The sequence below is a fragment of the Nonomuraea sp. LP-02 genome, assembly GCF_036289125.1.
GTDB lineage: Bacteria > Actinomycetota > Actinomycetes > Streptosporangiales > Streptosporangiaceae > Nonomuraea > Nonomuraea bangladeshensis.
Genome location: NZ_JAXCLK010000001.1, coordinates 4,172,316 through 4,286,333, shown reverse-complemented (window position 1 = coordinate 4,286,333; position 114,018 = coordinate 4,172,316). Strand labels below are relative to the sequence as shown.

The 114,018-nt window shown below is 72.0% G+C and carries 103 protein-coding genes (2 of these 103 running past the window's edge); 37 read left to right on the top strand and 66 right to left on the bottom strand.

The genetic code is table 11. The features are described 5' to 3' along the window. The 5 genes from SMD20_RS19850 to SMD20_RS19830 all read right to left on the bottom strand — a co-directional run. Positions 1–243, bottom strand: partial view of a 5-dehydro-4-deoxyglucarate dehydratase gene (locus tag SMD20_RS19850; protein ID WP_329583162.1) — the beginning only. 663 nt of this gene lie to the left of the window's left edge; the window shows 243 of its 906 coding nt (coding positions 1–243); it begins with the start codon at positions 241–243; its stop codon lies beyond the left edge, outside the window. Between the two features lie 13 nt (positions 244–256). Beyond that, complete coding sequence (locus SMD20_RS19845; RefSeq protein WP_329583159.1) at positions 257–1,018, bottom strand: IclR family transcriptional regulator; 762 nt, start codon at positions 1,016–1,018, stop codon at positions 257–259. Between the two features lie 68 nt (positions 1,019–1,086). Further along, positions 1,087–1,947: a carbohydrate ABC transporter permease gene (locus tag SMD20_RS19840; RefSeq protein ID WP_329583156.1), complete on the bottom strand. Its 861-nt coding sequence runs from the start codon at positions 1,945–1,947 to the stop codon at positions 1,087–1,089. Continuing rightward, positions 1,944–2,873, bottom strand: a complete 930-nt coding sequence (locus SMD20_RS19835; RefSeq protein ID WP_329583154.1) for a carbohydrate ABC transporter permease — start codon at positions 2,871–2,873, stop codon at positions 1,944–1,946. Before SMD20_RS19835 ends, SMD20_RS19840 begins: the two co-directional genes overlap by 4 nt. Next, positions 2,870–4,180, bottom strand: a complete 1,311-nt coding sequence (locus SMD20_RS19830) for an ABC transporter substrate-binding protein (protein ID WP_329583151.1) — start codon at positions 4,178–4,180, stop codon at positions 2,870–2,872. The genes SMD20_RS19835 and SMD20_RS19830 overlap by 4 nt, the downstream gene beginning before the upstream one ends. Positions 4,181–4,315: 135 nt before the next feature. On the opposite strand from SMD20_RS19830, the gene SMD20_RS19825 reads away from it, so the two are divergent. The 9 genes from SMD20_RS19825 to SMD20_RS19785 all read left to right on the top strand — a co-directional run bounded on the left by SMD20_RS19825 (position 4,316) and on the right by SMD20_RS19785 (position 13,763). Continuing rightward, on the top strand, positions 4,316–5,110 hold the full coding sequence (locus SMD20_RS19825; RefSeq protein ID WP_329583148.1) for an NAD-dependent epimerase/dehydratase family protein: 795 nt from the start codon (positions 4,316–4,318) through the stop codon (positions 5,108–5,110). Positions 5,111–5,204: 94 nt separating this feature from the next. Further along, a complete protein-coding gene (locus SMD20_RS19820) occupies positions 5,205–6,167 on the top strand; it encodes a LacI family DNA-binding transcriptional regulator (RefSeq protein WP_329583146.1) in 963 nt (320 codons plus the stop codon). Further along, on the top strand, positions 6,164–7,105 hold the full coding sequence (locus tag SMD20_RS19815) for an aldose epimerase family protein (protein WP_329583144.1): 942 nt from the start codon (positions 6,164–6,166) through the stop codon (positions 7,103–7,105). Before SMD20_RS19820 ends, SMD20_RS19815 begins: the two co-directional genes overlap by 4 nt. Positions 7,106–7,178: 73 nt before the next feature. Next, positions 7,179–9,710, top strand: a complete 2,532-nt coding sequence (locus SMD20_RS19810) for a DNA translocase FtsK (RefSeq protein ID WP_329583141.1) — start codon at positions 7,179–7,181, stop codon at positions 9,708–9,710. Positions 9,711–9,770: 60 nt separating this feature from the next. Next, a complete protein-coding gene (locus tag SMD20_RS19805) occupies positions 9,771–10,586 on the top strand; it encodes a helix-turn-helix domain-containing protein (protein WP_329583139.1) in 816 nt (271 codons plus the stop codon). A gap of 60 nt (positions 10,587–10,646) precedes the next feature. Further along, positions 10,647–12,056, top strand: coding sequence for a 30S ribosomal protein S12 methylthiotransferase RimO (rimO, locus tag SMD20_RS19800; protein ID WP_329583136.1), 1,410 nt, complete (start codon positions 10,647–10,649; stop codon positions 12,054–12,056). Then, on the top strand, positions 12,053–12,625 hold the full coding sequence (gene pgsA / locus SMD20_RS19795) for a CDP-diacylglycerol--glycerol-3-phosphate 3-phosphatidyltransferase (RefSeq protein ID WP_329583133.1): 573 nt from the start codon (positions 12,053–12,055) through the stop codon (positions 12,623–12,625). Before rimO ends, pgsA begins: the two co-directional genes overlap by 4 nt. A gap of 6 nt (positions 12,626–12,631) precedes the next feature. Continuing rightward, positions 12,632–13,120, top strand: a complete 489-nt coding sequence (locus SMD20_RS19790; RefSeq protein WP_329583129.1) for a CinA family protein — start codon at positions 12,632–12,634, stop codon at positions 13,118–13,120. Between the two features lie 286 nt (positions 13,121–13,406). Then, positions 13,407–13,763 (top strand): helix-turn-helix domain-containing protein, encoded by a 357-nt coding sequence (locus SMD20_RS19785; protein ID WP_091084154.1) that lies wholly within the window; start codon positions 13,407–13,409, stop codon positions 13,761–13,763. On the opposite strand, the gene SMD20_RS19780 is transcribed toward SMD20_RS19785, so the two are convergent. Further along, the gene (locus SMD20_RS19780) at positions 13,760–14,539 is read right to left on the bottom strand and encodes a DNA-formamidopyrimidine glycosylase family protein (RefSeq protein WP_329583126.1); all 780 of its coding nucleotides are present in this window, start codon (positions 14,537–14,539) and stop codon (positions 13,760–13,762) included. The two genes, SMD20_RS19785 and SMD20_RS19780, sit on opposite strands and share 4 nt — an antisense overlap. A 147-nt stretch (positions 14,540–14,686) precedes the next feature. On the opposite strand from SMD20_RS19780, the gene SMD20_RS19775 reads away from it, so the two are divergent. Next, positions 14,687–14,971 (top strand): hypothetical protein, encoded by a 285-nt coding sequence (locus SMD20_RS19775; RefSeq protein ID WP_329583124.1) that lies wholly within the window; start codon positions 14,687–14,689, stop codon positions 14,969–14,971. Between the two features lie 9 nt (positions 14,972–14,980). Here the strand turns inward: SMD20_RS19775 and SMD20_RS19770 are convergent, their stop codons facing one another. Continuing rightward, positions 14,981–15,430, bottom strand: a complete 450-nt coding sequence (locus SMD20_RS19770) for an RrF2 family transcriptional regulator (RefSeq protein ID WP_091083967.1) — start codon at positions 15,428–15,430, stop codon at positions 14,981–14,983. 231 nt (positions 15,431–15,661) lie between these two features. On the opposite strand from SMD20_RS19770, the gene SMD20_RS19765 reads away from it, so the two are divergent. Next, complete coding sequence (locus tag SMD20_RS19765; protein WP_329592611.1) at positions 15,662–16,843, top strand: ROK family transcriptional regulator; 1,182 nt, start codon at positions 15,662–15,664, stop codon at positions 16,841–16,843. Between the two features lie 31 nt (positions 16,844–16,874). Here SMD20_RS19765 and SMD20_RS19760 read toward each other — a convergent pair whose 3' ends face one another. From SMD20_RS19760 to SMD20_RS19745, 4 genes are all read right to left on the bottom strand, one after another. Continuing rightward, positions 16,875–18,317, bottom strand: coding sequence for a glycoside hydrolase family 3 protein (locus tag SMD20_RS19760; RefSeq protein ID WP_329583118.1), 1,443 nt, complete (start codon positions 18,315–18,317; stop codon positions 16,875–16,877). Positions 18,318–18,401: 84 nt separating this feature from the next. Further along, complete coding sequence (locus tag SMD20_RS19755) at positions 18,402–19,253, bottom strand: carbohydrate ABC transporter permease (protein ID WP_329583115.1); 852 nt, start codon at positions 19,251–19,253, stop codon at positions 18,402–18,404. Next, positions 19,250–20,263, bottom strand: coding sequence for a carbohydrate ABC transporter permease (locus tag SMD20_RS19750; protein WP_329583113.1), 1,014 nt, complete (start codon positions 20,261–20,263; stop codon positions 19,250–19,252). Before SMD20_RS19750 ends, SMD20_RS19755 begins: the two co-directional genes overlap by 4 nt. Positions 20,264–20,265: 2 nt before the next feature. Beyond that, positions 20,266–21,582, bottom strand: a complete 1,317-nt coding sequence (locus tag SMD20_RS19745) for a sugar ABC transporter substrate-binding protein (RefSeq protein ID WP_329583110.1) — start codon at positions 21,580–21,582, stop codon at positions 20,266–20,268. Positions 21,583–21,719: 137 nt separating this feature from the next. Here SMD20_RS19745 and SMD20_RS19740 point away from each other — a divergent pair, with 137 nt between their 5' ends. The 3 genes from SMD20_RS19740 to SMD20_RS19730 all read left to right on the top strand — a co-directional run bounded on the left by SMD20_RS19740 (position 21,720) and on the right by SMD20_RS19730 (position 24,726). Next, entirely contained in the window at positions 21,720–22,868 is a 1,149-nt protein-coding gene (locus tag SMD20_RS19740) for an ROK family transcriptional regulator (RefSeq protein WP_329583107.1), read from the top strand. Between the two features lie 12 nt (positions 22,869–22,880). Continuing rightward, positions 22,881–23,555, top strand: coding sequence for a M15 family metallopeptidase (locus SMD20_RS19735; protein ID WP_329583104.1), 675 nt, complete (start codon positions 22,881–22,883; stop codon positions 23,553–23,555). A gap of 85 nt (positions 23,556–23,640) precedes the next feature. Then, entirely contained in the window at positions 23,641–24,726 is a 1,086-nt protein-coding gene (locus SMD20_RS19730) for a carboxylate-amine ligase (protein ID WP_329583101.1), read from the top strand. Positions 24,727–24,732: 6 nt separating this feature from the next. Here the strand turns inward: SMD20_RS19730 and SMD20_RS19725 are convergent, their stop codons facing one another. From SMD20_RS19725 to SMD20_RS19705, 5 genes are all read right to left on the bottom strand, one after another. Further along, positions 24,733–25,479 carry a sulfite exporter TauE/SafE family protein gene (locus SMD20_RS19725; RefSeq protein ID WP_329583098.1) on the bottom strand — a complete coding sequence of 249 codons (747 nt, stop codon included), beginning with the start codon at positions 25,477–25,479 and terminating at the stop codon, positions 24,733–24,735. Further along, positions 25,476–27,224, bottom strand: coding sequence for a gamma-glutamyltransferase family protein (locus SMD20_RS19720; RefSeq protein WP_329592609.1), 1,749 nt, complete (start codon positions 27,222–27,224; stop codon positions 25,476–25,478). The genes SMD20_RS19725 and SMD20_RS19720 overlap by 4 nt, the downstream gene beginning before the upstream one ends. A gap of 103 nt (positions 27,225–27,327) precedes the next feature. Continuing rightward, positions 27,328–28,005 carry a GntR family transcriptional regulator gene (locus SMD20_RS19715; RefSeq protein WP_329583095.1) on the bottom strand — a complete coding sequence of 226 codons (678 nt, stop codon included), beginning with the start codon at positions 28,003–28,005 and terminating at the stop codon, positions 27,328–27,330. Positions 28,006–28,012: 7 nt separating this feature from the next. Next, entirely contained in the window at positions 28,013–28,363 is a 351-nt protein-coding gene (locus SMD20_RS19710; protein WP_329583092.1) for a hypothetical protein, read from the bottom strand. Between the two features lie 152 nt (positions 28,364–28,515). Then, positions 28,516–33,102 (bottom strand): ATP-dependent helicase, encoded by a 4,587-nt coding sequence (locus tag SMD20_RS19705; protein WP_442942602.1) that lies wholly within the window; start codon positions 33,100–33,102, stop codon positions 28,516–28,518. 86 nt (positions 33,103–33,188) lie between these two features. Here SMD20_RS19705 and SMD20_RS19700 point away from each other — a divergent pair, with 86 nt between their 5' ends. After that, positions 33,189–33,677: a VOC family protein gene (locus SMD20_RS19700; protein WP_329583086.1), complete on the top strand. Its 489-nt coding sequence runs from the start codon at positions 33,189–33,191 to the stop codon at positions 33,675–33,677. Between the two features lie 176 nt (positions 33,678–33,853). Here the strand turns inward: SMD20_RS19700 and SMD20_RS19695 are convergent, their stop codons facing one another. Beyond that, a complete protein-coding gene (locus SMD20_RS19695; RefSeq protein ID WP_329583084.1) occupies positions 33,854–34,048 on the bottom strand; it encodes a hypothetical protein in 195 nt (64 codons plus the stop codon). Between the two features lie 44 nt (positions 34,049–34,092). On the opposite strand from SMD20_RS19695, the gene SMD20_RS19690 reads away from it, so the two are divergent. Next, on the top strand, positions 34,093–34,287 hold the full coding sequence (locus SMD20_RS19690; protein ID WP_026214037.1) for a DUF3046 domain-containing protein: 195 nt from the start codon (positions 34,093–34,095) through the stop codon (positions 34,285–34,287). Between the two features lie 5 nt (positions 34,288–34,292). Here SMD20_RS19690 and SMD20_RS19685 read toward each other — a convergent pair whose 3' ends face one another. The 3 genes from SMD20_RS19685 to SMD20_RS48370 all read right to left on the bottom strand — a co-directional run bounded on the left by SMD20_RS19685 (position 34,293) and on the right by SMD20_RS48370 (position 36,143). Beyond that, positions 34,293–34,574 carry a hypothetical protein gene (locus tag SMD20_RS19685; protein WP_329583080.1) on the bottom strand — a complete coding sequence of 94 codons (282 nt, stop codon included), beginning with the start codon at positions 34,572–34,574 and terminating at the stop codon, positions 34,293–34,295. A gap of 267 nt (positions 34,575–34,841) precedes the next feature. Further along, a complete protein-coding gene (locus SMD20_RS19680; RefSeq protein WP_329583078.1) occupies positions 34,842–35,432 on the bottom strand; it encodes a DinB family protein in 591 nt (196 codons plus the stop codon). A gap of 318 nt (positions 35,433–35,750) precedes the next feature. Continuing rightward, a complete protein-coding gene (locus tag SMD20_RS48370; protein WP_442942601.1) occupies positions 35,751–36,143 on the bottom strand; it encodes a TnsA-like heteromeric transposase endonuclease subunit in 393 nt (130 codons plus the stop codon). Between the two features lie 312 nt (positions 36,144–36,455). Between SMD20_RS48370 and recA the strand changes: the two genes are divergently transcribed. Further along, positions 36,456–37,547, top strand: a complete 1,092-nt coding sequence (gene recA / locus SMD20_RS19670; RefSeq protein WP_091083932.1) for a recombinase RecA — start codon at positions 36,456–36,458, stop codon at positions 37,545–37,547. Between the two features lie 1,525 nt (positions 37,548–39,072). Here recA and SMD20_RS19665 read toward each other — a convergent pair. Next, positions 39,073–39,549, bottom strand: a complete 477-nt coding sequence (locus SMD20_RS19665) for a hypothetical protein (protein ID WP_329592854.1) — start codon at positions 39,547–39,549, stop codon at positions 39,073–39,075. Here SMD20_RS19665 and recX point away from each other — a divergent pair. After that, on the top strand, positions 39,523–40,416 hold the full coding sequence (gene recX, locus SMD20_RS19660; protein ID WP_329592607.1) for a recombination regulator RecX: 894 nt from the start codon (positions 39,523–39,525) through the stop codon (positions 40,414–40,416). The two genes, SMD20_RS19665 and recX, sit on opposite strands and share 27 nt — an antisense overlap. Positions 40,417–40,852: 436 nt before the next feature. Beyond that, a complete protein-coding gene (gene rny / locus SMD20_RS19655) occupies positions 40,853–42,472 on the top strand; it encodes a ribonuclease Y (RefSeq protein ID WP_329583071.1) in 1,620 nt (539 codons plus the stop codon). Positions 42,473–42,491: 19 nt separating this feature from the next. On the opposite strand, the gene SMD20_RS19650 is transcribed toward rny, so the two are convergent. From SMD20_RS19650 to SMD20_RS19625, 6 genes are all read right to left on the bottom strand, one after another. Further along, positions 42,492–44,288, bottom strand: a complete 1,797-nt coding sequence (locus SMD20_RS19650) for a S9 family peptidase (protein WP_329583068.1) — start codon at positions 44,286–44,288, stop codon at positions 42,492–42,494. Positions 44,289–44,542: 254 nt separating this feature from the next. Continuing rightward, entirely contained in the window at positions 44,543–45,385 is an 843-nt protein-coding gene (locus tag SMD20_RS19645; RefSeq protein WP_329583065.1) for a glutamate ABC transporter substrate-binding protein, read from the bottom strand. A 129-nt stretch (positions 45,386–45,514) separates the two neighbouring features. Then, positions 45,515–46,396, bottom strand: a complete 882-nt coding sequence (locus SMD20_RS19640; RefSeq protein ID WP_329583062.1) for an amino acid ABC transporter permease — start codon at positions 46,394–46,396, stop codon at positions 45,515–45,517. Beyond that, entirely contained in the window at positions 46,393–47,082 is a 690-nt protein-coding gene (locus SMD20_RS19635) for an amino acid ABC transporter permease (RefSeq protein ID WP_329583059.1), read from the bottom strand. The genes SMD20_RS19640 and SMD20_RS19635 overlap by 4 nt, the downstream gene beginning before the upstream one ends. A 75-nt stretch (positions 47,083–47,157) precedes the next feature. Beyond that, the gene (locus tag SMD20_RS19630; RefSeq protein ID WP_329583056.1) at positions 47,158–48,012 is read right to left on the bottom strand and encodes a glutamate ABC transporter substrate-binding protein; all 855 of its coding nucleotides are present in this window, start codon (positions 48,010–48,012) and stop codon (positions 47,158–47,160) included. A gap of 17 nt (positions 48,013–48,029) precedes the next feature. Beyond that, positions 48,030–48,785, bottom strand: a complete 756-nt coding sequence (locus SMD20_RS19625; protein WP_329583053.1) for an amino acid ABC transporter ATP-binding protein — start codon at positions 48,783–48,785, stop codon at positions 48,030–48,032. 137 nt (positions 48,786–48,922) lie between these two features. Between SMD20_RS19625 and miaB the strand changes: the two genes are divergently transcribed. Together miaB and SMD20_RS19615 are read left to right on the top strand one after the other, a co-directional pair. Next, positions 48,923–50,419: a tRNA (N6-isopentenyl adenosine(37)-C2)-methylthiotransferase MiaB gene (gene miaB, locus SMD20_RS19620; protein ID WP_329583052.1), complete on the top strand. Its 1,497-nt coding sequence runs from the start codon at positions 48,923–48,925 to the stop codon at positions 50,417–50,419. 253 nt (positions 50,420–50,672) lie between these two features. Next, a complete protein-coding gene (locus tag SMD20_RS19615; protein WP_329583049.1) occupies positions 50,673–52,541 on the top strand; it encodes a LamG domain-containing protein in 1,869 nt (622 codons plus the stop codon). A gap of 45 nt (positions 52,542–52,586) precedes the next feature. On the opposite strand, the gene SMD20_RS19610 is transcribed toward SMD20_RS19615, so the two are convergent. Genes SMD20_RS19610 through SMD20_RS19590 form a run of 5 tightly spaced genes read right to left on the bottom strand, consistent with a single transcriptional unit; the run spans position 52,587 to position 60,255 of the window. Then, complete coding sequence (locus SMD20_RS19610; protein WP_329583046.1) at positions 52,587–53,267, bottom strand: HNH endonuclease family protein; 681 nt, start codon at positions 53,265–53,267, stop codon at positions 52,587–52,589. Between the two features lie 34 nt (positions 53,268–53,301). Continuing rightward, positions 53,302–56,418 (bottom strand): 2Fe-2S iron-sulfur cluster-binding protein, encoded by a 3,117-nt coding sequence (locus SMD20_RS19605; protein WP_329583042.1) that lies wholly within the window; start codon positions 56,416–56,418, stop codon positions 53,302–53,304. Beyond that, complete coding sequence (locus tag SMD20_RS19600) at positions 56,415–56,648, bottom strand: sarcosine oxidase subunit delta (RefSeq protein WP_329583039.1); 234 nt, start codon at positions 56,646–56,648, stop codon at positions 56,415–56,417. Before SMD20_RS19600 ends, SMD20_RS19605 begins: the two co-directional genes overlap by 4 nt. Beyond that, on the bottom strand, positions 56,648–57,862 hold the full coding sequence (locus SMD20_RS19595; RefSeq protein ID WP_329583036.1) for a sarcosine oxidase subunit beta family protein: 1,215 nt from the start codon (positions 57,860–57,862) through the stop codon (positions 56,648–56,650). Before SMD20_RS19595 ends, SMD20_RS19600 begins: the two co-directional genes overlap by 1 nt. Next, on the bottom strand, positions 57,859–60,255 hold the full coding sequence (locus SMD20_RS19590; protein WP_329583034.1) for a GcvT family protein: 2,397 nt from the start codon (positions 60,253–60,255) through the stop codon (positions 57,859–57,861). The genes SMD20_RS19595 and SMD20_RS19590 overlap by 4 nt, the downstream gene beginning before the upstream one ends. Before the next feature lie 160 nt (positions 60,256–60,415). Between SMD20_RS19590 and SMD20_RS19585 the strand changes: the two genes are divergently transcribed. Both SMD20_RS19585 and SMD20_RS19580 read left to right on the top strand, forming a co-directional pair. Next, positions 60,416–61,405 (top strand): helix-turn-helix domain-containing protein, encoded by a 990-nt coding sequence (locus SMD20_RS19585; RefSeq protein ID WP_329583032.1) that lies wholly within the window; start codon positions 60,416–60,418, stop codon positions 61,403–61,405. Positions 61,406–61,508: 103 nt separating this feature from the next. Continuing rightward, positions 61,509–61,886 carry a hypothetical protein gene (locus SMD20_RS19580; protein ID WP_329583030.1) on the top strand — a complete coding sequence of 126 codons (378 nt, stop codon included), beginning with the start codon at positions 61,509–61,511 and terminating at the stop codon, positions 61,884–61,886. A gap of 4 nt (positions 61,887–61,890) precedes the next feature. On the opposite strand, the gene SMD20_RS19575 is transcribed toward SMD20_RS19580, so the two are convergent. From SMD20_RS19575 to SMD20_RS19550, 6 genes are all read right to left on the bottom strand, one after another. After that, a complete protein-coding gene (locus tag SMD20_RS19575) occupies positions 61,891–62,649 on the bottom strand; it encodes an SDR family NAD(P)-dependent oxidoreductase (protein ID WP_329583027.1) in 759 nt (252 codons plus the stop codon). A 39-nt stretch (positions 62,650–62,688) separates the two neighbouring features. Then, positions 62,689–64,965 carry a tetratricopeptide repeat protein gene (locus SMD20_RS19570; RefSeq protein WP_329583024.1) on the bottom strand — a complete coding sequence of 759 codons (2,277 nt, stop codon included), beginning with the start codon at positions 64,963–64,965 and terminating at the stop codon, positions 62,689–62,691. 19 nt (positions 64,966–64,984) lie between these two features. After that, entirely contained in the window at positions 64,985–65,710 is a 726-nt protein-coding gene (locus SMD20_RS19565) for an SCO6745 family protein (RefSeq protein WP_329583021.1), read from the bottom strand. A gap of 79 nt (positions 65,711–65,789) precedes the next feature. Continuing rightward, positions 65,790–66,602 carry a diaminopimelate epimerase gene (gene dapF, locus SMD20_RS19560; RefSeq protein WP_329583018.1) on the bottom strand — a complete coding sequence of 271 codons (813 nt, stop codon included), beginning with the start codon at positions 66,600–66,602 and terminating at the stop codon, positions 65,790–65,792. 9 nt (positions 66,603–66,611) lie between these two features. Continuing rightward, on the bottom strand, positions 66,612–67,517 hold the full coding sequence (gene miaA / locus SMD20_RS19555; RefSeq protein ID WP_329583015.1) for a tRNA (adenosine(37)-N6)-dimethylallyltransferase MiaA: 906 nt from the start codon (positions 67,515–67,517) through the stop codon (positions 66,612–66,614). 83 nt (positions 67,518–67,600) lie between these two features. Further along, positions 67,601–68,137 (bottom strand): methylated-DNA--[protein]-cysteine S-methyltransferase, encoded by a 537-nt coding sequence (locus tag SMD20_RS19550; protein ID WP_329583013.1) that lies wholly within the window; start codon positions 68,135–68,137, stop codon positions 67,601–67,603. On the opposite strand from SMD20_RS19550, the gene SMD20_RS19545 reads away from it, so the two are divergent. Further along, positions 68,136–69,050 carry a ribonuclease Z gene (locus SMD20_RS19545; RefSeq protein WP_329583011.1) on the top strand — a complete coding sequence of 305 codons (915 nt, stop codon included), beginning with the start codon at positions 68,136–68,138 and terminating at the stop codon, positions 69,048–69,050. The two genes, SMD20_RS19550 and SMD20_RS19545, sit on opposite strands and share 2 nt — an antisense overlap. On the opposite strand, the gene SMD20_RS19540 is transcribed toward SMD20_RS19545, so the two are convergent. From SMD20_RS19540 to SMD20_RS19515, 6 genes are all read right to left on the bottom strand, one after another. Then, a complete protein-coding gene (locus SMD20_RS19540) occupies positions 69,026–69,676 on the bottom strand; it encodes a hypothetical protein (protein WP_329583008.1) in 651 nt (216 codons plus the stop codon). The genes SMD20_RS19545 and SMD20_RS19540 overlap by 25 nt on opposite strands. Positions 69,677–69,725: 49 nt before the next feature. Continuing rightward, the gene (locus SMD20_RS19535) at positions 69,726–70,472 is read right to left on the bottom strand and encodes an isocitrate lyase/PEP mutase family protein (RefSeq protein WP_329583005.1); all 747 of its coding nucleotides are present in this window, start codon (positions 70,470–70,472) and stop codon (positions 69,726–69,728) included. A gap of 104 nt (positions 70,473–70,576) precedes the next feature. After that, positions 70,577–71,143: a hypothetical protein gene (locus tag SMD20_RS19530; RefSeq protein WP_329583002.1), complete on the bottom strand. Its 567-nt coding sequence runs from the start codon at positions 71,141–71,143 to the stop codon at positions 70,577–70,579. Between the two features lie 930 nt (positions 71,144–72,073). Continuing rightward, complete coding sequence (locus SMD20_RS19525; RefSeq protein ID WP_329582999.1) at positions 72,074–72,439, bottom strand: PepSY domain-containing protein; 366 nt, start codon at positions 72,437–72,439, stop codon at positions 72,074–72,076. 35 nt (positions 72,440–72,474) lie between these two features. After that, on the bottom strand, positions 72,475–73,713 hold the full coding sequence (locus SMD20_RS19520) for a sensor histidine kinase (RefSeq protein ID WP_329582996.1): 1,239 nt from the start codon (positions 73,711–73,713) through the stop codon (positions 72,475–72,477). Continuing rightward, entirely contained in the window at positions 73,710–74,387 is a 678-nt protein-coding gene (locus tag SMD20_RS19515) for a response regulator transcription factor (RefSeq protein WP_091083871.1), read from the bottom strand. Before SMD20_RS19515 ends, SMD20_RS19520 begins: the two co-directional genes overlap by 4 nt. Before the next feature lie 92 nt (positions 74,388–74,479). Here SMD20_RS19515 and SMD20_RS19510 point away from each other — a divergent pair, with 92 nt between their 5' ends. Then, positions 74,480–74,899 (top strand): hypothetical protein, encoded by a 420-nt coding sequence (locus tag SMD20_RS19510; protein WP_329582993.1) that lies wholly within the window; start codon positions 74,480–74,482, stop codon positions 74,897–74,899. Positions 74,900–74,967: 68 nt separating this feature from the next. Then, the gene (locus SMD20_RS19505) at positions 74,968–75,207 is read left to right on the top strand and encodes a DUF6289 family protein (protein ID WP_329582990.1); all 240 of its coding nucleotides are present in this window, start codon (positions 74,968–74,970) and stop codon (positions 75,205–75,207) included. Positions 75,208–75,241: 34 nt separating this feature from the next. On the opposite strand, the gene SMD20_RS19500 is transcribed toward SMD20_RS19505, so the two are convergent. From SMD20_RS19500 to aceB, 7 genes are read right to left on the bottom strand one after another with little or no spacing between them, the layout of a single operon-like run. After that, positions 75,242–75,454 (bottom strand): DUF2277 domain-containing protein, encoded by a 213-nt coding sequence (locus tag SMD20_RS19500; protein WP_329582988.1) that lies wholly within the window; start codon positions 75,452–75,454, stop codon positions 75,242–75,244. 3 nt (positions 75,455–75,457) lie between these two features. After that, positions 75,458–76,201 (bottom strand): IclR family transcriptional regulator, encoded by a 744-nt coding sequence (locus SMD20_RS19495; RefSeq protein ID WP_329582985.1) that lies wholly within the window; start codon positions 76,199–76,201, stop codon positions 75,458–75,460. 14 nt (positions 76,202–76,215) lie between these two features. Next, positions 76,216–76,959: an IclR family transcriptional regulator gene (locus SMD20_RS19490; protein ID WP_329582982.1), complete on the bottom strand. Its 744-nt coding sequence runs from the start codon at positions 76,957–76,959 to the stop codon at positions 76,216–76,218. After that, a complete protein-coding gene (locus tag SMD20_RS19485) occupies positions 76,956–78,158 on the bottom strand; it encodes a (Fe-S)-binding protein (protein ID WP_329582979.1) in 1,203 nt (400 codons plus the stop codon). The genes SMD20_RS19490 and SMD20_RS19485 overlap by 4 nt, the downstream gene beginning before the upstream one ends. A 2-nt stretch (positions 78,159–78,160) precedes the next feature. Next, on the bottom strand, positions 78,161–79,312 hold the full coding sequence (locus SMD20_RS19480) for an FAD-binding oxidoreductase (protein ID WP_329582977.1): 1,152 nt from the start codon (positions 79,310–79,312) through the stop codon (positions 78,161–78,163). An 8-nt stretch (positions 79,313–79,320) separates the two neighbouring features. Continuing rightward, positions 79,321–80,757 carry an FAD-linked oxidase C-terminal domain-containing protein gene (locus SMD20_RS19475; protein WP_329582974.1) on the bottom strand — a complete coding sequence of 479 codons (1,437 nt, stop codon included), beginning with the start codon at positions 80,755–80,757 and terminating at the stop codon, positions 79,321–79,323. A gap of 10 nt (positions 80,758–80,767) precedes the next feature. Beyond that, the gene (gene aceB, locus SMD20_RS19470; RefSeq protein WP_329582972.1) at positions 80,768–82,345 is read right to left on the bottom strand and encodes a malate synthase A; all 1,578 of its coding nucleotides are present in this window, start codon (positions 82,343–82,345) and stop codon (positions 80,768–80,770) included. A 156-nt stretch (positions 82,346–82,501) separates the two neighbouring features. Here aceB and SMD20_RS19465 point away from each other — a divergent pair, with 156 nt between their 5' ends. From SMD20_RS19465 to hutI, 3 genes are all read left to right on the top strand, one after another. Further along, positions 82,502–83,194 carry a DUF4097 family beta strand repeat-containing protein gene (locus tag SMD20_RS19465; protein ID WP_329582969.1) on the top strand — a complete coding sequence of 231 codons (693 nt, stop codon included), beginning with the start codon at positions 82,502–82,504 and terminating at the stop codon, positions 83,192–83,194. Positions 83,195–83,278: 84 nt separating this feature from the next. Further along, positions 83,279–84,706 carry a GTPase HflX gene (gene hflX, locus SMD20_RS19460; protein ID WP_329582966.1) on the top strand — a complete coding sequence of 476 codons (1,428 nt, stop codon included), beginning with the start codon at positions 83,279–83,281 and terminating at the stop codon, positions 84,704–84,706. 522 nt (positions 84,707–85,228) lie between these two features. Beyond that, positions 85,229–86,437 (top strand): imidazolonepropionase, encoded by a 1,209-nt coding sequence (gene hutI / locus SMD20_RS19455; RefSeq protein WP_020541796.1) that lies wholly within the window; start codon positions 85,229–85,231, stop codon positions 86,435–86,437. Here hutI and SMD20_RS19450 read toward each other — a convergent pair whose 3' ends face one another. Continuing rightward, complete coding sequence (locus tag SMD20_RS19450; RefSeq protein WP_329592852.1) at positions 86,438–86,863, bottom strand: hypothetical protein; 426 nt, start codon at positions 86,861–86,863, stop codon at positions 86,438–86,440. It abuts the gene before it with no gap. On the opposite strand from SMD20_RS19450, the gene SMD20_RS19445 reads away from it, so the two are divergent. From SMD20_RS19445 to holA, 4 genes are all read left to right on the top strand, one after another. After that, positions 86,817–87,530: a DegV family protein gene (locus SMD20_RS19445; protein ID WP_329582961.1), complete on the top strand. Its 714-nt coding sequence runs from the start codon at positions 86,817–86,819 to the stop codon at positions 87,528–87,530. The two genes, SMD20_RS19450 and SMD20_RS19445, sit on opposite strands and share 47 nt — an antisense overlap. 390 nt (positions 87,531–87,920) lie before the next feature. Next, positions 87,921–89,084: a ComEA family DNA-binding protein gene (locus SMD20_RS19440; RefSeq protein ID WP_329582958.1), complete on the top strand. Its 1,164-nt coding sequence runs from the start codon at positions 87,921–87,923 to the stop codon at positions 89,082–89,084. Positions 89,085–89,343: 259 nt separating this feature from the next. Continuing rightward, positions 89,344–92,064, top strand: coding sequence for a ComEC/Rec2 family competence protein (locus tag SMD20_RS19435; RefSeq protein WP_329582955.1), 2,721 nt, complete (start codon positions 89,344–89,346; stop codon positions 92,062–92,064). Positions 92,065–92,264: 200 nt separating this feature from the next. After that, the gene (holA, locus tag SMD20_RS19430) at positions 92,265–93,236 is read left to right on the top strand and encodes a DNA polymerase III subunit delta (protein WP_329582952.1); all 972 of its coding nucleotides are present in this window, start codon (positions 92,265–92,267) and stop codon (positions 93,234–93,236) included. A gap of 383 nt (positions 93,237–93,619) precedes the next feature. Here the strand turns inward: holA and SMD20_RS19425 are convergent, their stop codons facing one another. The 7 genes from SMD20_RS19425 to SMD20_RS19395 all read right to left on the bottom strand — a co-directional run bounded on the left by SMD20_RS19425 (position 93,620) and on the right by SMD20_RS19395 (position 104,975). After that, positions 93,620–96,001 carry an ExeM/NucH family extracellular endonuclease gene (locus tag SMD20_RS19425; protein ID WP_329582949.1) on the bottom strand — a complete coding sequence of 794 codons (2,382 nt, stop codon included), beginning with the start codon at positions 95,999–96,001 and terminating at the stop codon, positions 93,620–93,622. 81 nt (positions 96,002–96,082) lie between these two features. Further along, a complete protein-coding gene (locus tag SMD20_RS19420) occupies positions 96,083–96,787 on the bottom strand; it encodes an ABC transporter ATP-binding protein (RefSeq protein WP_329582946.1) in 705 nt (234 codons plus the stop codon). Then, positions 96,777–97,706, bottom strand: a complete 930-nt coding sequence (locus SMD20_RS19415; RefSeq protein WP_329582944.1) for an ABC transporter ATP-binding protein — start codon at positions 97,704–97,706, stop codon at positions 96,777–96,779. The genes SMD20_RS19420 and SMD20_RS19415 overlap by 11 nt, the downstream gene beginning before the upstream one ends. Positions 97,707–97,737: 31 nt before the next feature. Next, complete coding sequence (locus SMD20_RS19410) at positions 97,738–100,323, bottom strand: FtsX-like permease family protein (RefSeq protein ID WP_329582942.1); 2,586 nt, start codon at positions 100,321–100,323, stop codon at positions 97,738–97,740. Then, entirely contained in the window at positions 100,320–103,370 is a 3,051-nt protein-coding gene (locus tag SMD20_RS19405; protein WP_329582938.1) for an ABC transporter permease, read from the bottom strand. Before SMD20_RS19405 ends, SMD20_RS19410 begins: the two co-directional genes overlap by 4 nt. A 202-nt stretch (positions 103,371–103,572) precedes the next feature. Further along, on the bottom strand, positions 103,573–103,842 hold the full coding sequence (gene rpsT / locus SMD20_RS19400; RefSeq protein ID WP_106235424.1) for a 30S ribosomal protein S20: 270 nt from the start codon (positions 103,840–103,842) through the stop codon (positions 103,573–103,575). A gap of 134 nt (positions 103,843–103,976) precedes the next feature. Then, on the bottom strand, positions 103,977–104,975 hold the full coding sequence (locus tag SMD20_RS19395) for a glycoside hydrolase family 18 protein (RefSeq protein WP_329582931.1): 999 nt from the start codon (positions 104,973–104,975) through the stop codon (positions 103,977–103,979). 56 nt (positions 104,976–105,031) lie between these two features. On the opposite strand from SMD20_RS19395, the gene lepA reads away from it, so the two are divergent. Then, complete coding sequence (lepA, locus tag SMD20_RS19390; protein WP_329582928.1) at positions 105,032–106,861, top strand: translation elongation factor 4; 1,830 nt, start codon at positions 105,032–105,034, stop codon at positions 106,859–106,861. 6 nt (positions 106,862–106,867) lie between these two features. Here the strand turns inward: lepA and SMD20_RS19385 are convergent, their stop codons facing one another. Together SMD20_RS19385 and SMD20_RS19380 are read right to left on the bottom strand one after the other, a co-directional pair. Beyond that, positions 106,868–107,287, bottom strand: a complete 420-nt coding sequence (locus SMD20_RS19385; RefSeq protein WP_329582925.1) for an acyl-CoA thioesterase — start codon at positions 107,285–107,287, stop codon at positions 106,868–106,870. Continuing rightward, positions 107,284–107,580, bottom strand: coding sequence for a hypothetical protein (locus tag SMD20_RS19380; RefSeq protein WP_329582922.1), 297 nt, complete (start codon positions 107,578–107,580; stop codon positions 107,284–107,286). The genes SMD20_RS19385 and SMD20_RS19380 overlap by 4 nt, the downstream gene beginning before the upstream one ends. 57 nt (positions 107,581–107,637) lie before the next feature. Between SMD20_RS19380 and SMD20_RS19375 the strand changes: the two genes are divergently transcribed. Then, entirely contained in the window at positions 107,638–108,147 is a 510-nt protein-coding gene (locus SMD20_RS19375) for a GNAT family N-acetyltransferase (protein ID WP_329582921.1), read from the top strand. Here the strand turns inward: SMD20_RS19375 and SMD20_RS19370 are convergent. After that, positions 108,117–109,859, bottom strand: coding sequence for a DUF6297 family protein (locus SMD20_RS19370; protein ID WP_329582917.1), 1,743 nt, complete (start codon positions 109,857–109,859; stop codon positions 108,117–108,119). The two genes, SMD20_RS19375 and SMD20_RS19370, sit on opposite strands and share 31 nt — an antisense overlap. Continuing rightward, positions 109,856–110,479 (bottom strand): heme ABC exporter ATP-binding protein CcmA, encoded by a 624-nt coding sequence (gene ccmA, locus SMD20_RS19365; RefSeq protein WP_329582914.1) that lies wholly within the window; start codon positions 110,477–110,479, stop codon positions 109,856–109,858. The genes SMD20_RS19370 and ccmA overlap by 4 nt, the downstream gene beginning before the upstream one ends. A gap of 95 nt (positions 110,480–110,574) precedes the next feature. On the opposite strand from ccmA, the gene SMD20_RS19360 reads away from it, so the two are divergent. Beyond that, entirely contained in the window at positions 110,575–110,883 is a 309-nt protein-coding gene (locus SMD20_RS19360) for a hypothetical protein (RefSeq protein ID WP_329582912.1), read from the top strand. Here SMD20_RS19360 and SMD20_RS19355 read toward each other — a convergent pair. The 3 genes from SMD20_RS19355 to SMD20_RS19345 are packed head-to-tail and all read right to left on the bottom strand — an operon-like array spanning position 110,858 to position 113,587. Beyond that, positions 110,858–111,430: a hypothetical protein gene (locus tag SMD20_RS19355; RefSeq protein ID WP_329582909.1), complete on the bottom strand. Its 573-nt coding sequence runs from the start codon at positions 111,428–111,430 to the stop codon at positions 110,858–110,860. The two genes, SMD20_RS19360 and SMD20_RS19355, sit on opposite strands and share 26 nt — an antisense overlap. Continuing rightward, on the bottom strand, positions 111,427–112,905 hold the full coding sequence (locus SMD20_RS19350) for a HAMP domain-containing sensor histidine kinase (protein ID WP_329582907.1): 1,479 nt from the start codon (positions 112,903–112,905) through the stop codon (positions 111,427–111,429). The genes SMD20_RS19355 and SMD20_RS19350 overlap by 4 nt, the downstream gene beginning before the upstream one ends. Before the next feature lie 7 nt (positions 112,906–112,912). After that, a complete protein-coding gene (locus tag SMD20_RS19345) occupies positions 112,913–113,587 on the bottom strand; it encodes a response regulator transcription factor (protein ID WP_329582905.1) in 675 nt (224 codons plus the stop codon). A 189-nt stretch (positions 113,588–113,776) separates the two neighbouring features. Between SMD20_RS19345 and vanY-N the strand changes: the two genes are divergently transcribed. Next, positions 113,777–114,018, top strand: partial view of a D,D-peptidase/D,D-carboxypeptidase VanY-N gene (vanY-N, locus tag SMD20_RS19340; RefSeq protein ID WP_329582903.1) — the 5' end (the start) only. Its footprint extends 319 nt past the window's final position; only the first 242 of its 561 coding nucleotides appear in the window; its start codon is at positions 113,777–113,779; the stop codon falls past the right edge of the window.

The following is a 114,018-nucleotide window of genomic DNA, read 5'->3' as shown; positions in this document are numbered from 1 at the left end:
CGTGCCGCCGGCCCCGCCGAGTACGGGCACCCGCCCCCTGGTGGCGCTGACGGCGGCGGTGATGGCCCGCCCGTACTCGCCGAGGTCGAGGGCGTTGAACTCGCCGGTGCCGCACGCGGTGAACACCCCTCCAGCCCCGGCCGCGACCCCGTCGGCGACATGCCGGGCGAGCACCGCCTCCGCGAGGTCGCCGGCGGCGTCGAACGGGGTCACCGGAAAGAAGAGAACGCCATCTAGCCGCATCAACGGTCCTTTCCTAGCGGATGCCCTCCCGGCGGAGGGTGGCAGCGAGCTTGCGGGTGTGCTTGATCACCGCTTCGGTGACCCGTTCGACGTCGGCGGGCGGCAGGGCGGCGGGCATCGAGCAGCTGATCGCGTCCGTGGCCGGAATGCGGTAGTCGACTGCCACGGCCACGCAGGCGACGCCGGGCGTGCCCTGTTCGCGTTCGCAGGCCCAGCCCCGGGTGCGCACCTGGTCCAGCTCGCCGGTCAGTTTGCCCAGGTCGGTGATGGAGTGCTCGGTGAGTCCCTGGAGGGGGTCGGGGAGCAGGGCCACGACCTCGTCGTCGGTGAGCTGGGCGAGCAGGACCTGGCCGAGCGCGGTGACGTGGGCGGGCAGCCGCCGGCCCACCCTGGGGATGACGTGCGCGGCCTCGCGCGACTCCCTGGTGGCCAGGTAGAGCACGTGCGCGCCGTCCCGGCGGGCGAAGTGCACGGTCTGCCCGATCTCGTCCCGCAGGTCCTCCAGGGTTTCCTGCGCGTAGGGGAGCGCGGGATCCTTGTCGAGGTACGCCGTCCCGGTGAGCAGCGCGTGCGGCCCGATCCCGAACGCCGAGCGGGCCGAGTCGGTCTCGACCCAGTTGAGCTCGACCAGCGTGCGCATGAGGGCGTGCAGGCTGCTGCGCGGGAATCCGGTGCGTTGCTGGAGCTCCGACAGCGTCAGGGTGTCGTGCGACTCCGCCAGCGCTTCGAGGATGCGTACGGTCCGCTCGGCGGACTTGACCAGCTGGGGCTCCATACTCGTCCCATCTCACTCCACAATGCCGACACATCCAGCATATGGGATAGCGTCCAGATACGTGGACGCTATCCCTTGACCGCCCCGCTGGTGAGGCCGCGCATGAACTGCCGCTGGAAGGCCAGGAACGCGATGATCGACGGCAGCAGCGCCAGCAGCGAGGCCGCGAGCAGCACGCCGATGCCGACCTCCTCGTCCGAGCGGAGCGAGCGCAGCGCGATGGGCAGCGTCCACATGGTCGACTCGGTCGCGACGATCAGCGGCAGCAGATACTGGTCCCAGATCATGGTGAACCCGAAGACGCCGATCACGCCGAGCGCCGGCCGGCACAGCGGCACGATGATCGTGGCGAAGATGCGCAGCTCGCCCGCCCCGTCGATGCGCGCGGCCTCCTCCAGCTCGACCGGCACCTCCTTCATGAACTCGGTCATGACCAGGATCGAGAACCCCCAGGCGCCGACGGGCAGGATCATCCCCGCGTAGGTGCCGATGAGGTTGAGGTGCAGCACCGGCAGGTCGGCGAGGACGAGCGAGAGCGGGATCGCGATGATCTCCTCGGGCAGCATCATCGTGGCCAGCATGAGCAGCATCACGACCGTCATGCCGCGGAACTTCTTGCGGGCCAGCGCGTACGCCGCGAAGACGCTCACCAGCATCTGCAGCAGCAGCCCGAAGCCGACGACCACGAACGAGTTCAGCAGGTAGAGGTAGACGTTCTTGTCCCCGGCCTGGATGAAGTTCTCCAGCGTGAACTCGTCCGGCCAGAGGGTGAACGAGGTGGGATCGAGGGTCTTGCTGAACGCGCTGACCAGCAGCCCCACGAGCGGCCCCGTGAAGGCCACGACCATGAGCCCGTAGACGACGAAACGGGCGGCGACGGCGAGCGGCCCCTTGCGCGACTCCAGCCCCAGTGCGCTGTCGAACCTCATGACGCCTGCCTCCTGCGCATCAGCTGCACGATCACCGTGAGCACGAGCGTGGCCAGGAACAGCACGATCCCGCCGGCCGAGGCGACGCCCAGCTCGTTCTTCTGGAAGCCGAGCTTGTAGATGAGCGTCATCAGCACCTCGGAGGAGTTGTTCGGCCCGCCGTTGGTGAGCACGTAGACCTCGACGAAGACGCGCAGCCCGCGGATGGCCGCGAGCGTGAACAGGATCCAGAACACCGGGCGCAGCGCGGGCAGCGTGATGTGCCGCAGCCGCCGCCAAGTGGAGGCCCCGTCCACGGCCGCCGCCTCGTAGAGCGTGCGGTCCACGCCGACCAGCCCGGCCAGGAAGATCATCATGTCGTACGGGGTGCCGCGCCAGACGCTCATGAGCATGATCGACCAGAGCGAGGAGTGCTCGCTGGCCAGCCAGGGCTGCGGATCGACGCCCGCCCAGCCGATGATCACGTTGAGCATCCCGTTGTCGGCCGGATGGAACATGATCCGCCACACCTCGGCCACCGCCGCCATCGTCGTCACGACCGGCAGGAACGCCGCCGTCCTGACGAACCACAGGTAGCGCGCCGGCCCCTCGACGAGCAGCGCCAGCCCGAGCCCCAGCACGAGGGAGCCGATCGTGGTGCCGAGCGCCAGCACCACGCTGTGCCAGATGGCCGCGGCGAACAGGTCGTCGGTGATGATCGTGCGGTAGTTGTCGAGACCGACCCATTCGTCCCCGAGGAACGTCTGGACCTTGAACAGGCTCTTCCACAGTCCCACGACCATGGGGATGAACTTGAAGTACAGGAAGAGCAGCAGCGCGGGCGCCAGGAACAGCCAGGCGACCAGCGGCCCCCGCCACCGCGCCCGCTGGGCGCGGCGGCGAGGGGGCGCGGTGGCGGCTCCCGTCCGGGTCACGGTCGAGGTCATGACGCTTTCTGGCTCTGGAGTTCCTGGGTGAGCTTGGTGTTCAGCCCCTCCATGGCCGTCTTGACGTCCGCCGAGCAGTCGGCCCAGACGGTGTTGATGGCGTCGGCGGAGGTCTGCCGGATCGGCGCCCAGTTCGGCACCGGCGGCGCGTAGACCGCGAAGTCGTAGGACTCCTGGAAGACCTTCCAGCGCGGGTCCTGGCGTTCGGCGGCCATGTCCACGGTCCTGTTGACCGGCAGGCGGACGATGGCGCCGTTGGCGTCCTTGTTCATGCCGATCCGCTGGCCCTCGGCGGAGATCGCGAACTCGGCGAACTTCTTCTGCGCGTCCTGCAGCTGCGAGCCGGCCATGAGGTAGACGTTCTCGCCCTCGCCGAGGGTGCCGGGGCCGCCGGAGGGGCCCTTGGGCACGGGCAGGACCTCGATCTTGTCGGTGCCGACGCTCTTGACGAAGCGCGCGAGCACGTACGGGCCGACGAGGTAGATGCCGCCCTGGCCCTTCTCGAACACCTCGTGGGTGACGGTCGTGTCGTTGCTGACCGCGCCGGGGTTGACCGTCTTCGTCCTGCAGAACTGGTCCTGGAGGTACTGGACGGCCTCCACGAACCTGGGGTCGTTCGCGGTGGCGACGTACTTGCCGGGGCCGTTGGCCTTGAGGAAGTCGGCGCCGTTGGCGTAGATGAGGGAGGAGGCGTACCAGGAGGCGTAGCCGCGCTTGGTGCCAGCGGGGGCGACGAAGCCGCTGGTGTCCTTCTGGCCGTTGCCGTCGGGGTCCTTCTCGGTGAAGGCGACGGCCAGCTTGGTCAGGTCCTCCCAGGTCGTGGGCGGCTCCATGCCGACCTTCTCGCGCCAGTCCTTGCGGACGATCAGCGCGAACGCCTGCGCGGAGAAGGGCGCGGCGTAGAACTTGCCGTCGCTTCCCGCGGCGGCCTGCCAGGCCCGGTCGACGAGGTCGCCGGAGCCGGCCAGACCCGCCTTGTCGACCTCCTGGAGCCAGCCCTGGCTGTGCATGTTGCCGAGTTGCGCGGTGTCGTTGATGACGATGTCGGGAAGCTGGCGCTGCGCGGCCTGCTGGTTGAGTTTGGTCTCGAAGTCGTCGAAAAGCGCGACGACCTTGGTCTTCACCCCGCTGGACCTGGTGAATGCGTCGGCGAGTTTCTGCGCCGTCTTGGCGGAGTCGGAATCGGGCGCCTGCCGGATCCAGATCTCCAGAGTGTCGTCGGTTGAACTCGATCCCCCGGAGCCGCAGCCGGTCACCGTTGCGGCGAGGGCCGCGGCGACCGCGACCCCCAGCAGACGACGTGACATCAGACCGCCTCCCGTTCACATACGTGGACATGAGTCGAAGACTTGAACTCGTGGCTGTGAACGTAACTAGCGCATGCTTCACGGTCAATATTCAAGTATGTGAATTTGGGTCAGAATCGTGTACACCATGAAGACATGCGCATTCTCATGACCGGTGCCGCGGGGAAAGTCGGCACGCTGCTCCGCCCGCGGCTCGCCCGCGAGGGTCGCATCCTGCGGCTCTCCGATCTCCAGCCGGTCGAGCCCGGCCCGGGGGAGGAGCAGGTCGTCGCCGACCTCGCCGACCCGGCCGCCATGGCCGAGGCCGTCAAGGGCGTGGACGCGGTGCTCCACCTGGGCGGGCAGAGCCGCGAGCACCCCTGGGCCGACATCGTCCGGGCCAACATCGACGGCACGCAGGTGCTGCTGGAGGCCGCGCGCGAGGCGGGCGTACGCCAGCTCGTCCTCATGGGCAGCCACCACGCGGCGGGCTTCCACACCAGGCCGGCGGGCGGCGAGGACCTGCCGGACTACGCCTTCCCCCGCCCCGACACCTTCTACGGTGTCAGCAAGGTCGTCATGGAGGCCCTGGCCGGGCTGTACCACGACCGCTTCGGCATGAACATCACCGTCGTCCGGCTCGGCACCTGCAACGACGGCCCGCTCGACACCCGCGGCCTGGCCACCTGGATCTCACCCGACGACCTGGCCCGCCTGGTCGAGGCCGCGCTGGTCGCGCCCGGCCTCCACGTGGTGTGGGGCGTCTCGGACAACGCCCGACGCTGGTGGTCGCTGAAGGAGGCCGAGGCCATCGGGTACGTCTCGCGCGACGACTCGGAGACGCTGGCCGCGCCCCTGATCGCCGAGTACGGCGAGCCCGACCTGTCGGACCCGGTGCACGACCGCGCGGGCGGCGTCTTCACGCTGAAGGAGCTCGGCGGGCGCTGGTGATCGTCCGGTATGGCAACCGGTTGCACAAACCTTGACGGGCAGAGCGGCAAAGGTCAAGGTTTGATCTGGCAACCGTTTGCAAGGGAGGACGGCGATGGCGGCGACGATCAAGGACGTGGCACGCGCCTGCGGCGTGCACGTGTCCACAGTCTCCCGCACCTTCTCCGCGCCGCACCTGGTCAATCCTGCCACCAGGAGCCGGGTGCTGGCCGCGGCCGACGACCTCGGCTACCGGCCCAACCGGGCGGCCCGCGCGCTCACCACCGGGCGCACGTTCAACATGGGTCTCATCGTGGCCGACATCGCCAACCCGTTCTTCCCGCCGCTCATCAAGGCGGCCCAGGCGCAGGCCAGGGGCCGCGACTACCACGTGTTCGTGGCCGACACCGACGAGGACCCGCGGGTCGAGGAAGAGCTGATCAGGACGTTCACCAAGCAGGTGGACGGCGTCCTGCTGTGCAGCCCCCGCCTGTCCAACAAGATGATCGAGCGCCTGGCCGAGGACGTCCCGTTCGTGGTGGTCAACCGCCGCATCAAGGGCATGCCCGCGGTGCTCATGAACGTCGCCCAGGGCGCCAAGCTGGCCCTGGAGCACCTCGCCGGGCTCGGTCACCGCAGGATCGCGCTCGTGTCCGGCCCCATCGGGTCGTGGACCAGCAACGAGATGCAGGGCGTCGCCGCCGAGACGCCGGGGCTCGACCTCGTCTTCTTCGGCCCCAACCAGCCGACCGAGGGCGGCGGCCTGGCCGTGGCCGCCGACGTCGCGGCCTGTGGGGCGACCGCCGTGCTGGCCTACAACGATCTCGTCGCGCTCGGCCTCATCGAAGGGCTGGCCGCGATGGACATCGGGGTACCAGACCAGATAAGTGTCATCGGGTTCGACGACATCCTGCCCGGCCGGCTCAACCGGCCGAAGCTCACCACGGTGGCCATGCCCGCCGTGGCCGCGGGGCGGATGGCGGTCGACCTGTTGCTGCAATCGGGGGGCGAGGGCGCGACGGTGACCCTCGACACCGCCCTCATAGTCCGCGAGTCCACGGGAAGGGCACAAAGATGATTTTCGGAACGCTGCCATCCGGCGAGCAGGTGGAACAGGTGGAGCTGTCGTCCGGACGGCTCCGCGCCGAGGTGCTGACGCTCGGCGCCGTCGTACGCTCGCTGGAGGTGTCGGGCCGCAACGTGGTGCTCGGGCTGGACACTCTGGAGGACTACCTCACCCGCAGCCGCTACTTCGGCGCGGTCGTCGGCCGCTACGGCAACCGCATCGCGGGCGCCCGCTTCACCCTCGACGGCGTCGAGTACACCCTGCCGGTCAACAACGGGCCCAACAGCCTGCACGGCGGCACCGAGGGCTTCGACTCCAAGGTGTGGACCGTCGCCGACCGCTCGCCCTCCTCCGTCACGCTGACCCTGGTCAGCCCGGACGGCGACCAGGGCTACCCGGGCACGCTGACCGCGACGGTGACGTACACGCTGGAGGACGACGGCCTGCGCATCGACTACGCCACGGAGACGGACAAGCCGACCGTGGTCAACCTCACCAACCACTCCTACTTCAACCTCAAGGGCCAGGGCGTGGGCGACGTGCGCGACCACGTCGTACGGATCGCCGCCGAGCACTACCTGCCGGTCGACGCCGACAAGATCCCGACCGGGGAGCTGGCGCCGGTCAAGGGCACCCCCTTCGACTTCACCGAGCCGCACGCGCTCGGCGAGCGCATCGACGGCGGCTACGACCACTGCTTCGTGCTCGACGGCGGCATGAGCGTCACCGCCGGCGGCCTGACCATGGAGGTCACCACGACCGAGCCGGGCGTGCAGTTCTACTCCGGCAGCATGCTGGACGGCACGGCCACGCCGTTCGGGCCGTTCGCGGGGCTGTGCCTGGAGACCCAGCACTTCCCCGACTCGCCCAACCAGCCGCAGTTCCCGTCCACGGTGCTGCGGCCGGGCGAGCGCCGGACCTCCACCACCACCTACCGGTTCACCACCTGATCCTGGGGTCTTTGTACGGGTGTGCGGCGCGTCAGCGCGCGGAGTCCGGTGTCTCCGTCGTACCTTTGGCACCATGGCCACCCGTACGCCGAAAAGCGCATCCAAGGGGCCGGCGAAGCGGTCGACCCCGGCCCGCTCGACGTCCGCGAAGCGGACGACGGCGTCGGCCGGGCGCCCCCGGCCGAGGACGGGCGCCTCCGGCCGCAAGTCCTCCGTCGCCCACCCCGACCCGATCAGCTGGGTCTTCACGATGATCGGCAAGCTGATCGTCGGGCTGTGGATGTTGTTCGCGGGCGGGGTCGGCAGCATGGCCCGCGCGCTGGGCAAGAACGCCCGCGAGCTGGACCCGGCGCACCGGCGCGACGGGCTCGGGCTGGCCTGGCTCGCCGCCGCGATCGTGCTGGCCTCCATGACCTGGCGCAACGCCGGCGGGGCCGTCTCCGGGGTGGTCAACGGGACCGTGCGCGGCGTGTTCGGCTCGCTGGCCTGGGCGCTGCCGCTGCTGCTCGGCCTGCTGGCCTGGCGTTACATGCGCCACCCCGACCAGAACGCCGACACCGGCCGCATGGTGATCGGCTGGGCGGCGCTGCTGGTCGGCGTGCTCGGCGTGATCCACGTGGCCAACGACACGCCGTACCCGGCCGGCGAGGGCCAGGGCATGGACAAGGTGTCGGCGGCCGGGGGCATGGTCGGCTTCATCGTCTCGGCGCCGCCGATGAGCATCCTGCCGTCGTGGATCACGATCCCGCTGCTGCTGCTCATGTCGGCGTTCGGCGTCCTGGTGATCACCGCGACGCCGGTGCACCGCATCCCCGAGCGGCTGGCCGAGCTGCGGCACCTGCTCTTCGAGCGGCAGTCCGACCCGCTGCCGCGCGAGCCGAGCAGGAAGCGTCCCCGCACAAAGAAGCCCGCAGGTGGCGGAGAGGGCGGCGACGGCGTCAAGCCCTACGACACGCCGGTGCTGTCGGAGAAGGACAAGGAGCGCGCCGAGCACTCGCCGGAGATCGTTCCCGGGCTCACCGACGAGGAGGACGCGGCGGTCGCCGCCGCCGTGGAGGCCGAGGCCGAGCGCAGGCCGCCGGAGCCGCCGCTGCCGACGCCCGCGCCGCGCAAGGTCGAGCAGCTCGTGCTGTCGCCGCAGGCGGGGCCGTACTCGCTGCCCGACCTGCAGTTCCTCAAGCCGGGCACCGCGCCCAAGCCGCAGACCAAGGCCAACACCACCGTCGTCAACGCGCTGACCAGCGTGCTGGAGCAGTTCAGCATCGACGCGCAGGTGATCGGCTTCACCCGTGGCCCGACCGTGACCCGCTACGAGATCGAGCTCGGCCCGGCGGTGAAGGTCGAGAAGGTCACCGCGCTCACCAAGAACATCGCCTACGCGGTCAAGTCCGCCGACGTGCGCATCCTGTCGCCGATCCCCGGCAAGTCGGCCATCGGCGTGGAGATCCCCAACGCCGACAAGGACCTCGTGGCGCTGGGCGACGTGCTGCGCTCGCAGGTGGCGCAGGCCGACCACCACCCGATGATCGTCGGCCTGGGCAAGGACGTCGAGGGCCGCACCATCGTGGCCAACCTGGCCAAGATGCCCCACCTGCTCATCGCGGGCGCCACCGGCGCGGGCAAGTCGGTCTGCGTCAACGGCCTGATCACCTCCATCCTCATGCGGTCCACGCCCGACGAGGTGCGCATGGTGCTGGTCGACCCCAAGCGGGTCGAGCTCAGCGTGTACGAGGGCATCCCCCACCTCATCACCCCGATCATCACGAACCCGAAGAAGGCCGCGGAGGCCCTGGAATGGGTCGTGGGGGAGATGGACCGCCGCTACGACGACCTGGCGGCGTCGGGGTTCCGGCACGTGGACGAGTTCAACAAGGCGGTGCGCGCGGGCAAGCTGCAGCCGCCGCCCGGCAGCGAGCGGGTCTACCAGCCGTATCCGTACCTGCTGGTGATCGTGGACGAGCTGGCCGACCTCATGATGGTGGCGCCGCGCGACGTCGAGGACTCGATCGTGCGCATCACGCAGCTCGCCCGCGCGGCCGGCATCCACCTGGTGATCGCCACGCAGCGGCCGTCCGTCGACGTCGTCACCGGCCTGATCAAGGCCAACGTGCCCTCCCGGCTGGCCTTCGCCGTCTCCAGCCTCACCGACTCGCGGGTCATCCTCGACCAGCCCGGCGCCGACAAGCTGGTCGGCCAGGGCGACGCGCTGTTCCTGCCGATGGGCGCGAGCAAGCCCATCCGCATCCAGAACGCGTTCGTCTCGGAGAAGGAGATCGCCGAGATCGTCGCGCACTGCAAGACGCAGATGCAGGTGGAATACCGCGAGGACGTGGCGGCGGCGCCGGTCAAGCGGGAGATCGACGAGGAGATCGGCGACGACCTCGACCTGCTGATCCAGGCGGCCGAGCTGATCGTGACCACTCAGTTCGGCTCGACCTCGATGCTCCAGCGCAAGTTGCGGGTCGGCTTCGCCAAGGCGGGACGGCTCATGGACCTGCTGGAGAGCCGCAACGTGGTCGGCCCGAGCGAGGGCTCCAAGGCGCGCGAAGTGCTGGTGAAGCCCGACGATTTGCCCGGTCTGCTGGCCGACCTGCGTGGCGAATGACCCCAATGCGGGGGCGAGCGGCGTCAACTGGTTGAATAGGAACCACTACGGAGAGTCGTGGTGGGGGAACCAGACGCCATCGGGGAGGCGTTCGCCGTGCAGGAACAGCAGAGCATCGGGGCCATGCTGGCGGCAGCCAGGCAGTCGGCCGGGATGACGGTCGCGCAGGTCAGCGCGGCCACGCGCATCCGCGAGACCATCGTCCATTGCATCGAGCAGGATCTCTACGACCAGTGCGGAGGCCCGTTCTACGCCAGAGGCCACGTGAAGGCCATCGCCGCGGCCGTCGGGCTCGATCCCGAGGCCGTGGTTCACCAGTACGACCAGGAACACGGCGGGGCGCCGGAGCCGGTGCGGGCCTCGGCCGTATTCCAGGCCGACAAGAAGATCAACCTGCCGGAGCGGCGGGGGCCCAACTGGTCGATGGCGCTGGGGGTGGCGCTGGCGATCGTGGTCGTGTTCGGCACGATGCGCATGCTCGGGGGAGCGGGCGACCAGGTGCAGGTGGCCGGGGTGCGGCAGTCGTCGGCCCGGCCGAGCGTGCCGCCCAACACCCCCATCACCGAGGCACCCAAGGCGGCGCCGTCGCGCGGCGCGCGCTCCAAGGAGATGGTGACGCTGCGGATCAAGGCCAAGCGCTCGTCGTACGTCGGGGTGCACGACGCCGACGGCCACCGGCTCTTCTCCGGCACGCTCAACGCCGGCAAGACCTCCGAATGGCGGGCGCCGGGCAAGGTCACCCTGCTGCTGAGCGACGCCACGGCGGTGACGCTGCAGGTCAACGGCAAGAAAGTGAAGCGGCTCGGAGAGCGCGGCGAGATGGTGCGCACCTCGTTCGAGGCGCCGAAGGCACCGGTCAAGCAGAAGGCCCGCTAACCGTCTCCGGTGGGCCAGTGCATCGGGTGGTGGCCAACTCCCGATACCGTAGTGTTCACCATGTCATCCCGCCGCACCGCATCGCTGATCACCCTGGGCTGCGCCCGCAACGAGGTCGACTCCGAGGAGCTGGCCGCGCGACTTGAGGCTGCCGGTTGGCAGCTCGGCGACGACGACCCCGACGTCGTCGTCGTCAACACGTGTGGCTTCATCGATTCGGCCAAAAAAGACTCCATCGACACGCTGCTCGCCGCCGCGGACTCCGGCGCGAAGGTCGTCGCCGCGGGCTGCATGGCCGAGCGCTACGGAGGCGAGCTGGCCGAGGCGCTGCCCGAGGCCAGCGCCGTCATCTCCTTCGACGACTACGCCGAGATCGGCGACCGGCTCGACGACGTGCTCGCCGGCCGGTCGCTGACGCCCCACACGCCGCGCGACCGCCGCACCCTGCTGCCCATCTCGCCGGTCGAGCGCGCCGCCGCGCCCAAGGCCGGCATTCCCGGCCACGGGGACCTGCCGTCGGGCGTCGCTCCCGCCAGCGGGCCCCGCGTGCTGCGCAAGCGGCTCGACGAGAGCCCCGTGGCCTCGCTGAAGCTCGCCTCCGGCTGCGACCGGCGCTGCACGTTCTGCGCCATCCCGTCCTTCCGCGGCTCCTACGTCTCGCGCGTCCCCGACGAGCTGCTGGCCGAGGCCGACTGGCTGGCCCATCGCGGGGTGCGCGAGCTGGTGCTGGTGAGCGAGAACTCCACCTCCTACGGCAAGGACCTCGGCGACCTGCGGGCGCTGGAGAAGCTGCTGCCGCGCCTGGCCGAGGTGGAGGGCGTCGAGCGGGTGCGGGTCAGCTACCTGCAGCCGGCCGAGCTGCGTCCCGGGCTCATCGACGTGATCTGCGGCACCGAGGGCGTGGCCCCCTACTTCGACCTGTCCTTCCAGCACGCCAGCAACAGCGTGCTGCGCCGGATGCGCCGCTTCGGCGACCCCGAGCGTTTTCTCGGGCTGCTGGAGAGCGTGCGCGAGCGCGCTCCCGAGGCGGGCGTGCGCTCCAACTTCATCGTGGGCTTCCCCGGCGAGACCGAGGAGGAGTTCGGCGAGCTGGTGGGCTTCCTCGAAGCCGCGAGGCTCGACGTCATCGGCGTGTTCGGCTACTCCGACGAGGACGGCACCGAGGCGGCCGACCTGCCCGGCAAGCTGGAGCAGGAGGTCATCGACGAGCGGGTGCGGGTGCTCACCGAGCTGGCCGAGGAGCTGACCGCCCAGCGGGCGGAGGAGCGCATCGGCACCGAGGTCGACGTGCTGATCGAGGACGACCTGGGCGACGGCGGCTACGAGGGCCGGGCCGCCCACCAGGGTCCCGAGGTCGACGGCTCGGTGACCGTGCAGGGCATCGGCCTGGTCAAGGGCCAGGTCGTGCGCGCGGTCGTGGTCGACGCCGAGGGGGTCGACCTGATCGCGCGCATCAAGGCCGGTCCATGAAGAAGGACGAGCGCCGTGCGGTGAGCCCGTGGAACATCGCCAACATCCTCACGGTCCTCCGGTTGGTGCTCGTCCCTTTCTTCGTGATCTGTCTTTTCCTGCCCGGCACCGGCTGGCGGATCGCCGCGCTGGCGGTGTTCGGCGTGGCCTCACTCACCGATCATCTCGACGGTGAGCTGGCCCGCCGGTACGGCCTCATCACCGACTTCGGCAAGATCGCCGATCCGATCGCCGACAAGGCGCTGACGGGCGCGGCGCTGGTGTGCCTGTCGGTCCTGCAGGAGCTGCCGTGGTGGGTCACGGTGGTGATCCTGGGGCGGGAGCTGGGCATCACCGCGCTCAGGTTCGTGCTGCTGCGGCACGCGGTGATCCCCGCCAGCTACGGCGGCAAGGTCAAGACCGTGCTGCAGATCGCGGCGATCGTCCTCTATCTCCTGCCGATGGTGCCGGACGTGCTGCGATGGGTGGTGATGGGCGCCGCGCTAGTGGTGACGGTGCTCACCGGCGCCGATTACGTGTTCCGGGCGATCAGACTGCGTAAGGTGGCCAGGCGGGCACGCGGGGAGTGATCGACGATGGACGTGGCGGATGCGCTGTCGCTGCTGGAGCGGCAGGGGGCGACGCTGGCGGTGGCCGAGTCGCTGACCGGTGGGCTGATCGGGGCGGCCGTCACCGCGGTGCCCGGGGCGTCACGGGTCTTCCGCGGCGGGGTCATCTCCTATGCCACCGAGCTCAAGCGCGACCTGCTGGGCGTGCCCGGCGAGCTGCTGGAGCGTGAGGGGGCGGTGCACCCCGAGGTGGCGGCGGCCATGGCGCGGGGCGTCGCACGGGTGTGCGCGGCCGGCTACGGGATGGCCGTGACCGGGGTGGCCGGGCCGGAGCCGCAGGACGGCAGGCCCGTCGGCACCGTGTTCGTCGCCGTCGCCGGTCCCGGCGGACAGGTCTGGGGACGTGAGTTGAGACTTGAGGGGTCACGCGAACGTATAAGGGTAGAGACGGTGCACGAGGCAGTTGATCTCCTCTCAAGTGTGCTACAGGCGAACATAGGGGAACATTCCGGATGATTACCGTGTTACGTCCCGAGCGAACATGCCTTGCACGGTCTGACGCGGTGTCGGTGGATACGGGTACGGTGGAGCTGTGAGTGAGGTCCGTGAGCCAACTGCAAGCACCGAGCGCCCGGCAGGCGGGCCTGATGAGTCGCGCGGCGAGGCACAAGCGGCGAGCAAGGGGCGGCGACGCCCGGTGATGACGGCGAGGAGTATGTACGAAGCGAAGAAGACCAATGTGCGGCACGATCCGATCGCGCGGGGCGTGGTGAAGACATCCGCGCCGGGGAGGGAGCGACAGATGATTCTGCTGCGTCAGCTGCTCGGCGATGTGCTGAGGCGGTTGCGCGTGCGCCAGGGACGCACGCTGCGCGAGGTTTCCACGCTGGCCCGTGTCTCGCTCGGCTATTTGTCCGAGGTCGAGCGGGGGCAGAAGGAGGCTTCGTCGGAGCTGCTCGCGTCCATCTGCGGTGCGCTCGGAGTGCCGCTCTCGCAGGTGCTGCGTGAGGTGTCCGACCAGTTCGCGCTGGCCGAGCTCCAGGCTGCTCCCGTGCTCGCCGATGTTCCCGAGCACGAGCGACTGCCTCTTGCGGAGACGGTTCCCGGATCGATCTCCGATTCCGTGTTCCCCGAAGTCAAGGACATGGTGGCTGCCTAACGAGGTTGGCAGCCCGCACACCACAGGATCAGCCGTTCTTGTGGCTGCGCTCCCATCTCCCCTCGGCTGATGCGGGTGCCGCATCGGCGACAGGGTCTTCCTGCCCTGCCGTAGACCCACGTCGCGTTCGCCGGGCGGCGATCACCTGTGGTCACCGTGCCCGCATGTTCGAGGTTGGCCGCCAGCAGGCGCTGTGCCAACGACACGAGCCCGCCCAGGTCCTCGATCTCCCCGACCTTCCTCCACGGCCAGATCCCCCGCAGGAACAAGGTCTCGGCGCGATAGATCGTGCCGATCCCCGCCAGGTTGCGCTGATCGAGCAGCGCCTCCCCGATGGTCCTGCCGGGCTCCTCGCGCAGCCTCCGCACGGCCTCGTCCGGGTCCCAGTCGGGCCCGAGCAGATCCGGCCCCAGGTGGCCGACCAGCCGCGCCTCGTCCTCCGTCCGTACGAGGTCCACCATCCCCAGCTTGCGGCCGAGCGCCGTGCAGTCCCGGTTGGCCAGGATCAGCCGCACCTGGTCGCCGGGCGGCACCCGGGCTCCCGGCGCGACGATCCGCCAGCTCCCGTCCATCCGCAGGTGCGTGTGCACGGTCAGGCCGCCCTCGACGCGGGTGAGCAGGTGCTTGCCGCGCGAGAGCGTGGTCAGCACCTCGCGGCCGGTCAGGTCCGCGGTGGCGTGCCGCGGCACGCGGAAGTCGGACCTCGTGAGCACCCGTCCGTCGAGCGCGGAGCGCAGGCGGGCGGCCGTGCGGTGGACGGCGTCTCCCTCGGGCATCCTTCCAGTCTAGGAACCCGTTCCCGGCGGCTCGGCCGTGGACGTCGCGCTCCTCGCCGCCGTCGCCGTCCACCAGGCCGGCACCGTGCACGGGGGCGCCGGGCGACGTCTTCTCCTGGGCGCCGTCCGCTGCGCACGTTCACGGAGGTGGGGAAGCTGGGCGCGGTCTTCGCCGCGACCTGCCCGAAGCGGACGGGCCGCGTGTGCTACTGGGATGTCCGGACCGGCGCGGCGAGGGGCGAGACGCGGCTGCCCGCGGGCGGCGCTTTCAACGGATGGCTCGACGACGGGCACTTCCTGGGCACGGTGCCGGGCAAGGGGAAGAGCCGCGCGATGGTCATGACGGACCTGAAGGGGAAGGTGGTGCGCACCCTGGCGGAGGGGCCAGCCGACGAGATCGGGAACGTCGTGCTCTGGCACACCAGGCGCTGAGCCGGGAGGTCAGTCCCAGGCGGCGGGGTCGGCGGCGAGCTGGCGGACGCGGTCGGGCAGCGTGCCGGCGGCGACCTGCTCCAGCGTGACCTCCTCCAGGATGGCGCGCTCGGTGGCGCGCAGCGCGATCCACACCTGCTGCAGCGACTCGGCCGGCCCCCGGTAGCCGACGTGCTCGGGCCGCTCGCCGCGTACGTTGGCGAGCGGGCCGTCCACCGCCCGGATCACGTCGGCGAGGGAGATCTCGCCCGCGGGCCGGGCCAGGACGTAGCCGCCCTCGGGGCCTCGCTGCCCGCGTACCAGCCCGGCGCGGCGCATCTGGAGCAGGATGTTCTCCAGGTATTTGGGAGGCATGTCCTGTTCCTTGGCGAGCTCGCCCACGGTGGTCGGGCCGGCACCCGCGGCGGCGAGTTCGGCGGCGGCTCGGAGGGCGTAGTCGACACGAGCGGAGAGGCGCATGTTCTCGATTATCCCTCCTGGTCAACACTGGTTAGCCGCACAGTCGTCAGATGGGGGAGGTGATCTGGAGTCCGGCGTCGTCCCGCGCACGGCCCCCCGATACGGTGATCATGAAGAAATCTCGCGTTCACCTGCGACGTCTCTCGGGAACACGGGCGCTAAACTTCCAACAATCTTTGCGATTTCGCAGGGGACCGATTCGCAGTGGACCGACGGTGGGGATTCAGCGTGGTGGAGCGACGCCCAGGTGTGCCCAGGCTGCTGAGGGAGATCAACGATCGGGCCGCGCTCGAACTGCTGCTGGCCACCGGTCCCATGACCCGCGGCCAGATCGGCGACCTGACCGGCCTGTCCAAGGTCACGGCCTCCCAGACGCTGTCCAGGCTGGAGGAGCGCGGCCTGGTCGAGGTCGTCGGCACCCAGGCCGGCGGGCGGGGGCCCAACGCGGCCCTCTACTCGGTGATCGCCTCCAGCGCGTACGTCGCCGGCCTGGAGGTCGGCCCCGAACGCATCTCCTCGGCCGTCGCCGACATCCACGGTCACACGATCGCCGAGATCACCGTCGACCCGAAGGGCCACGAGGACCCGGTCGCCGCCGTGCACGAGGCCATCGTCAAGGCCTGCCGCGGCGCCAAGGTCGGGCTGAGCAGGCTGCGCGGCGTGGTGATCGGTACCCCCGGCGTGGTCGATCCGCGCAGCGGCGACGTGCGCTTCTCCTTCGACCTGCCCGGCTGGCACGAGGGCATCCACGGGGCGCTCGCCGGCGACCTGCGGCGCGAGGTGACGATCGAGAACGACGTCAACCTCGCCGCCATCGCCGAGCGCGCCGACGGGGTCGCCCAGGGCGTGGACGACTTCGTGCTGCTGTGGGCCAGCCGCGGCCTCGGCCTGGCGGTCATGCTGGGCGGCCGGCTGCACCGGGGGCGTTCCGGCAGCGCGGGCGAGATCGGCTACCTGCCGGTGCCCGGGGTGCCGCTGCCGGAGGACATCCGCACCGAGCCGGGGCGGCTGCCGTCGCTGGCGGGCGGCCTGCAGTCGCTGGTCAGCGCCGAGGCCGTGGCCGAGCTGGCCCAGGGCTACGGCTTCGCGGCCAGCAGCGCCGGCGAGTGCGTACGGGTCGCGATGGCCGCGGGCGAGCGGGGCGAGCCGCTGCTCGACGAGATCGCCCAGCGGCTCGCGCTCGGCGTGGCCGCCGTGTGCGTGATCCTCGACCCCGGCCTCGTGGTGCTGGCCGGTGAGGTGGGTCAGGCGGGCGGCGACGCGCTCGCGTCCCGGGTGGAGGAGGCCGTGGCCCGCATCTGCCCGGTCCGGCCCCAGGTCGGCACCACCACGGTGACCGAGGGCAATCCGGTGCTGCGCGGCGCCGTGCTCGCCGCGCTCGACCAGGCCCGCGAGGAGCTCCTGGCCTCCTGAGCGGCCTCCTGAGCGGCCTCCTGAGCGGCCGTCAGGCGGTCTGGAGCAGCTCCACGGCCGCCTGGGCGTTGGCGCGGGCGGCCCCGTACGTCGCGATGTAGGCGGCGCTGTCCGGCCGCCACACCGGCAGCCCCATCTCGATGACGGTCGTGTCCGGCCGGGCCGTCACCAGCGCCGAGACCAGGTCCCGGCTGGCGGGGTGGCGGTGGGCGTCCTTGACCACGACGACCAGGGACCGGCCGGCGGCCTTGGCCAGCAGCCCGGCCGCGTCGGCGGCCGACGGCTCGACGCGGACGACCTCCGCCTCGGGCAGCCACGGCCCCACGCCCCACGGCACGTCGCCCACGGCGATCGTCGGCGGGGTGTCCACCTCGACCACCAGGGGCTCGACGAGAGGCTCCGGGACGCCGCTCAGCCGTACGGCGCGGCGGGCCGCGTGCAGGCCCACGACGTTGCGCTCGGCCGGCACCTCGCGATCCCCGCCGAACCACTCCCGCAGCGCGGCCACCCGCGCCGCGGCCTCCTCCAGCCGCTCGCCCGCCAGCCGGCCCTCGCGCACCGCCGAGACGATCTCGTCGATGATCGCCTGGACGTCGTCGTAGGCGGGAATCGGCCCGAGGCACAGCAGGTCGGCCCCGGCCGCGAGGGTCAGCACCGCGCCGCCGGCGAGGCCGACGCTGCGGGTGATGGCGTGCATGTCGAGGGCGTCGGTGACGACCACGCCGTCGAAACCGAGCTCGCCCCTGAGGAGCCCGGTCAGCGCCGCGGCGGACAGCGTCGCGGGCGAGTCGCCCGTCACGGCCGGCACGGCGACGTGCGCGGTCATCACCGACTTCGCCCCCGCGGTCACGGCCGCGCGGAACGGGGCGAGCTCCCGCTCGCGCAGCACGTCGAGGCCCACGTCCACGACCGGGATCGCCAGGTGCGAGTCCACGCGGGTGGCGCCGTGGCCGGGGAAGTGCTTGACGCAGGCGGCCACGCGCAGCGACTGCAGGCCCTCCACGGCGGCGACGGTGTGCCGGGCCACCAGGGCGGCGTCCGCGCCGAACGAGCGGGTGCCGATCACCGGGTTGTCGGCCTCGGTGTTGACGTCCGCGCTCGGCGCCATGTCCAGGTTGATGCCGCAGGCGGCCAGCTCGGCGGCGATGGCCCGGTAGACGCTGCGGGTCAGCCCGGGGTCGTCCACCGCCCCGAGCGCCGCGTTGCCCGGGTACGGGCTGCCGACGTGGTAGGCGAGCCGCGTGACGTCGCCGCCCTCCTCGTCCAGCGAGATGACGGGCTCACCGGCTCCCCGCAGCGCGGTGGTCAGCTCCTTCACCTGGCCGTGGTCGGCCACGTTGAACCCGAAGAGCGTCACGCCTCCCAGGCCGTGCTCCAGCTCGCGCAGCACCCAATCGGGCGCCTCGGTGCCCTGGAAGGCGACGAGCAGTGTGCCGGCCGCCAGGCGGCGCAGCCCCCGATCACTCTGACTCATGGCTCCTCATCAAGTGGAAAATGGGCAGGGAAAATGGGCAGGGTCGTGCACGGCGCCGGCGGCGCCGTGCGGGAATGTGCCGCGTCAGCCCTTCACGGCCCCGGCGACCAGGCCGGAGACCATACGGCGCTGCACGAGCAGGAAGAAGATGACGACCGGGATCGTCATCAGCGTGGATCCGGCCATGATCGCCCCCCAGTCGACGCCCTTCTGGCCGATGAAGTACTGCAGGGCGGCCGGCATCGTGTAGCCCTCGGACTCCGACATCAGGTAGAGAGCGAAGACCAGGTCGTTCCACGCGGTGATGAACGAGAAGATGCTCGTCGCCACCAGGCCGGGCGCGACCAGCGGGAAGAGCACCTTCCAGAAGGTCTGCATGCGTCCCGCGCCGTCGATCCAGGCCGCCTCCTCCAGCGACTTGGGGACCGCCGCGACGAACGTGCGCAACATCCACACGCCGAACGGCAGCGTGAGCGCGACCTGGGTGACGATCAGCCCGATGAAGGTGTCGCCGAGCCCCACCCGCTTGACCATCATGTAGAGCGGGATGAGCAGCCCCTCGGCCGGCAGCATCTGCACGACCAGCAGCACGACGAGGAACACGCCGCGGCCCTTGAAGCGGAAGCGGGCGATGGCGGTGGCCGACAGCAGGGCGAAGGCCGAGCCGATGAGCACCGTCCCGAGCGCCACGATGGCGCTGTTGCGCATGTAGAGCCAGATGGAGTTGTTCGCGACGCCCTCGGTCAGCACCCGCGCGAAGTGATCGAAGGTGAAGTGCGTCGGGAACGGGACGAACTCCGTGGTGAAGATCTGGTCGTTCTCCTTGAAGCCGGTCGACACCATCCAGTAGACGGGGAAGACGGCGTAGAGGAAGACCAGGACACCGGCCGTGTTGAGGAGGATCTTGCCGAGCCTCTTGCGGGCGAGCGGGGTCACATCTCCTCCTGCTTCACGATCTGCCTGACGTACACGACGGTGATCACGAGCAGGACGATCGTCAGGACGACGGAGATCGCCGCGCCCATGCCCAGCTTCTGCGGGGGCTTGAACGCCTCGGCGACCGCGTACATGGACAGGTTGTAGCCCTCGCGGTTGGTGTGCCCGTTCATCAGCGTGTAGAGCTGGCTGAAGACCTTGAAGTCCCAGATGATCGACAGGATCGTCAGGACGGCGAAGACGGGCTTCAGCATCGGCAGGGTGATCTTGGTGAACGTGCGCCACGGCCCCGAGCCGTCGACCCTGGCCGCCTCGTACAGCTCGGCGGGGATGCCCTTGAGCCCGGCCAGCACCGACACCGCGATGAACGGGAAGCCGGCCCAGACCACGCAGAAGACCAGCGCGATGTAGAGGGGCAGGGTGTCGGTGAGCCAGGGGGTGCCCGCCCAGCTCCGCTGCCCGGCGGGCGGCGCGGCCAGCCAGTCGGGCAGCAGGTCGAGCGCCCAGTTGACGATGCCGGCCTCGGCGTCGAAGAGCGAGCGCCAGATGACGCCCTGCGCCACCGGCGGCACCGCCCAGGCGAACATGCAGCCGATGACCACAAACAGCGACATCTTCCTGCCGAGCCGGTGCAGGAGCACCCCGACGGCGGTGCCGACGATCAGCGTGAGGCTGACCGCGACGAAGGCGAAGGCCACGGTGTTGCGGAGCGCCGACCAGAAGATGTCGTTGGACAGGACCTTCTCGAAGTTCTCCAGGCCCACCCACTCCGCCGGCCTGGTGCCCCGGACCTGGGCCAGGCCCACCTTCTGGAAGGCCATGACCGCGAGCTGGAACATCGGGTAGAGCAGCAGCCCCGCGATCACCAGCAGGCCGGGCACGAGCAGCACGTACGGGATGCTCCACGCCGGCAGCCCGCTCGCCCGCGTGCGGCCGCCCCCCTTCCTGTGCCGGTGACCCGGGGAGGGGGAGGAGCCCCCACCCCGGGCGACCGTAGTCGGGTTCGCCATGCTCACTGGTTCAGGATCTCTTCGAGTTCCTTGTTGGCGTCGGCGAGGGCGGTGCCGGCGTCCTTCTTGCCCTCGATGACGGCCCGCGCGGCGTTCTGCAGCACCATCTTGGTGGCGTCGGCCTCGGCCCAGTTGGGGTCGGCGGGGAAGGCGCGGGCCTTGGCGAACGCCTGGGCGAACGGGCCCTGCGCCGGGTCCTCCTCAAGCTTGGCCAGGGTGTCCGGGTAGACCGGGAGCAGGCCGCCCTCGCTGGCGTAGCGGTCGGCCCAGGTCTTGCTGGTGGCCAGCTTGATGTACTCCTTGCCGAGGTCGGCCTCCTTGGTGCCGCCCCACAGCGCGATGTCGTTGCCGCCGAAGAAGGAGGGGGCGACGCCGCCGGTCTTGGCGGGCAGCGGGAAGAAGGCGAGCTTGTCGCTCTTCAGCTTGCCCTTCGAGTCCTCCTCGATGCCGGGCAGGTCCCAGCCGGCGGTGAGGTACATCGCGACCTTGTTGTTGGCGAAGCGCTTACGGATGTCGACCGTGTTGAGCGTGAGGTTCGCCTTGCTGGACAGGCCGCCCGTCACCAGGCCGGTGTAGGTCTCGAAGCCCTTGGCGAAGCCGGGCTCGGTGAGCTTGCCGACCCACTTGTCGCCCTCCTTGACGGCGAACTCGCCGCCCTCGGACCAGGCGAACGCGGCCAGCAGGTGGTTGGCGTCGGAGCCGCCGTTGAAGGCGAAGCCGTCCACCCCCGCGCCCTTCTCCTTCTGGATCTTCTTGGCCGCGGCGACGAGCTCGTCCCAGGTCTTCGGGACCTCGATCTTGAGGTCCTCGAACCAGTCCTTGCGGTAGAGGACGGCGCGGGCGCCGGCGCCCCACGGCACGGCGTAGATCTCGCCGTCCACGGTCTCGTAGCCGTAGAGGTTCTCGGGGATCTGCGCGCGGTCGCCCTCGCGGGCGATGTCCGTGATCGGGGTGAGCGCGTCCTGGCTCTGCCACATGGGGACCTGGTCGTTGCCGATCTCGGTCACGTCCGGTCCTGAGCCGGTGGCGGCGGCCGCGAACTTGTCGGCGACCTGCGGCCACGGGATCCACTCGAGCTTGACCTCAGCGCCGGTCTGCTGCTTGAACTCGGCGTTCAGCTCTTCCATGTACTTGGCCGCGGCCGGGTTGCTGTCGCCGAGGCGCCAGACGCTCAGCGTCTTGCCGGCGTACTTGGGGCCGCTGGCGGAGGCGGCGGCGCTCGGTGAGGAGGAGGGCGCCTCACCGGAGCCACAGGCGGCCAGGCCCAGGGCCAGGGCGGCCGTGGTGACCGTAGTGGCTGTGATCTTCGCGATCCTCACAGGGTTCTCCCTTCCCGGGTGCTGGCCTACGGTCCGCACCAGGCTGATCGTCAAATGCCGAACGACGCTGCTAAACTAACAAGAAACTTTCTTAAAAGAAACGCCCGTTAGCCATTCGTGACGAGAGGGGTGCGGTAATGAGTCGAAGCCCGGGGGTTCCCCGGCTGCTGCGGCGGTTGAACGATCGCGCGGCACTCGAGCTCCTCCTCGTGGACGGCCCGCTCACCCGGGCCGAGCTGGGCGAGCGGACCGGGCTCTCCAAGGTAACCGCAGGTCAGCTCCTGGCTCGACTGGAGGAACGGGGGCTGGTCGAGGTCGCGGGGGAACGGGCGGGCGGCAGGGGGCCGCATGCCGCACTGTACGGGGTGGTGCCCTCCAGCGCGTACGTCGCCGGCCTGGAGGTGCTGCCCGACAGCCTGAAGGTGGGTGTGGCCGACATCACAGGCCGGATCGTGGTCGAGATCACGGTCAACCCCGCCGACGGCGGCGACCCGGTCCGCACGGTCCACGCCGCCGTGCAGCGCGCCTGCGACACCGCCGGCATCGGGCTGGAGCGGCTGAAGGCGTTCGTCATCGGCACCCGGGGCGTCGTGGACCCGGTCAGCGGGGACGTGCGCTGGTCGTACGACCTGCCCGCCTGGCACGTGGGCGTGCTCGCCAGCCTCCGCCGCACCCTCGGCGCCTCCGTCACCATCGAGAACGACGTCAACCTGGTCGCCCTCGCCGAGCACACCTACGGCGCCGCCGTCGGCCACGACGACTTCGTGGTCATCTGGGCGGGCGTCGGCCAGGGCCTCGGCGTCATGCTGGACGGCCGGCTGCACCGCGGCATCACCGGCGGCGCGGGCGAGATCGGCTGGCTGCCGGTGCCCGGCGAGCCGCTGCCGGCCGACGTCTCCCAGCCGCAGTCCGGCTCCTTCCAGCGCCTGGTCGGCCACGACGCGTTGCGCGGCCTCGCCCGCGAGCACGGCGTACAGGGGGCGACCGTCCCCGACCTGGTACGCAACGGCGGCGAGGACTTCCTCGACGCGGTCGCCGGGCGGCTCGCGGTGGGCGCGGCGGCGATCACCGTCGTGCTCGACCCCGGCCTGATCGTCCTGAGCGGCGACGTCGGACGGGCGGGCGGCGAGCGGCTGGCCGCGAAGGTGCAGGAGGCCGTGGCCCGCGTGTGCCCGAGCCGGCCCCCCGTCGTCACCACCAGGGTGGCCGGGAACCCCGTGCTGCGCGGAGCCTTGGTCGCGGCTCTGGACCAGGCCCGGGAGCAGGTCTTCTCCGACACTGTGTGAAAATCGTTGCCCATGTGGCAGTCCCCGAACGACCCCAGGAACGATGTCGTGCTCATCTCGGACCCCAGGGTGGCCGCCATCCCGGTGCGCGAGTCGGACGAGCCGCTGGCCGAGGTACGCGGCCGGCTGCGGGTGGACGAGCGGCTGGCCGACCCCGACGGCGCCTGGGCGCACCTGCGCACCGGGCTGCTGGAGCGGCTGGAGCGCGCCGAGGCCGGGCTGCCCGACGGCTACCACCTGCTGATCGTGGAGGGCTACCGGCCGATCGCCACCCAGTCCCTCTACTTCACCCAATACCGCGACGAGCTGCTGGCCGCCAATCCCGGCATGACGGTCGAGGAGGCCCACGTCGCCGCCAGCCGGTACGTCTCCCCGGTCAGCGTGGCCCCGCACACCGCCGGCGCGGCCGTCGACCTCACCCTGTGCGACCCCGAGGGCGTCGAGTACGACATGGGCACCCAGGTCAACGACAACCCCGAGGAGAGCGCCGGCGCCTGCTACACCGCCGCCCCCGGCATCTCGGCCGACGCCCGCGCCCACCGCGACCTCCTCGCCGCCGTCCTGGAGCCGGCCGGTCTGGTCAACTACCCCACCGAGTGGTGGCACTGGTCCTACGGTGACCGCTACTGGGCCCTCGCCACAGGAGCGCCCCACGCCCTCTACGGCCCCACAGGTTTCACCGCCTGACACCCTCAGGTCGGGAAGGTTTTCCGCGAGCGGTCGCCGGGGCACAACTCCTTGCGGAACTCACTCCCCCCAACGAGGTGCAGGCATGATTCCGCTGATCGGGATCGAAGAGGAATACCTCATCGTCGATCCCCGCACCCGCCACGTCTCTCCCCGGGCGACCGACGTACTGGCCGCCACCACCGGGATGACCGACGTGGTGCATGAGATCACCCGTTTCCAGGTGGAGGCCCGCACGCCCCCCTCCACCGACCTGAGCGAACTCGGCTCGCAACTGCGCGCCGTACGAAAGGAGGTGGCCGACGCCGCGCGGGCGTGCGGTCTCGCGATCGTCGCCAGCGGCATCCCCGTGCTCGGCGACGTGAGCTCGCCGCCGCTCACCGACGTGCCCCGCTACCTGCAGAGCAGGGTGGCCTACCGGGCGCTCCAGGACGAGATCACCATCTGCGCGCTGCACGTGCACGTGGACGTGCCCGACCGCGAGCACGCCGTCTACGTCGGCAACCACGTGCGCTGCTGGCTGCCGACGCTGATCGCGCTGGCCGCCAACTCGCCGTTCTTCGCCGGTCGCGACACCGGGTACGCCTCCTGGAGAGTGATCTCCTGGGGCCGGTGGCCGGTGGCGGGCGCGCCCCCCTACTTCGCCTCCTACGCCGACTACGAGCTGGCGGTGCGGGCGCTCGACGACACGGGGGCGCTGATCGACCCCAAGACGGTCTACTGGGACACCCGTCCCTCGCCCAGCCTGCCCACGGTCGAGATCAGGGCGGCCGACGTGCCGCTCGACGTGAGCGACAGCCTCACACTGATCGGGCTCGTCCGCGCCCTGGTGGTGACCTCACTGGAAGCGGTACGGCGCGGCGACCACGGGCTGCCCGTCTCCTCGGAGGTGCTGCGCGCCGCCTACTGGCGGGCGGCCAGGGACGGCCTCGCGGGCGAGGGCGTGGACGTGCGCGACGGCACCCGCCTGCCCGCGAACGTGCTGGCCTGGCGGCTGCTCGAGCACGTACGCCCGGCGCTGGCCGAGGCGGGTGACCTGGCCTTCGTGCAGGAGGGCCTGGACCGGCTGCTGCGCAAGGGGTCGGGCGCGATGCGCCAGCGGCGGGTGCACGCCCGCGGCAACGACCTGAACGACGTGGTGGACGACCTCATCGAGGCCACCGTCGCCTGAACCCGCTCATTGGAGCGCGAGCGCCACGGCCACACCGAGGCCGAAGACGACCACCACGCCACGCAGGACCCTCGCCGACAGCAGTCTGGCCACGCGGGTGCCGAGGAAGCCACCCGCGAGGCTGGCCGGCGCGATCACCGCGACCGCCTCCCACCGCACGTCGGCGAAGAGCGAGAACGCCACCGCCGACACCGAGGTGATCACCAGCGCCAGCACGGCCCGTACGGCGTTGACCCGGTGCAGGCCGTCGTGCAGGAACAGACCGAGCACGGCCAGCAGCAGCACGCCCATGCCCCCGTTGAAGTACGCGCCGTAGCACCCGCCCAGGAACACCCCGGCGTACACCTGGCGGCTCGGCGGTCCACCGGCCGTGCCGCCGAGCCGGGCGCGCAGCCACGGCTGGGCCAGCAGCGCGAGGCTGGCGAGACCCACCAGCCACGGCACGATCGACTCGAACACCCGGCCGGGCGTGACCAGCAGCAGCGCGCTGCCCGCGACCGCGCCCGTCACCGCCGTCGCCCCGAGCGTCACCACCCTGCGCCGCTGCCCGCGCAGCTCGGCCCGGTAGCCCAGGGCGCCGCCGAGATAGCCGGGCCACAGCGCCACCGCGTTCGTCACGGACGCGGTCAGGCCCGGGTACCCCAACGCCAGCAGGGCGGGGAACGAGACGAGCGTACCGCCGCCGGCCAGGGCGTTCACCACCCCGGCCAGCAGGCCGGACGCCGCCAGGAAGAGCAGCTCCGCCGGGCTCATCGGCCGGCGGCGTAGCCCTGGGCGCCACGCGGGTTGGCGGCGGCCTTGAGGAAGCCGCCGTCACGGGCCACCGCACTGAGCCGGCCCAGCGACCACGGCCCCTGCACCTCGACCTCGTGCCCGCGCCGCCGCAGCTCGGCGACCACACCGGGGTCCAGCCGCTCCTCCACGTGCAGCACGCCCGGCCGTGAACCGCGCGGGAAGAACGAGCTGGGGAAGTGCTCGGAGTGGAACATGGGGGCGTCGATGGCCTCCTGCAGGTTGAGCCCGCCGTGGACGAGCGCCAGGAAGAAGTTCAGGCTCCACTGGTCCTGCTGGTCGCCGCCCGGCGTGCCGAACGCCAGCCACGGCCGTCCGTCCTTGAGCGCGAACGACGGCGACAGCGTGGTGCGCGGGCGCGCCCCCGGCCGCAGCGACGCGGGCAGGCCCTCCTGCAGCCAGAACATCTGGGCCCGCGTGCCCAGGCAGAAGCCCAGGGCGGGGATGGTGGGGGAGCTCTGCAGCCAGCCGCCGCTCGGCGTGGCCGAGACCATGTTGCCCCAGCGGTCGACGACGTCCACGTGGCAGGTGTCGCCGCGGACCTGGCCGTCGGACAGCGTCCGCTCCAGCCCGGCCGTGTCCACGGTGGGCTCGCCCACGCCCTCCTGGGCCGGCACCGTGGTCCCGGGCAGGACGGGCAGCCGGGGCTCGCGGCCGCCGGGGGAGCCGGGCCGCAGGTCCAGGCTGGCCCGGGAGCCGATGAGCGCGCGCCGGGCGGCGTTGTAGGCCGGGTCGAGCAGGTCGGCGAGCGGCACGTCGGCGTCGCCGTACCAGGCCTCGCGGTCGGCGAAGGCGAGCTTGGCGGCCTCGGTCACCGTGTGGACGTAGTCGGCGCTCAGGTAGCCCATCGCGTCCAGGTCCACGCCGTCGAGCAGGGCGAGCTGCTGCAGGAACACCGGGCCCTGGCCCCACGGGCCGGTCTTGTACACCGTGTGGCCGCGGTAGCCGAAGCTGACCGGCTCCTCGGTCGTGGCGCTCCAGCCCGCGAGGTCGTCGCCGGTCAGCAGGCCGCCGTGCACCTCTCCCGAGCTGTCGCGCCAGGCGGTCGTGGCGCTGAAACCGGCGATCGCCTCGGCGACGAAGCCCTCGTACCAGGTGTGGCGGGCGGCGGCGAGCTGGCCCTCGCGGGTGCCGGAGGCGGCCTCGGCCTCGGCGACGATCCGCCGGTAGGTCGCGGCGAGCACGGGGTTGGCCAGCCGCGAGCCCGGCTCGGGCACCCGGCCGCCGGGCAGCCAGGTGGTCGCCGAGGTGGGCCAGTCGGCGGTGAACATGCCCTCGACGGCGGCGATCGTGGCCGCGACGCGCTCCAGCACGGGGACGCCGTGCTCGGCGTAGTGGATGGCGGGCGCGAGCACGTCGGCCAGCCGCCAGGTGCCCCACCGCTCCAGCAGGAGCATCCACCCGCCGAACGCCCCCGGAACGGTGGCGGCGAGCAGGCCGGTGCCGGGGACGACGTCCAGGCCCAGCTCGCGGAAGCGTTCGATGGTCGCGGCGGCCGGGGCCACGCCCTGCCCGCACACGACGTGCGTCTTCTGCTCGGCCTCGCTCCACAGCAGGATGGGCACCTCGCCGCCGGGGCCGTTCAGGTGCGGCTCGGCGACCTGCAGCACGAAGCCGGCGGCCACGGCCGCGTCGAAGGCGTTCCCGCCCCGCTCCAGGACGCTCATGCCGGTGGCCGAGGCCAGCCAGTGGGTGCCTGCGACCATGCCGAAGTCGCCCGTCAGCTCGGGCCTGGTGGTGAACAACGTCTCTCCTTCTTCCCGCTCCCCGGCCGGCGGCTCGGAGACTGTATACGACAAGGCCGGCGTCTCAATCGTTCGGGTGTTTGGCCGTCCGGCCGATCGCGGCCAGGAACGAGCGCCGGGCCGCGGCCACGTGCGCGACCGCCCTGGCCTGTGCCTCATCCTCGTCGCCCGCGACGATCGCCTCGCACAGCCCGAGGTGCTCGGTCCAGGAGTGCGGCCCTCGCACCGACGCCGTACGGCTGAAGACCCACTGCGCCCGCTGCAACATCGGCGTCATCATCAGGTGCAGGTAGGAGTTGCCCGCCGCCTCGCCCACGGCCAGGTGGAAGGCGGTGTTGAGGTCGGCCACCCGTTCCACCTGGCCGTTCTCCACGGCGTCCTTTGCCTGCTCCAGCACCTCGCGCAGCCGCCGCGCCGACTCCGGCGTGCGCTTGCGCGCGGCCAGCCGCGCCGCCAGCCCTTCGACGGCCATCCGTACGTCGAAGAGCTCCTCGCCCTCCTCCGCGGACAGGCGCGCGACCGTGGCCCCGAGACGGGGGACGACCTCGACGAAACCCTCGGCGGCCAGCACCCGGATGGACTCGCGGACCGGGTTGCGCGACACGCCGAGCGCGGCGGCCAGCCGGTCCTCGACCAGCCGTTCGCCCTGGGCCAGCTCGCCGGACAGGATGCGGCGCCGCAGCTCCGCGGTGACCTCGTCACGCAAGGTCCGGTGGGCCGCGCCCAACGTCAGATCGGTCATATCGGGCTTATCGTATACAAGATTTTAAGCCGTCCTGATCCGGCTCCCGCTTCCTGGACACCTCCCACATGCGGTCGAACTCCGCCGTGAAGTGCTCGAACCAGAAGTGGTCGCGGCGGCGCGTCACCGTCCCCTCCAGCAGGTGAAGCGTGGAGGTGACCCGGTGCTCGAAGACCTCGCCGCGCCCGGCGATCGTGCTCCGCCGCGCCGCCTCCTCGGGCACCCCGCCGGACGGGTCGATGAGCAGCACCTTGACCGTCGCCCCTCGCTCCAGCGCCTTGCGCAGCTCCTCGACGTGCCCCCGCACGGTGCGGCTCAGCGTCACCCCCGCCAGGCGCAGGTCACGCGCCCGCCCCACCTGCTCGGCGAGCCCCTTCCGCTCGGCGGTCAGGAACGTGTCGCCGTGAGGTAGATCTCCAGGTTCTTGCCGGTGAGGAGGTCGGCGCGTGAACGGCGGAAGGAGCTCATCCGGCTATTGTGATCGCCTCCCGGCCCGCCGCGGAGCCCCGGTCAGGCACGCAGGCGAAGGCCGCGCGGCGTGGGATGGAACCCGGCCGCCTCCAGAGCCGCCGCCAGCGGCGACTCCCCGATCGAGGCCCCGTCGGCACGCTCGACGGTGAGCTTGCCGAGCGCGCCGTCGCGTACGGCGAGGGCCAGGGCGTCCACGGCCGGCTGCAGCCGCTCGTCGTCGGCGAACGACAGCAGGGTCTTGCCGCCGCGCTCCACGTAGAGGACGAGATGGCCGTCGACCAGCACCACCAGCGCGCCCGCCTTGCGGCCCGGCTTGTGGCCGGCGTCGCCGGGACGCTGCGGCCAGGACAGCGCGGCGCCGTACGGATTGGCCGGATCGGCCGCCGCCAGCACCACAGCCCGCCTCCCACCGTCCCGCCCGGCCCCCGGCCCTGGTTCGAGAGGCGGGGTGCCGGCGGCCGTCGGGGCGATGCCTGGCGCCATGGCGCGCATCCGGTCCACCGCCCCCGGCAGCGCGAACTGCGCGCCCCCGAGCCCCTCGACGAAGTAGCCCCGCCGGCACCGCCCGCTCTCCTCGTACGCCCGCAGCACCTGGTAGACCGGCGTGAACCCGCCGGGCAGCCGCTCCGAGGTGACCGCCCCCCGCGTCACCACCCCATGCCGTTCGAGCAGCGCCTCGGCCTGGGCCTGGGCCCGCTGGGTGGCGTCGGCCGCGGGCGCGGGCAGCAGCCACCACCGCCCCGCCACCGTCGGCGGCCCGCTGCGCGTGGGCAGCACCGCCCGCCGCCGCCGGGTCGTCGCCGGCCGGTGCGCGGGACGCCCGGTGCCGAGCGTGGCCCGCAGCGGCGCCAGCGTGTCGCCGGAGATCCGCCCCGACCACACGAGGTCCCACAAAGCCGACACCAACGTCTGGTCGTCCTGCGAGCCGAGCTGGTCGGAGATGCCGCGGAAGAACAGCGCGCCCCCACCGCCCAGCAGCTCCAGCACCCGCTCGTGCACCGCCGTCATCGTGATCTCGGCGGGCTCGGGCAGCAGCAGCGGCGCGGTGTCGGCGAAGTAGAGCGACACCCAGCCGTCGCCGCCGGGCAGCGACCCCTGCCCCACCCACATCACCTCGCCGGACGAGGTCAGCTCGTCCAGCAACGACGGATGGTAGCCGGGCACCCGCGCGGGCAGCACCAGGCTCTCCAGCGCCGACGCGGGCACGGCCGCCCCCTGGAGCTGCTCGATCGCCCGGACCAGCGCGTCCATGGCCCGCGCCGTCCCGCCGCCCCGCTGGTCACCGCTCGCCCTCGGCTCAGCGGCGGAGGCGCCGGTGATGCCGTGCCAGGCGGGCAGGAACAGGGCGAGCGTCTCCGGCGCGACCGGCTCCACCTCCTTGCGCAGCCGGGCCAGCGACCGCCGCCGCAACATCCGCAGCACCCCGGCGTCACACCACTCCTCGCCCCGCCCGCCGGGCCGGAACTCCCCGCTGACCACCCGCCCGGACCCGGCCAGCCGCCGCAGGGCGTCGGTCACCACGGCCACGCCGAGCCCGAACCTGGCGGCGGCGGTGTCGGCGTGGAACGGGCCGCGGGTGCGGGCATGCCGCGCCACCAGATCGGCCAGCGGATCGGCCACCGGCTCCAGGAACACGTGCGGCACCCCCACCGGCAACGGCACGCCCAGCGCGTCACGCAGCCGGCCGGCGTCCTCGACGGCCGCCCACTGCTCCTCGCCCGCGACACGCACCCGGATGGCCCGCCGGGCCCGCTCCAGCTCCTCCAGCCAGGCCGGATCGCCGCCGCGTACGCTGACGTCGGGCGCCAGCAGCGGCCCGTGCGAGCGCAGCAGGTCGGCGAGGTCCTCGGCATCGCGCAGCGGCCGGTCGAGCCGGGCCAGCTCACGCTCGGCGTCGGAGATGACGTCGGGGTCGAGCAGCTCACGCAGATCGGCCTGGCCCAGCAGCTCCGCCAGCAGCGACGTGTCCAGGGCCAGCGCCTGCGCCCGCCGCTCGGCCAGCGGGGCGTCGCCCTCGTACATGAACGCGCCCACGTAGTGGAACAGCAGCGACGCCGCGAACGGCGAGGCCTGCGAGGTCTCCACCTCCACCACCCGCACCCGGCGGGCGGCGATGTCGCGCATGAGCCGGACCAGCCCCGGCACGTCGAACACGTCCTGCAGGCACTCGCGCATCGTCTCCAGCACGATCGGGAACGAGGCGTACTGCGAGGCCACCCCCAGCAGGTGGGCCGCCCGCTGCCGCTGCTGCCACAGCGGGCTGCGCCGCCCCGGCGTGCGGCGCGGCAGCAGCAGCGCCCGCCCCGCGCACTCGCGGAATCGGGAGGCGAACAGCGCCGAGCCGCCCAGCTCCTCGGTAACGATCTGCTCGATCTCGTCGGCGTCGAAGGCCGCCACGTCGGCCGGCGGCTCGGCCAGCGTGTCGGGGACGCGCAGCACGATGCCGTCGTCGGAGTGGAGCGCCTGCACGTCGACGCCGTAGCGTTCGCGCAGCCGCCGGTTGATCGCCAGCGCCCACGGCGCGTGCACCCGCGCGCCGTAAGGCGAGTGGATCACTATTCGCCAGTCGCCCAGCTCGTCGTGGAAGCGTTCGACCAGCAGCGTGCGGTCGTCGGGCACGTAGCCGGTGGCCTGGCGCTGCTCCTCCAGGTAGGCGAGGAGGTTGCCCGCGGCGAAGTCGTCAAGCCCGGCCGCCCGCAGCCGTTCGGCCGCGCCGCCCTTGGCCTGCTCGCGCAGGAACTCCCCGATGGCCCGCCCCAGCTCGGCCGGCCGCCCCGGCGCGTCGCCGTGCCAGAACGGCAGCTTGCCCGGCTGCCCCGGCGCGGGGGAGACCAGCACCCGGTCGGCCGTGATGTCCTCGATCCGCCACGAGGTCGCGCCCAGCACGAACACGTCGCCCACGCGCGACTCGTAGACCATCTCCTCGTCCAGCTCGCCGACCCGGGACGCCCGCTCGCCCACCAGGAACACGCCGAACAGCCCGCGGTCGGGGATCGTGCCGCCGTTGGTGACCGCGAGCCGCTGCGCGCCAGGCCGGCCCTGCAGCGTGCCGGTGACGCGGTCCCAGACGACGCGCGGGCGCAGCTCGGCGAACTCCTCGCTCGGGTAGCGGCCGGCCAGCATGTCGAGCGTGGCCTCCAGCGCGGTGCGCGGCAGCGTGGCGTAAGGGGCGGCCCGCTTGACCACCGACTCCAGCTCGTCGACCGTCCACTCGTCCATCGCCGTCATGGCCACGATCTGCTGGGCCAGCACGTCGAGCGGGTTGCGCGGATAGCGCATCTCCTCGATGTGGCCGGCCTGCATGCGCTCGGCCACCACGGCGGTCTGCACCAGGTCGCCGCGGTATTTCGGGAAGATCACGCCCTTGGACACCGCGCCGACCTGGTGCCCGGCCCGGCCGATGCGCTGCAGGCCGCTCGCCACGCTCGGCGGCGCCTCCACGCACGCGACGAGATCGACCGAGCCCATGTCGATGCCCAGCTCCAGGCTGGAGGTGGCGACCACGGCCGGCAGCCGGCCGGACTTCAGCGCCTCCTCGATCTGCGCCCGCTCCTCCTTGGACACCGAGCCGTGGTGGGCGCGTACGACCTCCGTCACGACGCCCTTGGTGCCGCCCGCCTGCGCCATGACCTCGGCGGGGGTGCGCCGCGGCAGGTCGGACGGCGTCTCCCAGATCGACAGGTCGACGGCCTCCACGCCCTGGGAACGTTCGTAGGCCAGCTCGTTGAGCCGCGAGCACAGCCGCTCGGCCAGCCGCCGGGAGTTGGCGAACACGATCGTCGAGCTGTGGGCCTCGATGAGCTCGAACAACCGGTCCTCGACGTGCGGCCAGATCGACCTGCCCCGCGGCTCCTCGCCGTCGCCGCCCTCCTCGGGGCCGGCGGCGGTCTCGGTCATGTCCTCCACCGGGACCACGACCTCGACCTCGATCTGCTTGTCGGCGGGCGGCTGCACCACCGTGGCCGGCCGCGCCCCGCCCAGGAACGCCGCCACCTCGCTCACCGGCCGCACCGTCGCCGACAGGCCGATGCGCTGCGCCGGCCGCTCCAGCAGCACGTCCAGCCGCTCCAGGGTGAGCGCCAGGTGGGCGCCGCGCTTGGTGGCGGCGACCGCGTGCACCTCGTCCACGATGACCGTCTCGACCCCGCGCAGCGCCTCCCGCGCCTGGCTGGTGAGCAGCAGGAACAGCGACTCCGGCGTGGTGATGAGGATGTCGGACGGCTTGGCCGCGAACCTCCTGCGGTCCTCAGCGGGCGTGTCGCCCGAGCGGATCGCCACCGAGATCTCCGGCACCGGCAGCCCGAGCCGCCGCGCCGTCTGCTTCAGCCCGGCCAGCGGCGCGCGCAGGTTGCGCTCGACGTCGACGGCGAGGGCCTTGAGCGGCGAGACGTAAAGGACCCGCGTGCCCCCGCCCGCTCCGGGATCACGGGGCTGGGCGGCCAGCCGGTCGAGCGACCACAGGAACGCCGCCAGCGTCTTGCCCGACCCCGTGGGCGCGACGACCAGCGTGTTGTCGCCGCGGGCGATCGACTCCCACGCTCCCTCCTGGGCGGCCGTGGGCGCCTCGAACGCCCCCGTGAACCACTGCTGGGTCATCGGGCTGAACTGGGCTAGCGTGCTCACCAGCCCATATTGCCTCGCGCCACCGACAGAAAACGCATTGTGCGGACGGCGGGTGGTTGAGCGGGCCTCCTGGCGGACATACAGCGACCGTGACCATTGACCACGCGGCCATCGAAGCCCGCCGTGCCGAGATCAGGCGCCGTCACGTGTTAGCGCACCGGCCGTCGAGCAGCGCCCGTGGCCTGCACCATGTGGCCCTGCTCTCGTCGGACGTGGAGCGGACCGTCCAGTTCTACCAGGACCTGCTGGAGTTCCCGCTCACCGAGATCATCGAGAACCGCGACTACAAGGGCTCCAGCCACTTCTTCTTCGACATCGGCAACGGCAACCTGCTCGCCTTCTTCGACTTCCCCGGCCTCGACCTCGGGCCGTACCAGGAGGTGCTGGGAGGGCTGCACCACATCGCGATCTCCGTGGACCCTGCCACGTGGGAGCGCCTGCGCGGGAAACTGGAGATGGCCGGCGTGCCGCACCAGATCGAGAGCGGCGCCTCCATTTACTTCAAGGACCCCGACGGCGCGCGGCTGGAGCTGCTCGCCGACCATCTCGGTGAGATGTACGGCGCGCGGGTGCTGTGACCCCGCACGTGTGTGTCGCCCACACCCCTCGGCACCCGCTGTGACGCGCGTCCGCCTGAGCGTCCGCTCGGAGCGCCGGCCGTCTGAACGGCCCGGAGGGCCGGCCGTCCGGCTGAGCGTCCGCTTGAGCACCGGCCGGCCGCCTGAGCGTCTGCTTGGGGTGTGGCTGTGTGCGGCTAGCGCCGCGAGGGCCGGCGCGTGCGCGGCTTGCCCGCCCGGGGCGCCTGCCTGATGCCGGCGTGCCGCTCCGCGCGCTCCGCCTTCTCCTTCTTGACGGCGTCACGTAACGCCGACAGCAGCCGGCGGCGTCTGGCCCTGTTGGCCTTTGTCGTGGGTGTCTTCGGGGGTGAAGACTTGTGGGTCTTTGGCATGGGGATGTCCTACCCACCCCCTGGGCGCTCCCATACTTGATTGCATGCGGCTTACGGAATTCTGGCGGCGTATGAACGCGCACTTCGGCGAGGCGTACGCCGAGTCGTGGGCCCGCGACTACGTGATCGCCCCTCTGGGCGGGCGCACCGTGATGCAGGCCCTGGCCGACGGCGAGAGCGCCAAGACGGTCTGGCGAGCGGTGTGCCAGGTCGAGGACGTCTCGTCCAAGCTGCGCTGACGCGCTCACTCCCGGCCCTGGGAGGCGGCGTCCAGGGTCTGCCGGAGCGCGTCCGCCGTACCGTCGAGGTCGTCCGCGCCGCCCTGGCCCCGCGGCGACCACAGGAACACCCAGCCGCTGGACGACGGGGTGGCGAAGACGAGCGTCTGGCGGCCCGTACGCGGATGCCACGCCCACAGCACCGGCTCGTCGCCGCCGACCATGCGGCTCACCAGTCCGTGGTCCGGTAGCAGCTCCGCGAGAGCCTGCAGATGGGCGCGCCGTTCACCGGTGTAGCCGCTCGCCACGTCACCGCCTCCAACCGTCGTCCCTCCAGTGAGTCTCCCCAGCTCACCTTGCATGACAACACGCTGTCGCGAACGGTCGTGAACATCATCAGGGGCGCGCTCCCGCTGTGCTCCTGTCCTGTGACTAGCGTGTGCCATCGAAGTTCGAGTGACGGAGCGAGCTCGATTAAGGGTGCGTCGCAGCACTCCGACATTCGGCGTTCAAGTGATCTTGCTCGGAGGTGAACCGTGGCCCCGCCCTTGACGGGCCACGGTGGCGCGATTGCGTTAAGCCTTGATTGATGCGGCCGCCCTGGCGGCTTGCTCGATCTTCGCGCAGTAGGCTGCACGGGCTTCCTCGTCGATCTGCTCCTCGTATTCGGGGCGCAACCCGGTCCGGCCGTCGAGGCCCTCGCGCAGGATGTCGGCGTGCCCGGCATGCCGGGTGGACTCGCCGAGGACATGGACCATGATGGCGAACAGGTTCGTGTGCCAGGCCGGCGTTGACTCCGGCCACCACGGCACGTGGCCGGGGGCGTCGAGGGGAAGCTCGTTGATCGTCGCGTCCGAGTGTTCCCACGTGCGCCGGTAGAACCCGATGATCTGATCGCGGGTCTCGTCCTCGGTCGCCCACAGATCGCTGCCGTTGGAGTCCTGCCACCGGGGCAGCGGTTCCGGGGAAGGGCGGTCGAAGACCTCGCCGAAGTACCTGGCCTCGACGGTGGCCATGTGTTTGACCAGGCCGAGGAGGTTGGTCCCGGTCGCTGTCAAAGGTCGGCGGGCGTCGTATTCGGACAAGCCGTCGAGTTTCCAGAGCAGCGCCCGGCGGTCCCGCCGCAGTCTCTCGTGCAGGTTGTCTTTAGCGAAATCGTCGATCATGGGTCACGATTCTGTCAGGCTGCGCCGGTGGGCTCAGGTTGCGAGCTGCCTGGCGTCGGCTCCGCCAACTATTGCTCACAGTCACACTGCTTGCCGAGGTCCTCGGAGCGATCCTCGCAGAGGACGGGATCACGCTCCCCACGCTGCGATAGCAGCAGGCAGATGAGCTCACGGGAGCAAGTGCTCAGGCTGATCGTCGATCACGACGAAGTCTGTAGGCAGTGGCGTAGTTGATCAACGCCTTAATGTGGAAGCTCATCGGCGACGTCTCGACGATCACCACAGCGGCGCCTGCGATAGCGGGACAGCCATCGCATGTCAGCCATCAGCACTGGATCGGGGGCCCGCGCGAAATCCCAGCCCACCGCCCGGCAGGCCCGCTCGCCAGCCTCGAACGCCTGCGCCGCCCGCTTCGTCGATCTGGTCATCGGCACGCACGTCGATGACTCGGCCGCGACCGTCCGCCAGCCGGACGAAGTAGTCGGGGGCGTGGCGACGCTGGCGCACGCCATCGTGCCGGTGCAGCCAGAACGGTTGCGAGGCTATGCCGGTCACCTCGGGATCCGCATCGAGCAGGATCAGCCGGTCTCGCTCCAGCCATGACTCGTACCCGACGTGATCGGTGTTCGTGGCCGAGTAGCACCAGCCCGCGAACTCCCAGCAGCCTGCGACACCGTACGCTGTCGTGATAGAAGTCCAGCTCAAACGCACTAAGAGCCGGATCCCCGTGCTCAACCGCGAGTTCCTCCACCGTCACTCCTGACGACGGGCGACGCGTCACTCAATCTTCGGTGTCACGAAACTTGTGGTCATCAACCTTCGGTGACAATGATCAGCATCCGCTGTCAGGACATGCTCCGGGTAACCTTCCGGCTCCCGTGTGTTCCTGCTGTGATCGAACAGCCGTTCGGCTACCATGGAGAACGCCGGGCCACGTCTTCCCCGGCAGTCGCAGAAAATGTCGGTGGCAGGCCGTAGCTTTCACTCGACTGATCGGACCACGACCCTCCAGGGGGAGTTCCCATGGCAATCAACGACCGCGAGAAGGCCCTCGAGACCGCACTCGCTCAGATCGAGCGGCAGTTCGGCAAGGGCTCTGTGATGCGCCTGGGCGACGACGCCCGAGCTCCCATCGAGGTGATCCCCACCGGGTCGATCTCCCTCGACGTGGCGCTCGGCATCGGCGGCCTCCCGCGCGGCCGCATCGTCGAGATCTACGGTCCGGAGTCGTCCGGCAAGACCACGATCGCCCTGCACGCGGTCGCCAACGCCCAGCGGGCCGGGGGCATCGCGGCGTTCATCGACGCCGAGCACGCCCTTGACCCCGAATACGCCAAGAAGCTGGGGGTCGACACCGACGCCCTGCTGGTCTCCCAGCCCGACACCGGTGAGCAGGCGCTGGAGATCGCCGACATGCTGATCCGGTCCGGCGCCGTCGACATCATCGTCATCGACTCGGTGGCCGCCCTGGTGCCCAAGGCCGAGATCGAGGGCGAGATGGGCGACAGCCACGTCGGCCTCCAGGCCCGCCTCATGTCGCAGGCCCTGCGCAAGGTCGCCGGCGCGCTCAACAGCACCGGCACCACCGCCATCTTCATCAACCAGCTGCGCGAGAAGATCGGCGTCATGTTCGGCAGCCCCGAGACCACGACCGGTGGCAAGGCGCTCAAGTTCTACGCGTCGGTGCGCATGGACATCCGCCGCATCGAGACGCTCAAGGACGGCACGGAGGCGGTCGGCAACCGCACCCGGGTCAAGGTCGTCAAGAACAAGATGGCCCCGCCCTTCCGGGTCGCCGACTTCGACATCCTCTACGGGGTGGGCATCTCCCGCGAGGGCGGTCTGATCGACATGGGCGTGGAGCACGGCTTCGTGCGCAAGTCGGGAGCCTGGTACACCTACGAGGGCGACCAGCTCGGCCAGGGCAAGGAAAACGCCCGCAACTTCCTGCGCAACCACCCCGACATGGCCAACGAGATCGAGAAGAAGATCAAGGACAAGCTGGGCGTGGGCCCGCGTCTCGACGCCCCCGCCGAGCCCGCCGCCGCTCCGGCTCCGGCGCCGGCCACCTCGGGCCGCGGCTCGAAGTCCACTCCGAAGCCGGGTGACGTCTGATCGTCGCCCATGAGTGACACGCCTTGGCCACAGGCGCCCCGGCCGCGGGGCGCCTGGCCCGACCACCCCTGCACCACTGGGGGCCCGACCCGTGACTGACTCACCGACCCCTCCTCGTTCCCGGGCCAGTTCCAGTTCCAGTTCCAGTTCCCGTGACCTGGCCCGCTCCGCCGCGGACGGCTGGCCCTCCGTGGAGGAGTGGCGCGCCCAACGCCTCGCCCAACGCGCCTCGGACCCCTCCCACGAACCAGGCGAGGAGCAGCCCGAACCCCCCACCGACGCCACCTCCGGCCCGGTGGCCCCGGAGAACGCCGCCTACGGACCCGACGACCAGCACACTCCCCACCAGAAAATCTCCGCAGCCAGCGCCAAAGCCACCAAGCCCCGCCGCCGCAACAAGCGACGTCCCCGCGAGAACGAAGCCCGCACCTCCACCCCTCCCACCGACGACCCCACCCCCGCCGAGGGACTGTCGCCCTCCGCCCCCGCTGAGGGCTGGTCACCCACCACCCCAACCGGGATCGGGTCACTCGCCACCCCCACCGGGACCCGGTCATCCGCCACCCCCACCGAGGGCTGGTCACCCACCACCCCAACCGGGGCCGGGTCACTCGCCACCCCCACTGAGGGCTGGCCATCCACCACCCCAACCGGGACCGGGTTGCCCTCCGCCCCTGCTGAGGGCTGGTCACCCTCCGTCCCCGCCGGGGCGTGGTCAGCGGGCCTCGCGGATGAACCACAACCGTCCGCCTCCTTCAACGACCGTGCGGCGGCCGCCGCCACGTCCTTCTTCGGAGAAGCTTCAAGCCACAACCCCGGCGAAGCCTCAAACACCCACCCCTTCTTCGCCAACACACCAGCAGCACCTTCCGCCGGTTCTTCCGACGGAGAGTCTGCGCTCCCTGGAAGTTCTCCTGTCGATGCCGTAGCACCCGCCGCGGGCTCTTCGGAAGGAGATGTCGCCTCAGGCGGTAGCGACTCTGCTGGGCTTTCGCGCGCGGCCAGTCCCGTCATGCCTGTGCCCTCCGCTGGTCTGCGCGAGATTTCGCAGGAGGGCTCATCAGCCGGTACGTCTGCCGGTGAGCCTCGCGAGATGCCGTCCAGCCGTCCCCCGGCGGGGTTGGTCGACGGCCCGCCCGGCATGCCACTGAGTGGTTCTCCCGACGCGACGACAGACAGCCCGGGGCCCTTCGCTCTAGGGGGCTCTGGCTCGGCTGCTGAGACGCAGGAGCTTGAGAGTCGCTCCAGCACATCCGACGCCACTGACGTCCTCGACGTGCCGATCGGCGGCTCTGCGGATACGCCCACGGGTGGCCCTTCCAGCCTCTCCGTAGGTGATCCTTCCGAGGCGGGCGGTTTCCTGGGGGAGCCCGTAGACGGAGGCACTCCTCCGGCAGGGGGCAGCAGCGCCGCCTACCCCTTCGAGGTACACGCCGCAGGGGATTCCGCCGAAGAGGACGCACCGGCGGATTCTCCCGAAAGGGATGTAGCGGCGTATCCCGCTGAGGACAGCATCGCGCCGGATCTAACCCAGGGAGATGGGGCGGCGTATCCCATCGAGGGGGAAATCGCGGTGGATCTCCCGCACGGGGAAGTGGCAGCGAACGGCGCCGAAGGGGACCAGCCGGCGGATCTCGCCGAAGAAGGTGTCGTGGCGGATCCCGCCGAGAACGCCACTCGGCGCTCTGCGGAAACTGTTGTAGCGAGGTCCCCTGAGGAGGACGCTGATACCGAGGAGGATGTCACCGAGGGTGGCGTCGCCACCGAGGGAAACGCCGAAAATGATGAGATCCTCCAGGGGGTGACTGCCCAGGGCGTGACGACCCAGGGCGCGACTGCCCAGGATGTGGCCCCCCACCAGGATGTGACCTCCCAGGGCGTGGCCCCCCACCAGGATGTGACCCCCCACCAGGATGTGGCGCCCCAGGGCGTGGCCTCCCAGGATGTGACCCTCCGGGATGTGACTGCCCAGGGCATGGCCTCCCAGGATGTGACCTCCCAAGGAGTGAGTGTTCAGGGCGTCACCACCGAGAGTGTGGCTGGGGGCGGTGGTGCTGCGGATGGTGTCGCCATGAAGGGCGGCGCTGGGGACAGTGGTGCCACCGTGGAGGGCGGTGCTGAGGGGGTTGTCGCGGAGTCTCTTGAAGGGGCTTCGGGGTATCGGCGCGGTGGAAGCCCCTCTGCTGACAGTTCCAGTGCTCTGGACTGGGGTGGAAGTCTGCTGGGCGGTGGGGACGAGGACGGGCAGCGAGGCGGCGGGAGGAAAGGGCGGCGTGGTGGGCGTCGTGCCGGGGGCAAGGGGCGGCGGAGCTCCGGGCGCTCGTGGCTGCCGGACGGGCCCGATGAGGAGAGCCCGGCCGCGGCCGTGCCTCCGGCGGATCCGGAGTCGGTGGCTCGGGCCATCGTCCTTCGGCTCCTGACGATGGCGCCCAAGACGCGGGCTCAGCTCGCCGAGGCGCTTCGCAAGCGGGATGTGCCGGAGGCGGCGGCCGACGCGGTTCTCGATCGGTTCTCGGAGTTGGGGCTGATCAACGATGAGGCGTTCGCCGAGGCGTGGGTCGATTCCCGGCATCACGGGCGCGGGCTGGCCAAGCGTGCGCTGGCGGCCGAGTTGCGTCATCGGGGCGTCGACAACGACACGGTCAAGGAGGCGGTGGAGCGCCTGGATTCCGATCAGGAGGCGGAGACGGCTCGGCGGCTGGTGGATCGCAAGCTGGCGTCCACTCGCTCCCTTGATCCGCAGACCCGTACCCGCCGCCTGGCCGGCATGCTCGCCCGCAAGGGGTACTCCTCGGGGCTGGCGTACCGGGTGATTCGGGAGGCGCTGGATGAGGAGGGCATCGATCTGGAGGGCGACGGCTTTCCGTAGGGACGTTCCCCTGCCGCCCGTCTGACCCGCCTCCGTCTCGCTGTGGGTGGGGGGAAAGCGGTGCGCGGGCGGGGGTGCCGGGCGGCAGCGGGGGATTGCGGCAGCAGTGGGGGATCTTGGGGTCGATGGGGAGTTGCGGGCCCGTAAGACACGCTTGACGACTCGTTTGCTTGCTCGTGACCAGTTCGACGCATAACCTCGACGGCAGTGAGGAGTTACTCCGCGCAGCGCGGATTGCCATACCGGTGAGCGACGGACGAACGAGCGTGATTGATGAAGGCGGGCGAGGTGTCGGCTGTGCGGGTCGACGCCCGGTCAGCCTTGGCTTGATATCGATCCCGGCACCGTACGGGCTTCGCGTGGCGTGCTTGTGACCCCTCCCATGGTCTGGATCTGCGTTATGGGGTGTTGACGACGCGAGGAGGGCGGGGCGCACATGGGGCCGCTGGTCGTGGTGCTGATGGTGGCGGTGCTCGTGCTCGCGTTCGGGATGATCGTCGCGCTGCTCGTCGTCATACGCCGCACTTCCGGCACCGCACCCAAGGGGGTGGCGCGGCCGAGTCCCGAGCAGGTGCAGGTTGTGCACGAGGAGCTCGAACAGGCGCGTGAGGAGGCTCGGGAGATCCGCCAGAAGGCGGAGGTCGACGCCGAGGAGATGCTGCGCAGGTCCGAGGCGGCCGCCGAGAGCGCCACGCGGATGCGGGAGGAGGTCGAGGCGGAGAGCCGCGTGCTCAAGACCGAGCTCAAGGAGCTGCGCGCCGACCTCGAACGCCGCGAGGCCCGCCTGGCCGAGCGCGAGCAGCGGCTGGACGAGGAGGCCCGCCGCCAGTCCGAGCGTGACCGCAAGCTGGCGGAGACGGAGATCGAGCTGGCCGGCCGGCGCGAGGAACTGCTGCAGGTGGAGGATGAGCGGCGGCTCATCCTGGAGCGGGTGACCGGGCTGACGGCCGAGCAGGCCAAGGCCGAGCTGGTCAAGGAGATCGAGAACCAGGCGAAGCGCGAGGCGGCGCTGATCATACGGGAGATCGAGAGCCAGGCACGCAAGGAGGGCGAGAAGCGCGCCACCAAGATCGTGACGCTCGCCGTGCAGCGGGTGGCGGCCGAGCAGACGGCCGAGTCGGTGGTCAGCGTGCTGCACCTGCCGGGCGATGAGATGAAGGGGCGCATCATCGGGCGTGAAGGGCGCAACATCCGGGCCTTCGAGTCCACGACCGGCGTCAACCTCATCATCGACGACACGCCCGAGGCGGTGCTGCTGTCCTGCTTCGACCCGGTACGCCGGGAGACCGCGCGGCTCACCCTGGAGAAGCTCGTCCTCGACGGGCGCATCCACCCGCAGCGCATCGAGGAGGCGCACGAGCGCAGCCGGCAGGAGGTCCAGGAGCTCTGCGCGCGGGCCGGGGAGGACGCCCTCGTCGAGCTGGGCATCACGGACATGCACCCCGAGCTGACGCTCCTGCTGGGCCAGCTCCGCTACCGCACCTCTTACGGCCAGAACGTGCTGAAGCACCTCATCGAGTCCGCGCACATCGCGGGCATCATGGCCGCCGAGCTGAAGCTGGACCAGCGGCTGGTCAAGCGGTGCGCCCTGCTGCACGACATCGGCAAGGCCCTCACGCACGAGGTCGAGGGCAGCCACGCGCTCATCGGCGCCGAGATCGCCCGCCGCTACGGCGAGGAGGAGGACGTGGTGCACGCCATCGAGGCGCACCACAACGAGGTCGAGGTGAAGACCGTCGAAGCGGTTCTCACGCAGGCGGCCGACGCGATCAGCGGCAGCCGGCCGGGCGCGCGGCGGGAGTCGCTGGAGGCGTACGTGAAGCGGCTGGAGCGGCTGGAGGAGATCGCGCAGTCGTACGAGGGCGTGGAGAAGGTGTTCGCCATGCAGGCCGGGCGGGAGATCCGGGTCATGGTGAAGCCGGACGCGATCGACGACATCCAGGCCCAGGTGATCGCGCGGGACGTGGCCAAGCAGGTCGAGGAGGAGCTGACCTATCCCGGGCAGATCAGGATCACGGTGGTGCGGGAGTCTCGGGCGACCGAGTTCGCCCGCTGAGCCGTCCCCGGCCCCTGTCTTACGAGAAGATTTGCTGGTAGAAGGCGAGTTCGGCGGCCAGGGCGGCGGTGCGGGTCTCGGTGCGGCGGAAGCCGTGTGACTCGCTCTCGAACGCCAGATAGGTGCAGGACACCCCGCGCTCCGACAGCGCGTCGGCGAAGGCCGCCGACTGCTCGGGCGGCACCACGGGGTCGTCCAGCCCCTGCAGGAGCAGCATGGGGCAGGAGACGCCGCCGACCAGGGCGAGCGGTTCGCGTTCGGCGTAGACCGCCGGGTCGGGGCGGCCGACGAGCCACTCCACGTAGCGGGACTCGAAGTCGTGGGTGTGGGCGACGAGCGGGCCGAGGGCGCTGACGCCGTAGTAGGACACACCGCCGGCGAAGACGTTCGAGCGGCAGCAGGCGGCCATCACGGTCCAGCCGCCCGCGCTGCCGCCGCGTACCGCGACCCTGGCCGGGTCGGCGAGCCCCTCAGCGGCGAGCCATTCGGCGGCGGCGACGACGTCGGCCACGTCCGCCAGGCCCCACTGGCCGTGCAGGCGCTCGCGGTAGGCCCGGCCGTAGCCGGTCGAACCGCCGTAGTTGACGTCGAGCACGCCGATGCCGCGCGTGGTGAAGAACGCCTTCTCCAGGTCGAACGCGCTGCCCGCGTGGGAGGTCGGGCCGCCGTGTACGAAGATCACGTACGGGGGAAGGCCCTCGACGGCGGGCTCGTACGGCGGATAGAGGTAGGCGTGCACCTCCTCGCCCCCCGGCACCCGGACCGCGCGGGGGACGGGCAGGAGCGCGGGGTCGGGCAGCCGTGCGGCGGCGTCCGGCCGCAGCGGCGTCGCGGCGCCCGAGGCGAGATCGACGGTCGCGACGGAGCGGGGGATCGTGGCGGCGTAGCCGACGCCGGTGACGGACGTGCCGTCGGCGGTCAGCGCGGCCTCCCAGCCGCTGAAGGGGGTCTCCAGGTCGGTGAGCGTGCCCGACTCCGGGTCGAGCACGCCGAGCCGCAGGTCGCCGCGCCCGTGCAGGACCGTGAGCCGGCCGTCGCCGAGCACCGCGTACGGCAGGCCGCCGAGCTGCCACGGCGCCGACGCGAACTCCTCCTCGGCGGGGCACAGGGCACGTACGTCCTCGCCGCGCAGCCCGGTCTCGTACAGGTTCCACCAGCCGGAGGCGTCGGAGACGAGGTAGAGGTGGGCGTCGTCGCGCCAGGAGGGGGCCAGCACCGACTCGGCGGGGCCGCCCTTCACCGGCCATGACTCGCCGGTCTCCAGGCTGGTGACGCGGACCTCGGTGCCGTTCCAGGGCATGTGGGGGTGGTTCCAGCAGACATAGGCGAGATGTCGCCCGTCGGGGGACACGGTGGGGTAGGCGTAGAAGTCGTGCCCGGTGACCCGTACGCGGGGCTCGTCGCCGCCGTCGCCGTCGAGCGGGACGGTCACGATGGCCCGGCTGACCGTGCCGTCGCCGGCGTGCCGCTCGCGTACGCACCAGACCTGCCCGTCACGAACCAGCAGGTCGGCGTAGCGGGCGCCCTCCTGAGTGAGGGGCTGTGGCTTGCCGTCGGCGCCGAGCAGGTAGAGCCGCTGGTCCTCCAGGTTGGCGAAGACGACCTCGTTCGCGGGGGTCACGGCGTAGGGGCGGCCGCCGTACTCGTGGACCCTGGTGCGGGCGTTCCACGGGGGCGCGAGCAGGTCGTGGCAGGCGCCGTCGGGGGTGCGGCAGCTGATCGTGGTGCGTCCGCCCTCGTCGGGGCGGTCCTCCGTCCACCACACCCGGCCGTCCCTGGCCGTCGGCCAGGCGGGGCGCGTGCCCGAAGCCGCCACGTCTCGCGTCGATATGGGGGAGGGCCAGAAAGGCATACCCGCATCCTGCCGGAAGATCACCGGCGGTGCTGCCCGGTCCCCCTAGATCACCGGCACTTCCGACCCCCGCCTGAGCTGCGCTCATGTTCCCGCGAAGGCCCCGCGGAGGCCCGCGGAGGCCCGCGGAGGCCCGCGGAGGCCCGGGGAAGGTCAGGGGTGGGCGTTCGGGGCGAGAGAGGGGGTGGGGAGGGGCAGGGGGAGGGCGGTGGGGAGGGTCAGGGGCACGGTTCGGGGCGGGGGCGGGCGGAGGGGAGGGTCAGGCCGGTGTCGCCGAACCACTTGCGCAGCAGCCGGACGGCCGTCCCGTCGCGCCACATCGCGGCGACCGCCGCGTTCACCGCCTCGCAGGTCGCCGTGTCCCCCTTCTTGATCCCGACGCCCCACCGCTCCTCGCCGATGGGATCGTCGAGCAGCCGGAACCGTCCGGGGGCGTCCGCGGCGTAGCCGGCCAGCACCAGGTTCTCGGTGCTCACCGCGTCGAGCTGCCCGGCGTCGAGCTTGCGTACGCAGTCGGAGTAGTTCTCGGCGGGCACCAGGCGCGCCGGCAGGCCCAGTTTGCCGTCCGGCGGCGGGTCGACGATCCGCCGGTACGAGTTCGAGCCCTTGGCCAGGCAGAGCCGCGTGCCGCGCAGGTCCTGGACGGTACGGATCGAGGTGTCCGTGGCGCGGACCATCGTGTCCTGGGGCACCGACACGTACGGCCCGCCGAACGTCACCTTGGGCCTGCGCGCCTCGGTGATCGCGTAGGTGGCGAAGATCAGGTCCACGGCGCCGTTCTGGAGCATGGCCTCGCGGCTGGACGAGGGCGTCTCCCGCCAGGTGATCCGCACGTCCTTGCCAGGGGCGAGGGCATGGACGACGTACTTGGCGACGTCGACGTCGAAGCCCTGCGGCTCGCCGGTGCCGGGCTTCAGCCCCAGCCCCGGCTGGTCCCACTTCGTGCCGACGGCGACCTGCCCGCTGCCCCTGACCTTGTCCACGACGTTGACGTACGAGCCGCCGGAGCCGCAGGAGACCAGGCAGACGGCCAAGCAGAGGGGCGCCCCCGCAACCCGCATCCCACCACCGACCTCTCCTGCGTCCAGGAGAAGTGTGCGTGCCGAAGATCTCAGGAGGGCCGCCACGCGAGCGGCCCTCACCGAGCCGTAACCCCTTTTTGGGGCTTTCCCTGCCGGGGGATCAGGTCCTCAGAGCGTGGCGGTGGCTCCTCCGGCGCCGACCGCCGGGGGAGCCGCGACCGGGCCCGCCGCGGACGTACGGCTGCGCCGGCTGCGCCGCTCCAGCCAGTGCGCGAGGGCGCCGAGTGCCAGATTGATCAGCACGTAGATCAGCGCCAGCACGATCGCGCTCGGGATGAGGTTGCCGTAGTTGACCGCGAACTGCTTGAGCCCGGCGTTCAGCAGGTCCTCGTAGGCGATGATCCAGCCGAGCGCGGTGTCCTTGAGCAGCACGACCATCTGGCTGACGATCGCCGGCATCATGGCCGTCGTCGCCTGCGGCACCAGCACCAGCCGCATGACCTGCGACTTGCGCAGCCCGATCGCGTACGCGGCCTCGGACTGACCCTTCGGCACGGCGAGGATGCCGGCCCGGACGATCTCCGCCAGCACCGACCCGTTGTACAGCGTCAGGCCGATGACCACGGCCCAGAACGCCGGCACGCTCATCGTGTAGCCGCTCAGCGTGGCCGGGCCGGCCTGCACGAAGAAGATGAGGATCAGCAGCGGGATGGCGCGGAAGAACTCCACGACGCCGCCGCACACCGTGCGGATCACCTTGTGGTCGGAGAGCCGGCCGAGGCCGAACAGCACGCCGAAGATCACCGCGAGCACCGCCGCGACCACCGCCGCCTGCAACGTGCCGACCAGGCCGGGCAGGATGAACCCGGTCCAGGTGTCGCCGCGCAGGAACGGCTCCCACTTGGCCGCGTCGAGCTGGCCCTTCTCGCCCAGCGTGGAGATGACCAGGTAGGCGATGAACAGCAGCACGGCGGCCGACAGCAGCGTGAGCGCGTTGTTGCGCAGCCGGGCGCGCGGCCCGGGGGCGTCGAACAGGACGTTCGTGCTCATCGCGCCACCGCCATGCGCTTGGCCAGCCAGCCGAACAGGAAGCCGGTGGGAAGGGTCAGGACCATGTAACCGACGGCGAAGCCCAGGAAGATGGGGATGGTGCCGCCGTAGTCGTCGAACATCTGCTTCATCTGCGCGGCCGCGTCGAGGTAGCTCGCCACGATGACGATCGTGGTGTTCTTGGCGAGCGCGATCAGGATGCTGCCGAGCGGGGAGATGACCGAACGGAACGCCTGGGGCAGCACCACGAGCCGCAGCGTCTGCGTGAACGTCAGGCCGATCGCGCGGGCCGCTTCCGCCTGCCCCATGGACACGGTGTTGATGCCCGAGCGCAGCGCCTCGCACACGAACGTCGCGGTGTAGACGGACAGACCGGCCACCGCCCACCAGAAGTAGTTGGTGGTGGGGTCGCCGGAGAAGGTGAGCTGCATCGTGTCGCTCAGCCCGAGCGCGCACAGGATCAGCACGAGGGTGAGCGGGGTGTTGCGCACCACGTTGACGTACGCCGTGCCGGCCCAGCGCAGGACGGGCGTCGGCGCGACCCGCATGGCCACCAGGATCGTGCCGAGGATGAGCGCGATGACGGCGCTGGTGAGGGTGAGCCTGATGGTCGCCCAGAACCCGAGGAGGATCTTGTCGAGCTCCTGGACGAGCGGCGAGAAATCAAAAAGGGCGGAGGTGTCCATGACTTTCCTCGTCAGGGGAGCTCACCGGCGGGCACGCTGGCGCCCGCCGGTGAGTGACCGGGTCTTGGACGGGGATCAGGCGCAGCCCTCGGCGGGGGGCGCGGCGGTCTCCATCTTCAGTCCGGTGCCGTCGAAGTGCTTCGCCAGGAGCTTGGCGGCCGTGCCGTCGGACCACATCTGACCGATGATCTTGTTGATCTCGTTGCAGGTCTCGAGGTCGCCCTTCTTCAGGCCGACGCCGTACTTCTCGTCCGTGAACGGAGCGCCCGCGACCTTCACGCTGGCGCCCTCGCGCTTGGCGAAGCCGGCGAGGATCGTGTCGTCGGTGGTCACCACGTCGACCGCGCTGCTCTTGAGCTTGGCGATGCACTCGTCGTAGCCGCCCGCGGGAACGAGGGTGGCCTCGACCTTGAGGTTCTGCTTGTTGGTGCCCTCGGTGATGTTCTTCCACGAGTTGGAGCCGCTGACCTGGCAGACCTTCTTGCCCTTCAGCGTCTCCAGGCTGGTGATCGAGGAGTCGTCGGCCCGGATCAGGGAGTCCTGGTGCGCCAGGTAGTAGGGCCCGGAGAAGGTCACCTGGGGCTTGCGGGCCTCGGTGATCGAGTAGGTCGCGATCACCATGTCGACCTGGCCCTGCTTCAGGAAGCTCTCACGGTTGGCCGAGCGGGCCTCCTTGAACTCGATCCCGCTCTCCGGCACGCCCAGCTTGCCGGCGATGTACTTGGCCACATCGACGTCGAAGCCCTCGACCGTGCCGTCAGGCTTCTTCAGCCCGAGCCCGGGCTGGTCGTACTTCACGCCGATGACGAGCTTCTTCTCGTCCTTGGCCTTCTGCAACACGGTGGTGGCCCCGCCGCCGCCACAGGCGGTGAGACCGGCGATCATGGCGCCGGCCGCGGCCAGGGCAACACCCACCCGTCGGATCTGCATGTCCTACCTCGGCTCTCTCAATGCGTCAGAATCTTGGAAAGGAAATCCTTGGCCCGGTCGGTCTGCGGTGAGCCGAAGAAGGCGTCGGGGGTGTTCTCCTCGACGATCTGGCCGTCGGCCATGAACACCACCCGGTTCGCCGCCCGGCGGGCGAAGCCCATCTCGTGGGTGACCACCATCATGGTCATCCCATCGCGGGCCAGGCTCACCATGACATCCAGGACTTCCTGCACCATCTCGGGGTCCAGCGCGGACGTCGGCTCGTCGAAGAGGATCATCTTCGGCTCCATGGCGAGCGCACGCGCGATCGCCACCCGCTGCTGCTGGCCGCCGGAGAGCTGCGCGGGGTACTTCTGCGCCTGCGCGGCGATGCCGACCCGCTCCAGCAGCTCCATGGCCCGCTTCTCGGCGGCCTCGCGGCCCTGGCCGCGCACCTTGATCGGGCCGAGCGTGACGTTCTCCAGGATCGTCTTGTGCGCGAACAGGTTGAAGGACTGGAAGACCATGCCGACTTCCGAACGCAGCCTGGCCAGCCCCTTGCCCTCCTCGGGAAGAGGCTGCCCGTCGAAGACGATGCGACCTCCGTCGATCGTCTCCAGCCGGTTGACGGTCCGGCAGAGGGTCGACTTCCCGCCCCCCGATGGGCCGATGACGACCAGGACCTCGCCCCGGAAGACGGTCAAGTTGATGTCCTTCAGGACGTGCAGCGCCCCGAAGTGCTTGTTGACGTTCTCCAACCGTACGAGTGGAGCGTCGTCACCGTTGTCCGTCATGGGTAGAACCGTACGGGCCTCCAGGACGCTGGTCACTAACTGAGCGGTACCGATCCGATCACATCCGGCCGTCAAGCTGGCCTTTTAGATCGGTACGGACCGTCGGGAGCCGGACAACGACTACCCTGGAATGTGCCATGACTGTGACCCAGGAGGGCGCCCGCACGTACGAAGTGCGCACATACGGGTGCCAGATGAACGTCCACGACTCCGAGCGGCTGTCCGGCCTCCTGGAGGAGGCCGGCTACGTGCCCGCGTCCGGCGGCGAGACCGCCGACGTGGTCGTGTTCAACACGTGCGCCGTGCGGGAGAACGCCGACAACCGCCTCTACGGCAACCTCGGCCACCTCCGCCCGGCCAAGACCCGCAATCCGCGCATGCAGATCGCGGTGGGCGGCTGCCTGGCGCAGAAGGACCAGGGCGAGATCGTCCGCAAGGCGCCCTGGGTCGACGTCGTGTTCGGCACCCACAACATCGGCTCGCTGCCGGTGCTGCTGGAGCGGGCCCGCGTCGAGGGCGAGGCGCAGGTCGAGCTGAAGGAGTCGCTGGAGACCTTCCCCTCCACGCTGCCCACCAGGCGCGAGTCCGCCTACGCTGCCTGGGTCGCGATCTCGGTCGGCTGCAACAACACCTGCACCTTCTGCATCGTGCCGTCGCTGCGCGGCAAGGAGAAGGACCGCCGGCCGGGCGACATCCTGGCCGAGGTGCGCACGCTGGTCGAGCAGGGCGTCCTGGAGGTCACGCTGCTGGGCCAGAACGTCAACACCTACGGCGTCGAGTTCGGCGACCGGCTCGCCTTCGGCAAGCTGCTGCGCGCCTGCGGCGACGTCGAGGGCCTGGAGCGGGTGCGCTTCACCTCGCCGCACCCGGCCGCGTTCACCGACGACGTGATCGCCGCCATGGCCGAGACGCCCAACGTCATGCACCAGCTCCACATGCCGCTCCAGTCGGGCTCCGACCGGGTGCTGCGGGCGATGCGCCGCTCCTACCGCGCCGAGCGCTACCTCGGCATCATCGAGCGGGTGCGCGCCGCCATGCCCGACGCGGCGATCTCCACCGACATCATCGTGGGCTTCCCCGGCGAGACCGAGGAGGACTTCCAGGGCACGCTCGACGTGGTGCGGCAGAGCCGCTTCGCCAACGCCTTCACCTTCCAGTACTCCATCCGCCCCGGCACCCCGGCGGCCACCATGCCCGACCAGGTGCCGAAGGAGGTCGTCCAGGAGCGCTACGAGCGGCTGGTCGCGCTGCAGGAGGAGATCTCCTGGGAGGAGAACAAGAAGCAGGTCGGCCGCACCCTCGACGTGCTGGTGGCCGAGGGCGAGGGCCGCAAGGACGACGCCACGCGCCGCCTGTCCGGCCGCGCCCCCGACAACCGCCTGGTCCACTTCGCCGCCGGTGACGAGACGCCGCGGCCGGGCGACCTGGTGACGGTCGAGGTGACGTACGCTGCGCCGCACCACCTGGTGGCCGACGGCCAGGTCCGCGCGCTGCGCCGCACCCGCGCGGGCGACGCCTGGGAGGCCCGGCAGGGCGGCTCGGGGGGCGCTCCCGGCGTGATGCTCGGCATGCCGACCATCGGCCGCCCGGCCCCCGATCCCGCCCCGGCGGCGAGCGGCTGCTCCCTCACCTGACCGCTCTGACCGGCGCGTTCGCTAACGGAGCCGAGCTTTCCCCTTACTGAAAACGATCTTTACTGTCAGTCCGGCCTATGTGATGATCGCTGGGTTTTGCCCGCGATTTTTCGGAAGGGCCGGAGTGACTACACGACGATTACTCCCGGGGGCGGATCCCCGGACGCGGCGGCGCATCGCTCTCGTCAGCGCGCTGGCGCTGCCGCTTTCGCTGATGGCCGCCACCGCGGCCGCACAATCGATCTTCACCCCCATGTCCTCCGCGGCGAGCACGACGTCGCAGCTGGACACGACAGGGCTCGTGGCCGCGTACGGGATGAACGAGGGGACGGGCACGACGGTGTCCGATTCCTCGGGCCTGGGCAACGCAGGTGAGACGGAGAGCACGACCTGGGCCGGCGGCAAGTACGGCCAGGCGTTGTCCTTCAACGGCACCTTCAGCTGGGTCACCGTCCCGCACGCCGCGTCGCTGCGCCTGACGACCGGCATGACGCTGTCGGCCTGGGTCAGGCCCTCCACCGTGGCCGCCTGGCGGAGCGTGGCGGCCAAGGAACTGGGCGGCGAGGGGCTGTCCTACGGCCTGTACGCCTCCACCGACGGGTCGGTCCCGACCGGCTGGGCGCAGACCTCCGCCGACAGCTGGACCACCGTGGACGGCACGTCTCCGCTGGCGGTGAACACCTGGAGCCATCTCGCGGTCACCTACGACAACACCGCGCTGCGGCTGTTCGTCAACGGCCGGCAGGTCACCCAGACCTCGCTGAGCGGCGCTGTCGCCGACGACGGCGGTGCCCTGCGGATCGGCGGGAACAACGTCTGGGGCGAGTTCTTCAAGGGCCTGATCGACGAGGTGCGGGTCTACAACCGCGCGCAGAGCGCGAGCGAGATCCAGAGTGACATGGCCACCCCGATCACCGCGGCCCCGACCCCCACCCCGACGCAGACTCCGACCCCGACTCCGACGCAGACTCCGACTCCGACTCCGACTCCGACGGACACTCCGACTCCGACCGACACTCCGACACCGACCGACACACCGACCCCCACCCCGTCGGACACCCCGACCCCGACCCCGACACCGACGGACACGCCCACCCCGACCGTCACCCCCACGCCGACCCCCACTCCGACGCCGGACGGCCTCGTGGCGGCCTACGGGATGAACGAGGGCACGGGCACCACCGTCAACGACTCCTCCGGCCACGGCAACACCGGCGCGGCCGCGGACACCACCTGGGCGACCGGCAGGCATGGCGGGGCCCTGTCCTTCAACGGCTCCTACAGCTGGGTCACCGTCCCGAACTCCACGTCCCTGACCCTGAGCTCGGGCGTGACGGTCTCGGCGTGGGTACGGCCCACGGCCTCGGGCGGCTCCTGGCGCACGGTGCTGCTGAAGGAGCACGAGTTCGGCGGCTCCTACGGCCTGTACGCCTCCACCACCACCGGCCCCTCGGGCTGGGTCATGACCGAGCTGGGCGAGGGCGGCGCCGTCAGGACCACCACCCTGCCACTGAACCAGTGGAGCCACCTGGCCTCGACCTATGACGGCGAGGTCAACCGCCTGTACGTGAACGGCGTCCAGGTGGCCCAGTCCGCCCTCGGCGGCGACATCATCGACGACGGCGGCGACGTGCGCATCGGCGGCAACAACCTCTGGGGCGAGTACTTCAAGGGCCTGATCGACGAGGTGCGCGTCTACAACCGCCCGCAGACCGCGGCCGAGATCCAGTCCGACATGAACACCGCGATCGGCGCCCCGGCGCAGACCGCGACGGCGGCGCGGCGGATGAGCGCGCCCGCCACCGGCAAGAGCGTCGGCAAGCTGACCGTGACCGGCGTCCCGCACGTGACCACCTGGCTCGCGCCTGGCCGTTCCGGCCAGTCGACGGTGGAGGTGCAGCTCGCCCGGTCGCCGATGGCCGGCAAGCAGGGCGGCAAGGTCAGGACCGAGCGTGCGATCTGGTCCGGCCGGGCCACGGCCGCCACAGGCGACTCCCTCGTGACCGTGGAGATTCCGAAGAGCCGGCTGCGGGCCGGACAGGAACTCAGGTGGCGCTTCCGTGTCACCGGCACGGGCGGCGCTGACGCCTGGAGCGACTGGCGCGAGGTGACCGTCAGGTGATCGGGCGGCGGGCGGCCCGCGACCGGCCGCCCGCCTCCTTCCCGGTCAGCAGTCGTCGAGGATGCCCTCCATGGCCGACTTCTCGGCGGCGGTGACCCAGACGTCGTACTTCGCCTTGACGTCGATCTGGCGGGCGATGTACGTGCAGCGGTAGGACTTGAGCGGCGGCAGCCAGGTGGCGGCGTCGGAGTCGCTCTTCTGGCCGTTCAGCGGGCCGTCCGTGGCCTGGAGGTTCAGCGGGTCGTTGGCGAACTCCTTGCGCTTGGTGGCCGACCACTGCTGGGCGCCCTTCTGCCAGGCGTCCGAGAGCGGTATGAGGTGGTCGATCTGGACGGCCGTGCTGGTGTCCTGGCCGCGCTTGAACTTGATCGTCTTGCCGCTGTAGGGGTCCTTCAGCGTGCCGGTGAGCACGATGCAGTTGTGCGTGCCGGACTTGAAGGTCTCGTCCTCCAGGTCGCGCTTGAGTATGTCGTTGCGGGTGTCGCAGCCGTTGCGGTCGACGTCGGCCCAGGAGGGGCCGAACTTGTCGCGGTCGAAGCCGGTGCGCGGGGCGCGGCCCTTGACCTGGAGCTTGGCGAGCTTCTTGCGGGCGTCGGAGACGGAGGCCGAGTCGGACTTGGATCCCTTGTCGGAGTCGCCGGTGGAGAGCTGGGCGTCCAGCCCGCCGCACCCTGTCGCCAGCACCGCCACCGTGGACAGACCCGCCACCAACGCCCGTACGCGCACGTCGAACTCCCGAAACTCAAGGTTTTCGTAAAGCTTAGGGATAAATGCCCTCAAGAGCGTCGAGTAGCCATTCCGCGAGATAACGGGTGAACGACGACCGCACGTAGACCCGGTACGTGTCCGCCGCCCGCCGCTCCAGCAGCACGGACGCCTGCCCCAGGAAGGTCTGGGCGTGGCCGGGGAACACCGACGGATGCAGGTCGAGCGGGCAGCCGGTGATCAGGATCTCCTCGGCCGCGGGGCCCGACAGCTCCAGGATCGTCCGCTGGTCCGACACGTCCACCCATTCCGGGCCGGGGGCGACGTTCCCCGCGACGAGCCACCAGGACGGGCCGAGCGCGAGGCCCATCCCCGGGTCCGCCCCCCGCACCTCCCACATGGGCTCGAACGCGATCTCCCGCAGCCGCGCGGCCGGGGTGCTCGCCGCCTGGAAGCGGGCGGCGAACGCGGCGGCCGGGCTCTCGGCGGGCCGCGGCTCCCCCTGGTACGGGCCCACCTCCACGGTCAGCGGCAGGCCGTCGCGGCGGTCGTTGCCCGGATCGAGGAAGACGGGGGAGCAGACGGTGACGGGATGGGCCGCGCCGTCGCACACGGCGGTGAGCCGGTCGCCCGGCTCGGCGTCCCTGACCAGGGCGAGCGCGAAGCCGCGGCCGAGCGCCGCGCTCGCGTAACCGGAGGTCACGTGCCCCAGCGCCGGCGTCCCGTCGCCGGAGGTGAGCTGCGCGCCCTCGGGCACGACCGCGGCCGGGTCGTCGGGCAGCAGGCCGACCAGGCGCTTACGGCCGGGGCGGGCGGTGTCCGGGCGGGCGTGGGAGCGCTTGCCGACGAAGTCGGGCTTGCGGGAGGAGACGATCCACGCCATGCCGAGGTCCTGCGGCGTCACGGTGCCGTCGGTGTCCTGGCCCACGATGGGGAAGCCCTTCTCGGCGCGCAGCACGTGCATGGTCTCGGTCCCGTACGGCACCGCGCCCAGGTCGAGCACCGCCTCCCACAGCGCCCGGCCGTGCCGCCAGGGCACGTTCACCTCGTACGCCAGCTCGCCCGAGAAACTGATCCTGAACACCCGCCCGGGCACCCCGAGCACGTCGGTCTCGGCGTACCGCATGAACGCCAGGTCCACCGCGCCGGGCGCGACGGCGGCGATCACCTCGCGGGCCCGCGGCCCGGCCACCGCGACCGTCGCCCAATGGTCGGTCACCGAGGTGAACGACACCTCCAGCTCCGGCCACTCGGTCTGGTGCCACTCCTCCAGCCAGTCGAGCACGGCGGCGGCGTTGCCGGTGGTCGTGGTCATGAGGTAGTGCGTCTCGGCCAGCCGGGTCGTCGTGCCGTCGTCGAACACCATGCCGTCCGCGCCGCACATCAGCCCGTAGCGGCAGGCGCCGACGGGCAGCGTGGAGTAGAGGTTCGTGTAGATCCGGTCGAGGAAGGCGCCCGCGTCCGCACCCCGGATGTCGATCTTGCCGAGGGTGGAGGCGTCCATGGCGGCGACGCCGGTGCGCGCGGCCTCGCACTCGCGCCGCACGGCCGCCGCCATCGTCTCGCCGGCGCGCGGGAAGTACCAGGGGCGCTTCCACTGGCCGACGTCCTCGAAGACGGCCCCGAGCGCGACGTGCGCGTCGTGCATCGCCGTGGTCCTGACCGGGTCGGACAGCTCGCCCCGGTCGCGCCCGGCCAGCGTGGCGAAGGACACCGGCGTGTACGGCGGCCGGAACGTCGTCGTCCCCACCTGCCCCGGCTCCGCGCCCAGCAGGGCGGCCATCACGCCCACGACCACCGCGCCCGAGGTCTTGCCCTGGTCGGCGCCGGTGCCCGCGGTCGTGTAGCGCTTGACGTGCTCCACCGAACGCAGCCCGGCCCCGGTGGCCCTCGCCAGGTCGGCCACGGTCACGTCCCGGTGCAGGTCGGCGAAGGCGGGCTCCGGTGAATCGCCGGTCACGGACCAGACGGCCGCCGGCGGGCGCGGGGGCCGCCGGTCGTCCTCGGGGACGCGCGGCCCGTTCCCGGAATGCCCGGCCGCCTCCGCCCCGGCGGCGTAGCCGTCGGCGATGGCCTCGCTCGTGCCGTAGAGCCCGCGGCAGGCCCCGGCCGACCGCTCGGCCTGCGCGGACGTGCCCGGCACGAAGGCCAGCAACTCCTCGTCGTAGCGGAGCCGGCCCTGGGACTGGCTGAACAGCTGCACCGCCGGGTTCCAGCCGCCCGCGACGGCCAGCAGGTCGCACGCGAAGTCCCGGTCGCCCGCCCGTACGCCGGTCAGCACGCCGTCGGCGTCGCCGGAGGTGCCCGTCACGACCTGCCCGGCCAGCACCTCCACCCCCTCGACCGGCGGTGGCGAAGGCCGCGGGTCCACGATCGCCAGCACCTCCACCCCGGCGTCCGCCAGGTCGCGGGCGGCCTCGTAGCCGGAGTCCGCGCAGGCGAACACCACCGCCCGCCGTCCGGCCCGGACGCCGTAGCGGTTGGCGTACGCGCGGGCGGCCGAGGCCAGCATCACCCCCGGCCGGTCGTTGCCGGGGAAGGCGAGCGAGCGCTCGTGCGCGCCCGTCGCCAGCACCACCCGCCGCGCCCTGATGTGCCACAGCCGCTCGCCGCGCGGCCGCCGCTCCACGGCGACCACGTAGTTGTGGTCGTAGTAGCCGACGGCGGTGGTCCTGGTCAGCACGCGGGCGGGCAGCTCCAGGCCGGCCACCCACTCCAGGGCGGGCCGGCCGTCCAGCGTGACCCGGCTGTTCAGCAGGTCGCCGCCGAGCCGCGGCTGGTCGTCCACGAGGATCACCCGCGCCCCCGCCCGACCGGCGGCCACCGTGGCCGCCAGCCCGGCCGGGCCGCCGCCGACCACGAGCACGTCGCAGTGCAGGTAGCCCTTGTCGCAGCGGCGCTCGTCCCGCGCGTCCGGGTCGACGCGGCCCTTGCCGCGCAGGCTCCACGCCTCCAGCCCGTCGTACAGCTCGACCGTGGTGGCCGCGAGCATGGGGTCGGCGCCCACGCGGACCAGCGCGTTCGGCTCCTCGGGGCCGGCGGTGAAGACGCCGCGCGGGCGGCCCAGCTCCACGCTGCGGCCGACCACGCGCACCCCGCCCCGCAGCAGCGCGGCGGCCAGCGTGTCACCCGGCTCGCCCCGGTAGGCGCGGCCGTCGAAGGTGAATCTCATCTGATCTCCTGCGTGACCGTGTGCCGCTCGACGGTGAACCAGGTGCGGCAGCCGTGCGCGTGGAACCAGCGCTCGTGGAACCAGCCTTTGGGGTTGTCGCGCATGAAGACGTAGGCGGCCCACTCCGCGTCCGTGGTCTCGCCGTCCGGGTAGGCGATGCCGGCCTGGCCGCCGTAGCGGAACTCGGTCTCGTCGCGCGGGCCGCAGAAGGGGCAGGGAATGAGCAGCATCAGTGCGCCACCGCCGCCGCGCCGTGCTCGTCGATGAGCGCCCCCGTGGTGAACCTCTCCAGCGCGAACGGCTCGGCCAGCGGGTGCGGGCGGCCGTGCGCGATCGTGTCGGCGTACACCCAGCCGGAGCCCGGGGTGGCCTTGAAACCGCCGGTGCCCCAGCCCGCGTTGACGAACAGGTTCTCCATCGGCGTGCGCCCGATGATCGGGGAGGCGTCGGGGGAGACGTCCACGATGCCGGCCCAGGTGCGCAGCACGCGCACCCGGCTGAAGATCGGGAACAGCTCCAGTGCCGCCGCCATCTGCGCCTCGATCACGTGCACGCCGCCGCGCTGGCCGTAGGAGTTGTACGCGTCGATGCCCGCCCCCATGACCAGCTCGCCCTTGTGCGCCTGGCTCACGTAGACGTGGACGGCGTTCGACATCACCACGCAGTCCAGCACCGGCTCCAGCAGCTCCGACACCAGCGCCTGCAACGGGTGCGACTGCAGCGGCAGCCGGAACCCGGCCAGCTCCGCCAGCACCGACGTGTGCCCGGCGGCGGCCAGCGCCACCTTGCCCGCCGCGATCCGGCCGCGCGAGGTGCGCACGGCCGCGACCCGGCCGCCGGTGATCTCGAAGCCGGTGACCTCGCAGCCCTGGATGAGGTCGATCCCGTACGCGTCCGCCTGCCGGGCCAGGGCCCACGCCACGTGGTCGTGCTTGGCGATGCCGCCGCGACGCTGCAGCGTCGCGCCCATGACCGGGTGCCTGGGCCGGTCGGAGACGTCGATGATCGGGCAGAACTTCTTCACCTCGGTGGCGTCCAGCCATTCGGCGTCCACGCCGTTGAGCCGGTTGGCCTCGACCCGGCGGCGGCCCTCGCGCACGTCGCCCAGGCTGTGCGCCAGGTTGAGCACGCCGCGCTGGCTGAACTGCAGGTCGTAGTCCAGCTCCGCGCTCAGCCCCTCCCACAGCTTGAGCGAATGCTCGTAGATGGCGGCGCTCTCGTCCCACAGGTAGTTGGAGCGGATGATCGTGGTGTTGCGGGCCATGTTGCCGCCGGCGAGCCAGCCCTTCTCCAGGACGGCGACGTTGGTCAGTCCGTGGTTCCTGGCCAGGTAGTAGGCGGTGGCCAGGCCGTGGCCGCCGCCGCCGACGATCACCACGTCGTAGGACTTGCGCGGGTCGGGGTCGCGCCAGAGGAAGTCGGGGTGGGTATGGGGCCGGGTCAACGCCTGATCTTCTCCATCCCGGGGTCGTACAGCGGCTCGGCGGCGACCTCCGCGGGAACGCGGCGGCCGAAGTAGGAAATATCGACTTGTGTCCCGGGGACGGCCAGTTCGGCCGGCAGCCAGGCGTAGGCGATCGGGCGCTGGAGGGTGTGCCCGTAGGCGGCGCTGGTGACGTAGCCGACGGTGCGGCCGCCGTGCCGTACGGGCTCCTTGCCCATGACGACCTCGGCGCTGAGCAGCGGGACCAGCTTGCGGGTGACCTCGCGGCGCAGCGCGTCGCGGCCGAGGAAGTCCTTGTCGTCGCGGACGGCGAAGGCGAGCCCCGCCTCGTACGGGTTGTGCTCGCTCGTCATGTCCACCCCCCACAGACGGTAGCCCTTCTCCACCCGCAGGCTGTTGAACGCGGCCCGCCCGCCGGCCACCGCGAGGCCCCTGGTCCAGAGGGTGTCCCACAGCTTGAGCCCCATGTCGGCGGTGGTGTAGAGCTCCCAGCCCAGCTCGCCGACGTACGACACCCGCAGGGCCAGCACCGGAACGTGCCCGATATATCCGGACTTGCAGGTGAAGTAGCGGAAGCCCTCGTTCGACAGGTCCAGGTCCGTCAGCGGCTGCACCAGCTCCCTCGCCTGCGGCCCCCACACCCCGACGCAGCAGGTGCCGGGCGTGATGTCGCGCACCTGCACGCCGCCCGGCGCGTGCCGGGAGAGCCAGTCGAGGTCGAGGTTGCCGTTCGCGCCGATCTGGAAGCGCTCCTCGGCCAGGCGGGCGACGGTCAGGTCCGACCGGATGCCGCCCCTCGCGTCCAGCAGCAGGGTGTAGGTGACCGAGCCGGGCTTCCTGTCCACGTTGTTCGTGGTCATGCGCTGCAGGAACGCCGCCGAGCCCAGGCCGCTCACCTCGATCCGCTTGAGCGGGGTCATGTCGTAGAGCGCCACGCGCTCCCTGGTCGCCTGCGACTCGGCGGCCGCGATCGGCGACCAGTAGCGGCCCGCCCAGGCGTCCCGCTGCGCCGCGCCCAGCAACGGCTCGTCGGCCAGGCTCTCCAGCAGCGGCCCGTTCGCCTCGAACCACTGCGGCCGCTCCCAGCCGGACCCCTCTAGGAAGAACGCCCCCAGCTCCCGCTGCCGCACGTGGAACGGGCTGGTACGCAGCGGTCGCGGCGACTCCATCGGCTGCAGCGGATGGATGACGTCGTAGACCTCGACGAAGTTCTGCTTGCCGCGCTCCTCGACGAAGGCGGGGGAGAGCTGCGCCTGCTCGAACCTGGCCAGGTCGCACTCGTGCAGGTCGAACCCGGACGTCCCGTCCACCAGCAACTCGGCCACCGCCCGCGCGACCCCCGCCGAGTGCGTCACCCACACGGCCTCGGCCAGCCAGAAGCCGTCGAGGTGCGGCGCCTCGCCGATCAGCGGGAAGCCGTCGGGGGTGAAGGAGAAGACGCCGTTGATGCCGTCCTCGTACGCTGAGCCGGCGAGCGCGGGCAGCAGCTCGACCGCGTCCCGCCAGGCCGGCTCGAAGTCCTCCTCAGTGAACGCCTGCACCGACGGCATCACGGTGCCCTTGGCCGGGATCTCCTCCTGGGTGACCGGCATCGGGCGGTGGGCGTAGGAGCCGATGCCGACGCGGTCGCCGTACTGCCGGAAGTACAGGTCGCGGTCCTGGTGGCGGAGGATGGGGCCGGGGCGGCCCAGGTCGAGCGGGCCGGATTTGGCGTACTGGTGGGCGAGCGGCAGCAGCGGCACGGTCAGGCCGGCCAGCTTCCCGATCGACGGCCCCCAGAAGCCGGCCGCGCACACGACCACGTCGGCGGGGATCGTCCGGTACTCCCCGCCGGTCAGCACCGCCACGCCGGTGACCCGGCCGCCGTGCTGCTCGACGCCGACGACCGTGTGCCGTTCCAGGAAGCGCGCGCCGCGCTCGCTCGCCCGCGCCGCCTGCGTCTCGCCGCAGGCGACCGCCGCGGCGAGACCGTCCGTGGGCACGTGGAAGCCCCCGAACACCTTCGTACGGTCCAGCAGCGGCCACAGCTCCACGCAGGCGTCGGCGTCGAGCAGCCGGCCCTCGACGCCCCACGACTCGGCCCAGCCGAGTTTGCGGTGCAGGTCGGCCCAGCGTTCGGGGGTGGTGGCCACCTCCAGGCCGCCCACCTGGCGGAAGCAGTGCTCGCCGAGCGCGGTGTACTTGCGCACGGTGTAGGCGGCGAACTCGGTCATCGTCTTGGCGGGGTTGGTCTGGAAGACCAGGCCGGGCGCGTGCGAGCTGGATCCGCCCGCCGCGAACAGCGGCCCCTGCTCCAGCACGGTGACGTCGGTCCAGCCGCGCTCGGTGAGCTCGTCGGCCAGAGCGCACCCGACGATCCCGGCGCCGATGATCACCAAGCGGGGCCGACTCATGGCGCCTCCGGTTGTTCCTTAATGCGCAACACGCACCGGACTACGCAACGACCATAAAGGCCCGCCCGCCCCCGGAACAAGACCTCCGTCCGCCTGTGGACCGCCGGAGCCGGCCCGCCGTACGCTCGTGATGGATCATGGCCTGTTCAGAGAGGTCGGCATGGCGCAGCGGCGCTTACTGGAAGGGCTGGGGGTCACCGTCGCCGAGGAGACGGCCTACCGGGCCCTGCTCCGGCACGGCCCCGCGACCCTCAACGAGCTGTCCGCCGAGACCGGCTCCTCGGCCGCCGCCGTCCGCCGCGTGCTGCCCCGGCTGGAGGACCTCGGGCTCACCTCCCGCGTCGCCGGCCGGCCGCTCCGGCTCGTCGCCACCCCGCCGGACATCGCCGTCGACATCCTCGTCGCCCGCCGCCAGGAGGAGCTGACCCACAGCCGCGCCGCCGCCGCGCTGCTGGCCACCGAGGCCGCCGGGCGCGGCGGGCCGCAGCCGGAGGAGGTGCTGGAGGTGGTCACCGGCCGCGACGCCGTCGCCCGCCGCTACCTCCAGCTCGAACGCGACGCCACCCGGGAGCTGCTGGTGCTGGTGCATCCGCCGTACGCGGTGGACATCGGCGACGGCCACCGGCCCCCGCGCCGCGCCGCCCGCAGGGGAACGCCCGTCGTCCGTGGCATCTACAGCCCGCTCGCCTTCGAGCAGCCCGGCATGCTCGCCCACACCCGCCGCGCCATCGCCGGCGGCGAGCAGGCCAGGCTCGGCCAGGTGCCGGTCAAGCTGGCCGTCGCCGACGCCCGCACCGCCATCCTGCCGCTGGCCTCCGACGACGACCGGGCCGTCGAGAGCGCGCTCGTCGTGCACCCGTCGGCGCTGCTGGACGCCCTGGTCGGGCTCTTCGAGACGCTGTGGCGGACCGCCGTGCCGCTGCGCCTGGCCGACGACCGCCTCCAGCCCGAGGGCCGGCCCCGGACCCCCGACGCCGAGGTGCTCGCCCTGCTCGCCGGCGGCATGAAGGACGACGCCATCGCCCGCCAGCTCGGCCTCAGCCCCCGCACGGTGCAGCGCCGCGTCCAGGTGCTCTGCGAACGCCTCGGCGCCCGCACCCGTTTCCACGCCGGCGTCCTCGCCGCCCAACGCGACCTGCTCTCCGAATGAAACAGGTCGCTCCCGTCATGATCCCTGCCACCCCTGATCGCGATCCCGAACTCTTCCGTGAAGCCATGAAACGCCTGGAGGCGGTCACAGAAAGGATGTGCCGATGAGCAGCACCATCACCTATGTCGTCACCCATGAGAACGGACGGTGGGTGTCGCGCTGCCCTTCCGGCGAGGTGGAAGGCGTCGGCGTGGCGAGCTCCCTGTCCCAGCTGGAGCGCGACCTGTCGGAGATTCACGCATGGGCCTGGCCCGAGAACACTCCCGCCGTGGAGTTCACCTTCGACCTGCCGGAGGAAGTGGCGGGCGTGGTGGCGGCGTATCACCGCCAGAAGGAACTGGCCGAGACGCATGCGCGACGAGCCGCCGAACTGGCCGTCGAGGCCGCGAAGACGCTGACGAGTCACTGGTCGGAGCCGGACACGGCACGCCTGATGGGGCTGTCGAAGCAGCGTGTCCACCAGCTGAAGGTGAGCGTCTGAGCCCCTATGTGAGCAGGAATCCGCCGTCCACCGGGAGGACGACGCCGGTGACGTAGGAGGACGCCTCGCTGGCCAGGAACACGGCGGCGGCCACCAGCTCGGCGGGGTCGCCCGGCCGCTGCATGACGACCCGCGAGTCCACCATCTGCTCCAGGTAGCCCGACTGGTATTGGTCGGTCATCTCGGAGGCGAAGAACCCCGGCTCCAGGCAGTTGACCCGGATGCCGCGCCGCCCCGTCCACTGCTGCGCGAGGTCGCGGGTCAGCCCTGCCAGCGCCGCCTTGGAGGCGGTGTAGGCGGCCTGCGGCAGCCCGGCGGTGGTCTCGGCCAGCACGCTGCCGATGTTGACGATCGACGAGCCCGGCCGCATCACCCGCGCGCACGCCTGCGCCATCCAGTAGGCGCCCATCAGGTTGACCTCGACCACCTGGCGGAACTCCGCGGGCGTCTCGCGCAGCGCGGGGACGGCGGTGCCGAGCCCGGCGTTGTTGACTAAGACGTCGACGCCGCCGAAGCCCTCGACCGCGGCGGCGGCGAGCGCGTCGCAGTCCTCGGGGCTCGCCACGTCGGCGGGCACCGCCAGGCACCGGCGGCCGGTCTCCTCGACCAGCCGCCGCGTCTTCTCCAGGCGGTCGGCGCGCCGGGCGCCGATCACGACGTCGGCGCCCGCCTCGGCCAGCCCGCGGGCGAAGGCCACCCCGAGCCCGGACGAGGCTCCGGTGACGATCGCCACCTTCCCGTCCAGACGGAACCGCTCCAGCACCCGCGCCGCCCTTCTTGGACCTGGTGGCCCGCTCTTCTCCTACAGGCCGTATTCCTTGACGATGCGCTCGTGCCGGCCGACCTCGACGTCGATCTCGCGGGCGAGGTCGAGCCAGGCCAGCGGGTGCACCCACCGCTCGGTGGCGTCGTCGAGCAGCGCGTCGACCTCCGCCGGGCTGACGTCCGGCGGCACCGCGACCCAGCCGAACACGCCCGGCAGCGGCTCACCCGAAGTGGGGTGGGTGACCTTGTAGTTCTCGTCGCTGTAGACCCACATCGGCCAGCCCCGCTCGGCCATGACCTCGGTGAACTCGGCCCAGTCGGTCTCGCTCGGCGCGGCGCCGTCGAAGAAGTAGCTGGTGTAGCCGCCGGGCCGCAGAATGCGTACGGCCGCGAACGGCGGCACGAAGTTCTGCTGCTCCTGCGGGTCGTCGGGCACCGGCTCCAGCAGTTGCGGGTCGAAGACGACCAGGTCGCCGGCGTTGTAGTCCATGCCGCGGGGCTGCGGCAGGGCCAGCCGGGCGGTGGCGGGGCCGGTGCGGATGGACAGCACCTGGCGCTGGCCGCCGTCGGGCGCGGGGAGGATGACCCGGATGAGGCCCATCTCCTCCTCGATCGGGCCCTCCTTGGACTTGACCGGCATGCCGATCTTGGCCGCGCCCTTGCGGACGATCTCCCAGTCCTCGGCGGAGGTGGCCATGACGATCATGCGCCAGACGTCCTCGTCGGCCAGCTCGTCGATGACCTCCACCAGCACCTGGGCGGCCCTGGCGTTCTGGTCGAGCTGCTGGGCGGCGCCGGACAGCAGGCGGCGGGCGTCGATGCCGGCCCCGGCCGCGACGGCGTGCTCGGCGGCGTCGAGCGCCTCCGGCCAGCGCTCGCGGGCGCTGTGCAGGCGGGCGAGCGCGACCTGCTGCGCGGCGTGCGGCAGCAGCGCGGCCATCTGCTCCAGCCGCTCGTCCTGGCGGGCCTCGATGAGCAGGGTGGTGAGGTAGGCGACGTCGTCGGCCTCGGCCTCGCCGATCTTGCCGGTGTCGACGAGGGTCTTCCAGTAGATGTCGGCGCCGGCGGCGGGGTAGCCGAGGAAGCCCAGCGTGGTGGTGTGGCGGCGGGTCGCCTCGAGGTCGTCGCCGGACAGCGGCGCCAGCCAGCCCACCCACTTCTCGGGGTCGGCGTTGAAGCCGTCGGCCGCGTCGAACAGGGCCACCCGCTCCTCCAGCGGGCCGGGGGCCTCGTGCTCGGCGGTCGCGTCGGCGGTGGCCCGCAGCGCGGCGATGCGCTCGGTCAGGTCCTCGCTCGCGCGCAGCTCGGCGGTGCCGGACTCGGCGACGTCGGCCAGCAGCCTGGCCTGCCAGACGCCCTGGCGGGCGACGGCGAGGTCGCCGGCGATCAGCGCGAGCTCGACCCGGGCGCGGTAGCCGCCCATCATGCCGAAGTAGTCGATCCACTGGCGCAGCACCCGGCCGAGCTGCCAGGTGTTGGTGATCTGCGCGGAGCCGGCCAGCTGGGCGACCGCGCGCGACCACTCGACGAACACGCGCGGGTGCTCGCCGACCACGTCGAGGTCGGGCAGCGCGTCGACGGCCTCGGCGACGCGGCCGAGCGTGGCGAGGATCAGCGCCCGGCGCACGCCGTCGCGGTGGTCCTTGGCCACCGGGTCGTCGGGCTGGTGGCCGGAGGCGGCCTGCAGGGCGTCGAGCGCGGCCTCGGCGCGGCCCGCGGCCAGCAGCGCGCGGGCGTGCTCGGCGCCGAGCTCCCAGCTCGGCGCGCGGCCGGCGGTGCGCAGCCGCTCGGTGGCGGATTCGGCGTAGGTGACGGCCTCGTCCGCCTTGCCGGCGTCGATCAGCGCGGCGACGTATTGGGTGGCGAGGCCGGTGAAGGCGGGCCGCTCGGGGCTCAGGGCCTCCAGGTGGGCGCCCAGCGTCTCGAGGCGCTCGGTGGCGTAGCCGGGGCCGTCGGTGTTGGCCAGGGCGATGGCGAGAGCCTCGACCGCCGCCGGGGCGGACGGGCACTCGCGTACGTCTTCGCGCTGGGCGAACGCCAGCAGTTGCCGCGCGTCGTCGAGCGCGACCGCGCCCTGGGCGCGGTCGCCGATGCGGCCGACGAGGTGCCAGTAGCGGGCGTAGAACTCCAGCCAGGGCAGCTCCAGGGTCTCGGCCTGCTGCGCGATGGCGGGGGCCATGACGTCGAGCTGCGGGTATCGGCCCTCATAGGCCTGTGCGGGAAGGTCTCCCAGCGCCATGGCGAGGCCAACGTTGCCCGCCTCGGAAAGCTGCTGCTGGGTGTCGCCGACCCAGGCCCAGATGTCCACGTCCATGGGCAGTCAGTCTGCCAGGTCAACGAGCGTGCCCCAAACGCAGAAGGCCGATCAGCTCGTCCGATTCGCTGTCGTCGAGCACGGAGAAGACCGGCGCCATGAGATCGTCGGTGCGCTCCTCGACCTCGGCCCGGCGGGCCACGAGCTCCGGGGTCGGCTCGGGGTAGGGCTCCGGCCAGGAGAAGAACTGGGCGATCCGGGTGCCGGTGGCCTGCCCGAACGGGGTCGTGTCGTGCTCGGCGGCGAGCGTGGCCTCCAGCGGGTGCAGCCCGGCGGCGAGCACGGCGTTGGCGTGCAGGCCGCCGCGCAGCTCGCGTACGCAGTGCATGAGCTGGACGGCGCGGGCCGGCGGGTCGTCGGCGAGCGGCACCGCCCGCCAGCCGGCGAACAGCGGCGCGCCCACGGACGACGCCGCGGCGACCACCGGCTCCAGCAGCTCGGCGAGCCTGGCGCAGCCGTCGTGGCCACCCAGCTTGCGTCGGCCCCAGTCGCGGCACACCTCGGCGTAGATCTCGACGGCGCGGTCCGCGGCGAGCTTGCGGCCGCCGTTCCAGCTCTCCTCGACGTGCTCGCGCGGGAAGAAGACGGCGACGGAGTGGACCACGTCGGCGTCGCACTCGCCGAGCACGCCGCAGCGGCCGCGGAAGTAGAGCTCGCGGGGGCCGAGGCCGTGCTCCTCGCAGGCGGCCTTGGCCTCGCGGGAGACCATGAAACCGCCGCCGAGCTGCCCGATGGGTGCTTTCACCTGGACTGCGGTAGTGCGCGGGTCTGCCATGTCCCACCTCTCGGTTCGGGAATCAGACCCAGCATGCCTCAGTAGAACATCATTCTGCAAGCATCAGCTCGCCGCTGGCCACGATCATCGCCGGTCCGGACAGGTAGCTCGTGTCCTCGTCGAGGATGACGGTGAGCGTGCCGCCGAGCACCTCCACCGTCCACGTGCCGGTGGTGTCGCCCGACAGGGATGCCGCCGCGACCGCCGTCGCCACCGCGCCCGTGCCGCACGAGCGGGTCTCGCCCGAGCCGCGCTCGAAGACGCGCATCACCGCGCGGCTGACGCCCACCGGGTTGAACAGCTCGATGTTGACGCCGCCCGGGAAGACGCCGATGTCGAAGCCGGGCTGGTGCGTGAGGTCGAGCTGGGCGACCGGATCGCCGATGGCGCAGGCCAGATGCGGGTTGCCCATGTCGATCCGCACGCCGGGATAGTCGATGCCGCCCACGTGGGCCGTGCTCTCGCCGAGCACGACCGGCTTGCCCATGTCGACCGTGACGTCGCCGTTCGGCTCCAGACGGACCTGGCGCAGGCCGCCCCGCGTGGCGACGGCGAACCCGGAGGGGTCGGCGAGGCCCGCGTCGGCGAGGTAGCGGGCGAAGACGCGCACGCCGTTGCCGCACATCTCGGCGACGCTGCCGTCGGCGTTGCGGTAGTCCATGAACCACTCCGCGGCGGATGCCTGCCCGGCCACCTCGTGGCTCCGCTTGGTGCGCACCACCCGGATCACGCCGTCGGCCCCGACGCCCGCCCTCCTGTCACAGATCTTGGTGACGAGCGTGGCCGACACGTCGAGCTCGCCGTCGTGATCGGGCAGGATGACGAAGTCGTTCTCGGTGCCGTGACCCTTCAGGAAGCGCATTCTGCAAGTTTAGGGTGCCGGGTGTCCGGGGATCTCGGCGAGGGAGCGCTCGACAAGATCAGGGGCGTCGTACGGCAGCCACCGCACCCGCGGGTCGCGCCTGAACCATGACTCCTGGCGGCGCGCGAAACGCCTGGTCGCCCGCACCGTCTCCGCCCGGGCCTGCTCCTCGCTCCACTCGCCCTCCAGGAAGCGGATCACCTGCGCGTAGCCGAGCGCGCGGCCGGCCGTACGGCCCTCGGCCAGGCCCTGCCCGAGCAGCGCGCGCACCTCCTCCACCAGGCCCGCCGCCCACATCCGCTCGACCCGGAGCTCGATCCGCTCGTCCAGCTCGGGTCGCGGCACGTCCAGGCCGATCTGGACGTTCGGGTAGAGCGCGTCGTACGACGGCATCGTGGCCGAGAACGGCCGGCCCGAGTGCTCGATCACCTCCAGCGCCCGCACGATGCGGCGGCCGTTGCCGGGCAGGATCGCCGAGGCGGCGGCCGGGTCGAGGCCGCGCAGCCGCTCGTACAGCGGGGCCGGGCCGCGCTCGGCCAGCTCGGCCTCCAGCCGGGCCCGGATCTCGGGATCGGTGCCGGGGAACTTCAGGTCGTCGAGTGCCGCCCGGACGTACAGGCCGCTGCCGCCGACCAGCACCGGCGTCGCGACCTTGTCGAACACCTCCCGCGCCAGCCGTTGGTACTCGGCCACGCTCGCGGTGACCGTGACGTCCCAGATGTCCAGCAGATGGTGCGGCACGCCGCGCATCTCGGCGGGCGTCAGCTTCGCGGTGCCGATGTCCATGCCCCGGTAGAGCTGCATGGAGTCGGCGTTGACGCACTCGCCCCCGAGGCGGAGGGCGAGCTCCACGGCGAGGTCGGACTTCCCGGCCGCGGTGGGGCCGACGACGGCGATGACAGGCTGCTGGCGCACACGCACCAGTCTGTCGGAGGCCGGGGAGTGTCCGAGCCGCTCAGAAGGGCCCACCTCAGAGGGCCCGTCTCAGGGGGCCCGTCTCAGAGGTCGAGCAGGGTCGGCTGCAGGTAGCCCTCGTGGGTGAGCAGCCACCGCTTCGTCTCCACGCCCACGCCGCCGCTGAACCCGCCGAGCCCGGTGCCCGCGATCACCCGGTGGCAGGGCACGAAGATCGGGATCGGGTTGGAGCCCATGATGGAGCCGATGCCCCGGGCGGGCACGCTGGTGCCGCTGAGCTTCGCCAGCTCGCCGTAGGTGACGGCGGACCCGTACGGGACCGCGTGCAGCGCCTGGAGCACCAGCCGCCGCGACCCCGCCATCAGCCGCCAGTCGATGGGCGTGCGGAAGGCGCGGAGCTCCCCGGCGAAATACGCGTTGAGCTCGGCGACGGCCAAGGCCGTACGATCCGCATCATGCACCTCGACCAGCCCGAGCCGCTCCGCCAGGCCCGCGCCGGAGCCCCAGCCCGACGCCACGAGCCCCGTCTCGGTGACGGCCAGCGCGAACGCGCCCACCGGCGTCGGCACCTCGGCCAGCGCCACCGTGCCCGCCGCGCCGGTCTCAGTGATGGTCATCATGTCCTCTCGTGAGCTCGTGGTGCTCGGCACCTCCAGCGCCGTTCCCACCCGACACCGTAACCACAACGGCTACCTCCTGCGCTGGGACGGTCAGGGTTTCCTCTTCGACCCTGGCGAGGGCACGCAGCGGCAGATGGTGCACGCCGGGGCGCGCGCGAACGACGTGCACTGGCTCTGCGTCACGCACTTCCACGGCGATCACTGCCTGGGCGTCCCCGGCGTCGTGCAGCGCATCGCCCGCGACCGGGTGCGGCATCCGGTGCGGGCGGTGTTCCCGGCCTCCGGGACGGCGTACTGGCGGCGGCTGCGGCACGCCGCCGTGTTCGCCGACACCGACGTGATCTCCGAGCATCCCGTCAACGGCCCGCTGGCCGCGATCGGGCCGCTGACCGCGCGCCGCCTGTCCCATCCCGTGGAGTCGTACGGATACCGCGTCCAGGAGCCGCCCGGCCGCCGCATGCTGCCCGCCAGGCTCGCCGCCCACGGCATCCGCGGCCCCGAGGTCGGTGAGCTGCAGCGCAAGGGGTCCGTACGCGGCGTCACGCTGGAGGAGTGCAGCGAGCCCCGGCCGGGGCAGGCCGTCGCCTTCGTCATGGACACCCGGCTCTGCGACACCGTCTTCGAGCTGGCCAACGGGGCCGACCTGCTGGTCATCGAGGCCACGTTCCTGTCGGGGGAGAGCGCGCTCGCCAAGGAGTACGGGCACCTGACGGCGTACGAGGCGGGCCTCGTGGCGGCGGACGCGGGTGTGCGGCGGCTGGTGCTCACGCACTTCTCCGAGCGGTACGGCTTCGACGACGAGCCCGCGTTCGTCGCCGAGGTGCGGCGCAGCTACGACGGGGAGGTGGTGCTGGCCCGCGACCTCATGAAGGTGCCGGTGCCGCGGCGTCAGTCCCACAGCGCGGCGAAGTAGCCGACACCGTAGGGGGCGTCCCGCGCCAGCAGCCTGCCGCGCGGCGCGGCTCCGGTGGCGGCCCCGGCGAGCACCTGGAGGGCGGCGCGGCCGGTGGCCCACAGCCGGTCGGCCTCCACCGGGTCGAGTGCGGCGAGCGTGGCCGGGTCGGCGGCGTCGAGCGCCTCCGCCACCCGGTCGTCGAACGGGCCGGCGGCCTCGTCGTACTTGCCGGGCGCCTTCGGCGTCAGGCAGGCCGAGCCGTCGGCGAGCACCAGCAGGCCCACCCGTTCGCCGGTCGCGGCCAGCTTCCCGCCGAGCGCCAGGCACTCGGCGGGCGCGGCGTCGACGTCCACGGCCTGGCAGGCGCCGGGCACCCGCCCGTCCAGGAGGCAGCGGCCCACGGTCAGCGACAGCGGCAGGACGGGCTCGCCCGTGCCCGCGCCGGCGTCCAGGCCCCAGGGGCGCAGGCTGCCCGCCGCGCCTCCCGCGTACGCCTCGGTGGCCGCGGCCCCGCCCACCACGATCAGCACGTCGGGACGGGCGGCGAGCACGCCTTGGACGGCGGCGTCGCAGGCGGCGCGGAGCCGGGGCATGCCGGTCACGATCAGCGGGGTTTGCGGGCAGACGGCCGCGGCGGCAAGCACGAGCGCAAGCGTACGCGGCCCGTCACCGCGCGCCGCTCGCGAGGGCCGCTCAGAAGGGGCTGTCGCCCGCCTTGACCTTGGCCAGCAGCGCCACGGTGTGGGCGTGGGCGAGCCGGTGCAGGCCGGCCCCGAAGCTGACGCGCGCCACGCCCAGCTCTGCCAGCCGCCCGAGGCTCGGCGCGCCCGGACGGAACAGCACGTTCACCGGCCGGCCGCCGAGCGCGGTCACCAGGGCGCGGATCTCGTCCTCGTCGGCGAGCGTGATGGGGTAGACGCAGTCGGCCCCCGCCTCCAGGTAGCGCTCCGCCCGCGTGAGCGCCTGCTCCCGTGAGGTCGAGCCGTGCAGATAGGTGTCCACGCGGGCGTTGATCACCAGTGCCTGGCCGGCCGCCGCCCGCACCTCGGCCAGGAAGTCCGCCTGCTCGCCCGGGTCGATCAGCTCGCCGGTGCGCGGGTCGCTGTCCTCCAGGTTGCAGCCGGCCGCGCCGGCCGTCAGGAGGCGTTCGGCCAGTTCGGCGGGCTTGAGGCCGTAGCCGCGCTCGACGTCGGCGGTGACCGGCACGTCCACGGCGCGGGCGATGCGGGCCACGGCGGACATCATCTCGTCCACCGGGACGCGCTCGCCGTCGTCGTGGCCGAGGACCCGGGCGACGGCGGCGCTGCCGGTCGCCACGGCCGGGAAGCCGGCCTCCTGGACGGCGCGCGCGGAGGCGGCGTCCCAGACGTTGGGCAGGATCACGGGCGTTCCGGGCACATGCAGCCCGCGGAGGACACCGGCGTCGTCGATCGTCGTCATGCCCCTGACCCTAGGCGCGAGGTGGCCTGTCTCGAAGGTCCAATGATGGCCATAACCTCCGGACCACTTCGCCTCTGCCGCCTCCCGGCGTCAGCGGAGGCGGCTCAGCAGCCGCTGGTGGCGCACTGGCCGGAGACCAGGCCCCCGGGCCCGTCCGCCGGGTTGTCGGCCTCCGAGGACTGCGGGGCCTTGGTGGGCGAGGTGGTGGACTTCTTGCCGTCGCCGGTCTGCTTCGTGCCGGCGCCGGCGGAGGAGTCGCGGCTCGTGGTGGTGCCGGTCGAACCGGAGTCGGTGGCGGCGTCGCCCATGCTGCCGTCGTCGGGCAGGCCGTCGTCGGGGGCGTCGGTGCGGGCGTCGCCCATGGTGGCGTCGTCGGCGGCGTCGTCCTGAAGGTCGTCCTTGAGGTCGTCCTGGGCGCTGTCGTCGCCGCCGGTGCCCTGCGACGGGCCGGGCCGGCCGGCCTCCTGCTGGGTGGCGGGGGTGGAGTCGCCGGAGGCCACCACGTAGCCCGCGCCGCCCGCCGCGATCAGCGCGACGAGCACTCCGGCCGCGATGGCGGCGGTCTTCTTGGTCTTCTTCTGGCGGGCGGCGCCGCGGCCGCGATTCGCCGGGCGTGAGTCGCCCGGCCCGGACAGGATCTCGGGGCGATCCGGTGAGGTCGGATCTTGCATGAGGGTGCAGCTCCTCGCGGTCGTATCGGGGAAAGCTCGCCGGCTTCCGCGGGTGATGGACCACACTAGCCGCATCGGCGGAATGCTCGCACACCAATCACAAAGGAATCACGACTTGTCCCCCCTTAGATCCATTTCTGCTGGTAGTCGGGGTCGCCTTGGGTCGGCCGTCGGAGCGGCCGGAGTTCTCGCCACCGCGGTTGTCGGCATATTCCTGGCATTCAGCGGCGCACCTGGTCCGGCCCCCCGAATCACGCCGGAAAACCAGGGGGAAACGCCGATTTCCACAAGATCGAATTCATCGGACAGCACTCCGCGCGTCACTCGTATGACATTGATCGCATCTCCAGCGGATGATGATGGAACGCTCCAAAACGCGGTGGAAACGCCGGATCCGGTTCCCTGGGTGCGGGTCGTGCCCTCGCCAGGAGCGCCATCGGATGCCCTGTTCTTCCCGGACCTCCCGCCCGTGCGGTCAGTCCCGGGCGCGCGGCCTTCGCCGGGAGCGCTGCCCGCCCCTTCCGCGCGCCGGCCGGCGGAACCCAGGCCGCCGACGGAGCCGAGGCCGCCGGCGGAACCCAGGCCGCCGTTGGAGCCGCGCTCGCTGACCGAGCCCCGCCCACGTGGCGCCGAGCCTGCCCGGCCGCCGGGCCCCGAGCCCGCCGCCCCGCCGCCGGGCCCCCGCCGTACGGGCTCTCCCACCCCGCTGCCTCCCCCGGAGACCCCGCGCGAGGAGCCGCCCCAGCCGCGCCCCGCGCACCCCGGGAGCCCGATCGACCCCTGCGCGACCTTCCACGACTTCCGTCGCGACCCCTGCTACGCCTACCTGAACCGCCTCACGCGCTGACCACTCCGGAAACGGGCCCGCCCGCCGCCCCATGAGCGGGGCGGCGGGCGGGACGTTCCATAAGGGGATCTCAGCCGGGCAGGTCAGTCGTCGTCGCGGTCGCCGCCTTTGTCGTCACCGCGGTCGTGGCCGCTGTCGTCACGGCCGTCGTCGTCCTTGTCGGCCGCCTTGGGGGCGTGCGCGGTCACCTTGCCGCTGGTGGCGTCCACGTCGACCTCGTACACCTGGGCGCCCTTGACGAGCTCGACCTCCCACTTGCCCGAGTCGTCGTGGTCCACCTCGCTCACCCAGGCGCCCTGGACCTGCTGGTGGGCCAGCTCGATGGCCTTCTCGGCGGTGATCTTGGGGGCGGTGGGCGCGGCGGTCGCGGCGTAGGCGGCGGCTCCGCCACCCGCGAGCAGCGTGACGACCCCGGCACCGATGACGATGAACTTCTTCGTGTTTCGCATGACCCAAGGACATCGCGAACGCCGATAACCGCGCGCTAAGCGGCTCCTAAAACCACCTCAACGCGCGCGCCGCCCCCCGACGGCGAGGAGACGGCCAGCCGGCCGCCGGACGACTCGGCCGTACGCCGGACGATGTCCAGCCCCAGCCCGGTCGAGCCGCCGCCGCTGATGCCGCGCTCCAGCAGCGCGGCGTCGAACCCCGGCCCGGCGTCCTCCACGATCAGCAGCGCGCCGTCCGGGTGCCCGGCCAGCCGTACCGACAGCGCCACGCCCTCGGGCGTGTGCGCGAAGACGTTGCCCAGCAGCGCGTCCACGCACGCCGCCAGCTCCTGGGCCCGTACGGCGACGCTCAGCGGCTCGCCGGGCAACGTCACCTCGACCTCCCGCCCCTGGTCCTCGGCCAGCACCGACCAGAACCGCACCCGTTCGCGCACCACCGCGCCCGCCTCGCACGACTCCCGGTCGGCTGTGCGGTTGCGCGCCTCGGTGATGAGCGCGCTCACCGCCCGTTCCAGCGCGTCCACCCTGGCCTGCAGCCGCGCCGCCTCCTCGGGGTCGCGCAGCGACTCGACGTCGAGCCGCAGGCCGGTCAGCGGCGTACGCAGCCGGTGCGACAGGTCCGCGACCGACTCCCGCTCGGCGACCAACAGCTCGTCGATCCGCCCGGCCAGGTGGTTGAGCGCCAGCGCCACCGAGCGCACCTCGGGCGGACCGCCCGGCTCGGCCCGCGCGGCGAGGTCGCCGCCGGCCAGCCGGTGCGAGACGCGGGCGAGACCGTCCACCGGCCGCGTCACGGCCTGCGCCAGCCGGTCGGCCAGCACGATCCCGAGCACCACCAGCCCCAGCCCCAGCGCGAGCAGCGCCGCCCAAGCCTCGCGCACGCCCCGCATGAGCTCGGCCTCCGGCACGAACACCCTGATCACCGCCGTGCCCTCGGGCGACTGGGCGGAGACCAGCACCTCCCTGCCGCCGTCGGTCTCGGCGGTCACGCTACGGCCGGTGGCGGCCAGCCGCACCGCGGCCGAGCGCTCGGCCCGCTCGCCGAGGGTCGTGCCGTCCGGCAGGAACACCGTCACCGGGCGCGCCACCTGCTCCACCGCGAGCGGCAGGTCCGGCGTGCCGACGGCGACCGCCACGGACCCGGCCGCGGTGAGCGCCCGGTCCATGGCGCCGTTCTCGGCCACGGACCTGATGAGCACCGCCATCGGCACCAGCAGCGCGATCAGCACCAGCGACGTGGTGGCCGCCACCAGCAGCGCCAGCCAGCGCCTCATGCCGGCTCGACCAGCTTGACGCCGACCCCGCGCACGGTGTGCAGGTAGCGGGGCTCGGCCGCGGTCTCGCCGAGCTTCCTGCGCAGCCAGGACAGGTGGACGTCCACGGTCTTGTCGGCGCCCCCGTACGGGAGCTGCCACACCTCGGTCAGCAGCTCCCGCTTGGTCACGACCTCGCCGGGCCGCGCCGCCAGGTAGTGCAGCACGTCGAACTCGCGCGGCGTCAGGTCGAGCTGCGTGCCGTCGAGCGTCGCGGTACGCGCCCGCGGATCCACCCGCAGCGCCCCGACCGCCAGCGGCTCGGGCGCCGACCCGCCCGCCCGCCGCAGCACCGCCCGCACCCGGGCGTCGAGCTGCGCCGCGCTGTACGGCTTGACCACGTAGTCGTCGGCCCCCGCGTCCAGCACGGGCACCATCTCGGCGTCCCCGTCGCGCGCGGTCGCCACGATGACCGGCACCCGGCTGACCGCCCGGAGCATCCGCAGCAGCTCCACCCCGTCCAGGTCGGGCAGCCCCAGGTCGAGCACGATGAGGTCGGGCCGGTCCTGCACGGCCAGTTTGAGCCCGTCGAGTGCGGTCGGCGAGGAGGACACCGCGTGCCCCAGCTCCCGCAGTCCCCGGCTGAGCGCGGTGCGGATCGCCACGTCGTCCTCGATGAGCAGAATGTCGGCCATAGCACGAACGTAGCCGCTCACTGACCCTGTCTTGGGACGCCTTAGCCTCCCTTTAACCCGCTCTTAGCCCGACGTGGGGGAAGCTGGCGGGGATGAAGAGATACCTGCTGGCCTGGGCCGCCACCGCCGTCGTCGCGACCGGGACCTCCCTGGCCGTGCTCGGGCTGGTCGGCACCGGGGTCACCGGCGCCTCCGGGCACGTCCTGTCCGAGGAGGACGCCGCCGCCGCGCTCGCCACCGCCACCGTACGCGCCGCCGCCACGCAGGCCGCCGCGCCCGGACGCACCCAGCAGGGCAGGCTCATCCGCAGCGCGGGCGGCACGGTCATCGCCTCCTGCGACGGCGACCTGGTGACGCTGCGCTCGTGGAGCCCGGCCCAGGACTACTCGGTCGACGGCGTCGAGCCGGGGCCGGCCGCCGAGGCGAAGGTCGAGTTCGAGCCGCGCGAGGGCGAGGAGATCGAGCTGAAGATCGTCTGTTCGGCGGGCCGGCCGGTGCTGCGCCACGGCTGAATCTTCCCAACCGGCCGCCGCGGAGCGATCATCGGAGCAACCCCCCTCAACGACGGAAGGGACCGCCGATGATCCGCCGCGTCCTCACGCCCCTGCTCGCCACCCTGCTCGCCACCGCCGCCGTCACGGCCGCCACCGCGACCCCGGCCCAGGCCCGCGCCTGCCAGATCGACCACCACTGCGTGACCACGTTCTACTCCGACGGCACGTACACGACCGTCGTCGGGCAGCTCTTCGAGGACTGCGCCGGCAACCGCTCCATGTGGGGCACCCGCGGCATCCCGGTCTTCGTCGAGACGCCCTGCTGACATCCGTCCGGGAGTCGTTGGCCGGCCCGGCCGGTCAATGGCTCCCGCGCACCTGAAGCGCGCCGAGCAGCTCCTCGGACGCCCTGGCGACGGCCTCGACCGCCCGCTCGAACGCCTCGGCGTTGTGCGCGGCCGGCGCGCGGAATCCGGAGATCTTCCTGACGTACTGCAGCGCGGCGGCGCGCACGTCGTCCTCGCTGACGCTCTCGACGTACGGAGGACGGAGGGTCTTGATGCTCCTGCACATGACTCAACCGTAATAGCCGATGCGCTCGCTTATCTCCTGAGCGCCCCGGGCCAGCAGTTCGCCCACCTCGGGCAGCCGTTCGGGCGTCAGCCGGTAGGACGGCCCGGACGCGCTGACGGCGGCCACCACGGTCCCGTCGCCGCCGCGCACCGGCGCGGCCACGGCGTTGAGCCCGACCTCCAGCTCCTCGACGGTGACGGCCCAGCCGCGCTCCCTGATCTCCGCCAGCCCGAGCGCGTCCGGGGAGGTGATCGTACGCGGGGTGTAGCGCTCCAGCTCGCCGGCGGGCAGCCGCAGCGCGCCGAAGGCGAGCAGCACCTTGCCGCTGGAGGTGGCGTGGGAGGGGGTGCGCTGGCCCACCCAGTTGTGGCCGCTGATCGCGGCCGGGCCGCGCACCTGGCTGATGTTGACCGTGGCGCCGTCCTGCGCGACGGCGACGTTGACGGTCTCGCCGACCGCCGCGGCCAGGCGCAGGCACACGGGCCGGCTCTCGCGGGCCAGGTCGAGCTGGGCACTGGCCGCGCCGGCCAGCCTGATCACCCCGAACCCGAGCCGGTAACGGCCCCGGTCGCCGCTCTGCTCCACCAGCCCGCCCTGCTCCAGCGCCGCGAGCAGCCGGAACGCGGTGGACTTGTGCACGTCGAGCTCCGCCGCGAGGTCGGTCACCCGGGTGGCGCCCTCGCGGGCGAGGATCTCCAGGATCGCGATGGCCCGGTCGACCGACTGGACCGTCGTGCTGTTGCTCATGGCGCAACAGATTACTAGGAGTGCGGGCCGAACTCCCTGCCGAAGTCGAGAGCGATCTTCCCCAGCCCCTCGGCCAGCTCGGTCCGGTCCAGCGCGTCGATCCGCTCGGCCGGCCCCGACACCGACATCGCCGCCACCACCCGCCTGCCGTCGCGTACCGGCACCGCCATGCAGTGCACGCCCAGCTCCTCCTCGCCGAGGTCCATGGCGTAGCCGCGCTCGTGCACCGCCGCCAGCTCGGCGAGCATGGGTTCGATCTCGGTGATGGTGTTGGGGGTGCGGCGGGGCATGCCGGTGCGCTCGAACACCGCGACCGCCTCCTGCGGGGGCCGCCCCGCCAGCAGCACCTTGCCCACCGCCGTGCTGTGCGGCAGCACCCGCCGCCCCACCTCGGCGAACATCCGCAGCCGGCGCGGCGAGGACGCCTGCGCCACGTAGACGATGAAGTCGCCTTCGAGCACGGCCAGGTTCGCCGTCTCGCCGGACAGCTCCACCATCTTCTCCAGGTACGGCTGCGCCCGCACCCCGACCATGCCCTCCGCGACCCCGCCGAGCCGTACCAGCCCGCCCCCGAGCGCGTAGCGCCGGTCGGCCTCCTGGCGTACGTAGCCGCGGGCGAGCAGGGTCTGCAGCAGCCGGTGGATCGTGCCGTACGGCAGCCCCGTGTGCGCCGCGATCTCCGACAGCCCCGCCTCGCCCCCGTGCTCGGCCAGCGCCTCCAGCACGTCGAGCGCCCGCTCCACCGACTGGACGCTCACAGGCTCACCCCGCGCAGGGAGGCGTCGAGGACCTCCGCCGTGTGCGCCACCCGGATGTCGTCGCCCGCCCGCCGCATGGCCGCCGCGATCTGCATCGTGCAGCCCGGGTTGGCCGACACCAGCAGCTCCGCGCCGGTCGAGCCGACCGCCTTCGCCTTGCGGTCGCCGAGCTCGCGGGCGGCCTCGGGGCGGAAGATGTTGTACGTCCCGGCCGAGCCGCAGCAGATCGCCGACTCGGGGATCTCGCGCACCTCCAGCCCGGGGATGCCGGCCAGCAGCTCGCGTGGCTGCGACCGTACGCCCTGGGCGTGGGCCAGGTGGCAGGCGTCGTGGTAGGCGACGGTGAGCGGCAGCGGATGCCGCTCGGCGACCGGCCCCAGCTCGGCCAGGAACTCCGACAGGTCGCGCACCTCGAACCCCGGCTCCTCGCCCAGCAGCTCGCCGTACTCCTTCATCGAGGAGCCGCAGCCCGCCGAGTTGACCACGACCGTGCTCACCCCGGCCCGCTCGAAGGCCCGGACCGTGCGCCGCGCCAGCCGCCTGGCCTGCTCCTCGCGCCCGGCGTGCACGCTGAGCGCGCCGCAGCAGCCCTGCCGGGGCGGGATCACCACGTCGCAGCCCTCCATCGACAGCACCCGCGCCGTGGCCGCGTTGACCTGCGGGAAGAACTCGCGCTGCACGCAGCCGAGCAGCATGCCGACCACGGCGCGGCGCTCGCCCCTGGCCCGCACCACGCGCGGCAGCCGCTCGCGCCGCTCGACGCGGGGCGCGAGCGCGGCCATCGCGCCGAGGCTCGGGTTGGCCCTGCCGACGTAGCCCGCCATGCGGCGGGCGAGCGGCGTCACCGGCCGCGTCAGCCGCAGCCGGCGCGGATAGGGGAAGAGGCTGAACACGATGCCGCGCACCGCCCGCTCCTGGGGGTCGCGCTCGTGCCGCCGCTCCACCTCCACCCGGGTCAGCTCGATCAGCCGGTCGTAGCGCACGCCCGACGGGCAGGCGGTCACGCAGGCCATGCAGCCGAGGCAGGCGTCGAAGTGCCCGGCCATCTCCGGCGTCACCGGCGTGCCCTCGACGTGCTGCTTCATCAGATGGATGCGCCCGCGCGGCGAGTCCATCTCCTCGCCCCACAGCACATACGTCGGGCACGTCGGCAGGCAGAACCCGCAGTGCACGCAGTCGTTGATCAGCTTGGGGTCCATGCTCAGATGCCTCCCACGAACCGGCCGGGAGACATCCTGCGCCCGGGATCGAACCGTTCCTTGACGCGCCGCATCAGCGGCAGCGCGCTCACCTGCCCCCACCGGTCGAGCCCTTCGTGCGGCGCGGCCAGCACGTTCACCCGCCCGCCCGCGGCCTCCACCCGTTCCCGCAGTCTGTCCAGGACCTCCGCCGGCACTCCGGGCGCGGGCGGCACCAGCAGCACCCGCCCGGACAGCACCGACCCGCGCAGCGCCAGGCCGGCCCGCTCGGCCGCCTCCAGCACGACCGCCAGGCCCGTGGCGGGGAACCGCACCTCGACCAGCGTCTCGTCCTGGGAGACCAGCCCCCACCACGGGGGCGGCGCGTCGGAGATCTCGCCGCCGCCCACCAGCTCGCGCAGCGCCGCGGCCCGGCTCTCCGCCGCCGCGCCCTCGGCCAGCACCGCGAGCACCGGGCGCGCGTCCGGCTCCGGCCGGTCCACCTCGGCGGCGCTCGGTTCGGCCTGCGAGGCGGCCAGCGCGGCCGCGATCCCCGGCAGGTCCGCCGCGTCGACCTCGGCGCGCACCCAGCGCCGCGCGGCGGGCAGCGGGTGCAGCCGGAACGTGGCCTCGGCGATGACGCCGAGCGTGCCGTAGGAGCCGGTGAAGAGCTTGCCGAGGTCGTAGCCCGCGACGTTCTTGACGACCTTGCCGCCCGAGCGGGCGATCGTGCCGTCGGCCAGCACCACCGTGACGCCGATGAGCAGGTCGCGCGGGGTGCCGTAGCGGAAGGCGCGCGGGCCGGCGGGCGCGGTGGCCAGTGTGCCGCCCACCGTCGCGCCCTCAGGTGCGTCGATCGCCAGCTCCTGGCCCTCGTCCGCGAGCGCGGCGGCCAGGGCGCCCATCGTCACCCCCGCCTGCGCGCGGACCACCAGGTCGCCCGCCGCGTGCTCCAGGATCGCGTCGAGGCGGCTCAGGTCGAGCCGCACGTCGCAGCGCTCCGGGGGCGCCCCCCAGTGCAGCTTCGTGCCGCCGCCCGCGGGCACCACCGCGAGGTCCTGCTCGGCGCAGGCCCGCAGCACCGCCGCGACCTCCTCGACGCTCTCCGGCAGCGCGACCCACCCGGGGAGCACGCCGCCGACGGCGTCCTCGGGGCCCGCCTGCCTGACCGTCACACCCTCGATCAAAACTGCTCCGCCTTCCCCGACTCGACCAGCGGATGGACGCCCTTGCGCACGCCCGGAACCTCGCCGCACAGGCGCGGCGTGGGGAACACCTTGCCCGGATTGGCCAGGCCCTCCGGGTCGAACGCGCACCGGACGAGCTGCATGGTGTCGAGATCGGTCGCGCTGAACATGCGCGGCATGTAGCGCGCCTTGTCCACGCCGACGCCGTGCTCCCCGGTGATCGAGCCGCCGTGCTCGACGCACAGGTCGAGGATCGCGCCCGACACCACCTCGGCCCGTTCGCCCGCGCCCGGCTCGGCGTCGTCGAACAGCACCAGCGGGTGCAGGTTGCCGTCGCCCGCGTGGAAGACGTTCGCCACCCTGATGCCGTGCTCGGCCGAGATCCGGTCGATGGCGGCCAGCACTTCGGGCAGCGCCGTGCGCGGCACCACGCCGTCCTGGACGATGTAGGCCGGGCTGATGCGGCCCACCGCCGCGAACGCCGACTTGCGGCCCTTCCAGATCGCCGCCCGCTCGGCCGCGTCCGCCGCCACGCGCAGCTCGAACGCGCCCGCGCAGATCTCCCTGAGCCGCGCGAACTGCCGCTCCACCTCAGCCGCCGGCCCGTCCAGCTCCACGATCAGCACCGCCCCGGCGCCCGCAGGGTAGGAGCAGGCCACGGCGGCCTCGGCCGCCTCGATCGCGAGCGCGTCCATCATCTCGATCGCGGCCGGCACGATGCCCGCCCCGATGATCTCCGAGACCGCCTGGCCGCCCTGTTCGATGCTCTCGTACGCGGCCAGCACCGTGGTGACGGCCTCCGGCGCCCGGGTCAGCCTTACAGTGATCTTGGTGGCGATGCCGAGCGTGCCCTCGGAGCCGATGAACGCGCCCAGCAGGTCGTAGCCGGGGTCCATCCGGTCCAGTGTGACCAGGTCGCCGTCAGGGGTGACGATCTCGCACGCCTCCACGTGGTTGACGGTGAAGCCGTACTTGAGGCAGTGGGCCCCGCCCGAGTTCTCCGCCACGTTGCCGCCGATCGAGCAGACCTGCTGGCTGGAGGGGTCGGGCGCGTAGTAGTAGCCCTGCTCGCGTACGGCCTCGGTGATGGCGAGGTTCGTCACGCCCGGCTCCACCACGGCCCGCCTGTTGGGCAGGTCGATCTCCAGGATCGCGCGCATCTTCGAGGTCACGATGAGCACGCCGTCCTCGCGGGGGAGCGCGCCGCCGGACAGGCCGGTGCCCGCGCCCCTCGCCACGAACGGCACGCCGAAGTCGTTGCAGAGGCGTACCACCCGGGCGACCTGCTCGGCCGTGGCCGGCAGCACGACCACGCCGGGGGTCGCCCGGTGGTAGGTGAGGCCGTCGCACTCGTAGGTGCGCAGGCGCACCGGATCGGTGATCACCGAATCCCGGGGCAGCACCGAGAGCAACGCCGCCGTCAGTGTCTCCATCACGTCTTTTCTACGGCATCCGGACATAGGCAGGGAGGGTCAGGAACTCGGCGAAGTCGTCGTCGAGCGCCACTTCCTTGAACAACGCCGTGGCCTGGCCGAACAGCTTCTCGTCGTACCCCGGCTCCTTGGCCGCCTGCTCCAGCTCCTCCGCGATGATCCGCTCGACCAGCTCCTTCGTCACCCGCTCGCCCGTGTCGGCCAGCGTGATGTCGTTGTGGATCCACTGCCAGATCTGCGAGCGCGAGATCTCGGCCGTGGCGGCGTCCTCCATGAGGTTGTGGATGGCCACCGCGCCCGAGCCGCCCATCCACGCGGCCAGGTAGCGCAGCGCGACGTCCACGTTGTTGCGCAGCCCGGTCTCGGTGATGTCGCCCGGCGTCTCGGAGACCGACAGCAGGTCGGCGGCCGAGACGGCGACGTCCTCGCGCAGCCGGTCGAGCTGGTTGGGCCGCTCGCCGAGCACCCCGTCGAAGACCTCCCCGCAGATCGGCACCAGGTCCGGGTGCGCGACCCACGAGCCGTCGAACCCGTCGCCCGACTCGCGCGTCTTGTCCGCCCGCACCTTCTCCAGCGCCACCGCGTTGACCTCGGGGTCGCGGCGCGAAGGGATGAACGCCGCCATCCCGCCGATCGCGTGCGCGCCCCGCTTGTGGCAGCTGCGCACCAGCAGCTCCGTGTACGCGCGCATGAACGGCGCCGTCATCGTCACCGCGTTCCGCTCCGGCAGCAGGAACTCCCGCCCGCGGGTGCGGAACTTCTTGATCACGCTGAACAGGTAGTCCCAGCGGCCCGCGTTGAGCCCCGCCGAGTGCTCGCGCAGCTCGTAGAGGATCTCCTCCATCTCGAACGCGGCCGGGTAGGTCTCGATGAGCACGGTGGCCCTGATGGTGCCGTGCGGGATGCCGAGCAGCTCCTGCGCGCGGGTGAAGACGTCGTTCCAGAGTCGCGCCTCCAGGTGCGACTCCATCTTCGGCAGGTAGAAGTACGGGCCCTTGCCCTTGTCGAGCTGCCGCTGCGCGCAGTGGAAGAAGTAGAGGCCGAAGTCGAACAGCGAGGCCGACACCGGCCGCCCGTCGACCTTCGCGTGCTTCTCGTCCAGGTGCCAGCCGCGCGGCCGGACCACGATCGTGGCCAGCTCGTCGTCCGGGCGCAGCGCGTAGGACTTGCCGCCGGTCTCGAAGTCGATCGCGCGGTCGAGCGCGTCGCGCAGGTTGAGCTGGCCGGCCACGCAGTTCTCCCAGAGCGGGGAGTTGGCGTCCTCGAAGTCGGCCAGCCACACCTTCGCGCCGGAGTTGAGCGCGTTGATGGTCATCTTCTTGTCGACGGGGCCGGTGATCTCGACGCGCCGGTCCTCCAGGCCGGGCGCCGGGGGGGCGACCTGCCAGTCGCCCTCCCTGATCTCCTTCGTCTCGGGCAGGAAGTCGAGGGTGCCGCCCGCCGACAGCTCCGCCTGCCGCGCCTGCCGGGCCTCCAGCAGCTCCAGCCGCCTGGAGTCGAACTCCCGGTGGAGCGCCGCCACGAAGTCGAGCGCCTGCGGGGTGAGGATCTCGTCGAACCGGTCGAGCCTCGGGCCGGTGATCTCCATACGGACCTCTTTTCCGCTCTGTGGAAATTAGATTCTGGATTGTGGAAGTGACGCTACTCCGCCCGGCCTTCCGGGTCAAAGACCGGGGGTGCCCCGGGGCGTCTTAGGGGACATCCCCGATGGGCGTGGGCGACTCGCCGGGGGGAAGATCGATCCATGAGAACGATCGCGATCGCGGGTGGCCTGCTGGCCGGTGCCGCGCTGCTGACGGGCTGCGGGCTGGACTCCATCGCCGGTCCCACCAACAAGGACACCAAGTCCTACGAGGTGACCGACCGGGTCACAGAGCTGCGGCTCGACGGCGCCTCGGGCGATGCCGTGATCACCGAGACCGGCGGCACGGCCGTCCGCGTCACCGAGACCCTGACCTGGCGCGGCGACTCCAAGCCCACGCCCGAGCACCGGATCGAGGGCGGCGTGCTGGCCCTCTCCTACACCTGCCCGTCGAACCTCGGCAGCTGCGGCGTCGACTACAGGATCGAGGTCCCCAAGGGGCTCGCCGTCGACCTCGACAGCGGCTCGGGCGACATCACGCTGCGCGCACTCAGCGGGGACGTACGGGTGAACGTCGGCTCCGGCGACGTGGACGCCGCCGACCTGGCCGGCAAGAACGTCGTGGCCGACTCCGGCTCCGGCAACGTCGAGCTCAAGTACACCACCGCCCCCACCAATGCCCGGCTCAAGGCCGGTTCGGGGGACGTCTCCCTGTTCGTCCCCGACGGCGCCTACGACGTGACGACAGACGTGGGCTCGGGCGACGTGACGGTCTCGGTGAAGAACGACCGCTCCTCCCCGAACAAGATCTCCGTCAGGACCGGGTCGGGCAACATCAGCGTGTCAGCGCGATAACCAGGTGCTTACGCGGGGGATGTCGTGCCACCATCGGGGAAGACATCGAGGTGTCCAGACGTTTCCCTCATAGAGATGACACGAATGCACAAAAACACCGCACTCGACGAGTTCGAGACCACAGGCTTCGACACCGGGGAATTCGACCTTGAGGAGCGTCAGGCGCTGCGGCGCGTGGCGGGCCTCTCCACCGAGCTCCAGGACGTCTCCGAGGTCGAGTACCGGCAGCTGCGGCTTGAACGGGTCGTTCTCGTCGGCGTCTGGACCTCAGGCACGGCCGAGGACGCCGACAACTCCCTGCTGGAGCTCAAGCTCCTCGCGGAGACGGCCGGCTCCCAGGTGCTCGACGGCCTCATCCAGCGGCGCCAGAAGCCCGACCCCGCGACCTACATCGGCTCGGGCAAGGCCCTTGAGCTGCGCGACATCGTGGAGTCGACCGGCGCCGACACCGTGATCTGCGACGGTGAGCTGACCCCAGGCCAGCTCCGCCAGCTTGAGGACACCGTCAAGGTCAAGGTGATCGACCGCACGGCGCTGATCCTCGACATCTTCGCCCAGCACGCCAAGAGCCGCGAGGGCAAGGCCCAGGTCGAGCTGGCGCAGCTCCAATACCTGCTGCCGCGGCTGCGCGGCTGGGGTGGCAACCTGTCCCGCCAGGTCGGCGGACGGGCGGCCGGCGGCGTCGGCATCGGCGGCCGTGGCCCCGGTGAGACCAAGATCGAGCTGGACCGCCGCCGCATCCGCGAGCGGATGGCCAAGCTCCGCCGGCAGATCGGCGGCATGTCCACCGCGCGCGACACCAAGCGCCAAGCGCGCCAGCAGCGCGAGGTCCCGGCCGTGGCCATCGCCGGCTACACCAACGCCGGCAAGTCCTCGCTGCTCAACCGCGTTACCGGCGCGGGCGTGCTGGTGGAGGACGCGCTGTTCGCCACCCTCGACCCGACCGTGCGCCGCGCTCGCACGCCCGAAGGCAGGCTGTTCACGATCGCCGACACCGTCGGCTTCGTCCGCCACCTGCCGCACCAGCTCGTCGAGGCGTTCCGCTCCACGCTGGAGGAGGTCGCCGACGCCGACCTGATCCTGCACGTGGTCGACGGCTCGCACCCCGACCCTGAAGGACAGCTCGCCGCCGTGCGCGAGGTGCTGGCCGACCTCGACGGTGTCGCCGGCATCCCCGAGATCGTCGTGGTCAACAAGGCCGACGCGGCCGACCAGGAGGTCATCGACCGCATCACGCGGCGCGAGCGGCACAGCATCGTGGTCTCGGCGCGCACCGGCAAGGGCATCCCCGAGCTCATGGAGCTCATCGAGCGGGAGCTGCCGCGGCTCGACCACGAGGTGCATCTGCTGGTGCCGTACGAGCGGGGCGACCTGGTCTCGCGGGCCCACAAGGAGGGCGAGGTGCTCTCCGTGGCCCACGTCGAGGACGGCACGGTCCTGCACGCCCGCGTGCTGCCCAGCCTGTTCCAGGAGCTGGAGCGGGTCGGCAAGCCGGTGGAGCGCGTTTCGTAGAAGCACTTTCACGATTCACCCGGGTCGCCCCGCCGTACTGCGGTACGGTGGGGCGGTCCGATTGTCGGGCACGTCACGGCATGGCTGGGGAGGTCTTGCCGCAAAGCGTGCAGACTTGCCCAAAAGCGGCAGTGGTCCCTGAAGCCCTGGTATTGCTACGATTGGCCAGACCTGACGTAGGTCTGGCTGTCTGGCTGAGGTTCGGCTTCCGGGTTTCTGATGATGACTGATGGTGTCCAAGTCGTCAGCGGGGACCGCGTGAACGAGGTGGGGCTGGGTGACGGTGGGGATGACTGGTCTTTCTTCCGAATAAGCCTGTACACCGGCCCGATATGTGAAATAACGTAACTGAACTGAAATCGCCGGATCATGACTCTGGCGATACGGTCACCGCACAACAGACGCGGATGAGAGCAGGAGACCCCCCATGTCGTCCGGACCCGGAGCGGACTCAGTGGGCGCGGCACAGGCCGTGCGCTGGGCCATGCGCTCGCGCGGGGGCTCGCGCAGGGCGGTGATGCGGTGACCGTTCGGCTTCTGACCAACATCGGCCGCCTCTGGACCGGCAACGAGGTCCTCAGCAACGCGGCCATCCTCGTGCACAACGACCGCATCGCGTGGGTCGGGCGGGCGCCCGACCTGCCGCAGAGCGTGCCCGGGGTCGTCGACGACATCGTCGACGTCGACCACGTCGAAAACCTCGGCGGCGCGCTGGTCACGCCCGGCCTCATCGACGCCCACACGCACCCCGTCTACGCCGGCAACCGCTACGCGGAGCTGGCCATCCGCACCGGCGGCTCCAGCGCCGCCTCGATCACCGCGGCGGGCGGCGGCGTCGGCTCGACCGTCACCGTGACCCGCGGCACCGACCCGTGGACGCTGTGCAACGGCGTACGCGAGCGGCTGCGCGGCTGGCTGCTCAGCGGCACGACCACCGTCGAGGCCAAGACCGGCTACCACCTCACGCGCGACGGCGAGCTCGCCGACGTGCGGCTCCTGCGTGAGCTGGAGAAGGAGCCGATGATGCCGCGCGTGCACGTCACGTTCCTCGCGGCGCACGTCGTGCCTCCCGAGTACTTCGGCCGCCAGCGCGAATACGTCGAGGCCGTGGGCGCCTGGTGCGCCGACGCGGCCGCGGCCGGCGCCGACAGCGTCGACGTCTACTGCGACGAGGGCCACTTCACCACCGAGGAATCCCGCTGGGTCCTCGCCTCCGGCCGCAACGTCGGCCTGCTGCCGCGCATCCACGCCGGCCTCTTCGCCCGCCGCGGCGCCGTCCAGCTCGCCGCCGAGCTCGGCTGCGCCTCCGCCGACGGGCTGCACCACATGTCCGACGAGGACATCGCCATCATGTCCCGCTACGGCGTGCCCGCCGTGGTCTGCCCGGCCACCGCCCTCCAGCGCGGCCACCTCCCGCCGGTCCGCCAGATGATCAAGCACGGCGTGCAGATCGCGCTCGGCAGCGACCACAACCCCGGCTACTGCGGCATCACCTCGATGTCGCTGGTCATCGCGATGGCGGTGTCGGCGTTCGGGATGAGCGTCAACGACGCGCTGCGGGCCGCCACGCTGGGCGGCGCGACCGTGCTCGGGGCGCCCGACCGCGGCGTCCTCGCGCCCGGCCGCCTCGCCGACATCGTCCAGTGGGACGCCGACCACGAGGGCGCCTTCGCCTGGTCCTTCGGCCTCAAGCCGCGCCGGGTGTGGCGGGGTGGGACGCCCGTTCAGTAGTTAGTCTCGGGGTATGCCGTCTTTGCCCCGAATTGCCGTCGTGACCGACTCGACTGCTTGTCTGCCTGGTGGGGTGGACGGGGTGACGGTGGTCCCGATCACGATGATCGTCAGCGGCACCCCGTACGACGACCTCACCCCCCACCCACCCCTCACGAACCCACCCCCTCCTACTTCCACTTCTGGCTCCACCTCCACTTCCGCGTTGGGCTCGACTTCCACGTCGGGCTCGACTTCGACGTCGGGCTCGACCTCCGCCTCGCGCTCCTCCTCGGGCTCCTCCTCGGGCTCCTCCTCGGGCTCCTCCTCGGGCTCCTCCTCGGGCTCCTCCTCGGGCTCCTCCTCGGGCTCCTCCTCGGGCTCCGCCTCCACCTCACCCTTGGGCTCCGCCTCGAGTTCCACCTCCCCTTCGGGCTCGGCCTCCACTTCTCGTCCCTCGCCCGCCCGCTTCGCCGCCTGCTATGCAGCGCTCGCCGAGTCCGGCGTCACTGCAATCGCCTCAATCCACTTATCAGCCGAAATGTCGGGCACCGTGGACTCCGCGCGAGCGGCCGCCCGCGACGCCGCCATTCCGGTCGAGGTGATCGACAGTCGCTCGATAGGGATGGGCCTCGGCTACCCGGTCCTGGCCGCCGCCCGCGCCGCCGCCGCAGGCGCGCCCTTGGAGACGGTGACATCGGCCGCCCGCCGCTGCGCCACGTCCACCCGGACGTACTTCTATGTCGACACCCTGGACAACCTGCGCCGCAGCGGCCGCATCGGCGCGGCCGCCCGCCTCCTCGGCTCCGCCCTCATGATCAAGCCTCTGCTCCACATCGTGGACGGCCAGATCTCCCTCCTGGAGAAGGTCCGCACCGCCACACGCGCCATCGCCCGCCTGGAGGATCTGGCAGTGCAAGCGGCCGGCGACGGTCCTGTCGACCTGGCAGTCCAGCACCTCGCCGCCCGCCCCCGAGCCGAGGCCCTGGCGGAACGCCTCCGCAAACGCCTCCCTGCCCTCGCCGACCTCCGGGTGGTCGAGGTCGGGCCGGTCATCGGCGTACACGTGGGCCCTGGCATGCTCGGCCTCACCATCACCCCCCACATCTCCTGAGCCCGCCATATCCCCCGGCCCCTGGTGCCTCCTGAGGGGCGACATTTCCTGGCCGTCGTGCCTCCTGTGCGCCAGCACTTCTTGGGCCGTCGTGCCTCCTGTGCGCCAGCACTCCTTGGGCCGTCGCGCCTCCTGCGCGCCAACACTTCCTTAGCTCTCGCACCTCCTGAGCCGCCCCACCTCCTGCGCCCTCGCGCCCCCTGAGCCTCCGCCTCAACCGCACGGCACCCTCGGTGCTCTCTGCACCCTCCTAGGCATTTCGGACCCGTCGGCCCTTGAAACGGCCTATGCGGCCCCGCTGTCCACAGGCTCAACACCCCAGCGTCACCGCTATCCCCAGAACCTCGCTCGGCCCTTCGCCTCGCCCGCAACGGCCCTACCGTCTCTGCCGTGCGAACTCCCGATCCGACCGCAGAGCGGGCCATAGCCGAATCCCGGCTACGGTCGCTCATCAACCCTCCACGCCGGCCCCGCCGTCTCTTCCCCTACCGCCGCACGACCGGCCACGCCGCGCACAAGCTCACAACCCTCACCACACAGGGCCAGGAGCTCGCCAAGAACCGCATACCCGGCACTCACCGTCACCACGACAGCGCCCCCCTACGCCCCGCCGACTCACCTCCCTCCGTCCCCCGTTCCCACGAGGGCGCCACCACTCTTGACAGCACTCCCTACGCCGCCACCCCGAACTCCGACACTTTCCTCCCCACCTTCGACTCCGACGCCTTCCTCGCCATGCGCGATGGCGGCTCCTTCTACTCCGGCCCCGACCCCACGAGCCTCCAGAACCACGACCCCACTCCAGAAACCGTCGGATCTCCGCGTATCACCGACGACACCGACCAGCACGCCTTCCCCTCGCCGGACAGCGGCAACCAACCCTTCGCATCACCGCCGCGCCACCCCAGCACCCCCGCCGCCCCCATTTCTCCCTCCTTCCAGGCATTCCGCGCCGCCCTGACCTCCCGGGCCCCAACTCTCGATCCCGGCAGGCCGGGCCTCCGCGTGCTGCTCGCCATCGGAGCCCTCGCGGTGGCGGTCGCCGTCTACTTCGTCTGGCAATCACAACCAACCCCACAACCTCTGCCGCCCCCCACCCCGACCGCCCCCGTGGCACCCACCACCGCCGCCACCGCCACGGCCAAACTGACCATCCACGTCACCGGCAAGGTCCGCAAACCGGGCGTCTATCTCCTCCCCGCAGGCACCCGGGTGGCAGACGCGGTGGCAGCCGCCGGCGGCCCCTCCCGTACCAGCGCGACGGGCTCCCTCAACCTCGCCAGACGCCTGATCGACGGCGAGCAGATCGTCGTAGGAGCCCCAGGAGCATCCGCTGCCGCCCCTGGGGCGAGCCCAGCAGATGCCGTCTTCGACCTGAACACCGCGACCACCGACCAGCTCGAACAACTCCCAGGCGTCGGCGAAGTCCTCGCCGCCCGCATCGCCGAGTTCCGCGACGCCCACGGCGGCTTCACCAGCGTCGAGCAACTACGCGAGGTCTCCGGCATAGGCCCACGCAAGTACGCGGAGATCAAGCCGAAGGTCCGCGTCTGACATGACCACGCCCAAAGGACCTCCGCCAAACACGCACCCACCAGGTACGCAACCAACCGCACCCAGACGAACCGAGCCTGGGTCAGCTGACCATCAGGGGCCCGACCGGCAGCCAACCGCTCCGAGGGGATCTGGTTCGAAGTCATCCGGTCCGCGCGTAACCCCCATCAACGCACCTGCAGCATCAGTACGCACGCCCACGTCGCGACAGGACTCACCAGACGCCTCCGGGGGCGAGCCGGCACCAAACAGCGAGCAGATGCCCTCCTGGCCCCTCATGCTGCCCGGCCTGGCCGCCTGGGCCAGCGCCTTGGCCCTCCTGAGCTGCTCCGCCACCGTGGGCATGCTCGTCGCTGCCATCGTGGCCGTGGCCGCCGGCACAACCGCCTGGCACACCCGCCGCCGCACCCGCCGGGGGAGTCAGGACGCCACACGCCACTCCACACCCGGACAACCGCAAGCCGGCCGGGCGGGGACACACTCCACCATCACCGAGCAGCACACATGGCGGAACATCGTCATAGCCTCGCTGATCGCCGCAGCCGCGTCCTCGGCCTCTGTCGCACTCCGGATACACGCCCTCACCACCGGACCAGTAGCCGATCTGGCGGCCAGGAACGCGACCATCACCGCCCAGATAGCGATCACCGACGATCCGAGACGCAGACCCCAGCACCACCAAGGTCCACGACAGTTCTTCCAGGACAGGTACGTCGTCCCGGCCACCCTGAAGACCATCCAGTCGCGCTCCACCGCGACCACCGACAACCAGTCAGTCAACGTCCCCATCACCGTCTTCGCCAGCGGCAGCGCATGGGGCGCCCTGCTGCCGAGCCAGCAGGTCGAGGTCACCGGCCGACTCGCCAGACCCACCCCCGGCGACCTGGAGGCGGCGATCCTCCTCGTACGAGGGCCGCCGCGCGTACTCACGGCCCCGTCACCCCTCCAAACCGTGGCCGGCAGTCTCCGAGCGGGCCTGCGTACCGCCGCCGACGGATTGCCTCCGGATCAGCGCGGCCTCCTGCCCGGCCTTGTGGTGGGCGACGTCTCCCGCATGGACCCCCAGGTGTCGGCCGACCTCAAGGAGACCGGCCTGAACCACCTGAACGCGGTGAGTGGCGCCAACCTCGCCATCGTCGCGGGCGCGACGCTCGCGCTGTCCCGCCTGCTCCGGCTCTCCCTCCCCGTGAGAGCCGGCTTCGCCGCCCTTGCCATGCTCTGCTTCGCCGTGGTGGCCCGTCCGTCGCCGAGCGTCCTGCGAGCGCTCCTCATGGGGCTGGCCGCCTGCGTCGCCTTGGCCACGGGCCGCGCCAAGGACGGGTTCGCGGCGCTCTCGGCGACCGTTCTGCTGCTGACGCTGTTCGCTCCCGAGCTCGCCCGTTCCTACGGCTTCGCCTTGTCGGTGGCGGCCACCGCCGGCATCCTGCTCATCGCCCCACGCTGGCGAGACCGCTGGTCACAGACGGCCGCGCACAAGGAAGACGCCGACGAGCGCCAAGACGTGCGACCGGGCGACCGGCGGCCGGGCGGCCAGCGACCGGGAGGCCGGCGGCTCCTGCTGCCACGCTGGCTGGCGGAGGCGGTGGCCGTGCCGGCGGCGGCGCAGGTGGCCGTGACGCCTGTCCTCGTGCTGATGTCGGGTCAGGTGACGCCCGTGGCGTTGCTCGCGAACCTGCTCGTCGCCCCGGCCGTGGCGCCGGCGACGTTGCTGGGGTTCGGGGCGGCGCTGGTCGCGCCGCTCTGGCCGGACGCCGCCGCGCTGCTGGTCATCCCCGCCGGGTACGCCGTCGGCTGGATCATCACGGTCGCCGGCTGGGCCGTCGATCTGCCGTTCGCCACGGTTCCGTGGCCGAGCGGGCTCGCGGGACTCGGCCTGCTGGCGGTCACCGTGGCCGTGGTGATGGTCGTGCTTCGCCGTCGGGCTTGGCGCGTGCTGGCGTTGACCGTCGCGGGTGCGGCACTGGTGGCGGTGCTGGTCGTCCGACCGCTCGTGGGGCCATGGCCGCCGGACCGATGGCTCATGATCATGTGCGATGTCGGCCAGGGCGACGGCATGATCATCGCGGCCGGAGCCGGGCAGGGCGTGGTGGTGGACACCGGACCGGACCCAGTCGCCATGGACAAATGCCTGCGAAGAGCCGGCATCAAGGACGTACCGCTGCTCGTGCTCACTCACCCGCACGCGGACCACGTCAACGGTCTACCGGGGGTGCTGAGGAACCGGCGGGTCGGCGCGGTGGTCGTCAGTTCCCGGCGTACGAACCCGCAGGCGAGCACCCGCATCTCGGCCGACCTGGCACGCCGCCGCATCCCCGAGTGGGCGGTGGCGCCGGGTACCGGTTGGCGGTTCGGGCCGTCGGAGGTGAGCGTCATCGCGCCCGAGATCGGCGGAGGCCCTGCGCACGGGCAGGGGGAGGGAAGCACGATCAACAACGCGAGCGTGGTGCTGTGGGTGCGCTGGCGGGCGGGGTCGATGCTCTTCGGCGGCGACCTGGAGACCGAGGCCCAGGACGAGCTGTTACGCCGGCATCCCGTACGAGCTGACATCCTCAAGACTCCCCACCACGGATCGAACCGTCAGTCGCCGGCCTTCCTCGCCTCGCTGGGAGCACGGGCGGCGCTGATCAGCGTGGGAGCCGACAACGACTACGGCCACCCCGCCCCGTCCACGCTCGCCCTGTTGCAGCGCATCGGCGCCACGCCCTACCGGACTGACCGATCAGGCGACCTGGCCGTGGTGGAGCGCGACGGCGGCCTGGCGATCGTCGCGCGCGGTGCCCCCAGGGCATCGGAGGCGTACGGCCCACGCCACGACGACCACGGCGACCACGGCGACGGGGGTCAAGGGGACCATGGAGACCACGAGGAGCATGGGGACCACGGAGAGCATGGGGACCACGGGGAAAGGACGCCTGGGGATGAGCTGAGGCACGGCCGCGCCTTGAGGAGACGGCCCGCCATCGGACACACACGCCTGTGAGGAAGGAAACGCCTGCTCTGACACGCCTTCACCCTTGCGGCGCTGATCAGGGCGGGGGCCTCTGACCGGCGCCGAAGATCTCCCGGCGGTTCTTGTGGCGGCCGCCTCGCCCGGAGAGCCCGCGGCAGCAGCCTCATCAAGGACGTCGGGGGAGAGGTTCGAGTACCGGGTTGTCGGTGGTGCATGGCATGCTGCCTGGCATGGCGGCAACCGATCCAGCACCTGTGACCCTGGTCCTCGGCGATGAGGAACTGCTGGCCGAGCGGGCGGTGAGTGGCGTGGTCGCGGCGGCCAGAGCCGTCGATCCGAGTGCCGAGGTGCACGACCTCGTCGGCAGCAAGGTGACGACGGGGGAGCTGACTCAGCTGACCTCGCCGTCGTTGTTCGGGGATCGGTCGGTGGTGGTGATCCGGAACGCGCAGGATCTGCCCAAGGACGTGATCACGGAGATCGTGACGTACGCCAAGCAGCCGGCCGACGACACCGTGCTCGTGCTGGCGCACCCCGGCGGGGTCAAGGGGAAGGCGCTGGTCGACGGGGTGAAGAAGGCCAAGGCCGCGGTGATCACGGTCAACAAGGTCACCAAGGCGGGCGAACGCCTGGACTTCATCAAGGGGGAGTTCAAGCGGGCCGGGCGGGGGATCGCGCCGGACGCGGCGCAGGCGCTGCTCGACGCGGTGGGCAATGACCTGCGGGAGCTGGCGGCCGCGTGCAGCCAGCTGGCGTTCGACACCGATGACAAGACGATCGGTACGGCTTCCGTGGCCCGCTACCACAAGGGACGGGCGGAGGTCAGCGGGTTCAACGTGGCCGACTCGGCCATCGAGGGGCGGCTGGCGGAGGCGCTGGAGCAGCTCCGGTGGGCGCTCGGCACCGGAGTGGCGCCGGTGCTGCTGGTGAGCGCGCTGGCCAACGGGTTGCGTTCGCTGGCCAAGGTCGCCGGGGCGCCGCGCAACGCGCGGGGGGCGCAGCTCGCCGGTCAGCTCGGCATGCCGCCCTGGAAGGTCGACCGGGTGAAGCGGCAGCTCAACGGGTGGGGGCCGGACGGGTTGTCAAGGGCCATCCAGGCGGTGGCCGACGCGGATGAGCAGGTCAAGGGCGGGGGAGCGGATCCGGCGTACGCGCTGGAGCACACGGTGCAGGTCATCGTGGCGAGCCGCACTGGCAGGTGAGCGGATGCAGCCGTACGGCGGGTAAGCGGAGGGCGGCGCATCGGTAGGTGAGCGGACGGAGTCGTACGGCGGGTAAGCGGATGGCGGCGCATCGGTAGGTGAGCGGATGCCGCCGCACGGCAGGTGAGTGGATGGCGGCGCGTCGGCAGGCGATTGCAGCGAGCCGCGCCCGTAGGTGACCTCCGCTGCTGCTGCTGTCGCTGCCTCTGCCTCTGTCTTCGCTGGCGCTGCTGTTGGTTCTGCATCCTCGCCGGCTGTGGCTGATGCTGCTGGAGTGCGGGCCGGGCAGGTGGAGACCTGCTTGCGTGTCCGGGGCGGGGAGCCCCTTTGCGCCGGGAGAGGGTAGCCGGCGCAAAGGGGCGGAAAGGTGGATAGTCCTCAGGTCAGAGGCGCAGGCCCACCAGGAGCGGGTCGTGGTCGGAGGAGCGGAACGGGTCGGGGGCGTACAGGTAGGGCGGGTTGAACTCGGTGTTGTAGTCCATGAACCGGCCCTCGTCGGCGTTGACGTGCCAGATCGTGGCGCCGGTCACCAGCTTGCGTGCCCCCTTGTCGGCCAGCACGTGGTCGAGCTCGCCGGACAGGCCCTCGAAGACGTAGCTGTAGCGGTCGTCCTTCTTGACGTGCTTCTTGCTCAGGCTGGTGAGCCCGGCGTCCTCGAGGACGTGGATCGGGTCCTCCTCGCCGTAGGCGTTGAGGTCGCCGAGGACGAGCGCGTTCGGCAGCCGCAGGTCGTCGATCAGGGCCAGCACCGCCTTGGCCTGCTTGACGCGCTTGGCGTTGTAGCAGCTCTGCCCGTCGCCCTGGTCGGCGTCGTCGCCGCTGGCGGTCTCGTCGCCGTCGGTGCAGCCCTTGGACTTGAAGTGGTTCACCAGCACGGTGAACGTCTTGCCCTTGCCGCTGGCCGGCCCGAAGGTCTGCACCAGCGGCGGGCGGTTGAAGATCGGGTCGGCCGACGACCGGGCCGCGCCGATCGGGGTCACCTTGCCCGGCTTGTAGATCAGCGCGGTCTGGATGACGTCGGTGCCCGGGTTCGGGTGGGTGATCCCCTTGTAGGTGCCCGCGCCGGCCTTGGCGTTGAGGGCGTCGACCAGGGCGTTGAGCGCCACGTCGCCGTTGCGCTCGACCTCCATCAGGCCGGCCACGTCCGGGTCGAGTGCGGTGATGTTGGCGACCAGCTTGGCGAGCTGGCGGTCCCGCTCGGCGGCGTTGGTCGCGCCCCGGGAGCCGAGCGTGGTGAACCAGTTGAGGGTGTTGAGGCTCGCCACCCGTACGTCGCCGCCGACCTTCTCGGGACGGGCGGGGCGCGGGTTCTCGGCGGTGAAGACCACAGGCTGGGTCGGTTGCACGCGGTAGAGGTTGAAGCCGTAGCTGAGGACGCCGGTCAGGTCCTCGACCTCGTCGCCGAGCCGTACGCTCGCCGCGCCCTCGGTGTGGTACGGCAGCGTCGCCGGGTTCTGCGCGTTGGAGCCGTCGTCCAGCAGGATCGTACGCCGCGCGTCCTTCGCGGGGTCCACGCCCTTGCGGTCGGTCGGCTGCCACAGCCGCTCGTGGGCGGCGAGGGTGATCTCGCCGAACCGGCCGAGGTTGTAGATCTCGGAGGCGGCGAGGTCGTCGGGGAAGGTCACGAGCATGTTCTCGTACCGTTCCAGGGTGACGTCCTTGGGGAGCGGCAGCTTCACCTTGACGGGCTTGACCGTGCCGGTGCTGCAGACGTTCACCGAGGTGACGGGCGAGAGCTCGGTGAGGCCGTTGAACTCGACGGCCTTGCCGGAGACGAGCACCCGGTCGCCGGGCTTGACGGGCGAGGACGTGAAGGCGAACAGGCCCTCGGAGGTCGCCGGGTCGGCGTCCGGGGTGAGGGACTGGAGGTAGAAGCCGCCGAGCCCGCCGGAGCCCTGGAAGGAGCCGGTGACGATGCCTTCCACCCGTACGTTCTGCCCGGCGAGCGGGCTGGTCTCGCCGTTGCCCTGCACCTGGGAGATCGGGTGCGTGGCCGGGGTGTCGCACGTCTCAGGAGGAGTGGGCGTCACCGTGGGAGTGGGCGAAACCGTGGGCGTCACCGTGGGCGTCACGGTGGGCGTGGGGGAAGGGGACGGGTCGGCGCCGCAGGGGGCCGGGGCGGTGGCGGAGTTGCGCGGCGCGGGGGCCGCGGACTCGAAGTCGGCGCCGTTGTCGTCGGTGTCGGCGCAGCCGCCGCTCCTGCGGAAGGCGGCGGTCGCGTTGGTGAGCGCGGGAGCCGGGGCGCCTTCGGAGAAGTTCGCGCTGCCGTACCCGACCAGGTCGGCGAGCAGCGCGAGCTGCTCGTCGGAGCAGGGCGCGGTGGAGCCGTTGCAGGCCAGGCCGGTGGCGGAGCGGACCAGGGCGACCTTGCCCGCGCTGCCGCTCATGTTGATCGAGCCGGTGTTGTCAGGCTGGGGGAGCGCTCCGCTCGGGGTGCTGCCCGCCGCGAGCTGCACCAGGTGGTACTGGCCGGGGGCGAGGGTGCCGGAGAGCGTGGCCGTGTTGGCGGCGAAGTTCCCGGTGCCGGTGGCGCTGGTGTACTGCACCGACCAGCCGTCCAACGGCACGGGGGCGGCGCTCCGGTTGAACAGCTCAACGTAGTCGTTGGTGAAGGGGGCGCCGGAGTTGCCGCCTCCGCCGTAGACCTGGCTGATGACCACGTTCGCGGGAGCCGCGGACGCGGAGGTTGCGGGCAGGGCGGCGAACGAGGCGGCGAGGGCGCCGGCTGCTAAGAGGATCGCCGGGACCCGGGACTTTGCATGCATGTCGGCGAGCGTAAACCGACAAACCACCAGAACCCTATGTAAAGAGTAGACGAGCCGTGAACTTTCGGACGTAAGCCTCGATCAGCCGGCCGGCGCGGCCAGGTCGGCCTCATGGACGACGCCGTCGCTGATCTCCAGGACCCGGTCCGCGAGCGTGATCAGGCTGGGATCGTGGGTGGCGACCAGCGCCGTGACGCCCTCGCTGCGGACGAGCGCCCGCAGCAGCTCCATGATCTGCCGCCCCGTCTGCGAGTCGAGCTGCCCCGTCGGCTCGTCGGCCACGAGGAGGCGGGGCCGGTTCGCCAGGGACCGGGCGATCGCCACCCGCTGCCGCTGGCCGCCGGACAGCTCGAACGGCCGCTGGTTGGCGTGCTGCTCCAGGCCCACCAGGGCGAGCAGCATCCGGACGCGGGCCTCGCGCTCCTCGACCGGCATCCGGGCCAGCCGCATCGGCACCCCCACGTTCTCGGCCGCCGACAGCACGGGGATCAGCCCGAACGACTGGAACACGAAACCGACCACGTCCCTGCGCAGCTCCAGCAGCGCGTCCTCGGACATCGCGGTCACGTCCTGGCCGGAGATCAGCACCCGGCCCGCGTCCGGCCGGTCCAGGCCGCCGATCTGGTTGAGCAGGGTGGTCTTGCCGGAGCCGGAGCGGCCGCGTACGGCGACCAGCTCCCCGGGCCGCACGACGAACGACACCTCCCGCAGCGCCACGACCTCCTTGGGGCCGCTGCGGTAGACCTTGCGCAGCCCTTCCACCACGACCAACGGTTCATCGCTCATCAGAGGGCTCCTCCCGTGCGGGCCACACGCCGATGTGATCGCTCTCCAGTTCGAGGCGCACCCGGCGCTCCATGTTCAGCGCGTTCATGAAGTCGCGGGGGAGCTGCAGCCGCCCCACGCGGTCGAGCACGGCGTACTCCTCGGCGACGATCTCGCCCTCGGCGCCCTCGCGGCGCAGCGTCTCGCTGCTGGTACGCCCGTCGCGGATGCCGATCGTGCGGTCCACCTGCCCGGCCACCATGGGGTCGTGGGTGACGATGACGACGGTCACGCCGAGCTGCCGGTTCGCGGTGCGCAGCGCCTCGAAGACCTGCCCCGAGGTCTCGCTGTCGAGCTCGCCGGTGGGCTCGTCGGCGAGGATGAGCTGAGGGGAGTTGGCCAGGGCGACGGCGATGGCCACCCGCTGCTGCTCGCCGCCCGACATCTCGGGGATCTTCCGGCCGGCGCAGGAGGCCACGCCGAGCAGCTCCAGCAGCTCCATGGCCCGGCCGCGGTCCTTGCGCGGCACGCCGGCGAGCTTCATCGGCAGCTCGACGTTCTCCCTGGCGTTCAGGTAGGGCAGCAGGTTGCGGGCCGTCTGCTGCCAGATGAACCCGACCACCGACCGCCGGTAACGCAGCCGGTCCTTGGGCGTCATGGACAGCAGGTCCATGCCCGCCACCCTGGCCACCCCGGCAGTCGGCACGTCGAGCCCGGACAGCACGTTGAGCAGCGTCGACTTGCCCGATCCCGACGCGCCGACGATGGCGACCAGCTCGCCCTCGTCGATCACCAGGTCGAGGCCCTGCAACGCGACGACCTCGACGCCTTCGGTCTTGTAGATGCGGACGAGGTTGTCGCAGACGATGTGCGCGTCGCCGCCGAAGGCCGCCTTCCCGCGCGTGGCCTTGGCCTCCAGCTCGGACAGGGTGGGATTCATCGCGACTCCTCCTGCGGGGACGGGGGCACGTTCATGAGAGGTCTCCCGCGCGGAGCGCGGCGCCGAGGCCGCGCCGCCGGTCGAGCGCGGTGTGCGCGTACGCGCCGAGCACCGCGACCAGGGCCAGCCCGGCCGCCAGCGCGCCCGGCGTGAGCAGGTCGGGGGAGTGGCCGCCGACGGGCAGGTCACCGGCGTACGCGGACAGGTCGACGCCGGGGCCGAGCGCGACCGGCAGTGCCAGCCCCAGCCCGAACCCGACGAGCGCCGTCACCAGCACCATCGGCAGCACCTCCAGCATGGTGAGCCGCTGCGCCTGCCGGTCCGACAGCCCCAGCGTACGCAGGAACGCCACCGCCCTGGCCCGGTCGGCGGCCCCCACGACCAGCGACAGGATCACCGCCACCAGCGCGTAGAGCGCCAGCGCCGCGGTCACCACGACCAGCGTCGTCAGGACCGCGCCGGTGAGCGGATCGCCCTGGATGGCGGCCAATGCCCCCTCCTGGGACTCTACGGTGGCCGACGGGACCAGCCGCGCCAGCTCGCCCGGCGCGACGTCGCCCTTGATCAGCAGCGTGTTGACGGCCGGCCGGGTCAGCACGTCCGACGGCAGGACGACGAACTTCCCGGTGCGGTAGAAGCCGGGCACCGCCTCGATGGCGCCCGCCACCCTGGCCTTGATCCGCGACTGCCAGCCGATGTCGAGCGTCCCGCGCTCCCGCAGCTCGGGCGAGACCAGCACGGACGGGCCGCCGGGCAGCTCGGGCAGGCCGATGGGCGCATCGGCGAGCAGCCGCCGCCACTGGGCGACGTCCACGGCGATGGCCTCGGCGCGTTCGCTGGAGTAGCCGAGCTGCACCCGCGCGGTCTGGGCGGTCACGACCTGTTCGACGCCCGGCGTCGCGCGGATCCGGTCGATCGTCGCGGCCGGGATCTCGATCGTCGAGGTGATCTTGATGGGCGCGCCCACCTGCTGCCAGGACGCCAGCCGCTGCGTACCGGTGATGCCGTCCGAGATCACCGCCGCGAACACCGACACGGCCAGCGCGGGCAGCAGGATCAGCACCGGCAGCCCGCCGGCCGCGCGGGCCCGCGCCGCCCTGGTCAGCCCCAGGAACGGCACCGCCGCCCGCCCACGCGCGGCCAGCCGGACGAGCAGCCGCAGCGGGTACGGGTAGCACCGCACCGTGACCAGCGCCGCCGCCAGCGTCAGCGCGATCGGCACCAGCAGCAGGAACGGATCCAGCCCCGCCTCCGCCGACAGCCCGCGCGCCCGCAGCAGGTAGGCCCCCGTCAGCGCGAGCACCACGACCAGCGCCTCCACCGTGATCCGCCGTGCCGACGGCCGGGCCGCGGCCACGTCGTCGCGCCGCTCGTGCAGCGGCGTCCGGTGCGCGAGCGCCACCCGCGCCGCCCCGAACCCCACGCCCGCCACCAGCACGAACGCCGGTCCGAGATGCGCGAGCGGCAGCACGGGGCCGGGGACGAGGAAGGCGAGGGCGTACCCGGCGAGCGCGGCGGGCACGACCGCCGCCGCGGTGAGCGCCGCGCCCGTCCCTGCCACCTGCCGCAGCGAGCCGCCACGGGCACGGGCGAGCGCGAGCGACTGGTCCAGGCGGTCGGTGAGCAGCCGCACGCCGAGCACGATCACGCCGAGCGCGACCGCGAGCAGCCCGGCGAGCAGCAGGTACATGACGGTCTGCGCGGTGGCCAGCGCCGCCGTGAAGTCGCCGAGCACCTTGGGCAGCCCGGTCTCCAGCCGGTAGGGGGTGGACGCCGTGGCCTGGAGGGTCAGCACGCGTTCGAGCTCGGCGACCCCCGCCTCGACGCCGGGCACGGCCAGCGCGCTCGCGGCCCGCCCGTTCAGCGGCAGCACCCAGCGGTAGGTCAGGTTGCGGGACTCGCCGCTCAGCGCGGCGAGCCCGGCGTCCGAGATGAGGGTCGTGGTGTGGAGCTCGAAGTCCAGCTTGCCGGGCGGCTGCAGCTTGGTGACGTGCAGGATGTCGGTGTTGTGGGTCCAGTAGCGGTTGGCGGGGTCCTTGGCGCGGAAGACGCCGACGATGCGCACGGCCGCGAAGTCGCTCTCGCCGAGCGTCCGGGTGTCGCCGAGGCGGAGGTTCATCTGGTCGAGGGCCTCCTCGACGACCCCCACCTCGAACAGCGGGATCTGCTGCCCCTGGAAGCGCGTGGTGGAGGGCGCGCCGGGCGCGCGGCCCGCCACCCAGTCCACCCGCCGGTCGGCGTCGGACAGCCAGCCCAGGTTGATGTAGGTGTTCCCGCCGGTCCCGGTGACGGGCGTGAGGGTGGTCTTGGCGCTCATGTGCCCCGCGGGGGCGACCAGCGGACGCAGCGTGGCGGGCAGCAGCGCCCGCAGGCGCCGCTCGCGCTCGGCGAACGCGGCGGGCTCGTGCAGGTCCTCCCTCGGGGAGCGGGACTCGCCCGCCACGGTCAGGTCCGTACGCACCGCGGGCGCGTCGGTCAGCGCGCGTTGCAGCGCCTGGTCGAAGGCCGCCTGCGTGGCCCGGGGCAGCCCCGAGACCAGCAGGCAGGCGAGCGCGGTCAGCACGAAGAGCACGATCAGCGCGCCCGCGTGCGCCCGGGCCAGCAGCGGGATCCTCACCGGTCCTCCAGGATCTGCCCGCGCCGCAGACGCCGCGCCAGCCCGGCGACGATGGCGAACAGCACCGCCGCCACCAGCGCCAGCATCAGGCCCGTGGCGCCCCACGGGATCTCCAGCAGCACGCCGGGCGTGACGGCCGACGCCTGCCCGGTCAGCACGATGTGCGGCACCACCAGCGCTCCGACGGCCACGGCGAGCCCCGTACCGGCGGCCAGCGACAGCCCGACGACGAACGCCTGCTCGACCGCCAGCAGCCCGAACATCTGCCGCGCGCTCGTGCCGAGCGCCCGCAGCACGGCGAACTCGGCCCTCCGCTCGCGCGCCGCGACGGCCGCGTTCACCAGGAAGCCGAGCCCGGCGAACACCAGCGCCGCCCCGAAGCCCAGCATCAGCGCGCCCTGGAGCCCGCTCGCGAGCGGGTCGTCGCGCAGCTTCGCCGCGAGCTCGCGCTCGTCGACGACGCTGACGTCCCAGCTGGGCTGCTCGCGCAGCGCGGCGCGGGCGGGCGCGGGGTCGGCGGCGGCCAGCCACCACTCGGTGGCCGGTCTCGGCGGCTGCGCCGCGCCCAGCTCGTACGCCTGCAACGTCCCCCAGTCCGCCAGCAGCGCCTGCTGCCCGGCCACGGCCGTCGGCATGCTGTCCACCACACCCACCACCGTGACCTGGAGCACCCGCCGGTCGATGCTGACCGGCCCGGTCTGCCCGGCGTCCAGCTTGAGCGCGGCGGCGAGGTTGGCGGTGAGCACCACCGGCAGCGGCCCGGGGGCGGCGCCGGGCCCGTAGACCGCGGCGGCCGGCCGGTCGGTCGCCGTCACCGACAGCGCGGCGTCGGGCACCTCGCGGCCGTCGGCGCTGACCCCGGTCACCTTCACCGTGGCCTCCGCGCGGGACGCGCCCACGATGAGGCCGCGCAGCGTCAGCGGATAGCTGATCTTCCCGGACCGCCCGGCCAGCTCCTTCAGGTCGAGCTCCACCTGGTTGTCGCCGGGCCGCAGCGGGCCGAGCGGCAGATCCCGCCACACGCCGAGCGCGTCGGAGAGCACCAGCCTGGCCGGGAGCGCGGCGTCGGCCTCGGCCCGTACGGTCAGCGTGGCGGGCTCGCCGGGCAGGGCCAGCCCGCCCGCCCGACTCCCCGGGAGAGCGCGGGACAACTGCGCGACGCTCTGCTCCGACAGGTCGGGCCGCAGGTGGAACAGCTCGCCGAGCCGGGCCGCGTCCAGGCCGAGCAGCAGCGCGCTCTCGCCGCTGACCTCGCTCTGCCCCCGGAAGGCGGGGGAGTGGGAGGTGACGCCGGGCAGCGCGGTGAACGCCGTGCCGCGCCCGAGCGCGCCCAGCTCCGGCCCGTCCGGCGGCCCGGACAGCCGCAGGTCCGCCCCTGCCTGGTGCCGGGCCTGGTCGAGCTGGGAAGCCCGCCAGGTCGCCGCGGTGGCCAGGGAGACCACGCCGATGGCGATCGCCATGGTCAGCAGCAGCGCCGGCCCCGCGTACGTGAGCGGCCGCCGGCTCACCTGCCAGGCCCCCAGCGCGGGCGCCAGCGTCCGCCGCCGGGCGGTGAGCCGCGCCGCCAGCCTCGACACCCGCGGCACCAGCCGCAGGCCCAGCATGCCGCCGGTGAGCAGGGCCAGCGCGGGCCCGGAGATGATCAGCGGGTCGATGCCGAGCCCGCCGCCCGCGGTCGTGGTGACCGGCGCGCCGTAGCGGCGCAGCTGCCAGATCGCCAGCCCGGCCACCGCCAGCAGCGCGAGGTCCGCGCCCGCCCGCTCGACCAGCCCGCGCCCGCCGCCGCGCCCGCGCGCCGACTGCTCCTCCACGTACGTGCGCCGCGCCCCCGCCAGCGCCGGCAGCGCCAGCAGCACCGCCGCGGCCAGCGCCACCGCCGAGGAGACCAGGAACGTGCCGAGATCGGCGGACGGCGCGAGCCGCACGCCCGTGGACCTGATCCACGGCAGCTCTCCCACCAGCGCCAGCAGCGGCGGCCCGAGGAACGGCGCGACGATCGCGCAGGGCAGCGCCACCAGCAGCGCCTCGCCCCCGGCCAGCGCGGCCAGCCGGCCGGTGCCCGCGCCGCGCGAGCGCAGCAGCGCCACCTCCATGCGCCGGTGCTCGGCCAGCAGCCGGGCGGTGAGCATCAGCGCGTACGCGGCCAGCAACAGCAGCTGCAGCACCGGGATCAGCATCGTCGAGCGCGCCACCAGGGACGCCGTGTCAAGCTGGGTGAGGATCTCGGGCAGCCGCCCCGACGCCACGCAGCTCGGGCAGCCGCCCTCCTTGAGCCGCTCGCCGACCTGGCCGAGCGCCGCCGCCAGCGGGCGCAGCCGCTCCGGCGTGAGCGCGCCGAGGTCGGGCTCGGCCGTCCAGGTGGCGTTGACGCTGGTGGCGAAGCGGGCCAGGAAGGTCTCGCGGGGGATCATCAGCGGGCCGTACGTGGTGAAGTCGCCGCGCTCGACGCCCCGCGTGAGCAGCGGCTCGTTCGCCCAGCGCTCGCCCGCGGGGTCGGTGAGCTGGAAGACGCCCACCACGCGCACGGTGACCGGGCGCGGGTCGAGCCGGCCCTTCGTGGTGAACTCGCGGCCCACCTCCAAGCCGGCGGCGGAGGCGGCGGGCAGCGAGAGCGCCGCCTCGACGGCCGGGCCGCCGGGCCGCGGCCAGCTCCCCGAGACGAGCCTGGCGTGCCGGTCGAGCCCGTCGTAGCTGCCGAACCTGAGCAGCTCGGGCTGCGGCTCGCCGTCCTGGCCCGGCATTACATAGGAGTCGGAGCGGAAGCTGGTGCCGATCGCCGGGGCGGCGCCGTAGGCGCGGGCGAGCTCGTCGCGGACCGCGCGGTCGTACCTGGGGAAGGTCTCGGCGGTGACGGGGGTGCTGATAACGGCGGCGGTCTGGCGGAACGAGGCGGTCTCCATCGTCCGGCGGACGCCCGCGTCGGCGATGGAGGAGGCGTACATCGTCAGCGCCACCAGCGTGGTGGTGGCCAGCAGGATCGCCCCGAACGCGGCCAGCAGGAGCAGCGGCTCGCTGAACGCCCGCTTGACGACCAGCGGCCCCCGCATCCGATCCCCCTCTTGTCCGTTGAGTGCACCTTCGGGGAGGGGCCGGACGCAATCAAGGTGATCTCTGGAACGGTGACTCACCCGATACGGCGGTGTGATATCGAAACCGTGACGAAACGATGGCGAAAACGAGAACGCCGCCCCCTATGGGAGCGGCGTCCGCAATGACAGGCCCGGTGTGCCGTGCCTTGTTTGTCGGGCCTTACTTGGCGGCCAGCGCGGCGGCCTGCTTGGCGATGGCCGACTTGCGGTTGGCGGCCTGGTTCTTGTGGATGACGCCCTTGCTGACGGCCTTGTCGAGCTGGCGGGCGGCCACCCGCTGCAGCGCGGCGGCCTGCTCCACGTCGCCCTGCTCGGCGGCCTCGCGGAACTTGCGGACGGCCGTCTTCAGAGAGGACTTGACCGCCTTGTTGCGCAGACGAGCCTTCTCGTTCTGCTTGTTGCGCTTGATCTGGGACTTGATGTTCGCCACGAAGAAGCCTCGGTGAAAGTCTGAGTGATGGATGGGGCGCGCGGGCTCGAGAGAGGGCGCGCCACACACGCAGTTGAACAGGTTACCAATAACCCAGGCGGCTCCTCAAATCAACAGCCTGGGCGAATGGGCTGTCATGATTCTACGGCCATCCAGCCGGTCATGTACTCCCGCCAGTCCTCCTCGGTGGCGGCGAAGTCCACGTACAGGGCCAGGCCGAAGCGTGGGCGGGGGCCGTGCTCGGTGAGCGCCAGGCGCGCGCCCTCGGCGGCCGCGGCGACGCTCTCCGCGGCGTCCAGCCAGGGCAGCCCGTGGTCGTGGTAGGCGGGCGCGCCGATGAGCAGGTGCTTGCCCGCCGGCGTCAGGTCCAGGGCCAGCTCGGCCTGGCGGGCGACGTGGCCGCCGTAGAGCGAGCGCGCGGGCGTGCCGGAGTCGTACGTCATGATCGCGACCTGGTCCACGCGGGCCGCGACCTGCTGGAAGAACCCCGGCGACCAGTACTTGTCGTGGCCGAGCACAGCCCGCGCGGTGAGGCGCAGGCCGGGGTAGGGCTCGATCTGGGGCACCGACGTGGACAGCAGCGCGGTGTGCCGCCGGGTGCGTTCGAGCAGGTCGAGGAATTCGGTGTCGCCGTCGCCGACGGGCTCGAAGTTGTAGTGGACGCCGTCGTAGCCCTGCTCCATGATGGCGGCCACGCCGGCCAGGACGTTGTCGCGGGCCTTGGGGTCGTCGAGGTCGAGGCCGTTCTCGACGGATTGGCCGAGCCAGGCGGAGACGCGGACGTTCGGCAGATACTTATGCATCCATTGGACGAAATTTCGGGCGTTGGGGTATTTGGCGGGATCGAGGCGGCCGTCCCATCCGAACGGTCCGGAATGGACGTACACATCCTTGATCCCCGTCGCCCCCAGCCGCCGCGCCAGCCGCTCGACGTCCGCCTCCCCGCGCCGGCCGTCCACCCACATGTGTCCCAGCCACAGAGCGTCATCTCCCGTGCTCTTCGCCCACGCGGCCGGGGCACCGGTAAACTGGACGCGGAGCGCGGCGGCGAGCAGGCCGGCCAGCGCGACCACGACGACCAAGGCAAGCGCGAGCAGGCGCAGGCCGCGGCGGATGACGGTCCGGGCAATCATCCGGGCATGTCACCATAGAAGACTGCCTGACCTCAAATTTGTTGAAACGGACTTCGGTGCGCACTCAGCCTGGCCAGACCGACCCCGCGTTGATCCGCAACTTCTGCATCATCGCGCACATCGACCATGGCAAGTCGACCCTTGCCGACCGGATGCTGCAGATCACCGGGGTGGTCGACGACCGCTCCATGCGTGCCCAATACCTCGACCGGATGGACATCGAGCGAGAGCGCGGCATCACGATCAAGTCCCAGGCGGTCCGCCTGCCGTGGGACGGCCATGTGCTCAACATGATCGACACGCCGGGGCACGTCGACTTCACCTATGAGGTCTCCCGGTCGCTCCAGGCGTGCGAGGGCGCGATCCTGCTGGTCGACGCGGCCCAGGGCATCGAGGCGCAGACGCTGGCCAACCTCTACCTGGCCATGAACGCCGACCTGAACATCATCCCGGTCCTCAACAAGATCGACCTGCCCGCCGCGCAGCCGGAGAAGTTCGCCGAGGAGCTGGCCGGGCTCATCGGCTGCGACCCGTCCGACGTGCTCAGGGTCTCGGGCAAGACCGGCGAGGGCGTACGCGAGCTGCTCGACCACGTCGTGCAGACCATCCCCGCGCCGGTGGGCGACGCCGACGCCGCCGCGCGGGCGCTGATCTTCGACTCCGTCTACGACACCTACCGCGGCGTGGTCACCTACGTCCGGGTCGTGGACGGCCACCTGGGCAAGCGCGAGCGCATCCTCATGATGTCCACCAGCGCCACCCACGAGACGCTGGAGATCGGCGTCATCTCGCCCGAGCCCAAGCCCGCCGACCTCGGCCTCGGCGTCGGCGAGGTGGGCTACCTCATCACCGGCGTCAAGGACGTCCGCCAGTCGCGGGTCGGCGACACCGTCACCTCGGCCGCCAAGCCCGCCGGCGGCATGCTGGCCGGCTACGAGCACCCCAAGCCGATGGTGTTCTCCGGCCTCTATCCGATCGACGGCGATGAATACCCCGAGCTGCGCGAGGCGCTCGACAAGCTCCAGCTCAACGACGCCGCGCTGGTCTACGAGCCCGAGACCTCCGCCGCGCTCGGGTTCGGCTTCCGCGTCGGCTTCCTCGGGCTGCTCCACATGGAGATCGTGCGCGAGCGGCTGGAGCGCGAGTTCGGCCTGTCGCTCATCTCCACCGCGCCCAACGTGATCTACCGGGTCGTCATGGAGGACGGCAAGGAGTTCACGGTCACCAACCCGTCGGAGTTCCCGGCCGGCGGCAAGATCGCGACCGTCCACGAGCCGGTGACCAAGTCCACGATCCTGGCGCCGTCCGAGTTCATCGGCGCGATCATGGAGATCTGCCAGGGGCGGCGCGGCCAGCTTCTCGGCATGGACTACCTGTCGGAGGACCGCGTCGAGATCCGCTACACGCTGCCCCTCGGCGAGATCATCTTCGACTTCTTCGACCAGCTCAAGTCCCGCACCCGCGGCTACGCCTCGCTCGACTACGAGCCGGCCGGCGAGCAGGAGGCCGACCTCGTCAAGGTCGACATCCTGCTCCAGGGCGAGCCGGTCGACGCCTTCAGCGCGATCGTCCACAAGGACAAGGCCTACACCTACGGCGTCGACATGGCCAAGAAGCTGCGCGAGCTGATCCCGAGGCAGCAGTTCGAGGTGCCGATCCAGGCCGCCATCGGGGCCCGGGTGATCGCCCGCGAGAACATCCGGGCCATCCGCAAGGACGTCCTCGCCAAGTGCTACGGCGGTGACATCTCCCGTAAGCGCAAGCTGCTGGAGAAGCAGAAGGAAGGCAAGAAGCGGATGAAGATGGTCGGCCGCGTCGAGGTGCCGCAGGAGGCCTTCGTCGCCGCGCTGTCCACCGAGTCCAGCTCCGACAAGGCGAAGAAGTAGCCTCTCTCAGAGGTTCAGCACCTCGGGCGCGCGGGCGAGGGCCCGCCAGCGCGCCCCCGGGTCGTCGAGCAGGCGGCGCTCGCGCAGGTCCATGAGGCCGCCGACGCCGGTCAGCTCGGCGGCCAGCGCTCCGTCGCGCACCCGCCGGAACTCCTGCCTGACCCGGAACGTCTTCCCCGCGCCCCACTCGAACGCGCACGTCACGTCCACCTCGTCGCCGCCGCGCAGCTCGCGGCGGAAGCGGATGGTGTTCTCCAGGGTGACCGGGCCGATGCCGGCGGCGAGCATCTCGCGGATCTCGATGCCCGCGGCGCGCAGGCACTCCCAGCGGGCGTGGTCGCCGTACTGGTGGTAGACGACGTTGTTGAGGTGGCCCTGCGTGTCGAGCTCGTAGCCGCGTACGGCGACGCGTACGGAGAAGGTCACGGCCGTCCCTCCAGCCAGGCGTGCGACTTCGCGGTCAGGTAGCGCAGGCCGTCGTCGCCGAGCTCCACCCACTCGCCGCGCGCCCAGCCGCCGGTGGTCTGCGGGGCGAACCCGTGCCGCTGGAACAGCGCGGACGCCTCTTTCTGGGTGAGCCCGCGCCGGCCCCACTCCCTGATGACCCGCGCGGTGCGCTCGTCCTCGCCGGCCTCCTGCTCGTCGCCGAGCGCCCCGGCCAGCTCCTCCAGGCCGCGCGCGATGGTCCGCAGCGCGTTCTGGATCTTCGGAACGTCCATCGATCGCCCTTCGATCGGCACCGATTGCCATTCGATCGTAAGGGCTACGCTGGAACCATGGAAGTGGTGCAAACGGCGCGAATGCTCCTATCTCGCGTCACGGCCGACGACCTGGAGGCCGTGCACGAGCTTCACTCCGATCCGCGTACCAGCGTGTACAACCCGTCCGGCCCGTCCCCGGACCTGGAGTCCAGCCGCGCGATGCTGGACCTGTGGCTGGCCGACTGGGACGAACGCGGCCTCGGCTACTGGGCCGCCCGGCCGCTGACGTCGCCGGACCTCATCGGCGTCGGCGGTCTCCGGCACGCCGTCGTGGACGGCGCCGAGGTGCTCAACCTCTACTACCGATTCCATCCGATGTCGTGGGGCCACGGGTACGCCGTGGAGCTGGTCAGAGCGGCGCTGCGCGTCGGCGGCCCGCTCGGGACGGTCGTCGCGGTCATCCGCGACGTCAACACGCGCTCGCTCCGCGTGGCCGAGCGCGCGGGGATGCGCCGGGACCGCGCGATCCCGTACGGAGGCGTGCCCAGCTACGTCTACGTCGCCTTGCCGGCGCGCAGGACGTAGGCCGCCAGCACCGCCGCTCCCGTCACGGCCTGGGCCACCAGGTACGGGCCCGGCTGCGGGGGAGCGGTGGCCAGCGCGAGGAGAGCGGGCAGGCACCCGGCGAGGGCCAGATCGAGCCCGGTGACCGCCCAGAGGACGGGACCGAGCGGGATCGCGCCCGCTCCCGTGTCGATGACGGGCAGCGAATGATCGACCGGCCGCCGCCGCACCATCCGCAACGCCCCGGCCGCCAGCCCCGGCGCCGCCAACACCCCGAACAACACCACCTCGGCGACGCCCAGACCACCCCCGGCGACGCCCGCTCCGGGGCCGGCGGCGCTCGGTCCGTGCTCTGGGACGCCCGTTCCCGTTCCTGCGGTGCCCGTTCCCGTTCCTGCGGTGCTCGCTCCCGGTCCGGCGGCGCTCGCTTCCGGTCCGGCGGCGCCGGCTCGGTGCGCCGGGATGCCTGCCACCGGGGCAGCGCTGCTCGTCGCCTGGACCATGGCAGGGGCCGGGGACGGCGGCGCGGCCGTCAGGGTGAGGCCCGCGAGGGCGGCCGACGTCCAGAGGGCCGCGAGCAGGGCGGGCAGCACCGCACGGGCCGCCAGCGCCGGTCGGTGGCCGATGCCGAGGAGCCGGGCCAGGGCCGGGTTGGCGGCGTCGCGGCGCGCCCCGGTCGCGGCGGAGGCCGCCACCGCCAGCCCGCCCGCCAGCGCCACCGCCCCCAGCATGCCGGGCGCGGCGCCCGCCTGCGCCAGGAGGGCCGGCAGTCCGGCCGTGGCCAGCGTGAACGCCAGCCGCCCCGGCCGCCGGGCCAGCCGCCGCCAGTCCTGCCAGGCGGTCGCGAACGCCGACGGCAGCGCCGGCCACCTCCGCGACCTGAGCCTCCTGCCCCGCCAGTGGTTGTCCTCGGCGATCCAGGTGAGCGCGCTGGGATCGACCCCCGTGGCCGCGTCCGCGACGTGCCCGCCCCGCGTGGAGGCGGTGGCGATCTCCCGAGCCGGGATCCGGCCGAACGCCTGCCACGCCTGCCGCGCCAGAAGGGCCGAGCCCGCCGCCGCGAGCGAGGCGGCGACGGCCACGGCGGTCAGCGGAGCGCCGGCGGCGATCGCGAGCACCGTACGTACCTGGCCGCTGACCGCCACCACGGCCACCACCAGGAGCGCGACCATCGCCACGACGAGCCACAGCTGCCACGACTGGGACGCCCGCGCCAGCACCGCCAGCGCCATCGCCCCCACGCTCGCCGACACCCCGAGCACCAGCGCGCCGAGCACCCGCCAGGCGAGCTGGTCGGGCGCGCCCAGCACGGCCACCAGGCCCAGCCCGAGCACCAGCCCCGCCGCCACGGCGACCATCAGCAGCGCCCGCGCGGTACGCCCGAGCACCTGCTTGCGGTCCAGCGGCGTCAGCAGCAGCCAGGACGCGTCCGGCGCCGTCATCATCACCGGCCCGGCGGCCCGCGCGACGGCCAGGAACCCGGCCAGCCCGAGCGCCAGCAGCGCCACCCCCGCCCCCATGCGGGCCGGCTCGACGGCCCCGGCCGTCCCGGCCAGCCCGGTCAGCAGCTCCGACACCGGCTGTCCGGCGACGGCGGCGAACATCAGCAGGCAGAAGGCGGTGACGTACCGGTCGAGCGACGTCGATCGGGTCCGGCTCCGCGCCCGCAGGAACGCGCGCACCGCCCGCACGCCACCCTGCCCCTGATCCAAGGCGCCCCCTGCGCCGCTCACGCCGCCATCCCCACCGGCGAGATCAGCCGCCCGTGCGCGGCCAGGCCGGAATCATGTGTGGCCATGACCACGGTGCCTCCTTCGTCCCGGTACGCCGTCAGCAACTCCGCCAGGCGCAGCCGGAACCCGAGGTCCAGGCCGCGTTCCGGCTCGTCCAGCAGGAGCACGCTGCTCGGCCTCAGCAGCGTGGCCGCCAGCGCGAGCCGCTGCCGCTGCCCGGTGGACAGGTTGAGCGGCGCCGCGTCCGCCCGCTCCACCAGGTCGAACACCTCCAGCGCGGTCCCGGCGTCCATCCGGGCACGCGGATGCACGGCTGCCATCAGCTCCAGATGCTCGCCCGCCGTCAATCCCGGGTACCAGGCGGGCTCGTCGCCGAGGTGCGCCACTCTGCGCCAGAACGCCGCGTCGTCCACGGGCGGCGCTCCGAACACGCGTACCTCGCCGCCCGAGGCCGGCTGGAGCCCGGCGAGGGTGCGGAGCAACGTCGACTTGCCGGAGCCGTTCGGGCCCACGACCGCGACGATCTCGCCGGGGGACACGGTCAGTGTGAGCTCGCGCAGCACGGGGTTGCCGCCGAGCTCGACCGTGAGGTTCTCGACACTGATGATCGGCTCGTTCACCGTTCGAGCCTAGCCAGATCCCCGCGCGCACAGGCGATTCTGTCGGTGCCGTCGTCTACCTTCTGTTCCGAACACCTGTGCGACTGGAGGTCGGCATGTTTGCTTCTGAGCGCTTCGAGCGTGCTGCGGTGCTGGGGGTCGCTGTGGCGGAGGAGGCCAGGCGGCTGCTGAGCCGGCACCTCGACCCGGCGGCGAGTGCGGAGGGGGCGGACGGCACCGTGCTGGTCGACGTGCCCTATCCCGACGCCGCGGTGGTCACGGCCCTGCTCGACGTGGCGGCCGAGTGTTTCGGCGAGCAGGGCGGCTCGGTCGAGGAGACGCGGCAGGCGGCGCTGGAGACCTTGTTACAGCTCGCCGGGTTCGACGACGAGTCGCAGCTCAACTCGGGCGGGGTGAGGGGGTAGAAGGTGGTCGTCTCGGTCCGTCGGTAGCGTCCTCAAGGGAGGACGGGCAAGTCCGGGGGCCGATGCTCTCGCCGGCGCCGATGACGGTGACCTGGGCGGAGCTGTCCCGCCTCGTGGCGGCGGCTGAGCAGACGACCTGGTCGACGGCCAGTGCCGACAGCTCGCCGGCCGGAGTGGACAGGGTCACCACCAGATGACCGGCGCCGCCCGGTTCGGCGGTCAGCGTGAACGGTCCGGCGTCGGGCGGGACCTCGGAGGTGAGCCCGTGCGCCTGTTCCCTCGGCGTGGGACCGGCGGCCAGCAGCGCGAGCGCGTCCGCCGGCGACAGCCGGCCGTCGGGCCGCGTCACCGCGCTGAGCCGGCCGTCCTTCACCAGGTAAAGGGTGACCGCCGTGGCATGCTGGACGGGCCCGCTCGGCGGGTCGCCGGCGAGGATGACGTCGCTGGGCCGCACCCCGCAACCCGCCACGGCGACGAGCGCGACAAGGCCCACGACGAGCGCGACGAAGTCCACGGCGAGCACGCGGCGGGCGAAGCGAGTCCTCATGCCGGGTCTCCCTCCGGGTCGGATGTCCGGCGGGGCAGACGCAAGGTGAAGACGGCGCCTCCGTCCTCGGCGTTGGTGACGGTGATGTCCCCCTGGTGGAGGCGCGCGTTCTCGCGTGCGATGGCCAGGCCGAGGCCGTTGCCCTCGGACCTGGTCCTGGCCGCGCCGGCCTTGTAGAACCGGTCGAACACGTGCGGCAGCACCGCGTCGTCCAGCCCCGGCCCGTGGTCGCGGACCTCCAGCTCGATCCACTCCGGGTCGGCGGACAGACGCACCGACACCGGCGGCTCGCCGTGCCGCAGGGCGTTGCCGACCAGGTTCGCGAGGATGACGTCCACCCGGCGCGGGTCCAGCCGCGCCGTCACGCCGGACGGCAGCTCGGCGTCCACCCGCTCCGGCCAGCCCCGGGCGCGCAGGGTCGCGTGCACCAGTTCGGCGACGTCGATGTCGTTCAGCGCGAGGGCGGCGACGCCGGCGTCGAACCGGCTGACCTCGATCAGGTCGTTCACCAGGGCGGTGAGGTTGTGCGTCTCCTGGCTGACCAGCCTGGCGGCCCTGGCGGCGGGCTCGGGCAGCTGGGCCGCCTCCTCGTCGAGGACGTCGGTGACCGCGGCGAGCGCGGCCAGTGGCGTGCGCAGCTCGTGGGACACATCGGCCACGAACCGGCGGGCGTCGGCCTCCATCGCGCGCAGCTGCTCGACGTGCCGTTCCAGCTCCGCGGCGGTGTTGTTGAACGTACGCGCCACGTCGGCCAGCTCGTCGGAGCCGCGGACCTCGATCCTGGTCCGCAGCTCGCCCTCGCCCAGCAGGCGTGCCGCCCGGCCGAGTTCGCGCACCGGACCCAGCACGCCGCGGGTGGCCAGCGACGCGAGGACGACCGCGAACGCCAGCGCCGCCCCGCCGGTGAGCCAGGCGCGCGTGGCGAGCTCGTCGATGCTGCGCTGTTCGGCGAGCAGGCTGCGCGCCACGTAGACCTCGATGCCGGACGTCTGCGCCGGTCGGCCAGGCTCGGTGACCAGCAGCGGCATGCCGACGATCAGCCAGGGTGAGTCCTGCCACACCACCCGCTGCCACGCCGTACTGCCGCCGGCCACCGCCTGCCGCATCTCCGGCGAGATCACCGAGAGAGCCTGCACCCGAGCCTCCAGCCCCGGCCCTTCGCGCCCCGGCGGCGGTGGCTGGGGAGGGGAGATCGGCGCGTACCGCTCGCCGTAGAGGGCGACCGAGAAGTCGAACTGGGCGGCCGCGGCGATCCCGGCGAGCTCCTCCCGATCCGGCGTCGCGGTCGGCAAGGGGTAGAGCGCCTGCATCCGGCCGGTCAGCGTCTGCACCGCGGCGTCCTGGGTCCGCCGCAGGATGTCGTTGCGGGCCTGGACGTAGCTCCCGCCGGCCACCGCCGCCGCGGTGACCACACACAGCAGCGCGAACGCGAACAGCAGCCGGGCCCGCAGCCCCAGGCTCGGTCGAGGTGCCACCCGGGGCTCACACCGGCCCGAAGCGGTAGCCGAACCCGCGCACCGTCTGCACGTAGACGGGCGCCGCCGAGTCGTCCTCGATCTTCGCGCGCAACCGCTGCACGCACGCGTCCACCAGCCGCGAGTCGCCGAAATAGCCGTGCTCCCACACCGACTCCAGCAGCTGCTGGCGGCTGTGCACCCGGCCGGGCGTGCTGGAGAGCACGAGCAGCAGGCGCAGCTCGGTCGGGGCGAGACTGACCGGCACACCGCGCTTCTCGACCACCAGCCCGGCCCGGTCGATGGTCAGGTCGCCGTGCCGTTCGAGCTCCGCCTGGTCGCGGCCGATCCGCCGCAGCACCGCGCGGATGCGTGCCTCCAGCACCCTGGGCTGCGCGGGCTTGACCACGTAGTCGTCGGCGCCCGACTCCAGCCCGGCCACCACGTCCATGTCGTCGCCGCGCGCGGTCAGCATGATGATCGGCACGTTCCCGGTGGCCCTGATGCGGCGGCAGACCTCGAACCCGTCCATGCCGGGCAGCATCAGGTCGAGCACGACGACGTCGGGGACGTCCGCACGCAGCCGGTCCAGCCCCTGCTCGCCGGACTCCACCGCGCGCACCCGGTGCCCGTGCCGGGACAGCGCCAGCTCAAGGCCCTCCCGCACGGCCGGGTCGTCCTCGATGAGCAGTATTCGCGACATGCCTCCGGGTTTCACCGCACACTCCGTAACTCGCCCGTCGGTCAACCCATCCACTGTCGGCCGGTCGTGTCCTCGTCTCGTCAGCGCCATGTCATGGTTGCGTCACGGTCGAGGCAACAGAGGCGCCGTCGATGAACGGTGACATGCGGCTGACCACGCGCGCACATTCGGCGCCAATCGTAGTTCGCCATGAACGAACCACGCACCATCCCACCTCGGCCCCGGGACCGGCTGTACGCCGCCGTCACGCTGGTGCTCGCCGTGCTGCTGCTGCCCGTGGCGTTCGTCCGCCGTCCAGGCCACGCCCGCGAGCTGGCCTGCGGCTGGGTGCTGGCGATGCGCTTCCCCGCCGAGGACCTGACCGGGCTCACCGACGGCGCCAGGGCGGCGTTCACCGCGGCGCGCACCGAGGCGCTCTGGCGGCACCGCCA

Bases quoted from the DNA above. Each gene is read 5' to 3' on its own strand.
- SMD20_RS19845 (WP_329583159.1), bottom strand. From the start codon at position 1,018: ATGGAGCCCCAGCTGGTCAAGTCCGCCGAGCGGACCGTACGCATCCTC.
- SMD20_RS19840 (WP_329583156.1), bottom strand. From the start codon at position 1,947: ATGAGGTTCGACAGCGCACTGGGGCTGGAGTCGCGCAAGGGGCCGCTC.
- SMD20_RS19835 (WP_329583154.1), bottom strand. From the start codon at position 2,873: ATGACCTCGACCGTGACCCGGACGGGAGCCGCCACCGCGCCCCCTCGC.
- SMD20_RS19830 (WP_329583151.1), bottom strand. From the start codon at position 4,180: ATGTCACGTCGTCTGCTGGGGGTCGCGGTCGCCGCGGCCCTCGCCGCA.
- SMD20_RS19825 (WP_329583148.1), top strand. From the start codon at position 4,316: ATGCGCATTCTCATGACCGGTGCCGCGGGGAAAGTCGGCACGCTGCTC.
- SMD20_RS19820 (WP_329583146.1), top strand. From the start codon at position 5,205: ATGGCGGCGACGATCAAGGACGTGGCACGCGCCTGCGGCGTGCACGTG.
- SMD20_RS19815 (WP_329583144.1), top strand. From the start codon at position 6,164: ATGATTTTCGGAACGCTGCCATCCGGCGAGCAGGTGGAACAGGTGGAG.
- SMD20_RS19810 (WP_329583141.1), top strand. From the start codon at position 7,179: ATGGCCACCCGTACGCCGAAAAGCGCATCCAAGGGGCCGGCGAAGCGG.
- rimO (WP_329583136.1), top strand. From the start codon at position 10,647: ATGTCATCCCGCCGCACCGCATCGCTGATCACCCTGGGCTGCGCCCGC.
- pgsA (WP_329583133.1), top strand. From the start codon at position 12,053: ATGAAGAAGGACGAGCGCCGTGCGGTGAGCCCGTGGAACATCGCCAAC.
- SMD20_RS19790 (WP_329583129.1), top strand. From the start codon at position 12,632: ATGGACGTGGCGGATGCGCTGTCGCTGCTGGAGCGGCAGGGGGCGACG.
- SMD20_RS19785 (WP_091084154.1), top strand. From the start codon at position 13,407: ATGATTCTGCTGCGTCAGCTGCTCGGCGATGTGCTGAGGCGGTTGCGC.
- SMD20_RS19780 (WP_329583126.1), bottom strand. From the start codon at position 14,539: ATGCCCGAGGGAGACGCCGTCCACCGCACGGCCGCCCGCCTGCGCTCC.
- SMD20_RS19770 (WP_091083967.1), bottom strand. From the start codon at position 15,430: ATGCGCCTCTCCGCTCGTGTCGACTACGCCCTCCGAGCCGCCGCCGAA.
- SMD20_RS19760 (WP_329583118.1), bottom strand. From the start codon at position 18,317: ATGAGTCAGAGTGATCGGGGGCTGCGCCGCCTGGCGGCCGGCACACTG.
- SMD20_RS19750 (WP_329583113.1), bottom strand. From the start codon at position 20,263: ATGGCGAACCCGACTACGGTCGCCCGGGGTGGGGGCTCCTCCCCCTCC.
- SMD20_RS19740 (WP_329583107.1), top strand. From the start codon at position 21,720: ATGAGTCGAAGCCCGGGGGTTCCCCGGCTGCTGCGGCGGTTGAACGAT.
- SMD20_RS19735 (WP_329583104.1), top strand. From the start codon at position 22,881: ATGTGGCAGTCCCCGAACGACCCCAGGAACGATGTCGTGCTCATCTCG.
- SMD20_RS19730 (WP_329583101.1), top strand. From the start codon at position 23,641: ATGATTCCGCTGATCGGGATCGAAGAGGAATACCTCATCGTCGATCCC.
- SMD20_RS19725 (WP_329583098.1), bottom strand. From the start codon at position 25,479: ATGAGCCCGGCGGAGCTGCTCTTCCTGGCGGCGTCCGGCCTGCTGGCC.
- SMD20_RS19720 (WP_329592609.1), bottom strand. From the start codon at position 27,224: ATGGTCGCAGGCACCCACTGGCTGGCCTCGGCCACCGGCATGAGCGTC.
- SMD20_RS19715 (WP_329583095.1), bottom strand. From the start codon at position 28,005: ATGACCGATCTGACGTTGGGCGCGGCCCACCGGACCTTGCGTGACGAG.
- SMD20_RS19695 (WP_329583084.1), bottom strand. From the start codon at position 34,048: ATGCCAAAGACCCACAAGTCTTCACCCCCGAAGACACCCACGACAAAG.
- SMD20_RS19690 (WP_026214037.1), top strand. From the start codon at position 34,093: ATGCGGCTTACGGAATTCTGGCGGCGTATGAACGCGCACTTCGGCGAG.
- SMD20_RS19680 (WP_329583078.1), bottom strand. From the start codon at position 35,432: ATGATCGACGATTTCGCTAAAGACAACCTGCACGAGAGACTGCGGCGG.
- recA (WP_091083932.1), top strand. From the start codon at position 36,456: ATGGCAATCAACGACCGCGAGAAGGCCCTCGAGACCGCACTCGCTCAG.
- recX (WP_329592607.1), top strand. From the start codon at position 39,523: ATGGCCTCCCAGGATGTGACCTCCCAAGGAGTGAGTGTTCAGGGCGTC.
- rny (WP_329583071.1), top strand. From the start codon at position 40,853: ATGGGGCCGCTGGTCGTGGTGCTGATGGTGGCGGTGCTCGTGCTCGCG.
- SMD20_RS19645 (WP_329583065.1), bottom strand. From the start codon at position 45,385: ATGCGGGTTGCGGGGGCGCCCCTCTGCTTGGCCGTCTGCCTGGTCTCC.
- SMD20_RS19640 (WP_329583062.1), bottom strand. From the start codon at position 46,396: ATGAGCACGAACGTCCTGTTCGACGCCCCCGGGCCGCGCGCCCGGCTG.
- SMD20_RS19635 (WP_329583059.1), bottom strand. From the start codon at position 47,082: ATGGACACCTCCGCCCTTTTTGATTTCTCGCCGCTCGTCCAGGAGCTC.
- SMD20_RS19630 (WP_329583056.1), bottom strand. From the start codon at position 48,012: ATGCAGATCCGACGGGTGGGTGTTGCCCTGGCCGCGGCCGGCGCCATG.
- SMD20_RS19625 (WP_329583053.1), bottom strand. From the start codon at position 48,785: ATGACGGACAACGGTGACGACGCTCCACTCGTACGGTTGGAGAACGTC.
- miaB (WP_329583052.1), top strand. From the start codon at position 48,923: ATGACTGTGACCCAGGAGGGCGCCCGCACGTACGAAGTGCGCACATAC.
- SMD20_RS19615 (WP_329583049.1), top strand. From the start codon at position 50,673: ATGTCCTCCGCGGCGAGCACGACGTCGCAGCTGGACACGACAGGGCTC.
- SMD20_RS19605 (WP_329583042.1), bottom strand. From the start codon at position 56,418: ATGAGATTCACCTTCGACGGCCGCGCCTACCGGGGCGAGCCGGGTGAC.
- SMD20_RS19600 (WP_329583039.1), bottom strand. From the start codon at position 56,648: ATGCTGCTCATTCCCTGCCCCTTCTGCGGCCCGCGCGACGAGACCGAG.
- SMD20_RS19590 (WP_329583034.1), bottom strand. From the start codon at position 60,255: ATGAGTCGGCCCCGCTTGGTGATCATCGGCGCCGGGATCGTCGGGTGC.
- SMD20_RS19585 (WP_329583032.1), top strand. From the start codon at position 60,416: ATGGCGCAGCGGCGCTTACTGGAAGGGCTGGGGGTCACCGTCGCCGAG.
- SMD20_RS19580 (WP_329583030.1), top strand. From the start codon at position 61,509: ATGAGCAGCACCATCACCTATGTCGTCACCCATGAGAACGGACGGTGG.
- SMD20_RS19570 (WP_329583024.1), bottom strand. From the start codon at position 64,965: ATGGACGTGGACATCTGGGCCTGGGTCGGCGACACCCAGCAGCAGCTT.
- dapF (WP_329583018.1), bottom strand. From the start codon at position 66,602: ATGCGCTTCCTGAAGGGTCACGGCACCGAGAACGACTTCGTCATCCTG.
- SMD20_RS19545 (WP_329583011.1), top strand. From the start codon at position 68,136: ATGTCCTCTCGTGAGCTCGTGGTGCTCGGCACCTCCAGCGCCGTTCCC.
- SMD20_RS19550 (WP_329583013.1), bottom strand. From the start codon at position 68,137: ATGATGACCATCACTGAGACCGGCGCGGCGGGCACGGTGGCGCTGGCC.
- SMD20_RS19535 (WP_329583005.1), bottom strand. From the start codon at position 70,472: ATGACGACGATCGACGACGCCGGTGTCCTCCGCGGGCTGCATGTGCCC.
- SMD20_RS19530 (WP_329583002.1), bottom strand. From the start codon at position 71,143: ATGCAAGATCCGACCTCACCGGATCGCCCCGAGATCCTGTCCGGGCCG.
- SMD20_RS19525 (WP_329582999.1), bottom strand. From the start codon at position 72,439: ATGCGAAACACGAAGAAGTTCATCGTCATCGGTGCCGGGGTCGTCACG.
- SMD20_RS19520 (WP_329582996.1), bottom strand. From the start codon at position 73,713: ATGAGGCGCTGGCTGGCGCTGCTGGTGGCGGCCACCACGTCGCTGGTG.
- SMD20_RS19515 (WP_091083871.1), bottom strand. From the start codon at position 74,387: ATGGCCGACATTCTGCTCATCGAGGACGACGTGGCGATCCGCACCGCG.
- SMD20_RS19510 (WP_329582993.1), top strand. From the start codon at position 74,480: ATGAAGAGATACCTGCTGGCCTGGGCCGCCACCGCCGTCGTCGCGACC.
- SMD20_RS19505 (WP_329582990.1), top strand. From the start codon at position 74,968: ATGATCCGCCGCGTCCTCACGCCCCTGCTCGCCACCCTGCTCGCCACC.
- SMD20_RS19500 (WP_329582988.1), bottom strand. From the start codon at position 75,454: ATGTGCAGGAGCATCAAGACCCTCCGTCCTCCGTACGTCGAGAGCGTC.
- SMD20_RS19495 (WP_329582985.1), bottom strand. From the start codon at position 76,201: ATGAGCAACAGCACGACGGTCCAGTCGGTCGACCGGGCCATCGCGATC.
- SMD20_RS19485 (WP_329582979.1), bottom strand. From the start codon at position 78,158: ATGGACCCCAAGCTGATCAACGACTGCGTGCACTGCGGGTTCTGCCTG.
- SMD20_RS19475 (WP_329582974.1), bottom strand. From the start codon at position 80,757: ATGGAGACACTGACGGCGGCGTTGCTCTCGGTGCTGCCCCGGGATTCG.
- aceB (WP_329582972.1), bottom strand. From the start codon at position 82,345: ATGGAGATCACCGGCCCGAGGCTCGACCGGTTCGACGAGATCCTCACC.
- SMD20_RS19465 (WP_329582969.1), top strand. From the start codon at position 82,502: ATGAGAACGATCGCGATCGCGGGTGGCCTGCTGGCCGGTGCCGCGCTG.
- hflX (WP_329582966.1), top strand. From the start codon at position 83,279: ATGCACAAAAACACCGCACTCGACGAGTTCGAGACCACAGGCTTCGAC.
- SMD20_RS19435 (WP_329582955.1), top strand. From the start codon at position 89,344: ATGCCCTCCTGGCCCCTCATGCTGCCCGGCCTGGCCGCCTGGGCCAGC.
- holA (WP_329582952.1), top strand. From the start codon at position 92,265: ATGGCGGCAACCGATCCAGCACCTGTGACCCTGGTCCTCGGCGATGAG.
- SMD20_RS19425 (WP_329582949.1), bottom strand. From the start codon at position 96,001: ATGCATGCAAAGTCCCGGGTCCCGGCGATCCTCTTAGCAGCCGGCGCC.
- SMD20_RS19420 (WP_329582946.1), bottom strand. From the start codon at position 96,787: ATGAGCGATGAACCGTTGGTCGTGGTGGAAGGGCTGCGCAAGGTCTAC.
- SMD20_RS19415 (WP_329582944.1), bottom strand. From the start codon at position 97,706: ATGAATCCCACCCTGTCCGAGCTGGAGGCCAAGGCCACGCGCGGGAAG.
- SMD20_RS19405 (WP_329582938.1), bottom strand. From the start codon at position 103,370: ATGCGGGGGCCGCTGGTCGTCAAGCGGGCGTTCAGCGAGCCGCTGCTC.
- SMD20_RS19395 (WP_329582931.1), bottom strand. From the start codon at position 104,975: ATGATTGCCCGGACCGTCATCCGCCGCGGCCTGCGCCTGCTCGCGCTT.
- SMD20_RS19380 (WP_329582922.1), bottom strand. From the start codon at position 107,580: ATGGACGTTCCGAAGATCCAGAACGCGCTGCGGACCATCGCGCGCGGC.
- SMD20_RS19375 (WP_329582921.1), top strand. From the start codon at position 107,638: ATGGAAGTGGTGCAAACGGCGCGAATGCTCCTATCTCGCGTCACGGCC.
- SMD20_RS19360 (WP_329582912.1), top strand. From the start codon at position 110,575: ATGTTTGCTTCTGAGCGCTTCGAGCGTGCTGCGGTGCTGGGGGTCGCT.
- SMD20_RS19355 (WP_329582909.1), bottom strand. From the start codon at position 111,430: ATGAGGACTCGCTTCGCCCGCCGCGTGCTCGCCGTGGACTTCGTCGCG.
- SMD20_RS19345 (WP_329582905.1), bottom strand. From the start codon at position 113,587: ATGTCGCGAATACTGCTCATCGAGGACGACCCGGCCGTGCGGGAGGGC.